The following is a 115,343-nucleotide window of genomic DNA, read 5'->3' as shown; positions in this document are numbered from 1 at the left end:
GCTTTGTTTTAAATCCTCGGAAACTGAAGTAACAACATCAGATTTATTGATGCTAAATGTGACCGCCGGTTTATAAAATGGGTGTTTCCCCACCAAAGTTATATCTGTACCATGAAGCGTAGTGATCATAGGAATAAAAATTCCTTCCTCTTGAAGCATTTTTTTTGCCATATATCCTGCATATGCATGTGGAATTGCATAATGCACATGCAACAGTTCTATGCCATAAAACTTAACCGTATCTACCAATTTGCTAGATAATGCCAGTTCATAAGGCTGATAATGAAACAAAGGATATTCGGGCACATGCACTTCATGGAAGTGAATGTTATTTCCTAAAAGTTCTAGGCGCACAGGTTGTTTGTAGGTTATAAAGTGAACCTCATGCCCTCTTTCTGCCAAGGCAATTCCTAATTCTGTGGCTACAACTCCACTACCGCCAAACGTAGGGTAACAAACGATTGCTATCTTCATACCAACAAATCTAAATCAATATTTACAGTCTAATTTATAATAGAATCATAAATAGCTTGCTGAATTCTTGTTCTTAAAGCTGACTTTACCAAAAGTGTATTACTTGCAGAAGGATATGTTCTGTTTGATAAAAAAACGTAAACAAGCTCTTCATCTGGGTCTGCCCAAGTATATGTTCCCGTAAATCCGCTATGCCCAAAGCTTTTTCTGGACACGCATCCGCAGGTGGGTCCCTTTTCCTTCAACTGGGGTTTATCAAAACCAACTCCCCTTCGCACATCTTTATGGCAAAAATAACAAGTATTGAATTTTTTTATGGTCCTCTCGTTTAAAAAACGCTTACCGCCATATAACCCGCCTTGAAGATACATCTGCATTATTTTGGCCACATCATTGGCATTACTAAACAATCCAGCATGTCCTCCTACTCCTCCTTGCATCGCTGCGCCCATGTCATGCACATAGCCCTGTACCGTTTGATACCTAAAGTATTTGTCCTCCTCTGAAGGTACAATTTCATTTTTTGAAAACTTGTTCAATGGATTGAAAGAAGTGCGTTGTAAACCCATTGGAGTATATAAAAACTCACTGATTAATTCATCTATGGATTTACCATAAGTGTCCTCTATATATTTTTTGAAAACATAATAGGCCACATCACTATAACGGTACCTATTGGATTTTAATGACTGCCTCCCTATTCTATTGTAAATTGAATCTTTATAAGCATCCGTTAAATAAAGATGGTCAGAAACTTTATATGAAAAACCTTCCGTAGGCTGATTTCTGTAAAAATCCGAAGATGGTTTTCTATTTTTGGTCAAAGTGTCTATATAAAATGCAATCCATGCAGGTAGACGACCATAATGGGAAAGTGCTTTTAGAACCGTTACGTCTTTTAATTCTGAGGATTCATATTCTGGAACTAGCTCCTTAAACGTATTGTTCAATGCAATTTTACCTTCCTCTTCCATTTTCATTATTAAAGGTAAAGTAGAAAGAATCTTGGTCAATGAAGCCAGATCATAGATTGAATTACCATCTATTTCTTGCTCCGTTGCATATGTAGGTTTTCCAAAACTCTTGTTATAGATTACCTTCCCTTTTTTAGCAATTAAGACTTGGGCCCCAGGGTACATCAAAGAATCCAAACCAACTTGTACCAAACTATCTACCACCGCCAATTTTCTGGAGCTTAAACCAACTCTTTCAGGAATGCTATATCCTAATCTTTTTAAAGCTTTAAGTTTGGTTCCAGTATTTACCAGAAATTTATCATTTACTGAAACGGGCAACGTTCCTTTTGCATCCACAGCACCAAAAATCACTTCGGCCGCTTTCTCTTGAGCAATTTCACTGTTTTGATAGGCAACAACAACTCCATCAATAGTATCAAAATTCACTACATCTAAAAGTGCGTAAGGTTTTGCGAACACCGCTAGTATGGTGTTACTAGTTCTAAGTCTTGATATTTCTTGCAGCCAAAATAGTTCATTCTCGGAAAACTTATATCGTTTCCAGGGGCTTTCATTGCTTTTGTGAAAACCAATAATAACCAGATTGAACTCTCCTAATAATTTTCTGTATCCAGCTGCATCCTTGGCATTGATTTGGGTGACATTTGCGTACTTGGAAAGTGTTTCAGAAAAAGCTTGTCCAGAATCATCTCCGAACTTCACATATGCAATTCTTTTATTCTCAAGCTTTTTAATTGGGAGCAAGGAGAAATTATTTTTTGCAATGGTAATTGCATTTTCAATGGCCTCTTCATATACAACATCATTTTCAACGTCGTTTAAATCCTCATAAAGGTTTTCCAACTCTATTGGATTATAATTGGCCAGGCCTGCTTTGTACTTGGCCATTAATATCTTCTTTACAGAAAAAGCAAGTCTTTCTTCCGTAATTCTTCCTTTACTATATGCCTCTACCAATTTTTCTTTTGCCTTAAGAACATCTTCGGGCATTAAAAGCATATCATTTCCTGCAAGAAAAGCTTCAAGTTCCACCTCTCCTTCTGGCGCGAATTTTGAAACCGCTTTCATATTCAGTGCATCCGTAAAAATCAACCCTTTAAAGCCCAGTTCCGTTTGTAACAGCCCAGAAACAATCTGTTCTGAAAGCGTAGAGGGCAATCCTTCTCTAATTTCTACATTGGGAACATCCAAATGTGCAACCATCACTGAACTCAACCCATTATTTATCAAACTTTTAAATGGAAATAGTTCTATAGAATCAAGTCGTTCTCTTGTTGAATTGATGATGGGCAATGCTTTGTGGGAATCTGTAGCTGTATCTCCATGTCCTGGAAAATGCTTTCCGCAAGATAAAACACCTGCCTTTTCCATTCCTTTCATAAATGCCATCCCTTTTTGGGCTACGTTTGCGGGGTCTTCCCCAAAGGAGCGGTTGCCTATTATGGGATTTTTGGGGTTATTGTTTACATCTATATCCGGTGCAAAATTGATATGCACCCCAAGTCTTTTTGCATGTTTACCTATTTGAAATCCTACTTTTTCAACTATAGCGCTATCTCTTATTGCGCCCAAAGTCATATTCCAAGGAAAAGCATAGGTGGAATCTAGACGCATGGCAAGGCCCCATTCCGCATCCATGCCTATTAATAGCGGTATTTTAGAGTTTGATTGATACTCATTTGTAAGTTTTGCTTGGCGAACTGGTCCGCCAGTTGAAAAAATTACGCCACCAAGATGGTGTTCCTTTATGAGTTGTTTTATTTTGTCGGTTGCTGTTTTATCTTGACTAGAAGAAATACTTACCATGAACAATTGTCCAATACGCTCTTCTAAGGACATGCTATTGTACTTGGTATCTACCCAACCAAGTTGTGCCAATGAATCTTTAGTAATCAGTGGGCTGTTCTGACCACTAACACCTAAAAAAAACAGTAAGAAAAAGGGAAAGTAAAGGTTTATCCGCATAAATATCTGTCTAGGACATGAACTTACAACTGATAAAAATATTGTATTTCATCGAAGAAAGCACTGTATTTAGGATTATTTAAGGATATCATCCTACAAATCTTGAATGCCAACTCTCACTAGCAGGAACTTCCCAATGCTCTTGGTATTCAGCTTTACTGGCAACTAAATTGTTAAATACAATGGTATTGCCCGAGATGGCTTTTTCCCTAGCCATTCTTTTAAAATCTTTTAATGACTTATAGGTAATGTACTCTCCCTGCTTGAATGAAACATTCATTCTATCCAATAACTCAACCTTATACTTTTGTTCCAAATTTTGGATAAAATGTACTGATGTATCTATTGAGCAGCCAGATGCGCCAGCTTTGGACTGATCTAGACCTATTACTATAAATCGCTTATACTTTAGTTCAAAGCCAGCTTCCAATTCACTCCCGTGTGCAGTCCATTCTTTTAAGAATGCAGCAAGGCTTTCCTCTATTTCTTTTAGTTCCGCGTCATTTAAGCTTCTATTTGACTGATAAATCCATATTCTAGCATTATCAGGAAGCGTTTCAAAAGGTACTAACATGAAAATCTATTTTTTTAAGTTTATCCTTAAATCAATTTAAAATTGATTTTAACCCATCTTTGGTATCAAAAACAAGTTCTATTTCTTTTGAAGTCAAAGGTCTATTAAACACTGCCAATTCATCCAACAAACCTATATAATTTAGACCTAACATTATGTTTGCTCTTTCTTCTTCCCACGTAAAAGGATCTTTTATAGTGGGTGATGTACCCATACTTTTTCCATTTATAAACAGTTCTGAAATTCCTTTTTCTGTATTTAATCCAGAAAAATTAATGACAATATGTGTCCATTCTCCTCTTTTGAATGGAGGTTGTTGTACGGTAACCAATCGCTTTAAGTAATCTTGGTTCTCATCCGGCCCCAATTTATCTGGATTCCAAACTTCCAAATCGCCCAGCACACCTAACCTAAAGTTTCTTGGATTACTTTTGGTGAAATCGACCCATAGGGCAGCATCATCATAATTTACATCGGTTATTTGAATGGGGTCACAGTAACCCGGTTCTAAATCTTTTTCTGGATTTAATTGTAACCAGAAGGATACCGAACCATTCCAATTTTCCTTGGAATACCCCATATTTTCATGAGCTTTAAAGAAGGTTACCATTCTGCTTTTCTTCTTAAAATCCAGAGCATTTCCGGACAACCCTTTTCCCTTGGCAATTTCCACATCTGGGTTCAGTAATCCAGGTTTTGCATTTTCAATGTTCCTTCTTAGGTCAGCCGTATACATCTCTTTGTCCCCAACGGCTACATCTGCAGATGTGCCATTATCAAAGGAAGCATAGAATAACAAGTCCTCGGCCATTTTATTTTTAGTTGTAAAAGCAAACATCAAAACAATACCAATGAGAAAACATGTATATGTTAAAAGGTGTTTCATGATAAAAGGAAATTAAATTGTCTATAAATCTTCAGCGCTTGCAATAAGTTCTGCTACATCCATAACCTTGATCGCGGCTTCTTTTTCTTTATTTTTCACCCCATCAGTCATCATGGTATTGCAAAAAGGACATGCTGCAGCTATGATCTCGGGCTGGGTTTCCAACGCCTGTTCAGTTCTCTCAATATTCACGTCTTTATCACCTTTTTCCGGTTCTTTGAACATTTGAGCTCCACCAGCTCCACAGCAAAGGCCGCGCTTGCGGCAGTTTTTCATTTCAACAAGCTCGGCATCTAGTTTCTTGATCAAGTCTCTTGGAGCTTCAAAAACATTGTTTGCCCGGCCTAGGTAACATGGGTCATGGTATGTAATCCGTTTTCCTTTATAGGTACCTCCTTCCAAGGAAATCTTACCCTCATCCAGCAATTGTTTTAAAAACTGTGTATGGTGAATTACTTCATAATTACCTCCTAATCCCGGGTATTCGTTTTTGATGGTATTAAAGCAATGTGGACATGCCGTAACTACCTTTTTTACTTCATATGCGTTCATCACTTCTATATTGGTAACAGCCTGCATTTGAAACAAAAACTCGTTACCAGCTCTTTTAGCTGGATCACCGGTACAGCTTTCCTCTGTACCCAATACTGCAAAGCTGACTTCTGCTTTGTTCAATATTTTTATAAATGCCTTGGTTATTTTTTTTGCTCTATCATCAAAACTTCCTGCACAGCCTACCCAAAACAAAACTTCAGGTTGTTTTCCTTCTGCAAAAAGGGAAGCCATGGTAGGTACGTTCATTTCATTTGCCATTTAGTATTGTTTAAGATTCTTGTGCCCAATTAAGTCTATCCATCTGGTTAAAAGGCCAAGGAGCTCCGTTATTTTCCAAATTGCCCATCATATTATTCAAATCTGATGGTGCCGCGGATTGTTCCATTACCAGAAACCTTCGCATCTCTATAATAATAGATAAAGGGTCTATGCTCACTGGGCAGGCCTCAACGCATGCGTTGCACGTAGTGCACGCCCACAATTCTTCGTGGCTGATGTAATCGCCCAACAATTGTTTTCCATCTGCCACAAACTCCCCTTTATTGGCATCCATGTTTTTACCTACTTCTTCCAGTCGGTCACGGGTATCCATCATTATTTTTCTTGGAGAAAGTTTTTTCCCTGTCTGGTTAGCAGGACATTCCGAAGTACATCTACCACATTCTGTGCATGTATAAGCATTTAGTAGTTGTACCCAATTTAAATCCATAACATCTGAAGCTCCAAACTTTTCTGGGTCAGGAGCATCCTCTGCCGGAGCAGCAAAAGGGTCTGCGGAAGGATCCATCATTAGTTTTACCTCATTGGTGACCGCTTCTACATTGTTAAACTCCCCTTGCGGTGCCAGCTTTCCGTAATATGTGTTTGGAAAAGCCAATAAAATATGCAGGTGCTTGGAATAATAGAGGTAGTTTAAAAAAGACAATATTCCAACAATATGTAACCACCACGCCGTGCGCTCAATCAGTATTAAATTGGAAACGGACATACCATCAAATAATGGTGCTATTATTTGACTTACGGGAAAAGCTCCTGCTTTAGTATAATGCGCTGCATCTAATTGCTGTAATTGAAAATCAGCTGCATTCATCGTTAAGAATAGAAGCATCAGCACCAATTCAATGTACAATATCATATTGCCATCTTTCTTTGGCCAACCATCCATTTCTGGTTTTATAAATCGCTTTAGTTTGATGATATTTCTTCTGATCCAGAAAACAACGACCGCAACTATGACCAAGAAGGCCAATACCTCAAAAGAACCTATCAAGAAATCATACAATGTTCCCAATGAGGCAAATATTCTATGAGTTCCCAATACCCCATCTATAATTATTTCTAAAACCTCAATGTTGATGATTACAAAACCTACATAAACGATTATGTGCATTAACCCAGCTATAGGACGTACTACCATTTTGGTTTGACCTAAAGCAATCCTTACCATGTTCTTCCATCTTTGCGATTTGTTATCGCTTACATCAACATCTTTTCCTAGTTTGATATTTCTGGATAATTTTTTGACATTTTTTGAAAAAAATCCTATTCCAACAATAAGGATAATGGCAAAAAGTATATTGGGTAAGTACTCCATATATTAATTCTGGTTTTGTGCTGCTGGATCATTTTCTGGAAGCTCGTATTCTTTTTGCTTCTTTCCAAATACCGAAACATTAACGTACCTCTTAGGGTTAAGCCTAAAATCTTGCAGCAAAAGGTCTAGTTCTCGTGAGGCAGAGTTAAGGTTCTCGTACAGTTTATCATCATGGGCAAGTTTCCCAAGAGAACCTTCTCCTTTTTCAATTTTCCCAAGTACCGCGTTCAACTTCTCCACAGTAGTTTGAAAATTAGAAACTGTTTCTGCCAAACCAGCATTTGCCAATGAGTCTGAAAGTTTAGAAAAGTTAGCGGTAATATTATCTACATTTTTTAAGGAATTGTCTAATTGCTCTTTATTGTTTTCCAATAAACTATTCAGTTTATCCGCACTGCCTTTAAAAGAATTAACCAAATCATTTAGTCCAGCTATACTTTGTCTTAATTCCAATCTGGTTTGGTCATCAAGAACATCGTTAACATTCATTAGCAAAGAGTCTGCATGAGAAACCGCTCCTTCCACCTTCATTTGCAAAGGAGTTAGTTTTTCCTGTACAAGAGCCGTAATGCCCGGTTTAATACTGGATTTGAGCGTATCTCCGGATTTTGCCATTGGAGAGTCGTCAAAAACTGGATGAATTTGGATGCCTTTACCCCCAATTATCCCAGTATCATAAATTTCTGCTCTACTGTTCTTTGAAAATTCATATCCTTCATTAATCGAAAATGTAACAACAGATCTAAATTTATTGTCATTGAACTTTATGCTTATCACATTACCAACAACAAGGCCGTTTATGGAAACTTGGGTTCCTTGTTGTAGTCCACCTACGTGGTCGTATAAAGCGTAAAACGTTTTGTTGTTTTCAAAAAATGAAGAGGACTTTAGATAACTTAACCCGAAAATCAATGCTAAAATTCCCGCAAGTACTATAATCCCAGTTTTGATTTCCCTGGATAGTTTCAAAAGGTTCTGTTTACTGTTCAAACAAAATTAGGAATAATTTTGAGAAGGCAACTATAGTTCTTTCATTCCTATTTAAGGGCTTCTTTTAATGAAACTCTTACACCATTTTTATATGCCACGATATAGGAAGTGTTATACCCTTTGGCATCAGCTTTGGTTTTAAGGTTTTTTGCCTCATTATAGGAAGTGGCATTACCGTACATATAGCGGTAGAGGTTCTTGAACGGTTCTTTGGACAAGATATCCAATCCTCTAAAATTAGCGCCCTTCAATGGAATGTTTTTGGCACTGGCCATTAATTGCACTTTAAAAATAAATTCACTTTTTGGCGTTATAGACTTTTCTGTTTTTTGTGCTACCGTAACTGCCGGTTTTGTATCTGAAGTGGTTGTGGAGAGAGTTTCTTGCTTTGGTTCTTCCTGTGTCTTCTTTGTGGTGGTATGCACCGCTCCCGAACTATCTTCAATAACAATGGGAATATCTTCTGCATCGAAACCATTGGAAATATCTGCTTTATAAGCTAAAATAGCAGCGGCAATGGCTTTGCCCATTTCACTTTGGCCTTTTTTGGAGTTTAAATAACTTCCCTCAGTTTTATTGGTCAAAAAACCTGATTCCACCAAAACACTTGGCATAAAGGTCTGATGCAAGACAATAAAACCAGCTTGCTTTACCTTTCTGTCTTTCCTTCTTAATTTTTTAGTAAAGTTATCTTGAAGCTTTTTGCCCAGCATAATGCTTTGGTCCAAAAATTCTTCTTGCATAATGGTAAGTCCTATAACAGATTCGGGAGAATTAATATCGTATTCTGCGTACCGCTTCTCATAATCATCCTCAAGGTAAATAACAGAGTTTTCTTTCTTTGCTACTTCAAAATTTTGTCTATTGGCATGAAGTCCAAGAACAAAAGTTCCTGCTCCATGGGCATCTGAGCTATGTGAATCGCAGTGAACCGAGACAAAAAGATCAGCGTTTGCCTGATTGGCAATTTCCCCTCTTACAAAAAGATCAACAAACGTATCATCCTTTCTAGTGTAGACCACTTTGATATTCGGATTTTTCTCTAATTCCTCACCAGCTTTCAATACAATGCCCAAGGCAATATTTTTTTCTAGGTATCCATTTCCCAAGTTGCCCGGATCATGTCCGCCATGTCCAGCATCTAAAACAACAATAAACTTATCTTTTGGTAGTGCTTCGGTATCATTTTTGGTAAATGAAGCCAAAGGAAGTATAAAGAGTAGAACAAAAAAAGCTAGCTGACTTTTATTCATAAGAACTGAGTAATTATAGTGCTCTGTAATGGTTAAAAATATTGTAATCCCCAATCAACAGAACAAAAAATATATGTAAGTTTGAGCCCAAAAACTAAGCCAAACTAGCACAAAAATAGGATTTATCACGTTGCAATCAAACAAACATCTTTTAGTTTTCCTATTTGTTCTCCTTGGCGGCACAATAAATCTTCTGGCGCAAGAAGACCTTATCAAGCCTTTACCAATAAAGGGAACCACCGATAGTATTACCGCTCCACTATTACCTACCAACATATTAAATGACTCTATTTCCGCTGATTCAATACAAACAGATACCGTTCAAGGAAAACAGCCTTTACTACTTGATAAAATTAAATATAAGGCCAAGGACTATGTAAAACTAAGCCAAAAAGACAACAAAATATATTTATATAACGAGGCCGAAATATATTATCAAGATACAGAACTCAAGGCGGGTATCATTATAATGGACTACATAAAAAACGAAGTCTATGCAGGTAGATTAAAAGATTCTACTGGCACTTATTCTCAATTACCTTATTTTAAACAGGGAACAAACGAAGTAAGGCCAGACTCCATTAGATTCAATTTTGATACGCAAAAAGCGCTGATCTGGAACTCAAGAACAGAACAACAGGCGGGATTGGGCCAATTGGGTGCAGATGCAATGAAGGTCTATGCAGAGATCACTAAAAAGGAAAATGATTCGGTCTATTTTTTAAGCGAAGGAAAACTGACTACATCCAAAGACACGATTGACCCGGATTATTATATTAGAATCCGCAAAGCTAAGTTTGTGCCCAAAAAGAAAATAATAGCAGGTTTCAGCAATATTTATATTGTTGATGTTCCCACCCCTGTTGCACTGCCTTTTGCTTATTTTCCACTTACAACAGGGCGATCCGCAGGGTTAATATTCCCAACCTTTGGCAATGACCCAAATAGAGGCTATTTTTTACAGAACGGAGGATACTATTTACCAATAAGCGACTACGTGGATTTAAGTCTTACCGGGGATTTTTATACAAATGGTAGTTATGGTTTTAGAGCGCAATCCATTTATGCAAAACGCTATAAGTTCAGGGGGAACATAAATTTCAATTTTGAAAATCTTATTCAAAGTCAAAAAGGATTTGATGATTTTAGCCGTACAAGTAATTACAATATCCAGATAAGACATACACAAGATGCCAAGGCTAGCCCAAATTCCAGGTTTTCAGCTTCCGTAAACTTGGGTAGCAGTCAGTTTTTTACCAATTCTTTAAATCAGGTAAATAGGTCAAATACACAAACTAATACATTTGCTTCTTCCATAAGCTATTCCAAAACCTTTCCGGCATATCCATCTGTAAACACAAGTCTTACATTGACCCACTCGCAAAACTCGCGAACACAGGCCATTCAAATGTCCTTACCAACTTTTCAAGCCAGCATGGAACGTATTTTTCCATTTGCCAAACGTGATGGTATTAAAAAAGGAATTGTTCAGAATGTCAACTTGCAGTACGATGTAAATGCACAAAATAGCATAACCACTACGGAAGAGGATTTTTTTACCAGTGCAATGTTTGATGATGCTCGAGTAGGTGCCAGACATAGAATTCCTATTGGGACCAATTTTAAAGTAGCCAAATACTTAAGTGTAAGCTTAAACGGTAGTTATGAGGATGTTTGGGCACTAGAAACAATAAGTCGAAGATTTGATGCCGAACAGGAAGAAGTGGTTACCGATACCATTGCCGGGTTTGATAGGTTCAACAGATATAACCTTGGAGCTAGCGTAGGTACCGTTGTTTATGGTACTTTTAATTTTGGTGAAGACAAAAAAATACAAGCCATAAGGCATGTTATGCGTCCATCTATTAGCTATACGTACGCTCCTTCATTTGAACAGTTTTATGAAACCTATGCAGATGGTGATGGGGAAGATGTTCAATATACCCCGTTTGAAACTAGCTTGTATGGAAGACCTTCTTTAAGCAAAAGTAATTCTATAGGCTTTTCATTACAAAATACATTAGAGGCCAAGGTAAGGGACAAGGACTCCACTGTTGTAGAACCTAGGAAAGTTAGCATACTTAGTAACCTTACATTATCTACAAGCTATAATTTTGAAGCCGATTCGCTAAAATTGAGCCCTATTAACCTAAATGGTGGTACTGAAATCATAAAAAATGTTCCTATTAACTTTTCCGCCACATTGGACCCTTATGCAATAGATAACAACGGGAGAAGAATCAACACCTTCAATGTTAATAATGGGGGCGGGCTTTTACGTTTGACATCTGCAAGAATAAATACCGGATTCTCTTTAAGAAGTGACATGTTTAAAAAAGGGGGCGATAAAAATAGCAAGAAAGCGGAAGACCAAGACCCAGATTATGGTGCAAACCCATTTGAATTGGAAGGTGCAAGAGATGGAGAACCATTTTTTCAGAAGGATAACCCAGATTCTGACGAGGTGGACAATCCACTTTACAACACCAAAATTCCTTGGGATTTAAGATTTACCTATGTAGCTACATATAACAACAGTAATAGACAGAAGGAAATAACCAATCACTCATTAATGTTCTCTGGCAATGTGCAACTTTCCCCTAAATGGGAGGTTGGGTTCAACTCCGGTTATGACATTAAAAACAAAGGATTTGCGGACACTCGACTTAATTTTAAAAGGGATTTGAACAGTTTTCGCCTAAGCTTTGACTGGACTCCTTTTGGAAGATTTGAACGATGGTATTTCTTTATTGGGATAAAGAGCTCTATTCTCAGTGATCTTAAATGGGAAAATAGGAGCCAGCCCTTTAGCAGGTAGAACAAATTTTTAAATAACTTGGTATCCAACTATCAATTAAAACATCATCACATGAAAAAAATAATAAATACCTCCAGTGCCCCAGCACCAATAGGCCCTTATAATCAAGCAGTGCTCATTAAAGACACACTTTATATCTCTGGGCAAATTCCCATCGACCCAGCAACGGGAGCATTGGTTGAAGGTGATATAAAAAAAGAAACCAAACAGTCTATGGAAAACCTAAAGGCGATTCTTTCCGAAGCCGATATGACATTTGAAAATGTCGTAAAGACGTCCATCTTCATCAAGGATATGCATCAGTTTTCCGAAATAAACGAGGTGTATGGAGCGTATTTTAATACAGATACCGCGCCTGCTAGAGAAACTGTAGAAGTTGCTAATCTCCCAAAATTCGTGAACGTAGAAATTTCTATGATTGCAATTAAATAGTCTCTCTATGGAATTCCATTAAACCTTCTATAGGACGTCTACGGATAACCCCTAATATTAAGTCATTGCGTTCCAACACGGTAGTGAGTTCATCACTTAAAAAATGTGCAATGCTTCCAACAAAGTTTATGGGAACTTTTGTTGCTAGCTCAAACTGCATTATATAGTTGTTCACAAACTGCTGCAACCCTTTGTCTATGACCCCTCGGCAATAAGGGTGGTCTTTGTTTTCAATAATAAAACGCGCAAAGGTTGCCAAATACGTATTGGGATTTGGTTGCTTATAAAGATGCTCCTTTATTACATCTGCATCTAAATTGTATTCCTTGGCAAATCTTATTCCCAAATCTTGTGGCATTTTATGAAAGTAATAATCTCTTAAAAGCTTTCTTCCAAAAAAATTACCGCTTCCGTCATCCATTAAAATATAACCCAAAGAGGTTACCTTCTGAAACAATTGATGACCATCATAGTAACTGCAGTTTGACCCGGTACCTAAAATACACACTATTCCTTGGTGCCCAATTTTAGTGGTAGAATAAATTGCTGCAAAAGTGTCTTCTCTTACTTCTGCCTTTGCATTTGGAAAAAAATCCTTGAAGATTTCTTTTAGAAAGTTCTTCATTCTATCGGTACCACAACCTGCACCGTAGAAATACAATTGGGTTACGATATCTTTATTTTTGGAAAGTTCAAAATTGTTGGCCAATCTGTCCTCTATAACTTCCCGTGTAAGTACCTCAGGACTCAGCCCTAGTGTCTGGGTAAGGAACAATTGTTCACCAGTTTTGTCTAAAGCAATCCAATCAGATTTGGTTGCTCCACTATCCACAATCAATATCATATGCCAAATTTTATTATGAATCCTGAAAAAGGCGAATTACCTTTTTCAGGATTTACTATGTAAGATAATAAACTAAAGATTTGCCACGTGTTGGGCCAAATCAACTAATTTATTGGAATAACCTGCTTCATTGTCATACCAAGAAACAACTTTGAAAAACTTGGAGTTCAGTTCCATACCAGCTCCTGCGTCAAAAATGCTTGTTCTTGCATCTCCTACAAAATCCTGTGAGACAACGGGTTCTTCCGTATATCCTAAAATACCGGCCATATCTCCTTCAGAAGCCTCTTTAAATGCTTTTTTAATTTCATCATAAGAAGTTTCTTTTTCCAACCTAACAGTTAAATCAACAACTGAAACATCTGCTGTTGGCACACGGAATGCCATCCCTGTAAGTTTCCCCAACAGTTCGGGGATTACCTTTGTAACTGCTTTAGCCGCTCCTGTAGATGCTGGAATAATGTTTAGCATAGCGCTTCTACCTCCTCTATAATCTTTTCTTGATGGACCGTCCACAGTTAACTGCGTGGCTGTGGTAGCATGAACAGTAGTCATTAGGCCTTCTTCAATACCGAATTTATCATTCAATACTTTTGCCAATGGAGCAAGACAGTTTGTTGTGCAGGATGCATTTGATACAATTGTATCTGATGCTTTTACGTCATTGTGGTTAACTCCCATTACAAACATTGGTGCATCTTTTGACGGTGCAGAAATAACAACCTTTTTTGCTCCTCCATCAATATGATACTGAGCCATTTCCAAAGTTGTAAAAATACCCGTGCACTCCGCAACTATATCAGCTCCCACTTCATCCCACTTCAAGACTTTAGGGTCTCTCTCTGCGGTAATCCTTATTGTTTTTCCATTAACTATAAGGTTTCCATCCTTCACCTCGACCGTACCATCAAACCTTCCATGGACCGAATCGTATTCCAATAAATATGCAAGATGCTCCACATCCAACAAATCATTTATAGCCACAACATCAACATTATCTCGCTTTATTGTTGAACGAAACACCAATCTTCCTATTCTACCGAATCCGTTAATTCCAATTTTCAAATTTGACATTTTTACTGTATTTGGTTATAATTATGTAGTCATTATATCAGAAACTCTTAAGAGTTCTTCATCTATCTCTGTATGCGCTTTAATTGCTTCACTTATTGGTGTAAGTATCAGTTTATTATCTCTTATACCCACCATATAGTTGGACTTCCCCTCCAATAAACTTTCTACGGCCTTTACCCCCATTCTACTGGCAAGTACTCTATCAAAACATGTAGGATTGCCACCTCTCTGCATGTGCCCCAATACGGATACCCTTACGTCATAAATTGGCAAATGTTCTTCAACATATTCCTTTAGTTCAAAAACATTCTTTCCTATTCTATCACCTTCCGCAACGATTACTATACTGGACGATTTCCCAGACTTCTTGCTTCGCTTTAAAGAATCTAGCAAACGTTCCAAACCAAGATTCTGCTCCGGAATCAAAATTTCCTCTGCTCCTGCTCCCACTCCCGCATTTAAAGCAATATGCCCCACATCTCTACCCATTACTTCAACAAAAAAGAGACGGTTATGCGAACTTGCGGTATCCCGTATTTTATCAATAGCGTCTACAACCGTATTGATAGCTGTATCAAAACCAATGGTATAGGTGGAACCTAAAATATCATTATCTATAGTCCCTGGCATTCCCATAACTGGGAAATTATATTCTTCATTAAAGGCAAGCGCTCCGGCAAAACTTCCATTGCCTCCTACAACAACAAACGCATCTACCCCTTCTTTCTTTAGCTGTTCGTAAGCCTTCTTACGCCCCTCTTTAGTTCTAAACTCATCACATCTGGCAGATTTTAGGATTGTTCCGCCTTTGTTGATGATATTGTTTACGCTACGGGCGTCCATAGGCTTAAAATCTCCTTCTATCATTCCCTCATAGCCTCTGTAGATACCAACACATTCAATTTTTAAATATGCACAGGTACGAACTACCGAGCGAATTCCAGCATTCATTCCTGGAGAATCACCGCCTGATGTAAACACCGCTATTTTCTTAATTTCTGATGCCATTCAAAATTTTAAAAAACCAAAACTAGGAAACTTTATTTAATTAATGAATGACATATTAACTAATTTGTTTTCAGGGGGTTTCGCAAACGTTTTCGTAATTTTTTTTATCAGAAAACACTAAAAATATAACCTTAATTAGGTAACTTTTTGGAAGTCTTGTCTTTAGCGGTGAAACGAATAAGACTATCTTTTCCCATAATCTCTGTAGATTGTTGAAGTTCTGGTGGAGCAATCTTCTTTTTCTTCTTTTTGAATACTTTCTGCATCAAATCCTTAAAACTATTAAAATCAACTTGATATGAAAGTCCTAGACCTTGTGTATATCCTTGGCGTTCAGCCAAAAACTGTTGCACTTCATTTTCCCTATTAAAAATTTTGGCGCTTAACGTGCCTTCCTCATTAAGCAGTACTTGAACTTCCACATCACCGGCAACCACTGTTTCTGATACACCGCCTACGGGAACCCCTACCCTTCCATTTACCAAAACTCTATCTGATATTTGTGTTGATACCGTTACCCCTATCCTATTTTCAGTCTGAATATCTGCGCTAGTATCCAAATAGCCCTGTTCATAAGAAACGCCCAAATTGAATTTATCATTGTCACCAGCCAATATTTGATTAAGAAGTCCTGATGCCGTTTGAATTAAATTACCGGTTACCGCTTGTTGGTTTATGCCTGTCTGTTCATTTACAAAAGTCCCTTGGGCCAAAAGAAAAAATGCATTACGTTCTTTGACCGTTGGATCTTGCAATCTGTATTCAAGCTCAGATTGTATTACAGAGTTCGTTCCAGGAAAATCGATATCAAAATTAATGTTAGGACTTTCCAGCTCCCCATCCAAACGCACTACAACTTCTGTTGGTATTCTTGCCTTATATCCTTGATTGTCCAATAACGGAGCGGGGTTTGCATTAAGTGCGTAGACTGCCTCTAAGTTAAGTTGTGCCGCCAATGGATCACGTTCCCAGAGTATGGTACCCCCAGGGCGTACCTGGAATTTCTTATCTATTACTCCACCATACCTAAAATTGTATTCTCCTGTTACCGCAACAAATTCCCCATACATATTAAATTTACCATTGGTATTGATCTCTATAAGAAGAATACCTTCCCCAGTCCCTTTCAAAGAGCTTCCAGTACTCCTATCCACCACAATTTCCACCTCGGCTTCTGGAGTAACTGCCAGATCAAAAGCCATTTCCAAACCTTGATAATCTTTTAGCACCCGTTCTTCCTTAAACGATTCTGAACCTGTTTTCTCAATAAAATTGATAAATGAATAATCGCCAACACTGGTTACATCGCTCAAGGGTATTTTTAATGATGTTCCTCTGGCCGTGGTCGCATCCACAGCTATATTAAGAGCATCAGTAGAGCCATAAATGCTCCCGGTTCCATTTATAAAGCCCGCTCCGTAGTACAATGCCTCCTCATCAAATTCTGTATTCAGAATCATAAAGCGGTTGTTTTTTGTGTCCACGTCCAAATCAAGGGACCAATCATCAAAAGCGGTGTGGTTTATGGTTCCATCCAAAGTTGCCGTGGTACCCTCAACTACATCTGAAAGTCTAATATTGTCAAAGTAAAAGGTCTGATCAAAAAGACGAACCCTCGAATATGGGGCAAAATCATAATCTACATTTAGATAAGGTATGCCAATTCCTGCATCATTTAAACTAAGCGCACCATTTATGGAAGGATTAGAAACACTTCCCGTAATCTTGGCATTTCCGCTAACACTACCTCTAATGTTCGAGATTACCCCATCACCCAAAGCGCTGAAAGGCTCAAGACGAAAATCGGTGAAGTTTGCGGCCAAATCCAGCTGTCTGTTTTTATTGAGATTGGTAACCTTACCATTGACACTCAATCTCTCTTTTCCATTGTCATTCAAATAAGTGCTTACACCAAATTGTGTTAAATCATTATTTCCAAAAATGCCTATTTCTAAATCACCTTGACGTATTTTGTTAATACTAAAATCACGAACGTTTAAACTGGAGGTTGGTAAATACTTGCCATCCTTTTGCAAAATATTGAGAAATCCATCTACAGACCCATCCAGCTTTAGGCTGTCTATTTCTGGTGTTATCTTGCTAAGTGAAACAATTTTAAACTGTAGGTCCAGATCTTTGTACGTTGAATCTGCCAATTCTCCCCTTAGCCTTATTTGCTCCCTATCGTTATTGTCCATAACAACATCTTCAATTCTAATGCTGTCCAAAGTTCTGTTAATGATAACTTTGTTCTTATTGTTTCCATCTTTGTTAAGTACCCAAACATTACCCTTGAAATTGACATCGGATTTTTTGAGCCCTATTACCGATTTGTTTTCTTTGTTGAATGTATGATAGAAATTCAAATTATAGCTATCATTGTATTCGCTGCCCCCTTTAAATTCTGTTCTAAAGAAAAGAGTGTCTTTTAGGGTTGTATTGATAAGATTGAAGTCTTTTACGTCATAGTACACTGTTGACATATCTTCAACCGATACAAAAGTGTTGAAAAGCGGGTTCTTGTTGTCAATTTTCAACTCTATGTTATCAAAATCGTTACCATAAGCCTCAATACTTGGTGATTTAAATGTTAGTTTAAAATCGCCTTCATCTGAAATTATATTTCCCCGAATAAAAGTGTTGGGGTCAAAAACTACTTGAGGGAAAAACACATCCACTATTTTATTGTAGATCTTAAAATTGAAGTTGAGCCTTTGTCCTTCAGAGATTTCAAAAGGTTTATAATTTGTATATATGCTTCCTATGGAGTTCTGTACTAATTTCCCTATTTCTTTTACCTTGAATTTTCCTTTTACATAACCGGTTATAATGTCCGGTGAGTTTATTTCCACAGTTCTTGTGGTGTCTTGGTCAAAAGAAGAGGAAACAGCAAAATCATCAAAATAATAGGTTTCATTAATGTTTTGATATGTTGTGTTTGAAAAACGCACCTGACCAATGATATTGTCCAGTGTGGTTCCTTGGATGTCCATATTTAAATCTCCTTTGAAAACAGAGACACTGTCATTGATGAAATTAAGTTTCTTAAGGTCCGCATGCGCCACGGAAGCAATAAAATTGAAGTTATTGGCATTATCGCCAAAATCCGCTAATCCTTTAAAATTAAATTGAAAATTCTCATCCTTACTTACCAAAGAACCATCAAACAGCTTTTCTTTTAAAACCCCGGATACCCTTAAATCATTGTATTCATAGTCATTAAATTCCAGTTTATATACTTCTCCAATAACCTCTGTGTTCAAATACTCAGCTATAAACCCTTTTCCTTCAACATTTACATCCATTGTAGCCAGACCCAACTGATCGTTTTCTGCAAAGTTTCCAAGATCAAAATCTATAAGCGATACAAACCCAATATAGGAAGCATCATCTATAGCTTGGATGTTGGTCATTTGCAAATTGGTATAACTGCTGCCTATGGCCGTATTCAAATTGATCTGCACGTCTAGAGATGTTTCTGTCACTTCTGCATCTCCTCTAATGGTAAACTGACCCAGTCTTTGTATAGAAGAGGGGATGTTTTTTCCTAAAATATCTGGCAGCAAAGACCTTAGTTGATAGTAACTAGATGTAAGGTTATCTATATCTGACCTCATGATAAACGGAGCCTCTTTGCTAAACATGTTATCAAACTCAAAGTCGCCCCTAATACCTGTGTTTTCAGATTGGATGAACAATTCTTTTACCTGCAACTTGTTCAACACCCCGCTTACCTTTCCGGCAAATGAAACCGCTTTATCTGTACCAAATTCATTGTAAAATGAGTTGACTTCGTTTAAAGCAATGGTAGACTCATTAAAATCTGCAACAACGTTAACTCGATCTAAAAATTCTGAAAAATCCTCACGATTATAATTGAACACTAAATCGCCTTTAATTTTTGATTCTTTAGTCTGAATTCTCAACGAATCAAACCGCATCTGCTGTTTGGTATACTTAAAATGAGTAGAAAGATTTTCCATTTTCAATCCCCGCTTGGTCTGAAAAGATAAACCGGCAATGTTGAGGGTGACCTCTGGACCCAAAACTTGAAAATCTTTTGCCAAAACAGCCATGTCGGTGAAATACAGGATTTCTTGGGATTCCAAGTTTTCATCAACAAGTTTAAACTTGCCTTCAGAGATATTTATTTCATCGGAAGACATGAAGAAAGGCGGGGTACCCGGTGCTCTTGGTTTTCCATCGTCCAATTTGGCAACAAAAATATCTAAATTGGTATCTCTTTCTCCTTTATAGGTTTTTAAGTTAAAGAATAGGCCGTCTACATCAATATCACCAAACTCCATTTTACCATTGGCCACATTTCTAATGTTTAAAATTGATGTGGTCAATTTTTCGATATATGCAAGTGTGTCTTTTTGGTAGTCTTCAATATATATGCCTTTGATACCCGTGTTCAAATTAAACAGCGATAAACTAAGACGGTCTATGGAAATATTGGTGCCAAACTCATCGTTAAGCGATTTTGTGGCATATTTTGCCATTTTGGTTTGTACTGCCGGAATTGATAATATCAAGGAGCCCAATACCATTATTAGCAGAATTGCCAAAAGTAATCTTAACAGTATTTTCCTGAGTTTTCTGATAGGGCTTTATGTTTTACCTTTGCTTGACCAATTTTTGTTCCAAAACCTGTGGCAAATAAAAAAAATTACATTCTTGCAATAGAATCTTCTTGTGATGATACTTCCGCTGCTGTTTTATGCAATACAAAAGTGTTAAGTAATGTGGTGGCAACACAAGAAATACACAAGCAATATGGAGGTGTTGTTCCGGAATTAGCATCCAGAGCCCATCAACAAAATATAGTTCCTGTAGTACATCAAGCCTTGGCCAAAGCAAATATCGATAAAAAACAACTATCCGCCATAGCTTTTACAAGAGGTCCGGGACTTATGGGTTCTTTATTGGTAGGAGCTTCTTTTGCCAAGTCATTGTCATTGGGGCTTAACATTCCTTTAATTGAGGTAAACCACATGGAAGCCCATATTTTAGCACATTTTATTGATGATGAAAGTATGACCGCTCCAGAGTTCCCTTTTTTAGGAATGACCATAAGCGGTGGACATACCCAGATTGTTAAGGTGAGCAACTATTTTGACATGGAAGTTTTGGGTGAAACCTTGGACGATGCGGTGGGCGAAGCTTTTGACAAAAGCGCAAAACTAATGGGGTTGCCCTATCCCGGTGGCCCATTGGTCGACAAAAATGCACAACTTGGGAATCCAAGAGCGTTTGACTTTCCAAAACCTAAAGTAGATGGCCTCAATTTTAGCTTTAGTGGATTAAAGACCAGTATTCTGTATTTTTTGCAACGTGAAACAAAAAAGAACCCAGATTTTATTGTTGAAAATATCAATGATATCTGTGCTTCCGTTCAGTATACCATCTTAGAAATTTTAATGGACAAACTCAAACTTGCGGTTAAGCAGACAGGGATTCAGCAGGTTGCCATAGGAGGAGGGGTTGCCGCTAATTCTGGGATACGGGCAAGACTAAAAGAAGCTGAAGAAACATTGGGTTGGAAAACGTATATTCCTAAATTTCAATATTGTACGGATAATGCCGCAATGATAGGTATAGTAGGCTATTTAAAGTTTTTAGAAGGGCAATTCACGGACCAAAGTATTGGAGCTAAAGCAAGGTATGCGATTGGAAGTTGAATTTGGTGTTGATTAATTTTAAATTTCTACCTTTTACATTTTTAAATCCAAGGATGGCATATAACGAAGAAATAGTAAGCAGAATTCGTCATGCATTGGCAATATTTCCAGAAGATTTTACCGAAAAGAAAATGTTTGGAGGAGTTGCTTTTTTATATAACGGAAAAATGACCGTAGGCCCTGTAAAAAATGATTTAATGGTTCGTGTAATAGGAGATAAAATGCCCGGTGTTTTGGCACAGGAATTTACAAGACCCATGGATTTTACCGGCAAACCTATGAAAGAGTTTGTTTTTGTATCCCCAGAAGGTTTTAAAACTGAAGAACAACTTCAAAACTGGATTGAACTTGGTTTGGAGCACGCAAAAAATAAACTGTAATCCATGCAACTATTTTATAATCCTTCCCTAGATAATAGCTTTAAACAGTTCTTTTTTCCATCTGAGGAAAGTAAACATATCTTAAAAGTATTGAGAAAGAAAGAGGGAGATATTCTACACATCACCAATGGAAAAGGGTATCTCTTTAAAGCTGAAATTCTAGATGCTGACATTCGTAAATGCAAAGCGCAAATAATTTCCGTAGAAAAAAGCATCCCAAAACGCTATAGCCTTCATCTTGCCGTTGCACCTACCAAAATGAACGAACGATATGAATGGTTTTTGGAAAAAGCTACGGAAATAGGGATTGATGAAATAACGCCTGTCATTTGCGAACATTCTGAGCGAAAGACCATAAAATTGGAACGTATGGAACGGGTGTTGCAATCCGCAATGAAACAATCTCTGCAAACCCATTTACCTAGATTGAACCCTGCAGTCTCTTACAAAGAGTTCATGAGTCAAAAATTAAGTGGTTTAAAATTTATTGCACATTGTGATGAAGGTGAAAAAATGGAGCTCAAAAGAAGGGTTGCAGCAGATAAAGATATAATTATCCTCATAGGCCCAGAAGGGGATTTTTCAAAGACAGAAATAGATTTTGCATACACCAAAGGTTTTGTGCCTGTATCACTAGGAAACAACCGCCTAAGAACAGAAACTGCCGCAATTGTTGCTTGCACAACTGTTTCAATAATCAACAGTTAACGAGAAATAGGCTTTTTGGCGGCACCCGTAATATCCAAATCGTTAGACTCTATAAGCACTATTAAGGTTAATTTGTCATCAGAAGATACAAGCTTAGGGACGGTAATTGAAGACTCTCCTTTTTTAGCACTAACAGGAATATACTTTTCCGCTACAACAATATTACTGTTCTTTAAAACTCTATTCCTATTTTCCCCTCTTTTGACAGAGGTTGTGCGCTCATCCAGCACTAATACAATTCTAAGTTGTTTACCAATCAGGTCGCCTTCAATAGCGTAGTCAAACGCTATTGAATTATCGCCTGTTTTACCAATATTAATGTCAATTGCGTTGCTAGCTTTTTTTATTTTGTATTCATTTAGCTTAGTGTACATTTTTGACTGACTGGAGCCCACAAAGTGCTCTTCCCCATTGATTACCAATTGTGGGGTGTAATTGCCTCTATATTTAAATTTTCTATTGTATTCCCTTTGCTTTTTGGTGTAAACCGATTTACTAAAAGGGTCTTCCCAACCAATATAGTTCCAATAATCCACATGATAAGACAGTGCATAAACACTTTCTGGGTATTGCTTTTTTACTTTCTCCAAAAGCATATCCGCGGGGGGGCAACTAGAGCAGCCTTGCGAGGTAAACAACTCTAAAACTACAGCGGACTCATAAGACTTTTCTTTAACTACATCATTTTCAGGTTCAACCCTATTTTCATATTTTGCTGTATAAAATGCCATCAATGACATTCCTAAAAATGCCATGCTAGGAATTATGATTTTTTTAAACATGAATACTGTACTTTTGATTTCTTAGTTATTCGAAAGCAAATGAAACAACTTACCATGCTATGCAGTATTTTAACTTTTTTTGTGATAAGCTTTGTCAATGGCCAAGAAATTGCAATTTTAAAATACGGTGGCGGGGGTGACTGGTATTCCAATCCAACGGCTTTGCCAAATTTAATTCAGTTCTGCAATAACAATATAGGCACCAAAATAAATCCAAAACCAGAAACCGTAGAGGTGGGCAGTGTTTCCATTTTTCAATACCCTTACCTTCATATGACTGGTCACGGAAATGTCTTCTTCTCTGATGAAGAGGCAGAGAATTTAAGGACTTACCTACTTTCTGGTGGTTTTTTGCATATTGATGACAATTACGGTATGGAACCTTATTTAAGGAGGGAATTGGAAAAAGTATTTCCAAATAAAAGATTAGAAGAACTTGGCACTGACCATCCTATTTTTAACCTAAAGTATGAATTCCCGGCTGGTCTCCCCAAAATCCATGAGCATGATGGAAAACGACCACAAGCCCTAGGCATTTTTCATGAGGGAAGATTACTGTTATTGTTCACCTTTGAAAGTGATTTAGGTGATGGTTGGGAAGATCCATCCGTGCATAACGACCCTGAAGAAATAAGATTAAAAGCACTTCAAATGGGAGCAAACATTGTAGAATTTGCCTTTAAAAGCTAGATTATGACCTCAAAGATTATTGCCAATGGAATTTTAAGGGCTGTAGCCATTATTGTTGGTGTTGTTCTTTTAGCATATTTTTTATTTAAGATTCAATCGGTATTGGCATATTTGGCCATTGCAGCGGTAATTGCACTTTTGGGAAGACCAATAGTTCTTTTTTTAAGACGAAAGCTAAAGTTTCCCAATACTCTTGCAGTTATAGTTACCATGGTTTGCATGTTGGCAGTTTTTCTAGGAATTCTGGCGCTCTTCATTCCTCTTATTTCTGAACAAAGCAAGAATTTGTCCTTATTGGACATAGAAGCTTTAAAAGCGGATGTAAACACGCTTTACCTTCAGATCCTTGAATATTTTGGTGCCACCACCGATAATGTAACCCATTTGATTGAAGACTCAGACCTTGAAAAAAATGTGCTTGAAGGTTTAGACTTAGGATTCATTCCAAATTTTCTCAATTCATTTGTGAATACACTGAGCAACTTTAGCATTGGTCTTTTCTCTGTTCTTTTTATTTCATTTTTCTTTCTAAAGGACAGCAAGCTCTTTCAAAATGGAATGCTGACTTTCGTTCCAGATAACAAAGAAAGTAATCTAGTAAAATCAGTAGATAAAATCAACGGATTATTGTCTAGATATTTTGCAGGAATCTTACTTCAACTTTTTATTTTATTCGTTATTTATACCATTGCACTTTTAGTTGCTGGTGTAGAAAATGCTATCGTAATCGCATTCCTTTGCGCCCTCTTTAATATAATTCCATATATAGGCCCAATCATAGGGGGAGCCATTATGATAACTTTGACCATGACCAGCTTTTTAGGGGCCGATTTTAGTACTGTAATTTTACCCAAAGCGCTATACGTTTTTATAGGTTTAATCATAGGTCAACTTATAGATAATTTCTTTTCTCAACCCTTCATTTTTTCCACAAGTGTAAAATCACATCCATTGGAAATATTTCTTGTAATCATTATTGCAGGGCTTGTATTTGGTGTTGTTGGCATGGTAGTGGCTGTACCTGGCTACACAGCTATAAAAGTAATTTTAAAGGAGTTTTTAGCCGAAAACTCCGTTGTGAAGAAGCTTACTAAAAATCTATAAGTTTTAGTTTGAATAAAGATATATTAAATACTGGTGTACAGGATTTTATAAAAAAAAACTGGGACACTGACATCATGTCAGTTTTATTAAAAAAGCAATTTTTCGAGGGGGTTTCTCAAAGAGAATTGACTGAACAGTTGGAAGCCAAAAAAAAGTGCAAGAATAAGCTCCCCTCTTGGTTTAAAGCCACCAATATTTATTATCCGAACAAATTGAATATTGAGCAAACCAGCTCAGAACAAACCGCACAATACAAGTCAGAACTTATAAGTGGAAAAGCGCTCCTCGACCTTACCGGTGGGTTTGGTGTTGACACTTACTTTTTTTCAAAAAAAATTAATTCGGTTTTTCATTGTGAAATCAATCAAGAACTAAGTGAAATTGCAAAGCATAATTTTAAAATACTTGGCCAAAACAATATTAATTCTGTTCCAGAAGATGGAATTCAGTTTCTCAAAAATACCATTCAAAAGTTTGATTGGATTTACATTGACCCTTCACGACGGAATGATGTAAAAGGAAAAGTTTTTTTATTAAAAGATTGTTTGCCTAATCTTCCAGAAAACCTTCCATTTCTTTTTGAGAAAACGAAGAATATTTTGGTCAAGACTTCTCCTCTTTTGGATATTGCCCAAACCATTAAAGAATTAAGTTTTGTAAAAGAGGTTCATATTGTGGCGGTCAACAATGAAGTAAAAGAGTTGCTTTATGTTTTAGAACATGGCTTTGAAAAAGAGGTTTTTGTCAATGCTGTGAACTTTCACAAAGGTCAAGCGAGATATTTTAATTTCTCCCTAAAAGAAGAGACTACTGCCATTGTAAAATACGATCAACCTGAAAATTATTTATATGAACCCAATTCTGCCATTTTAAAATCAGGTGGATTTAAATCTGTGGGGCAAGCGTACAATCTAAAAAAGCTACATCAACATTCACATTTGTACACCTCGGAAACTTTAGTGGATTTTCCAGGGAGAAGATTTGAAATCATTACTGTTCATCCCTATTCCAAAAATGGATTAAAAGAATTACAGCTTACCAAAGCCAACATTACTATCCGGAATTTCCCAGTATCTGTAGCGGAATTACGCAAAAAACATAAGATTAAAGATGGAGGAGATGCATATTTGTTCTTTACTACTGATGTAAATGACAAGCATATAATAATCAATTGTAAGAAAGTCTAGTCCTTACATTCCCACTTAAAATTGGCCACTCTATCATTGGAGCCAGAAGATAAGTTATAATGCCACCATTCTGTTCTTATAGACCAAAAACCATGTGCTTCCATGGTTTCTTTTAGAAGTTTTCGATTAGCCAATATCTCCTCTGGTAAATCCAAATTGTCATGGTACGCTCTTTTACCAAAGAAATCAAAGTCTGTGCCCATATCCAATTCGTTACCATCCAAATCAACTAAAGTAATATCCACTGCGCCTCCTTTGTTATGTATAGAACCTTTAACAGGATTTGCCACGTATTGGGGGTTAGGAACAATCTCCCACATTTTATACTGGACCGAATTTGGTCTGTAACAATCGAAGAACTTTATTTTTGCTCCCGCCCTTAGAAAGTCTTTATTCGCTTCAATCAATGCTTTGGCCGTCTTAACTCTGGTATAACATTCTGCGCAATCATATACTTTCGCCTTTAGGAAATTGTTTTCTGTGGCATAACGCAAATCATAAGCAAAACCGTTGCTGAAATCCGCTAATCTAACAAAAGTAGTGTCTGCCAACCCTTCAAAAGATTTTAATCTCTTCTCTTGAACGGACTCAGTCTCGACCTCAACAAGTGGCTTTATTTTCGCCTTAATTTCCGTTACATTTTGTTTTTTGACAACTTCTTGGCGACAGCCCAAAACAATTAAAGCAATCAAAAAAAGATGGTAACATTTCATTATAATTATTTTTGCTTTTGTTCAGCTAACCATTCATACAATTCTTCTGTTGTATACGCCCTGCTCCATGAATTATGCCCTACATCTTGATATCTTGTGTATCTCACATCATAATTCATTTCTTTGAGCTTGGCCACCATTTTGTCTGATTCTTCAACAGAGATTACCTCATCTCTATCTCCATGAAATACCCAAATGGGCATTTTCTTATTTATCCAATGTGCATATGGTAAGGGTGCCATTCCACAGACCACGGCCATTGCTGCAAACTTTTTAGGGTATTGTGTTGCCAGTTCCCAAGATGCGCTTGCACCCCTACTTAAGCCCGTCAAATAAATTCGTTTTTTATCAACATTGTTGGTTTCAACAACAGAATCCAGGAGTTTTATTATTGCCTCGGTATTCCACCACTTTCTCCTATAGGGGTTTTGGGGTGCTAGCACTAGAAATGGAAACTGTTTTCCTTCAACCAAAAGTTTTGGTGGGCCGTTCTTTTTAATTTCTTCCAACTCTGCACCAGACTCGCCTCCACCATGCAAGAAAAGTAATAATCCAAATCCTTTATCATTACTTGATTCATAACCCTCAGGATAGTATAAATAATATTTTAAACTTTCCGTGGTAACGGTTTGAAGCTCATCCTCTATAAGTTGAGATTGTGCTGAACAACCTTCTAATAAGAACAGACCAGTTAGAACAACTGCTTTGAATAAAATTTGGGGCTTTTTCATGCCCTAAGTTACAAAAGTTTATCTGCGATTTCTTTCCAAGTATGCGCACGATCAAAACCTTCTGTATTAACGTTATGAGGTGAAGTAAACATAATGGTTCTTCCATTAAAACTCTTCAAGTTATAACTACGGTCATCGATAAGTACATCTCCTTTTAAAATATGTTTATCACCGCATAGTATCCGTTTTTGCCAAGGAATAAAGGGAAAGAACTTATCTAACCACTCTGATTTCTCTTGCAATGAGTTTGGAAATTGCATTGCAGCTGAAGCTATGTAGACATTGTGCTCCTTGCTCAAGGCTTTTAATACCTCCTGACTATCTGGGATTACTTTCAAATCTCTAAAGAAACCTATTTGCCAAGCATGTTTTCTTACACTTTTTTGATGAGTCTCTGGAACACACTGCCATACTTCCTTTCCACGGCATTCTTCCATGGTAAGCTGTGCATTGAATTCCTTGTTATAAAGCTCAATATGTGCTCCGTAAGTATCGGCCAGCACTTCATCCATATCTACAAATAAGGTCATTTGGAAAGTTTTAAATGTCGAAGGAATAAAAAACAAATGTATTTACAAACTCCGAGGGTAAAAGATAATTGTAAATTAATCCATAATGCATCAGGAGCATAATTTCCCATTTAGTACAGAAGCGAATTATCCCCAGTCTTTTTAGTAGAATCCCGTTCTATTAAACTTGTCTTCACAAGCTTTGTTGTATAAGGCATATCCCCATCATATTCTATCCGGTCGATTAGAATGTTCGCTGCTAATTCACCAATATATTTTCCATGTTGACTCACCATGGTCAAGGCTGGCGAAACATATTTTGAAAGACGACCATTGGTAAATCCAACAATAGATATTTCTTTTGGAACCTCAATACCTTTCGATTTTAAAATATGAAGTGTATCCACCGCCGTAATTTCATCTAAAGCGATTATGGCATCTATTCCTTTATTATCCAATAGCAAGGATATCAATAATTGTAAATCATCATTTTTTCTTACCTCTACTATTAATTTTTTATCATATGCTATTTCATTTTCATTGAGTGCCTTCTTATAGCCATCAATACGCAGTTTTCCAACACTGGAATTATAAATAGCGGAAACTATTGCAATTCTTTTACATCCTGTTTTCAACAAATGTTTGGTTGTCTTGTAACCTGCTTCAAAATCATCGACAACAACCTTATCGCAATCTATTTTTTCGGTAACCCTATCAAACATAACAGTAGGGACCTGATTCTCAATCAAATTTTGGAGGTGTTCAATATTTCCTTTGGCCTGTGTTTCTTCAGATAAAGATAGAATAAGGCCTTCTACTGTTCCTGTACTCAGCAACTCAACTGTCTTTAGTTCTTTCAAGTAAGATTCATCGGAAATACAACTTATAATGCTGTAACCTCTAGAGTTTGCCGTCTTTTCAATTCCATAAAAAACCTGGGTGAAAAAATAATTAAGGATGTTAGGTACAATTACACCGATGGTTTTGGTGCTCTTTTTTAGCAAACTAAGAGCAACATGATTTGGTCTGTAATGATGTTCCTTGGCATATTTCTTAATTTTTTCCTTTAGCTCCTTACTGATTTCATGGCTATCATTAATAGCTTTTGAAACCGTAGAAATAGATACCCCAAATTTGGCTGCAATATCTTTTAAAGCTATCTTTTTCATGATTATTTATGGTTATATAAATTATCATATAGATCCTCTGAAGATAAAATAAAAGGTGCTTTTGAAGTTCGCTCTTTCCACCTTCTACTTATAGTGTCGCTTAATTGTAGGCGAGCATCAATTTTTTTAAAAGTTGGGTTTTGGAGCCACATAGGGTGGGAGTCCCAGTGGCAATTAATATAATGCACAGCTTTGACAACATCCAAATTAGTATTGATGGTATTGAAAAAAGGTAAAAACCACTCGTCCCATGCCATTTGGGCCTGTCTTGGGTTTGACAATCGCATTTCTTTAGTGATGCCTTGATTTTCTTTTGGGTCCCAGACTAAATCCGAAGAAGTTGGAGTTGCCTCAGCTATAAATACAGGCTTCCCTTTGGACCTTGCAAATTCAATCATTTTTTGCTTTTTCCATCCATTGAAAAAAGAGAATCCCAACCAATCTACGTAATCATCGCCAGGGTACCATTTTTCCAAATGTTTCTGGTCTGGCGCCATGGTGCCGGCGGATTGCCATACATATGCAGTATTGTTAACTCCTCTTGCTCTTAACATGTCAACAATATGTTTGTAAGCCGAAATGGTAGATTTTCTATCATAATCGTTCCAAGGACCGTCAAATTCATAGGCTATGCGCAAGAATACCGGTCTATTGCCTAGAGAAACTAAAAAATCTCCAAGTCTGTCAATATACTTATCATGGGTGCCATCCGCCACCCTTTTTTCATGATTCACAAATTGCAACCCAATGGCTAAAGCCATATTGGAATAATCAGGGTCACTATGTTGTAAGATGGCATTGTAGTCATTATCTCCCCAATCATGTGTTTCCCAAAGTCCATCCAACCCACGCTGTCTTCGATAAAAAGAATATTCTCCTGGATTTATATTTGTGTAAGTAGTCCATCCTGCAGGTTTTTCAAAATGATTCAAATATCCATCATTATATTCCTCTAACCCCCCAACGGCTTCCAGTTCTTGACCAACAAATAGTAGAACTCCTTCTTTTGGTTCAAATTTGGCCAACTTACGTTTTCCGTTTTCCGCAGGAGTCACAGATATTTCTTGCTGTATGATGGGTTTGCAGGTGACCATCAGAAAAAGAACCAAAATGGATATAAATGTATTTTTCATAATTCGTGTTATCCAGTGAAGTATGATAAAACTAAAACGACTATCACAATTAAAATTACTGAAAGTAAAATGTCAATAGTTGTTATACTCTCCTTGTTCAATTGTTTGTCTTGGGCGCTTAACGTACCAAAAGAAAGTCCTTTAATAAGAGAGTACTCTGGTGGATTGGTAGCAAGACTAACACTGATACAGATAACCACTGAAAGGATAAACATAAAGATGGCCATATGTGCAAAATTGATGGTAGCAAAAGATAAGAGCACTCCTGATAAATTGGTTTGATAAATTTCGGCCAAAATTCTAAGCGCAGCTACTATAAGACCAGAAAACAAGGTAACAATCGCTGCTTTTGAATTTACTCTTTTCCATATCACCCCTAACAAGAAAACTGCCGTAATGGGCGGAGCTATATATGATTGAACACTTTGTAAATATTGATATAATACCCCGCCTCCTATTTTTTCCATGATAGGGATCCAAATAATTCCAAGAACTACGACAATAGAAGTTGCAATTTTACCAACATTCAAAAGCTTTTTCTCCTCGGTTAAAGGTTTTAACTTTTTATAGATATCTATGGTGAAAATTGTAGAACAAGAGTTGAAAACAGATGCCAATGAACTCATTAAGGCAGCCATTAGTCCACCGGCCACCAATCCTTTTAAACCGACGGGTAATAGTGTTTTTACCAATACTGGGAATACCTCATCACTTTTATCATAGGAAAGTACCCCTTGCTTCGCGAGGGCAAAGGCTATGATACCTGGTATTAAAAAAATAAATATGGGGAGTAGTTTTAAATAGGCCCCAAAAATGGCACCTCGTCTACCAATTTTAATATTGTTTGCAGCTAATGTTCTTTGTACTATATATTGATCTGTGCACCAATACCAAACACCCACAATTGTTCCTCCTATGAGCATTCCTGTCCATGGAAAATCTGGATCGGATATTGGGCGCCACATATTAAAATGCTCACTACCGGCAACAAGTCGGAGTTCTTCCCAGCCCCCTACTTTCTCTAACCCTAGGTAAGTTATGATCAAAGAGCCAGCAATCAGAATTATAGTTTGTAAAGTTTCTGTATAAATTACCGCTTTCATTCCTCCTATGACGGTGTATGTCCCTGTAAAAATTACAATACCGATTGCCCCATACCAAAAAGGGATTCCAAGAAGTTCCGAGACCACAATTCCTCCTGCATAAATAGTTACTGAAACCTTAGTAATCACATAACCAACTAATGAAAAAACGGAAAGAAACCATCTTGATCGGCTATCAAAACGCTTCTCTAAAAATTCAGGCATCGTAAAAGCCTTACTTCTAAAATAGAAAGGAAGGAACAACCAGCCCAAAAGCAGCACAATCCAAGCATGCAGCTCATAATGTGCCATTGGCATACCAGATTCTGCACCTGTGCCCGCAAGCCCTACAACATGTTCAGAACCAATATTAGAAGCAAAAATCGAGGCTCCGATAACGAACCAGCCAACATTTCTTCCAGCTAAAAAATAGTCTTCCGTATTCTTGTTCTTTTGAAGTACCACCCAAACGGCCACCCCTATAAGGGCAGCAAGATATGCCCCCAATACCCACCAATCAGCAGTTTCTAATATTGGCTCCATATGTCAGGTTTATGAATATTGATTCAATATGTTTTCAAACAACTCTTGTTTTCCACTGATTTGTTCAGGTTCACCATTCTTACCTGCATAATCATATAGATCTGTTAGAGATAATTTTCCTTCCGTAAATTCTAAACCTTTACCTGTTGTAAAAGAGGAATATCTATTATCCAATAAAGACTGATAAGGTGAATTTTGCAATACGGCATCTGCAATTAAAAGAGCTCTTGCAAACGTATCCGCACCTCCTATGTGTGCATGGAAAATATCTTCTAAATCTGTTGAATTTCTTCTTGTCTTTGCATCAAAATTAATTCCTCCACCTTGTAATCCCCCAGATTTTAGAAAAACGAGCATGGCTTCGGTAGTTTCCATTATGTTGTTTGGAAATTGGTCTGTATCCCACCCATTTTGATAATCGCCCCTATTGGCATCAATACTTCCAAGCATCCCGGCATTAGCGGCTACCTGAAGTTCATGTTGAAAGGTATGTTGTGCCAGGGTAGCATGATTTACTTCAATATTTAATTTAAAATCATTTTCCAGTCCATACTCCCTAAGCGAATTGATTGAAGTTGCTGCATCAAAATCATATTGATGTTTTGTAGGTTCCATAGGTTTTGGCTCAATGAAAAAGGTTCCTTTAAAACCTTGACCTCTTGCATAATCTCTTGCCATGTTTAAAAAACGTCCAATATTGTCTTGCTCTAGTTTCATGTTGGTATTCAAAAGAGACATATAGCCTTCTCGACCTCCCCAAAACACATAATTTTCACCTCCCAGAGCAATTGTTGTATCCAGGGCTATCTTTACCTGTGCTCCCGCCCTTGCCACTACATCAAAATTTGGGTTAGAGGCTGCACCATTCATATATCTAGGATTAGAGAAGCAATTGGAAGTACCCCATAACAACTTTACATTTGAAACATCTTGTTTTTGTTTTATATATTCTACGATTGTCTGGATTCTTCTCTCTGATTCTGATAAGCTATCCGCCTCGTCAACAAGGTCAAAATCATGAAAACAGTAATAATCAAAACCCACTTTTGTTATGAATTCAAAAGCAGCATCAGCTTTATCCTCAGCAGCTTTTATTGGGTCAGAAGCTGTTGACCATGGGAAGTTTTTAGTCCCAGGGCCAAAAGGATCCCCTCCTGTGCCGCATAGCGTATGCCAGTATGCTACAGCAAATTTGAAATGCTCTCGCATAGTCTTACCTGCAACAACTTGGTCCGGATTGTAAAATTTAAATGCCATGGGGTTGTCGGAGCCTTTACCTTCATATTTTATTTCTCCAATCCCTTTGAAAAATTCCTTATCTCCTATAAGTGCCATTCTAACTATTATTTATTTGTTATTAGTTCCAGTTCTTTTTTCCAATCATTGTAGGCTTTCATATACCTTTCCCTGTCCTTAAAAGGCTTAAAGGTCATGACGTGGTCGTTTTTTATAAAAGATGAAAAAGTATCATATCCGGTTGATGCTATGGAACATGCTCTAGCTGCACCAATTGCACCGGTAGTGTTATATATTTCAATTTCTTGTTGAATTAAAGTGGCAATGGTATTGGCAAATATTTCTGAGCGGAACAGATTATCATTTCCAGCCCTGATTACTTTGGTTTCGATACCGTCAGATTTCATAATCTCCATTCCATATACAAATGAGAATGCTATACCTTCCAATGCAGCTCTGCAAATATGAGATTTTGAATGCCTATTTAGATCTAGGTTCACAATTCTAGTCCCTACGTCTTGATTTAAAAGCATTCGTTCTGCACCATTGCCAAATGGAATAAGTAGTACACCATCTGAGCCAATCTCAATTTCGGAAGCCAGTGTATTCATTTCTTCATAAGAAGTTACCGCTAGATTGTTCAACAACCATCTATACTGAATTCCTGCACCGTTAATACAAAGTAGTTTGCCAATATTCTTTGCTTTGTTTTTTTGATAGTTTACATGTGCAAAATTGTTTACCCGTGAGCTTTCCTTTACTGAAAGGTTGTTGGTTATGGCATACACCACGCCTGACGTTCCTCCCGTTGCAGCCACTTCTCCGGGAAGGAAAACGTTTAGTGAAAGTGCATTGTTGGGTTGATCCCCTGCCCTATATAAAATAGGAGTTCCTTCTAATAACCCACTTTCTTCAGCTCCTTTTGCAGAAACTTTTCCTTGATTGCTAAAAGTGTCAACTACCTCTGGAATTAAATCATGTGAAATTTTAAAGTGATTTAATACATCCTCAGAAATAGCGTCCTTTTTGAAATCCCAAAAAACACCTTCGGATAAGCCAGATATAGTTGTGTTGATACTATTGGAAAGACGATAGGCAAGATAATCACCAGGTAACATAAATTTATATACTTTTTTATAAGTTTCCGGTTCAAATTTTTTTACCCAACCTAGTTTTGAAGCGGTGAAATTGGATGGGGAATTCAACAATTGTTCATCACATGTCCGTTCTCCAATTTCTTGATATGCTTTATTACCGATTTCAACTGCTCGACTATCACACCATATTATGGATTTACGCAAAGAATTTCCATTCTCATCAACAATAACCAAACCATGCATTTGATAGGCAATGCCAATTCCCACAATATTATTTTTTGAAACATTATGTGCCTTTTTAATTTTTTTGATTCCCTTGCAGACAAAGCTCCACCAATCCTCAGGTATTTGTTCAGCCCATCCCTTTTGAGGAGCATACATTGACATTTCTTCTTCGGGTTCTTGAACAACCCCAATGTTCTTTCCACTGCTGCTTTCCACCAAAGCTACCTTGACCGACGAACTGCCTAAATCTATTCCTAAATAATACATGAATTCCTAAATTGTTGGACTTACTCAAATTTAAAGAATGCTTGTTCTAAAAAGGGTGTCGAGATAGTAATATTATAAAAAGGGGGTATATTGAATAATATATTCGACATGTCAAAATCAATTTAGATGCCTGATAAACAGATATTTATAAATCACAATCGGTTACGAAAATTTTTCGCAAAGGTTTTCGTAATTTTTCGTAAAAGAATAAAACCCGGAGTGTAGTTTTTAACATTCGGAACCATTTATCTGGAATATGTATGCACTTATTTTAGGTATTTCGTCAACTCACAAACTACAATCCCTTTAATTAAATACAGAAGATTTGTAATTATAATACTACTACAGAGTTAAAACCCACTACTGTTTGTTTGAGGCTCATCTGGCAATTGCTATTCATCGTCCATGAGGCACGCAAACTTTTTAATTTCATTAAGTTTTAATTATATGCTCTTTAAGAATAAACAAAGAATGAAAGTATAGCTTTATGTCATTGCATAAATCGCGTATGAAAATAAGACTACGATTACTAACTCCTATTTTAATACTATTTTTCTCTGTTTCGCATTCCGGATTTGGTCAAGAAAAGATTGTGAACTTAACCGGAAAGGTTCAGAGTTTGAGCAATGATGTCTCAGACGTATTGGTTATTAATTTAACCACTAAAAAAACTACAATTACCAATAATGAAGGAATATTTTCCCTTGAAGTAAAACTAAATGACTCCATACAATTTACTGCAGTTCAATACTTAACGAAAAAAATTATGGTGACAAATACCATTTTGAATACCAATATGATGCTCATTCATTTAGTGGATAATATCGTCAAATTGGATGAGGTAACTGTCATGCCGTATAATTTGACAGGAAACGTTGACCTTGATATGAAAAGAATTGAAGTTAAACCAATCACCACTGCTTCATCCTTAAAGCTGCCCAATTCAAATGTTCCAGTGATGACGCATACCGAAAGATTACTTTTAGAAGCAGATAGAGGAAAGTTTGTCAAAGGGGGTGTTCAGTTGGATACTCTTTTCTTTTTCCCAATTGTTGGTCTATACATTGACATAAACGTGCATAAAACACTTAATTACATTTCTGGTAGGACAAAGACACTAAAAGATATGGTTTCAAGGGATAAAAACATCAAAATGGAAAATGAAATTATCCAAATGTTTTCAAAAAAGAACATATCAGAAGAATCTGGAATTCCTCTTGAACATATTGATGGTTTTCTCACTTTCTGTCTGTCCCAAAAAGATTTTGCCCACGTATCAAACATGGCAAATTCCTTTGAAGTTTGGGAATACCTAATGAACAAAAGTGATGAATTTAAAGAAGCCAATAGTTTTAAAGAATAGCTAACTTTTCTTTAGTCCATTATTTTAGAAAAGTCCTAAATAATTATCTCCAACACATCTATTTTTTTGAATCTCGATCGTTAAGCCAATAAATTAAATATGGAATGTTATAGGCGTGTGTCCAACCAAAAACCCTTAGACCTTGGTTAATCTCCCAATTGGTAAAACGTCCGGCGCTCTTTGGAAGATTGGATACTTTTAGCAATGCCTCATTATAGGAATCCACGGTATCGTACTCCCCGCCGTCTTTAGGCAATCTGCCCACCTCGAGCAGTTCAGCCCGAATTATTGCTTCTTCAAAAAATGCTTTGTGTCCACTGAACTCATAGCCTATCAACAAAGGATAAATGGTAGCCAGGTACGATTCCATTTCATGATTTAACGGGGGTACATCCCTTATCCAATATGCATGGTTCAAAAGAGCCTTCTTTATTTCTTTTTTACCCGTAATCTGGTAGTATTTATACAAGCCTTGTGCAACATAAGTTTGGCTATAACCGTATCTATCCAACAACAAATTCCCCCCCTGCTCTTCTTGTAACTGAAGCATCAGTCCAACTCTTTCATCCAACTCTTTCTTATATTTTTCAAGTTTGGTGGCATCGTATAGCTCAACTAGGTTGAGTACGGACAAGTACAACCTTCTTCCTCTTAAATCGTGCTCGCCCCAAATACGCTTTAAATATGTATCGCCCGTCATTTTAGCGACCTCTAAGGCCCGATGGTCACCACTGATGTAATAGGAAGCAATCCACCCTTGAATCCAGACATGGGCGCTAAGCAGGGCGTACCAGTGTTCATTGGCATGTCTTCTGCCAATTCCCAAATATGGTGTTGATTCTGGTTCTTCTCTATAGTCCCAAAAATCGATGGCATCATTTATCTGTCCCAGATAATCCCTCTTTTTGGGCCAATGAATATTGTCCACATCCATGGTATGTCTGCTCATGGCTTGTGCCATATGAAAATATTTTGCATCTCCAGTTCTCATAAAATTCGTCCATAGCATAAAATCAATGGTCGGTTCATTATTTGTCCATTGAAACCACTTCTTGTTATAGAAATAGGTTTTTCCATCGCCATAATCAAACATTCCGTACCATGGCTCATTATTTTGATTAAATGACCACCAATCGTATTTGTACTGCAGTGCGTTTTCAAATTGGGGATACTTGCTTGAAAACGGTGCCATGTTACCATAGACCTTAGAATTTGAATACCATTCTGGCGACGCATGGGCTATTGGGCTATTGAGCACATACTCCATTTTTTGATTTATAGCATTATTGGATTGATTGTCGTGAAAATAATAGAGAAACTCCGTGGTTTTAGTAATTCCCTGAGCAAAATTGTCCAACATTTGACCGTCCATCTCCGTATTGTCACGAGCAAAGCTCATAGGTCCATTTTCTAACGGCCAGATGTTTCCTAAGAGCATCTTGGAGCCGGGGTCAACTTCAATTCCCTTGGGATATTCTTTTAAAAAATTCTTAATCCCAACACTAATTCCTTTTACGCCATCAGCAACATTGATCCAACCTTTTGCCCTTTGTGTTTGGCTCACAACTTGTTCGCCTTTTGCTACAAACGCTTTGAACAATGATTCCTCGCCCTTGGGTACATCTCCGTTTTTCCCGTCTTTGGATTTCCCCATATATAAACTTCTTAGGCTTGCACCATTATTTCTTTCTGGACCTTTTTGCAAAAGGCTGATTTTTTTATTTCCATCAAAATCAATTCTCTTAATTTCTTCCTCTTGGGATTTAGAATCCCAATTTCCGCTATAAACAGGTAAAGAAACCTCCGCCTCATCACCAAGGTGATATTTAAGCTGCAGACCGCAAGCTGCTATCTGATCATTTGGTTGTGTCCACCCTGGGTCATCCGCAGTATCTTCTGATAGAATTTTTTTGTTCTGGGTAGCAATATTTGCATGTTCCCCTTCCTGTATTTTATGTTTGTCTGGAACACCAGTGTATGTCAATGTATGCAAAACTTTCACATATGTCTTTCCAGCATAAGCGTGCAATCTAATAGTAAATGGTGACAGGTTATTATCCTCCCTCCCATACATGTAGGTCCCCTCCACCCTAAAAATCATATGCATGGGACCTGAACCTTTTTCCCTAAAAACTTCATTTATGATTGCTTTGGAAGCATCAATCCCAGAATCATCCAATATATCAAGGAAGGTTCCCCTTTTGTTTTCTGGCGCGGAGGCTACAAGCTCATCATCTTCAAATTTGCCATTTTGGTCAGAATCAAGATAAACCTCATCCAGAAATCCGTTTCCTAACTTGTTTATAGAAAACGATAATGGGCCTGTATTCACTTTAATACCCCCTCTAGGCCTCATATTGTTTGTAGAGACTATCCTTTCTTTAGACCTCATTGGTTCTACGCCTTCACCATATTCAAGAGTATAGTCTGATGCTATTTCAGAAAAAAAGAATACCCATATCCATTTTATGCTTTCATCAGCAGGCTCCCATGAAGTTACTTCTGTTGTCTGACAGGCTATTTCTTTTCCTTTTGAGTTCAACAACCTAATATTGCCCACAGAATATAGTTCACCCTTGGGAAAAGGAATGCCAATGGTAATTGGAGCTCCTTCCACATTGTTTTCAATGGTAATATTTAGCTTTTTTGTTTCAACTGCAAACACCTTAAGACCCATGCAAACCAATAATACCAGTAATGTGTTTTTCATTTTATGCTTTTTATTTGTCACTGTATTCCCCAAAGGGTGAAACAGTGCTTCGGAATGGTTATTCTTCTATACCTCAACTTTTTGAAAGCACAAACTTGCTGCTCCCAAAATGGCCGATTCAGCCAATTCCGACGTTACTATTTTTAATTTTTTTATTTGCTCTGGATAAGCAAACGAACTTACTTTTTGATACAAGGATTCTTTAAAAAAGGGATACGCTTTGCTTATTGAACCTCCAAGGATAATTGCTTCTGGGGCCAACAGGTATAAAATTGTATTGATTGACTGTCCCAAGTGTGAGCCAAATTCTAAAAAAGCAGCTAAGGCCTTATCTTCACCTTGCCTTGCCTTATCATGAATCTCTTTTGCACTTAATCCGTAATTATTTGCGAAAAAGAAACTGCTCGTATACTGTTCTAAAATACCCTCTTTATATTCGATCATGCCAATCTCTCCTGCTCCTGATAATACCCCATTGTAAATTTCATTGTTGATTATTATTCCCATTCCCAAACCTGTTCCAATAGAGAGTCCAACAAAATTTTGGTGATTCTTTCCTTTTCCATAAAGCTTTTCACCCATTGCAAAACAATTGGCATCATTATTAATGCTAACTGGAATATTATATCTCTTTTGTAAGATATCTGCTAAATGAACTTCTTTCCAAGAAGGTATGTTCTGCACGTCATACACAATACCTTTAGACGAATCTACAACAGCGGGCACGCCTATACCAATGGCTTCTATGTCGCCGGCAATCAATTCATCAACACAATTGAACAAGCGTTCAACTGTCTGTTTTTCTGAATCTTCCTTGTCAACACGCACCAAAGATTGATCTGTAACTGACCCATCTTTCACAATACCAGCATTGATCGTGGTGCCGCCAATATCCACCCCAATAACTTTCATAATCTTAATTACTTGTTTGGCTTACCTTTTAATTGAATCGTTTTATTGTTAACCAAAGGGTTTGCCCAGAAACCAATGGATAATACAAAAGCCAAGGGAACGAGCAAAAAGAACATTCCTGTTTTAAGGCTTGAGATTTCACCCAAAGCTCCCACCAAAAATGGGATTACTGCTCCACCTGCAATTCCAGTGCATAATATTCCTGAAAGCGACCCATGATTTTCCTTAACAGAGTTAAGCGCTAGAGAAAAAATTACCGACCACATTACTGAGATAAAGAAACCTATTGCTGGAAATGAAAAAAGAGCAACTTTAGCACTTCCTGTAAGAGCCAGAACCAAAAAAACCATGGTAATAGTTGTGGCTCCAATCAGAAGTTTTCTACTATCCATAATTTTTAATAACAGTAGGCCCAGTAAACAACCAACCGTTAACATTGCCCAAAAATATGCTACTGTATCCGCACCGATTGTCTGAGCATCTAAACCGTGATATTGGTTAAGGAATTGCGATATCCAATTACCTACACCTTGCTCGGTTCCCACATAGCAAAAAATCCCCAGGAAAAACAGTATGGTCCATTTGTTCTTTAAAAGACTTAAATATGAACTCGAATCACCAGCTACCTCGTCTTCATTCTTTTCATATTTCGGATATTTTGTAAAAAATACAACAGCCAACAGTATAACAGCAATTATTGAAAAAATCATATACAGCCCCACCCATGGTAAGTCTTCAGGAACCAATTCTCTTATATAACCGGCAAATCCAAATTCATTCGAATCCGTATCAACTATGTATTTGTACAAAAAAGGACTTAAAAAAGAAGCCAAGCCAAAAACCAACTGCGCCAAAACAGAGTTGAACGCAAAATGTTCCTCTCCCCCGGCAACCCTGAGCATTGGATTAATAATAACCTGTAAAACTGCCATACAAGAACCCAGTGCAAACAGTGTTATACTAAATACCACATAACTAGGAAAGAAAGTAAAACCTATTGAGGCCAATGCCATAAAAAGAAATGACAATGACAGCAAAGTTTTATCACTAAACTTTTCGGATAAAAACCCTGCGGGAATGGACATTACGCCATATGCGATAAAAAAAGCAAAGGGCAATAATCCTGTCAGCGTTAGACTAAGGTCAAAGCTGTTCTTTACATCAACAATTATAGAATTTAGTATGTTGGTTATAAAAGATATTACAAAAAATATCAGCATTACCAAAGCTATAATATGGTAATATCTTTTTGAGGTTGTTTTTTCACTGGCCATTGGTGCTGTTGGTTTAATTGGTTGAAATTATTTTTTACCTAGCATAGGAAAGAGTTCTTTTATTTCCTCATCCGTTGGTTGTTTTCCATATTCGCATATTTCAAAGAATTCAACATGTTTGGCATTGGAAGCAGTCATATTTGGGTACCATTTTTTTATTGCACTTGCTTCTGTTGCATCCCAAGTTTTTTCTCTGGCCCATCTTTGTTTAAGCCAATTAATTCGCTCAGCTTCACCAGTTGGAACTTGACTCATATCTGCACCGCTCACCCATGGCAGCCATTCGAACATTTGGGAATCATGCGCAGCCAAAGCTTTTACCTTTGTATCTATAACTTCATCAACAACCACCGCTATATCTTTTGAAAATGGATATGGTTTTTGAAAATTATCCTTCATATAAATGAAAACGGGGTTCTTTTTTAAAGGTGGAGTATCTGGAGTAACATTGGGCACTATTACCAAGTATGCAGCGTCTTGAACGGCAATACCCGCATTTCTATGATCAGGATGGTAATCGTTTGGCCGCAGACCCAAAACAATATCAGCATTCCACTCACGGATTTTTCTGATCACTTGATGCCTAACATTAAGTGTTGGAATCAACTCCGCATCGTGGTTGTCCAATACATCATATTCAATGCCCAAAATCTCGGCTGCCTTTTTTGCCTCGGCACGTCTTCGTTTACCTAGTACACCTCCGCCCATATTTTGATGCCCTGCATCTCCATTGGTCAATGCCACAAACTTCACTTTATGCCCCATTTTGGCAAATAGTGCGGCCGTTCCTCCAAACTTAGAATCGCAATCATCCGGATGGGCTCCAATGGCAATGATATTCAATACTTTTTTTTCCTGCGCTTGGACTAAAAATCCTATACACAAGCATATAATCAATAATATATTTTTCATTTTATAGTTCTTTATTTAAATGTTTTATACTGATAATTTATAGTACAAATTACTTATTTGAGTTCAAAATTTTAACAATAAACATAAGCAGGTAAACTCTGATACCGGGGATAACTAAACAAACTCAAATAACAAACTTAAAATTAATCGTCATTCTGTATGAAATTGGTATTAATATCCATTTCCCTTTGTGGGATAAAGAACAAGTTTCTTATTGCACTTGCTTCAATAACATCCGGTTCTGCCTCCAACAATTTTTGGGCAACGACCCCAAATCTTTTTAGATCTGGCCAACGATGATTTTCAAAAGCAAGTTCAACCTGTCTTTCATTCAAAAGTTTTTCTTCAAAAGTACCAGGAGTAGCTGCATCTATATTGCCCAATCCTGCCCTGGTCCGCACCTGATTTATTAATCCGTAACTCTCTGTGGTCTCTCCTAGCGCTTCTGCAAGCATTAACAATACATCTGCATATCTGAAGACTACAAAGTTCACGTCTGAATCATTTTCAGTAGGTGGATCACTTTCATACTTTCTAACATAGTTCTGAACTACAACTTCTGCATCTACATTGATCCATTCGGTTCCCATAGAGGGTTCAAACCTTAAATCACCTACCTCATATGCATTTTCCAAGGTTGCAGTTGGTCTATTTCTTCCAAAACCCTGTCCTGTTTGCAAATCTGAACTTGGTGAGAAATCATTTGTAAATGCACTCCCTTGGCCAATACCTCCGCTTATGAACTGTACTTCAAAAATTGATTCAACATTATTTTCATTTGAAGCGCCCCATAAATCCGCATAATTTGGTACTAATGCATAATTGTAATCGCTAATGATCCTGCGCAATACAGTTGCTGCATCCGAATCCTGCCCTATTGTCAATAACACTTTTGCCAATAGTGTTGCAGCAGCTCCTTTTGTGGCCCTACCCACATCGCTGGAAGAATGTGAAACCGGTAGATTGGCTTCTGCAGTTGCAAGGTCTGTGACCAATTGTGCATAGATTGTATTTGCATCTACTTGAACAAGCTCGTCACCAGGTACAAACGGGGTTAGTTGCAGCGGAATGTTACCAAAGGCAACTGCCAAGTGGTAATACATTAAGGATCTAAGAAAAATGGCTTCACCAATAATTCTATTCTTCAAAGAAGCATCTATTTCTATCGGCTCTATCCGATCCAAAATAACATTGCAATTGGCAATTACCCTATAGGAACCTCCCCAGGCAATATCTACCTGTTCATTCAAGGGATCTTCCGTAAATGCATTGATCTCGGTAAACTGTCTTGCCAAACCCGTAGCATCTGGGCCTTGATCCGTATTATCGGAACGCATTTCAAACATGGTCCAATACGCTCTTCCGTAAACTCCTGGCTCTTGCAATCCTGCATAACTCGCGTTAAGAGATGCAACAAAGTCATCGGCTGTGTTGAAGAAGTCAGCTTCATTTCGATTTGAAATTGGTGCTAATTCCGTAAAGTCCTCACTACAAGCTGATGTAATACACAGCGTTATTAGTATTATGATTATTTTTTTCATCTTTTACAGTTTTAAATTAAAAGGTCAGATTGACACCCATTGTAATGGATTTGGTCAACGGATAAGCTCCATAATCTTCTCCTGGGGTTAAACTATTGTTAGAAATATTACTGACCTCTGGGTTATACCCTAAGTAATCTGTAATCGTAAACAAATTGGTTCCAGTAACGTAAAACCTTAATCTGTTGATACTATTCCCAAAAAGTTTATCTGTAGGTAATGAATATCCTAAGGTAACATTTCGTAATCGAATAAAAGAGCCATCCTCTACTTGAAATGAAGAAGGCCTATTGTTATTACCATGGTTTCCGGTTTGTCTATCCGCTCTTGGAATACTTCCATTTCCTGGCTCTGAAGCTGAACGCCACCTATTATTAAAAACAGCATAGGAATTAAAGTTTGCCTCTCCATTTTTCAAGTGCCTAGAAGTAAGGTTCAAAATTTCATTCCCTTCTACTCCTTGAATAAGAAAGCTGAAATCCAATCCTTTAAACGTAAACCTGTTATTGATACCCCAAGTAAAATCAGGAAAATAACTACCGGTAACAGTTCTATCATCTGGGGTTATTTCACCGTCACCATCTACATCCTTAAATCTAAAATCTCCCGGAGAAGCATCTGGTGCTTGCGTGTCAACTGGAGCGGCATCAATTTCTGCTTGACTTTGATAAATACCGTCAACAACATAACCAAAATAACTTCCAATTGGATCACCTACCCTAGTGACATGCCTTACCCCCGCACTACCTGCAGAGAAAATAGGCTCATTATTTTCATTTAATGATATTACCTCATTTTTATTCGTGGAAAGGTTAAAGTCCGTATCCCATGTAAAATCGCCAACAAAATTCTTTGTCCTCAAAGCAATTTCAAATCCTTTGTTTTCAACTTCTCCTAGGTTCTGCAAGGTTGTTTGAAAACCGGACACTCCAGATATACTAACATTCAACAACAAGTCTGAAGTTTTGGTATTGTAATAGTCTGCTAACAAGAACACTCTATTATCAAACAAGCCCAATTCCAGTCCAATATTAGTTTGTTGTGATTTTTCCCAAGTCAATTCAGGATTGGGAATTGTGGATTGTACCAAACCATTTATTTCATTTCCACCTAAATTGTAGTTGTCTGGAGAAAGTAGGCCTATTGCACCATAATTAGGTATTTCAAAATTCCCTGTTTCTCCCCAGCTAAATCTAAGTTTAAGTTCAGAAATGGCTTCTATTGAATTAAAAATATCTTCTTCATTCAAACGCCATCCTGCAGAAAATGATGGAAAATAACCAGTTTGGTTATTAGAACCAAAACGCGAAGACTTATCTGAACGAATGGTACCTGTAAACAAGTATTTGTCCTTGTAACTATAATTCATTCTGAACAGTGCTGAAGCAAGTGTCCATTGTTCTTGAATTGAATTACCCGCAAATACCTGACCTCCACTGATGGTAGTGACTAAATCGTCTGGAAAGTTATCCGCCAATACTTCCTTTATGGTAATATTGTCTCTTTGAGCGGTATATCCTAAAACTGCATTAAAGAAGTGATCACCAAACTCCTTTTCCCAGTTCAATGTATTTTCCCAAACCCAGTTCGTCTCGGTAGAAGATGTTGCTTGGGCATATGATTCACCTTCACTCGCATTTCTGTACAAAAGTGTGTTTCCCCTAAAGAAATCTTGATTGAACAGGTTTATATAGGTTCCTCCAAAAGTTCTAAATGTAAGCTCAGGTAAAATGTCATAAGACAAGGCTAACGAAGCTCGAGTTTGAAATTGAAAAATTTCGTCATCTATTGCATTTAAAATGGCCAAAGGATTACTTGCAGTGGTAGTACCTCCGCCCAAATACGATTGGTTGTTCAACTGATTGACCGTGCCATCTGCATTATACGGAGCGACGGTTGGGGAATGTACTATTGCCGAATAAACAACCCCAGGAGGGCGCGCAAAGTATGGAGCCGAAGCAGGAACTCTTTGGTTTTCAGTTATCGTTGGAGCAACTCTTAAATCAAGATTTAGCTTATCCGTCAATTGAGAATTTAAATTCAGCATCATGTTATACCTGTCAAAATTGGATTTATCTAAAATCCCCTCCTGACTAAAATAACTGGCGGAAGCAAAAAAGCTCGTTTTGTTCTGTATTGGAGATGCATAGGAAAAATTATAACTCTGCGTTATTCCCGTTTGAAAAATCACATCTTGCCAATCCGTATCCGTACCGTCCCAATTAATGAACGATTCCGGTAATTCAAAATTAGTATTACCTCTATCTCCATCGCCAATAGGATCGTTAATGGATGCTCCATCTACCGATGAGAGATAATTGTTGTTTCTGGCATCAGTAGTGAAAGCAATAAGTTCTTGTGCGTTCATTAAATCAATTTCGTTTGCCACATTTTGAATGCTGAAAAAGGAATCAAAAGAAAACCTTCCTTTTTCTGTTGAAGATCCCTTTTTTGTTGTGATCAAAAGGACTCCATTTCCACCACGTGAACCATAAATAGCCGCTGCGGATGCATCTTTAAGTACTTGGATGGACTCAATGTCGTTAGGGTTCAATGTAGCCAACGGGTTTACCGGTGGTGGTTGAAAAGCGGCCCGTCTTCTTGATACGCCTCCTATTGTTGAAGTTGTGAGATTTCTAGAGATAGGAATACCATCTATAACAAATAGCGGGTCATTACCAGCGGAAATAGAACCTGAACCCCTAACTCTTATGTTTGGCGCAGCTCCTGGTTCTCCAGACACTTCTTGGACTTGTACACCGGCAACTTGACCAATTATTGCGGCCTCAGGAGACAATGCAGGTACTTCGACAATAGCTTCTGACGCAATTGATATAACAGATCCAGTTACCCTCTTTTTAGCCAGTGTACCATATCCAACTACAATTACCTCATCCAATTGTGCTGCATCTGGTTCTAAATTAATAGTGAGGTTGGTATTAGATCCAATTTCAACATCTTTTGATCTAAAACCAATATAGGATACGGTTAAGGTTGTAGCTCCTTCTGGTATTGAAAGTTCAAATTTTCCATCAAAATCGGTAATGGTCCCAACATTGGTGCCTTTAACCGCAATTGTCGCTCCAAGTAAAGGAACGCCATTATCATCCAGCACTGTACCGGTAATGGTGGCCTGTTGTTTTTCAATGGACTTTTCTTTTATTTTCTCGTTTTTGGTTGAAACCTTTTTAGGTTTGATAACAATCTGTTTTGCGACAATTTGATGATTCAAATCCATGTCCGAAAACAGTTCCTGTAAAAATTTGTCGATACAGGTATTAGTCACACTTATGGAAACTCTTTTGTCAATATTGATTTCCGAAGCCTCATAGAAGAAATTATAACCATTGGATTGGGTTATTTTTTCAAAGACCTTTTTTAATTCAATATTTTCAAAATTTGCGGTAACCATATCATTTTGTTCACATGTAGCAGCTTCTACATGAGCAAAACAAAGCATGGCCATACAAAGGAAGCATGCCTTTAGTAACCAGCTGGTTTTGGGAGTTATTAAATAATTTTTCATCTAGGTTTAATTTTAGTTAGCATTAATTTTGAATAGCTCATTTTTTAATCCATAGGCTTTTTTTTAGTTCGGTTTATCAATTTTCAGGATGTTCCCTTTCAATGTGTATGAAAAGTTCGTATGCGCTTGCATGGTCTTAAGGATCTCGTCAATATTTTCGTTCTTGAATCTTCCACTGTATCTCATCTCATCAAGTCTTTCGTAATTGTTCTTGATATCAATATTGAATCTTCGCTCTAAAATTTTAATAATACCTGGCAGGTTCTCATTTTCAAACACCAGAACACCATCCATCCAGGCAATATGGTTTGCGATGTCTACATTTTCAATAATTAAATCGATATCGGCGTTTTTCCCAATGGCTCTCTGACTCGGTACCATAAGCTTTGGTGCTGATGTACCTTTTCCTTTATAGTTCTGAAACACTTGAACCGACCCTTCTACTAGGATTACCTCTTTGAATATCTCATCTTGATATGCCGAAACGTTAAATTCTGTTCCCAACACCTTGGTTGACAAACCTTCCACATTTACTTGGAATGGAACATTTGCCTTGGCTACCTTAAAATAGGCTTCACCAACTAGTGACACTTCCCTTAAATCAGACCCATTAAAGTTTTTAGGGTATGTCAATTTTGATCCGGAATTTAAATGCACCTGTGTACCATCAGCGAAATTGACCTTGAATGTTTTTCCATAGGGTACATTGATTGTATGGTATTCAATATTGTTGGATTCTTTTTCTTGTTTACTATTGGCCAAATACTCTAGCACTCCATTTGTTTTAAGTGCTACAGCTTTATCTTTTAAGGTGAAACCAGAATAGTCTTCAAGAGAAAAGTATCGTGAAGAACCATTATTAATCTCCAATGAAATGGTATTCTGGTCCAGAACCTGAAAATCTGACCCATCTTTTGAAAAGTATATAAATGCCGCAGAGGTAAAAATTGCGATAAACAACGCTGCGTACTTTAAGATGGTTAAGTGCGTTTTTTTTCTTTTTGACCTGGTTACAATAGATAACATGGAAAGGTGCTTCTCAACATCTGATGCGTTAAAGCTATACTTGACCCAAATCTCCGTTTTAATGAAATCTTCAAAATAGGCCCTATTCTCTGGAGTCTGGGTCCATTCAATTAAAAAAGCTTTTTCAGCTTCCGAAGCCTCATCATCAAGAAATTTTGAAATGATGATATCAATTTTACTATTCATTGATCATTTAGTGTTTTCTTAAGATTAGACTAAAAAAAAGAGGGCTACCCTTACTTTTTATTCTTCTTTTTTCGAAAAACCTTGAATAAATCGTAAAATAGTGTCGCAATGAAAGAAAAGTACTATGATCAGGTGAGCGTATTCTTTAATCTAAGCATTGCTTTAGACATATGTACTTCTACTGTTTTTATTGAAATGTTAAGTCTTTCTGCAATTTCCTTATATGAAAGTCCCTCCTTTTTTGCGAGTAGAAACACAGTTTTGCACTTTTTTGGCAGTTTATCAATTTCTTGATTTAAAAGCTGCATTTTCCGTTCTGTATCTTCGGGGTCTTTTTCAATAAGACCAGCTATTGCCGCATATTGCAGTTCTTGTATCAGAGCCAGCTCTTTTACGCTCTGTTTTTGCAAATCTTTGTAAAGGTTGTAAGCCATCCTAAACAGGTAGCGTTTAATGTTGTCCTTTATGATCAGGTTTTTACGCTTATCCCAAAATTTAACGAAGGTTTGCTGCACAATCTCTTGGGCCATTACTTGATTTCCGCATATTACAGAAATATAGCTGTTCAACTCGTTAAAGTAACAATTAAAAACATGGGTAAAAGCAGGCATAACGCCTTCCCTTAGGTCTCCTAGCAGAACTTCCTTGTTGCGATACTTGTCTTTTTCCATGTCCCCGTTTTAATTTGTTATAACACTGAAATGTTCTCAGTGACCAGCACTTCCCTTCGTACAAAAGAGGCTCGTTTTACTTTGTTGTTTTGTAATTCAAAAATTGCAATGGCATGTATTGTTTTGCCTTTATCAAAACCTTCAATAAATTGAGATTCTACGACTATATTGTCATTCACAATCCTATTCAATGTGGTTACAAAAAGGTCTTTGTTTTCTCTAAATCTCTTACCATATACCTTTTTGGCATCTACAATACCCGAACACAGGCATTGTTGCGATTCGAACAGATATGATTTAAACTCTGGGTGCATAAATGATATAAACTTTTCCAGATTTCTCTCATTATAGGCTGCCATGAATTTGTGAATTATTTTACTTGCTTTCATGTATCCTAAAGTTTCCTGTTAATTACATATCTCGCTTCTTCCACCTGCGATGTATCTGTTGTTAAATGCCTCCATCTGTGCCTTTTAGAAAACCTATGGGATTTTTCTTCAATTACATCTGCTGCCATTGCTCCCAAAAGAGGTGCCATTTTTAGCCCATGTCCGCTTCCTCCTGTACTCACTGATAATCCTTTTATGTCTGGATGGTTATCAATCCAAAAATGCCCGTCCAGTGTATCTATATATAGACATCTACGGGTATATACCAATGGAGCATTTGTCAATTCTGGAAACGTTGTTTTAACGAAAGACCGCATATCTGCAACCTCCGCATCTGTAATCTGTCTATCATCTTTTTCAGGATGAACGGGTGTGCCATTGGAATGCTTAGCAATCTTTACAATTCCATGTTTGTGCAAATAAGGAAAACCATACCAACCAGAATTTGAAATATCTGCCGTAAAAACCGAGAAATGTGGTGGCGTAAAATTGGTCGGATTCTCCGGTCTCAGCCAAAACACGGGGTGTCCCGTGGATTTCATGTACGGTTGTAATTCTGGAAGCAAAATGGGAGTATGTACCCCAGCCGCCACAAGCGCATGGCCACATTGGAAAGTTTCCCCTTCCTTTGTCTTCACAGCAGTCAATCTCCCCCTATCAATTTCAAAGCTACTTGCGGTTTGCCCTTCATGTATAGCTACCCCAAGAGATTTTGCGTAATCTGCCAATTTTTGTACCGTCAAAGCTGAATCTGCATAGCCCGCCTTACGATTAAAATTAGCATCTATATACTCGAGTGTATTGACAGCCGGAAACCGTTCACGTATTCCTTTTGCATCCAAACGATCCGGAGCATAACCTGCTGCTATCAAATTTTCGTAGCTGTGCTTTTCAAAAGTGTGTTTTTCATTTTCAATTTTCTCCTTGCAAAGCATCAAAAAACCGACTTCATGATATAGCTTTTCATCAAAAAAGTCATTCCATGAACGCCACTTTTCTATGGCCATTTCCACCATGTTAAAATATTCTTTGTCCGATCCATACTCCATTCGAACCGCTTTTGTAACATCTGTAGATGCTGCCATATGATGTGGAATGGTATCAGGATTGATTAGCCCAACATTGTATTTTCTAAGCGCTAATTCCACCGCTGCGGTAATACCATAGATTCCGCCACCAATAACTAGAACATCATATTTTTTCATAATCCATATTTGGTTCTTTACTTGTTTCGGCCCAAATGGACATCCGTTCCAAAAAAGAAAGACACTTCTTTAATTCGTTGATTTCGATAAACTCATCTGCTCTATGTCCTTGATCCATGCTTCCAGGTCCGCACACGACCGTTTCAAAACCCGCTTCTGAAAAATAACCCGCCTCTGATGCAAAAGAGACAGTCTTTGTGGAATCGGTTCCACTAAAAGAATTTACAATCCTTACTATTTCTGAGTTTTCTGAAGTATCAAGACTGGGCACAATTGAAAATTGTTTATCAGTTTTTATTTTAAAGTTAGGGCATGTCTCTCTCTTTTCAACTGTTCGCTTTGCACAGAATTCTTCGAAAGAATCAAGAACTTCCTGTATTGAATCCGAAGGTATATTTCTAACATCCCAAGAAAACTCGCATTGGTCTGCAATAATATTTACAGCGTTTCCCCCTTTTATAACTCCTGCGTGAATGGTTGTATATGGTGGTTCAAAACGGTCATCAAAATTCCGTTCTGCAATAAATTCATCCATCTTGCCAAGTAACCATTGGATCAAATAGGTGGCCTCTTCAATGGCACTAATGCTTTTTCTAACTTCGGAGCTGTGGGCAGCAGCACTGTATATGGTTGTTTTAAAAAATGCAGCTCCTTTTTCCCCGTTTACAGTTTGCATTAATGAAGGCTCACCAATAATCGCAAAGCTTGGCCGCTCCTTATACGTTGATTTAATTGATAAAATGAGTTGTTCACTGGCCAAGCAACCAATCTCTTCATCATAAGAAAAGGCAAAATAGATGGGTTTTTTCAGATTGGCTTGTTTAAAATGTGGGAGCATGGCAAGGCAACAGGCCAAAAAGCCCTTCATATCCGAAGTTCCTCTTGCGTAAAGCTTGTTATCCTCATTGGTAAGTGTGAAATCGGGTTTGGACCATTGTTGCCCTTCAGAAGTAACAACATCCATATGTCCGGATAGGATTATTCCGCCATCCACTTCTGGACCAATGCGACAATGTATACTCACCTTGTCCTTTGATTCATTAAAAACCTCATGATGGTCAACGTCATTCTTTTGCAACCACTTTAAGATATATTCAGCGATAGGCAAATTGCTCTGACCACCCAAAATAGAAAATGCAACCAAATCGCCAAGAATTGAAATGGCACTGTCAAGTTTATTCTGAGTGTTCGTTTTAACCATTTTAGGTATTTAATAAACCGTTAAGCAAAATAGTAACAAGCGATAATGGCAATATCCATATCAAAACAATCTTCCAAAAACCATGTAATTTCATTGTTTTGGTTCCTTCCAACAAATGAGTTTTGAGTTTGTCATAACCCACTACGTGTCCAGCAAAAAGGATAGCAAACAGTCCTCCCAATGGCAACAATATTGTGCTGGTGGTGTAGTCCAATACTTCAAAAACGGTTTTTCCAAATAGTAGCAGTGGGTCATCCACATAAGAAAAAACTACTGCTATGGATATCAATAGGATGCTACCTATTACAGATAACAAAGCCATATTGTCTGATAGTTTATACTTGTCTTTTAGGCTGTCTTTTAGGCCCTGTATCGCAGATATAAGTGAACTGAATCCTGCCAAAAACAACAACAGAAAAAAAATTGCTCCAACAACCCATCCATATTCCAAATTATTGAATACGGTAGCCATCGTTACAAAAATTAAATTAGGTCCTGAGTCTGGGCTAAGGTTGAAACTGAAAATAGCGGGGAACAACATGAGTCCTGAAAGAAATGCAAAAAAAGTATCTGCCAATACAATCCAGATTGTACTGGTTACAAGATTGTCTTTAGTACTGGTATAACTGCCAAAAACAAATGTCACCGCCATGCCCACACCAATCGAAAAGAAAAGTTGGCCCATTGCACTCATAATTACCCTAAAATTGATTTTGGAAAAATCAGGGGATAGAAGCCACAGGTAACCATCGACTGCGCCATCTAATGTAGCAGCCCATATTGACAATCCTACTATTAACACTATTAAACCAAGCATCATTCCTTTGGCATATCGTTCTAGACCTGATTTTAAACCCTGTCTTAAAACAAAAAATGCAGCAAGCATAATCACACACATTACCGCAATAACAAGGGTAAGATTTGATGCTACCTTGTTAAAATGTCCCGAAATTTCTGAGACACGTAGCTTTGAGATTTCCCCAGATAAGCATTCCCAAAGATATATACCTATCCATGCCATGATCATGATATAAAATCCCATGATCAATGTACATGATATAGCTCCCAGCCAGCCAATACTATTCCATAATGGTTTCTTTCCAAGTTGTCCAAAACCTAATAGCACCGTAGTTCCGGACATTCGCCCTAAAGCAATTTCAATCGTCAATATTGGAATGCCAACAAGGAGAATCAAAACAAGGTAAACCAAAAGAAAAGCTGCTCCCCCTCCTTCTCCTGCCACATATGGAAATCGCCATACATTACCCAAACCAATTGCAAAAGCAGAGGTTGTAATGATAAAGGAAAATTTACTGCTCCATCTATTGTTGGACATACCTTGATGATTATTAGAACTTTAACCTTTCAATGTGACTAGTTCAATTTCGAGAAGTTTTAAAATCTTTTAATTGTACTAAAATATCTTGCCATAGGAATCAATACAATGTATGAAAAATAATTAAAATTGCAATATTGAAAATGTTATTTGTTAAAAAGCAATATTAATAATGTTTATTTTGTTATATTATATTTTTGTTTCTTGTGACTTATGAAAACAATAAATGACATAGACTTATCAAAACTCTCTAAAAAGAGAAGATTGATAATTCAATATGCTTTGGATTATCCTGATAAAGTGGTGTTAATGAGAATGGAAGAACTTGGAGACAAATTGGATGTTAACCCCGCCACCATTGTCAAAGCTTGCAAGGCCATTGGTCTTAATGGTTTTTATGAGCTGAAAGAACTTTTAAAGACGGAAGTTCAACTTACCAGGGTCGATTCTATATTCAATTCAATGATCAAAGAAGTTCGAGCTCATTCAAATCCCCAAAAGGTAGCACAAGATGCAATACTTGGTGATATAATGATGCTTCAAAAAACTTATGACACCATTGATTTTGAAGTAATTGAAAAAATTGCCAATGCCATTATCAATTCAAAACAAACATACATCATTGGATTAGGGCATATTGGATTGGTTGCTAATTATATGGAGCGAATTTGCAGGTCTGCAGTACCTCAAATACATGCCAGTACCGAATATCATGGGGAACTATTTTTGAATATGGCCCATTTCTCAAAAGATGATGTGGTTATCGGTATATGTTTGGATAAATGCCAAAACCAAACAATCAATGCGCTTAAGATTGCAAAAACAGAGAAGAACGCAACAACCATTTCCATTGTGGATAGTGACCTTTCCCCATTAATAGAATACAGCGACCACCATATATCCATTAATAGCTCTAACAGTTTTTACTTTGGCAGTATGGTTGGTGCCTATTGCATTGTAAATGCAATTTTTTACAGTATTGCCAATATCCTAAAACCCGAAACAGTTTCACACTTTAAGTTTTTCAGGACCATGTCCGAAAAAGAAAATGTTTATAAAATCTGATAATCCCGAACACTGTATCAACCTGTATTTTACAAAACCAAATTACGAAGTGAGCATACCAACAATTAGTTCAAAATTTTTAGTATAAATCACCGAACTGATTCCAGATTGTTTTGTATTTGGGCTTTTCTCTCCTTCGGACAATATTTAAGGGCAAGTTCAAAAGCCTTTCTAGCCTCTTTATTTTTATTAAGTGCTTTTAAAGCGTTTCCTCTATTAAAATGTGCTCGCCAATAGGTTGAATTTTTCTTTATGGCCTGCCCAAAAACATACTCGGCCTGATCATAATCTTTTTCTTTTAGAAGTCTTCTACCATATCGTTCCAAGTAAATGTCACTTCCAACCTCAATGGCTCTCTCTATTGCTTTTTCGGCCTCTTCGTCCTCCCCCAACTGTTTCAGCAACTTAGCTTTCACATCCCAATTAGAGAAGTTTTCCCGAAGTTGAATGGATTTATTGACCCATTCGAGTGCTTCCTTCGTGTTAATCTTATATTCTGCGCAATAGTCTGCAGCTTGGCACCAACTAAACCATTCCCAATAGGCATCTGAACGTAATTGCTTTCTAATGTTATCCAGGGCTATTTCATTAATATCAAGTGTCAAATTTAACTCTGCACTTCGATCGGCCCAACTTAAAACAATGGAAGCAGCACCTCTATCCCGTTTCTTAAAATTAAAACTTAACCATTCGTTCATCTCCACTGCTTTTTGGACAGGAACAGTTACTCGCAATACATCTTCATCTGCTTGATAAAAATAACTTCCCCAAGAGGTATGGTTCTTTGAAAAAATAAACGTCCAATTGTCTTCTTCTGGAAGCAAGTGAAGACCGTAACTCCCCGCCGCCAACTTTTGTCCTTCAATTTCAACATCATCTGTAATGGTGAGTATTGTGTTCTCATTAGCTCCTGCTCTCCACACCTTACCATATGGAACCATCTTTCCCCAAACCACTCTTCCTCTTGCCCCAGGACTATGATAGTTCACCGTGATATCTGTATACCCAATACGTTGTGCTATAATAGATTGCTGACTTTTATCCGGTAAGGTAATAGGGTTATGTATATTAAAGTGCTGAGCACCTACATCTACCATAAAAAACATAAAAAATAGGACAGGCAAGTATGATTTAGAATTCTTCATTGCGGAAGTTTAGATTGATTTTTTAAATTCAATTAGTTGAAATCAATTCTCAAAACTAACAAAAAGCCCTGTTCAATGTTCCCCTAAATAAGCCTTATTGCCATTATTTGATCTTAAGGCCAAATAAAAATCGACGTTCTCAATGGGAAATCGCTTCAGTTTGAATTACAATAATGATAAGCAAGAATTTGAATTTTTGCTGGGTGTTTTAAAAGATTTTTCAGTCCATAAAAAAGGAATGTGTTTTCTCTACTGATTTATATCAAAAATTCAATGATCATCGGTTCCTATATTTGTAGGAAATTGTTTTTATACTAATGCTACTTGTTACCATAATCATAGTGTACATTATTATAGCGTTGGTCCTGGTTATTGGGCTACTCCTAAACGGTGTAAGGCCAAGTAAGACCTTAGCTTGGCTTTTGGCAATTTTCACCATACCAATTGGTGGTGTCCTCTTATATCTATTATTAGGTAGAAACCGTAGGAAAAACAAGCTTTTCAATCAAAAGAACATCCATTTGGATGATACTTCCTCTGAAATAAACCAGATGTTGGCGGTAAATGATCCAAGTAGTCTAAAAACCATAAAACTTATAAATAAAACCAGTAGCTATCCTTTAACGTATCAAAATCAAGTGAGGATTCTTAAGGATGGAAAAGAAACCTTTGAATCCATATTTTCAACTCTAGAAAATGCAAAACATCATATACATATTCAATATTACATTTACGAAGATGGCACGTTAGCGGATAAACTGTTGCAACTTTTCAAAAAAAAGGTGCAAGAAGGGGTAAAGATTCGTCTTTTATATGATGGGATCGGTAGTTATTCCTTAAGTAAAAAACATATTAAAGATCTTCAGAATATTGGTGTTGAGGTGCATCAGTTCTTACCTTTCAGATTTGGAAGGTTTTTATCATCAATAAACTACAGGAACCATAGAAAAATCCTTGTAGTAGATGGTGAGGTAGGGTTTACCGGCGGAATCAATATTTCTGACAAATACATTACTGGCGATGATGCCCTCGGAAATTGGCATGACATTCATTCAAAAATACAAGGAAAAGCGGCCGGTTATCTGGATAGAATCTTTGTTACGGATTGGTATTTGGCCGGTGGTGAAAAAGTGGAATTTTCACAACATTCCATAGCAACACCAACAGAACAAAACGGCATGGAAGTACAAATAGTTCCCAGTGGGCCGGATGATGACTTCGCAACAATGGAACAAGTGTATTTTTCAATTATAAACAATGCAAAGAAGTACCTGTATATCATTAATCCTTATATCATTCCCAATCATGCAATTCTTCAAAGTTTACAGACCGCTGCCTTGAGCGGTATAGACGTTAGAATATTAATGTCTTCAAGTACAGATATGAAGGTGGTTGACTGGTGTGTTAGAGCATATTTCGAATCCTATTTAAAAGCAGGCATAAAACTCTATTTATATCCAGACGGTTTTTTGCACAGTAAAGTAGTAATAAGCGATGACCAAATTGTGAGCGTTGGAACAGCCAATCTAGATGATCGTAGTTTGCAACAAAACTATGAGGTCAATGCCATTATCTATAACAATGAACTATGCAGGAATATGAAAGAAGATTTTCTGCAGGATTGTTCTAAATCCGTTTTGCTTGACCTAGAAACACATCAAAAAAGACCATGGCGAATAAAGGTTCTTGAAGGGTCCGCAAAATTATTGAGCCCTTTGTTATGAAACAAATGTTTCATAGCCCAGCTCATTTCTGCATCCTTTCCTTTCGTACCAACAATCTATATTATAAATGGTTGTCTCGGCAATTTTCTCTAATGCCTCTTTAGTGACAAAAGCTTGGTGAGGAGTCAATAATACATTTGGAAAAGAAATCAATTCCTTTAATTGTTCATCCTTAATTCCTCTTTTACTGTTGTCCCTAAAGAAAATGCCCTTTTCCGTTTCATATACATCCGTAGCATATCCACTCAAAGCCTTACTATTAAGCGCCTTGATTAAATCTCTTGTCTTTACCACGGCACCTCTGGCAGTATTGACCAATAAAGCTCCTGGCTTCATTACATTGAACAGGGATTTGTTGAACAAATGATGGGTTTCATAGGTTAACGGCACATTGATACTGATTATATCGGCTTGCTTGCAAAGACTCTCCAAATCCATGTACTGTAGATCATACTGACTTTCAAGATAGTGGTTATTTACTAGGTCGTTGGCAATCACTTTGCATCCAAATGCATGAAATAACTGAACTAGAATGGAACCTATTTTACCTGTACCAACAATGCCCACGGTTTTCCCATTTAAATTATGCCCAACTAAACCATCTAAAAGAAAATTGTACTGTTTTACTTGTTCATTGGCCTGTATTAAATTTCGATTTAGCGCCAAGAGCAGACATATTGCATGCTCTGCAATGGCATGCGGAGAATAATCCGGGGCATTGGCCACCCTTAAACCAATGCGCTTTGCAGATTTAATGCTCACATTATTATAACCGGCTGATCTTAATGTAATAAATTTTACCCCTAAATCCTTTAAAATTTCCAGGACCACCAATGATGCATCATCTCCAGAGAAAATGGACACAGCCTCAAATCCTGCAGCTAAAACAGCTGTTGTGGTATCCAAAGCTTCTGTTACAAACGTTAGCTTATATTTCTCTTTGTTGGCCTTGTTAAGGCTCTCTATTTCAAATTCTTTTGCGCTATAAACTAGTAATTTCATCTCTATATTCTTTACGGAAAATTAAATCTTGTTCTTTTAGCGCAAAAACCACCAACTTTATGTAATCATCAATGGTTTTATCAATATTTACGGGGTCTGTTATGTCAATATTTCCTCTCCATATAAGTTCGCGCTCTTTGCCCACGCATATACAGTACAAAGAAGTCTCAGCATGATAAATAGTAAATTCTTCGTAATAATCTTCCTCGTAGAAAATAGGTTGATGCTCCAAGTAATCTTCATTAAAGCTGTTTAGTGACCAGTCCATTTTTGACATCCGCTTTCTAAACGTTTCTTTATTCTCCGACCCAATGATCTTGGTAAAAAGAATAGCATCAAAGTCTTTGTTCAAAAGCTGTTGTTCCACCTCAGAAAGCTCTTCTTCAGATTTTTCAGAGGAAGTAAACTCCACATCGAAAAGATCAATACTCTTAAAAGCTTCTATGTTTCGTTTAGAAAATTCGTCCTGGAGCTTTTCTTCAAATTGCGCTCTTGCTTCAGTATTTGAGGTCATCCCTACAATCAATACCTTGTTGGCATCAAACAGAACAATCTCTGGGTTTTTCCAATTAGTGACTAAACTGGCTGAAGAACAACCAATTAAAGCCAGTGCCATTAAAATTATTAGTTTTTTCATTTTTTATGATTAATAGGGTCGAAGGTCATTAACAGCATAAAATTCCCAATGTTAACTAAGCAACCTTTTTTGCTTTTTTTTCTTCATGATATTGGAAATTATTTTGAAAATTTTTGTTTTGGATGTTCTATAGCCCGCAAAATAATTCTGCACCTCTTTGTCCAACTCAGTATGAGTTTCTACATATGCATTCTCCATTTTAATCTGGTCCACCTCATCTACCATAATATGTAGTTGGTTTTCATGCAACTGCACTTTTTTAAAGATTTTTATTAGATTTTTTTCTGCCTTGCTCAAAGAATCTATTACACGCTTTACCTCATCAAAAATCTTAACATCAATCAAGTCTAATGTATAGTCCTTTATCATGCTATTAAGGAACTTCTGTTCGTCTTTGGCAAACTTAAGTTCTGATGACCATTTCTTGGATTCTTCGTGCATTTCGTCTGCACTCAACCATTCTGTATATGCCCGTTTTTTAGTATTATTTTCCATAGCTTTTTAATTTAGGAGACCAATGGAGTTCATTAGTCGCCGCCCTACATGGTTAAACAACTTCAATAACACGTTTTGGTTTTTCCTTGGTTACTTCTGCTTTAAGAAGGTTCAATTTTAAAATACCATTTTTATATGTTGCCTTAACATCTTGATTTTGGTCAACTGTGGTGGGCAATTGCATAGTTCTCTTAAAACTGTTATAGTTGAACTCCTTACGTGCATAGTCTTCATCTTTTTCCGTTTCTTCTTTAGTTTTTTGTGCAGAAACTTCTAAAACGTCTTCCCTCATAGTGATTTCAAAATCCTTTTTGTCAAATCCTGGTGCGGCAAGCTCAATTTCAAAATCATCGTCATGTTCCTTGACGTTCATTGCTGGTAACGATTTTTCCAAATTGAAAAAATCATCATTTACGAATGTGTCTCGATTAAAGAAATCCGATAAATTCTCGTTCCATGGAAATCGGTTTCCATTAAATTTAATTAGTGACATACTTATATATTTAAGATTAATGAATACTATTTACTCCCAATTTAGAAAGCTGTTGTTTACTGTAAAATGATTTGAATCAATTCCCAAGATATTTTTAAACTTAGGAAGTTGGCTTTTTCTTTTTTAAAACAGCTCCGGCATAATTATAGACCTCAGCTTTAAGTTTAAGGTATTCATCAAAGTGTTTGGACACCATTGAATCTAAATTCATGTGTTTTTTATAGTAAGCTAGGTCGCATTTGGCAGAGGTACACTCCAATATACCTCCGATATTGTTTTCGTGAATAGCAATGAGTCGTTTCAAGTTTTTCTTTTCCTTTTTTGACTCTGTAAACTTTTGTTTGAAGATTTCTAAGCGCTCAAATAAATTTGGGGTTCTTGGTTCAAAAACATATGACTTTAAAAGTCCTTCTATAAAAAGCATTTCATCTTGAATGAACTGAATTTGTGATTTCCATTTTTGAAGCTCCCAATGCAGTTCTTCCATTTTTTTCTCTTGTTGTACTTCTTTTTTGTTGGACACCTTAGTATTATTTGATTGAAAATGAAGATAAACAAGTGCACATGACCATAAAATGATCTACGTCAATTTGAAGAATTTGAGATGAAAATAATCTCTTGATCAAAAAGGTTCGGTATCTGGCATTTCCATCCAAACTCTTCTTTAAGTTTATTTTTGAACATGTACTGGGCATCTGGCTCGCCGTGAACCAAAAAAATCTTTTCTGGAATATTGCTGATATTTTTTAACCAAATGATAAGCTCACCTTGATCGGCATGTGCAGAAAGGCTTTCCATATGTTCAATACGCGCCTTAACGGGATGTTCTTTGCCGAATAGTTTTATAAATTCAGCTCCTTCCAACAGTTTTCTTCCTCTGGTACCCTCCGCCTGATAACCAACCAACAATACAGTTGTAGAGTTGTTATCCACAAGCTGCTTTAAATAGGTGAGCACCCTCCCCCCCGTTACCATACCACTGCCTGCAATCACAATTTTGGGTCTGGGGTCATCAATGGTGTTCCAGGTATCTGCATAGCTCTCAATAATATTGAAATGGTTAAACATGGCCCAATATTCTTTTGAACTCAGCTTGTGCCAATCAGGAAATTTAGCAAAGACTTCAAGTATATTGGTTCCCATGGGACTATCTACAAAAATTGGGATATTGGGGATTTTGTTCTTACGGTGCAATTGCCATAATAGATACATTATTGATTGTAATCTTTCCACTGCAAATGTTGGAATAATCAGTGTTCCCCTTTTTTTTATGGTATCACCAATCAATTCGGACATACGTAACCCCACATCTTCCTCTGGATGCTTTTTATCACCATACGTACTTTCCAAAAAAAGATAATCTGCCCATTTTGGCTTCTTGGGTGGGTCAAGTAAATAGTCTTGTTGCCTGCCAACATCCCCAGAGAACACGAAAATTTTCCCGTAAAGATCCAATTCAATAAACGTTGCGCCAATGATATGGCCATTGTAACGGAATCTGCATCGAATGTCAGGGCCTAAATCCACCCAATCATCTAAATAAGTGCTCTCAAAAAGCGGGAAGACTTTTTCAACATCTTTAACTGTATACAAAGGCAGAGCAGGGTCATGTTTACTAAATCCTTCCTTGTTGGCCTTTTCTGCCAATTCTTCTTGAATTTTTCCACTGTCCCTTAAAATGATTTGTGCAATATGCAGGGTCGGGGCAGATGCTATGATTTTGCCCTTAAAACCTTCTTTTACCAATTTTGGTAAATATCCGGTGTGGTCAAGGTGACCGTGTGTCAATAAAACCACATCAATTTGCGCTGGACTTATAGGAAGTTTTTTCCAATTGGTTTCTCTCAATGATTTTATTCCTTGAAAGAGCCCACAATCAATCATAATTTTGATTTCTGGGGTCTTTATATAGAATTTTGACCCAGTAACGGTACCTGCACCTCCTAAAAATTGGATTTCAACCGCTTTCATACTTTACTGAGAGATATTGCACAACTCATCTATTTGATTTAAAATCTTTTGTTTTCTTTCTTCAGAAACCCCAAGATGATCTAGATAAAAACTATCATTCATTAATTGCCTGCACAGCACCACATCCCTGCTAAGTAAAAATTGTTTCTCTCGTTTAGACATAATTGTGGATACGGTTATAGGATAAAGACCCAATCTATCTATTCTTTCTTTTAAAGAATCTCCTTTAGGATAATCCCAGCTTAGTAAATAAAGACCTATACAATTACCATATTTAAGCGCGTCTTTGGTAAAGCGAGTGTTTGTTAATACCCAACCTTCATCAACTGTGTCATCAGTTTTCTTCCTTTTTTTTATATCGTTAAAGCGTGAGTTTATGTAAAGAGGCACTTTAACATCACATTTGCGACCAGGTTCTCCATGAAACTTGCATTCAATAAGAATTTGATGGTTGTTCTTGAAAGCAATAACATCTATCTCATGATCTACACATTTGCCTTCTACTATGGTATTGGTCTGTTTTTGGTAGCCCGAGAATTGCATAATTGCTGCAACAAATTTTTCAAAAGGAAAACCCGTTGGACCAAGCTCGTAAATAGCTTTTTTTAGTTTGTACCTAGATGCCAGTACTGGTTTTTTTTGTCTGAGCATTGCGTATGCTCTGTTATAAATCTCTTTAGTGGAAATACCTTCATAGACCTCATTGGATACTTGCTCCACAATGTAATCTACTATCTCTTTGCTAGCACCACTTTTTAATAAAGATCTCTCCAGTTTTTTTGTGGAGAAAATCATTTTTTCTCCAGAAGATTTTACAATTACCAGTTCTTTTTCCATATGCTTTAATTCAGCAATGAATCAAATGTCAAAAGCACTACGTGCCAATGCCTTGAACTGGTTCTCGGTCATGCTGTCCGCTTTGTCTACAACCTTAACTTTTACGGCCAGTGTTTGGTGGTCTTTCTCCAAATACCCCATAAATCTATCTGCAGTTTCCGCTGGGCCAAATATGGCAAGTTGGTCCGCATTTTTCACCGAGGTAGCCAAGTTTTCAAAATACCTCTTTAATTGATGTTTTTCTCGCTCAAGATATTTGCTATCCTGAACAACATCTTGAGGGCCCCACCTTGTCTTTGACCTAGAACCACCCTTAGGATTAAAAAATTCCATATTTGAAGGAATGGTAAAGAATTTTTCCTCTCCATTTTCAAATAGTACGTAATCAGCTTTTTGTTTATCCAACCATATTCCAACTTGTTTCATACTACTAATTTTTTAGTTATCATTAAGTTCTAGTATTGGTATTTTTGGGTCATATCCTATTTCTTTTACCAATGGGTTAGACAGGATACTGCCAAAAAACAAGTGTTTTCTATTTAAGAAAGTAATCATATCGCAGTCTTTACCTTCAATAAAAATGTTGATACCATCAGCTATGTTTACAGCTGGCAAGAAATGGATTTCATAATCTGTGCCATCTAGAATATCTTGCAAGAGTTGCTTATTGGTTTCTTCTTTATGGCTAAGCTTTCCATCTTTATTTTTATCAATGTGAACAACATTTATTTTTGAATCATGAAGTTTGGCTATTTCAATAAGATAGTGCAACTCTTTTCTTTTGTAATCAGATTTATAATCTGTTGGAAACACTATTTCCTTTGGAACCGTATAGAAATAGCCCTCAGGTACGGCAATTATTGGACAGTCCTTTATTTTTTCCATTAAAGCAACTGTATTGGTACCAAAGATTTTAACTTTTGGACTGCTAGCTCCCTTGGTCCCCATAACTATTATATCAATATCCTGTTTAGCTATAATGCTCTTTACAGCTTCAGTTAGGCTATTGAATGTACATATGGTATGAAATCTGTGCTTGGGATTATCTGGGCCTAACTTTATCATTTCCATCAATTTGGCCATTCCCTCTTCAGAATTTCTCTTGGCAGTATCATAAAACTGTTCGCCGGGTTCTGGAACCATCATGTTGTCCAATGTATAAGTAGATACTTGAAATACATTTAGAACATAAAAATCGCACTGTACATCCCTGTATAGTTCAAGGGCATATCTTATTGCGTTTAGTGCATTTTTTGAATAATCAGTAGGAAGTAAAATTCTTTTGTTCATTTTATTGACTTTTATTTAAAACTACTTCATCGGAAAATGAGCTACTATGATTTTAGTCAATTTATATATCAGAATTCCATAAAATATGGTACTGCAGTAATTGGCTAGGCTTTTGCATTATATGGGAGTACTAAAAAAGGTACCAAAGTGTGCAGGCCAATTTTACGTATTACTGGCTCTACAAAAAGTCGTTCCAAGAAAGTGTGCTTGTTTTGAACCATAGCTAACAGTTGTATGTCATGTTCGGTTTGAAAGCTATTTATAGCCCCTATCACCTCTTGATCTGGTAAATCATGGAATTCATGATTGGAAGTTGCCATTGTTTTCTCAAGAAGAACCTTGTTCTTTTTTTGGTCTTTGGAAAGCCCATATGGAGATGTAACATGCATTATATGAATTTTTGCTTTATGAAGCTTTGCCAGATCCAATAAATAATCAAGATTTGGTGCTGAGTACTCAATTTCCAAATCTGTTGGGAATAGAATATGATTTAGGGGTTTGTATTCTGCGTTTACAGGAATGGTCAGAACAGGTACTTTAGTCTTTCTTAATACATGAACGGTATTAGATCCCAAGAATATTTCTTTTGCTCCTGTGGCTCCTTGCGTACCCATAACCACAATATCAATATTTTCGTTTTCAACAGTATTTTGTACCTCATCCGCCAAATTATTGAAGGCTGCATGCGTGACGAACGTATGTCTTGGGTTTTTAAACCTCGTCTCCAGTTTTTTCCTTGTTTCTTCCAAATGTGTCTGAGCAATTTGTTGATGATCGTCAGGAAGACCTACTTTACCCGGACTTCCTATCATATAATCTACCCGATAAATTGCCGGTGTATAGGCATGCATCAAATAAAACACGCAAGTACTGTCTTCAAATAACCTAATTCCATGGCAAATGGCATTAAAGGCATTTTCTGAAAAATCTGTGGGTAAAAGTATATTGATCATAGTAGCAATTTTAAATGAGTTTACTGTATTTTCAAAACTAGATTAAGAGAAGTTGGCATACTATGATTTAGGTCAATTAAAATACATTTAGAGTTTTTTAAATTGCACTATAAAACCATGACATTGTGAAAGGAAATTTTAATAAAATCATTAACTCGGAACAACTGATACTAGTTGACTTTTTTGCTGATTGGTGTGGTCCTTGCAAGGTGTTGGGGCCCATCCTTAAGGAAGTAAAAGAGGAGATGGGAGATACTCTTAAAATTGTAAAAATAGATGTGGATAAGAATCAGTCAATTGCCGGCAAGTATCAGGTTCGTGGGGTACCTACAATGATTCTGTTCAAGGCAGGTAAACTTCTTTGGAGACAATCTGGTGTGGTGCAAAAAAACGAAATAGTAAGAGTGGCGGAGTCTTTTCTTTGATTCCGTTGGCACCTTCTTAAAAAATCTTCCAAAATGCGGCCATATGACCAATCTCATTTGACTGCCTACCATACTTTCCTATTTTTCCAAAAAATAATGGAAAATGGAAAAAGTAGTAGAACCCAAAATAGACCATTCTGCCAAGGAGAACAACCTTAAAGCTATCCTAGCAATGTACCATCACCAATTAAATAAAATGAAGAAGCAATTGGATGGACTTTTCTCAAATCCTTATACGGTTGAAAATTTAGATGAAATAAGGGAGATTGCAATTTTACTTCAAGAAATACAATGTCAGTTAAACCATCCCGAACAAGAGTTATCAATGGATTTGGATTACAATGACATACCCATTCAAACAAAAAATAAGCTGAACGCTTTAAATAAAGATTTTAATATTCTAGACAACGCCTTTTTGGCAATTGATATGGCCAACCAGGAATCTGCTTAATTCAACATTAGAACGGAATCAAAATAGAGACGCGTTTTCAGTCATAAAGATGCATTACCAAAAATGGAACCTTAGTATTGAAAGCAACTTTTTTTATTACAGGTTCATGGGTTATTTTTTCTAGAAAACTGTGCCAATAGTTTATCATGCATACAACGCCAATATCATTGTTTTCTTCTACAAGTTCTTTTATCATAACATTGATTGGTTTTTCTTTTTTTAGGATTACAATTTCATGTTCCACAATCTTAAGACGTTTTTGAATTAATTCGTAAGCTGTTTTTTGATGCGGTTCCAGTGAATTTAAATCACCTAAATAAAGTACCCTTATTTTGGCACTGAGAATCTTGGCGATATCAACCATTGGTTTTATTTCATAGGTATGGTAGATATGCTCAAACCCTGTAATAAACAGTATTGTTTCAATTACGTTTTGTTCAAAGTCATCTGGTACGGCAATGATAGGACAGAGGTTAATGTTTTTTATGGTTTTGTACGCATTGCTCCCCATAAAGACCTCCTTTAACCCTGTTGCGCCTTTGGTTCCCATGATTATATAATCGATGTCCTTATCAAATACAACCTGCCGTATTGCATTGGTCAATGTACTTACCCTAATAAGGGTATTAAATTTATGTTTAGGATTATCATAGTTTTCTTCAATGCGTTTCAATACGCTTTGCAATCCTTTTTTTGACTCTTCTTTGGTTATTTTATATAGTCTTGTTTCATTAGCTCTGTTCATTGTTGTAACAAGACCTGAAGAACCTAATTGAAATACATTCATAATGAAAAATTCACATTCTTCATTTTTGAATAACGACAATGCAAATGCAACCGCATTCCATGCGTTTTCAGAAAAATCCGTTGGAAATAATATCCTTTGCATAATCTATTTACTATTATTGATTACCCATCAAAATCCGGAAGGACCATTAAAGGTATACTTGTTTTAAATCCTACTTTCTTAATCACAGGTTCCTGCGTTAAACGTTCCAAAAATGTATGTGAGTAATTGGTAAGTACGATTAAATCCCCCATTTGTTCTTTTGAAAAATCGCGGATGGCTTTTGAAACTGTCGATTTTATGGTCACTTTGAAAAAAGAATAAGGATATCCTTCCAATCTCTTTTTTAGAATCTCCCTGTTGTATCGTTGGGTCTCGTTTAGCTTAAACTCCTGGGCCACATGGAATATTTTAACCTCGGATTTCCATACACCCATTAGTTCTAAAAATGGTTGCAATACTCCTTTCGCAAAAAAGTGTGCATATTCTGTAGGAAATACTATAACATCCAATGATTGAAAATCAAACTCTTCGGGTACTGCGATCAATGTACAATTTTTTACAGCCTTTAAAACCTTAACGGTGTTGCTTCCCATAAAAACCTCCTTTGCACCAGTGGCCCCTTTTGTACCCATTAAAACAGCATCAATATCATGTTTTGGAATAAGTTCTTTGATTGCAGTTACAAGATTTTCGTTTGTAGAGATTGTTTTGAACGTATGATTTTTATTCTTATGATTTGTTTCTAGATAGGTTATGATTTCTTCCAGTTCCTTTTCTGATTGGTCTGATAATGATTGATAGACCTCACCTGCCCTAGTAGAACTTTTAAAACCAGCAATGTTTTGTGATTTGGGTTCATATGAGTGCATAAGATAAAATGTACATTCAAAATTTGCATAAAGCTTTATTGCGGTGAAAAGTGCATTCCACGCATTTTTTGAAAAATCTGTGGGAAGAAGAATCTGTCTCATATCGCTTTATTTTAGTATTTCTGATGTATCATGCAGCACCAAGAATGGTACAGTACTGTTATATCCTATGGAGTCCACATTCTGTTTTAACAACAAACGTTCAAGAAATGAGTGTTTTTTATTCATCATAACAATCATATCCATATCGTTCTTTTCCACATAACTGTGCACCACGTTTGGCATATACTCATCTGTAATATCCTGAAAAACAACAGGTAAATCTTTTAACAATCCTTTTAAGTGCTGTTGATTCTCCAATTGAATTTTAGTTAAATCATCTTCTTCAACAGCATGCACAACATGTATTTGGGCATTGTTTTTTGAGACTACCTCTAGTAGTGGTTCCAACTCAATGGAGTTATATTTAGAAATATAATCCGTAGGCAAGAGAATTTGTTTCACTTTCCTGTACCTATATTCCACTGGTACTGCCAGCACTGGACACTTTGATTTTCTAATAACATGTACGGTATTAGATCCCAAGAACAGCTCTTTTGCCCCAGAAGCACCCTGTGTGCCCATAACGACCATATCAATGTCCTTTGTCTCGCAGACCTCTCTGATTTCATCCGTTGGAGTGTTGAAAGCGGAAAGTGATTCAAATTGATGTTTAGGGTTTTTATACTTTTTCCCGATTCTAAACAATGTCTGTTCCAATCCGCCCAAGGATATATCTACCCCTACATCTGGAATTGCGCTTTGTACCGGCCCACCAACCATATAATCCACCCTATAAAATGATGGGGTATAGGTGTTTAAAATATAGAACAGGCATTCTTCATTTTCAAAAAATTGAAGTGCATAATCAATTGCGTTCCAAGCATTTTTAGAGAAATCGGTGGGCAAGAGTATTTTTTTCATCTTAGTAACTATTTATCTTGGTAAATTCTGCATGACCAGAAATGGAATCTTGATCTTAAGACCTAACTCATCTACAGAAGAACGGTATAACATATCCTCAAAAAATGAATGTCTTGAATTGACCATGGCCAGCATGTCAACATTATTTTCTGCTATGTATTCCAAAATGGCGTTGACCCTGTTTTTAACGGGAATCGTTTTAAAGTAGAGATAGGCTTTGGCGAGAGTTCGTTTTAGGAAAAGCTTATTGTCTTCTTGTCTATGACTCAGCACGTCAAAATCTGAAATATGGACACAATGGACCTCTGATTTGAACTCTCCTGCTAAATTGCCCAAAAGCTTTAACTCTCTTCTTTTATAGGGCAGCATATAATCAGTAGGGAACATTATAAGTTTGGGCTGTTTGTATTCAAAATCCTGGGGAATTGCCAGAACAGGGCATTTAACATATTTAAAAACCTCAATGGTATAACTCCCAAAAGTGGTTTTGTGGTCGCTGGTTTCGCCCTTGGTCCCCATAACAATCAAGTCTAGGTTGAGCTTGTTTACAAAATCATTTACCCCATCCACCAAACTGTCAAAAGATGCAACTGCGTGGAAAGTGTGCAAAGGGTTTGAGGGTACTCCCTTTACAGATTGAATCAAGGTATCTAGCTGTTTTTCCACTTGTTGTCCAATATCACTTTCAGCTTTTTTCCTTTCACTTACAGTTGAATTATTAAATCTTCCATAAACTTTATCAGCAAAGGCATGTAGTATATAAAACTCGGTTCGCGCGTTCTTATATAGCTCTTGAGCATATTTTAAAGCATGTAGTGCATTTTCTGAAAAGTCCGTTGGGACAAGGATAATGTTCATAGTCAAAAACTTTGACTAAAAATATGCCATGGCATAAAGGCATAAAATGATATTGGTCAATTAAAGGATTGCAATACCTCTAATTATTCATGGATAACATAAAAAGGGTTTTTGGTGTGGAAGCTAATTTTTTCCACAATCGAGTCAAAAAGAACTTGCTGTATAAAATTCAAGTTTTTAGCCACCATCACGATCATATCAATATCTCTACTTTCCACAAAACACTGTATTGCGGATTTGACATTTTTATTTGTTATCGTATGAAAACTAAATCTTTTTTGGAAAGACTCTTCAAAAAAATCAATCAAATATGCCTTATTCTGTTCTTGGTCCGAATTAAGGGTTTGGTCTTGCTTGGATACGTTCATTATTCTAATTTGTCCATCACTCAAATGCAATATTTCTGTAATGGAACTTAGAATACTATGAGAGTAAAAAATATTGAAATCTGTTGGAAACGCCAGCTCAGAAGGTTTTGAAAAAACAATCTCTTTAGGGATGACCAATGTATTGCACTGTACCTTGGTAATAACATCGCCAGCATTGCTGCCAACCACTTTTTGCCTAAGACCAGATACGCCTTTGGTTCCCATTGCAATAAGATCAATACTTTTGTCCTCTATCTGTTTTTTAACAGATTCAATAAAAAAACCATGTTCGTTTAGTGCATAAAAATGATGATTGTCATTTGCACTTTGCTGTTTGGTTTTATCCATCAGTTGTGCTAGCACATTTTTTGAACCATTCAAGTTTTTCCCCAATATGGTTTTTTTTTCAGAATTTAGAAGAGTGTTAACATGCAGTAGGTAAAAATTACAATTTATTGATTGAAATAAACCTTGGGCATATCTTAGTGCATTTTCAGAATATTCTGAAAAATCTATGGGAATCAAAATATTTTTCATCGTTAATGAAATAACACAACTAAGTTAGCATCGTGAATCTCAATTGCGAATGATAAATATCATTTTTATGTGATCATAAAACCATCCTTACATCAATTAATACATTGTAAAGATTCCCTATCCAAAATCATTATTTTTCTATTTTCAACTGCAATCAATCCTTCACTTTTAAAATCGGACAAGGTTCTTATAAGGCTTTCCGTGGCAATCCCTGCAACATTGGCAAGATCTCCCCTTGTGATTTGCAGAGGCTCTTCCGATCTTTTGTTCATTGCTTTTGCAAATTGTAATAGTGTTTGGGCCGTTTTTTTTCTAACGGAGCTATATGCCATTTGAAGAAGTTGTTCTTTTATCTGTAAAATATTGCCGGCCATAAGCTCCATGAGCTCCATAGAAACCTGCTGGTTTTCTTCAAGAATGGTTTTCAACCTAGATTTAGAGATATTGGCAAGCTCCACCCCTTCAATAGCAACGGCATATTCTTGATGAGGGATATTGTCCATTAAAGAGGTGAAACCAAGAAATTCATCAGCTGCGTACAGGGCAGTGATCAGTTCCTTTCCTTGTTCATCCAACTTATAGCATTTTACAACCCCTTTTAGTATTAGATAAATGTTATTGGAGTGGTCCCCTTCACTATATATTACCTCTTCTTTTTTAAAAGTGCAAAGTTCGCCATGATCATCAAAAAAGTTTTTGAGCTCATTCAAAGACCGCATTTGATTTTTGTTTTTGGATGCTTCAAAACGAGCGGAAAAAGCACTATCAATAAGTTTTGCCTTTGCAAGTCTTGCATGGATAGCACCAAGGAGTTCCTCTTCTTCAAAAGGCTTGGTCAAGTAATCATCTGCACCCAAATCCATTCCTCTTCGTATATCTAGACGTTCAGTCTTAGCGGATACAAAAATGAACGGAATATGTCTGGTATCTTCATTTGCCGACAGTGCTTCCAGCACTCCGTACCCATCTACTCCTGGCATCATAATATCGCATAAAATAAGGTCAGGGCATTCCTTCTTTGCAATTTCAATGGCAATTTCTCCGTTAGGAGCATCAAATACTAAAAACCCAGACAAATCAAGAAGTTCCGCTATATTTTCGCGAAGGGACAAATCATCTTCAACTAAAAGAATTTTTTTCACCTTATACTATTTTAAATAGGTATTTCTAATGTAAAAATAGAACCTTTTCCCTGTTCACTTTCAAATGTAATATTGCCCCCAAGGTTAAACAAGTGCTGCTTCGCAATATTAAGTCCAATACCTGTCCCCTGAGTGGTCAATACATTACTAGCTCTAAAATACCTTTCAAAAATGAAAGGTTGCTCTTCTTCAGGAATACCAACACCTTGATCGATAACATGGATCTTAAGTGCTTTTGTTTCATGTTCTACGGCTAGTTCAATGGAAGTGTTTCCTGGAGAATACTTTATTGCATTGTGCACCAAATTAGATAGGGCAAGGGTCATTATTTTCTCGTCAAAAGTTATGGATATGCCATCAACATTTTTAGGGTATAAAATACGCTGCCCCTCTTTTAACAAGGTATTGGCACTATAAACCACCTCATTGACCAATTTGCTCAATGGAAAAGAAACAGGGTTATAGGTAACCTTGCCAGACTCCAACCTTTCCAGTGAAAGAAAATCAGTAAGAATATCATTCAAATGTTTGACCTTGGATTTGATTGTTTCTATATGTTTATTGCGCTTTTCTTGTTGATCAGTCTCAGTATATTTAGACAACAACGCTGTAGAAGTTAGGATACTGGTCAGCGGGGTTTTAAACTCGTGTGATACCAAAGACAAGAATTTGGTCTTTAGTTCATTCAAACTTTTCTCTGCCTTTAATGCTTCACTAAGCTGTTCTGTTCTTTCTTCAACCTTTCTTTCAAGGTTTTGCGTGTAACTTTTTCTTTCCGTAATATCGAGTACTATAGCTACGACAACTTGTTTCTTGCCAATTGTTGATAATTGAAGGTGGACCTCTACAGGATAAGTGGAACCATCTTTTCGCTGGTGCATTGTTTCGAACTCAATCTTTTCTTTTTTGTTCCCTAGTAACGGTCTAAGAAGTCTTGTAAAACTCTCTTTGGAAAGCTCTGGTTTTATATCCAATATGGACATTTGTTTCAATTCTTCAATTGAATAACCAAGATTTAATTGAGCACCGTGGTTAACATTAAGAAATGTAAAGGTTTTGTAATCAAAAACGAATATTTCGTTAAGGGATTCGTTAAAAATTCGAAACCAATGGTTGATGGCCTGTTCCGCTTTTTTTCGCTCCGAAATATCAATTACCAACGCCATTACATAGTTCTTGCGCAATAATTTAAATGAATTTAGACCAATTTCAAGAGGAAATTCAGAACCATCTTTTCTAATTCCTTCCAGGTCTAATCCCAAACCCATGCTTCTTTTCCCCCCTTTTTCTATAAACTTTCCAAAATGTCTTTCATGAGTAATTCTAGTTTTGGCGGGCAATAAAATATCCAAAGATTTTCCATTAAGCTCTTCTATATCATATCCAAACATCTCATTTGCCATAGCATTACTTGCGACAATGAGCTGGTTTTCATTTACAATAAGGATTCCTTCGGAAATTGCTTCTGAAAGAATTTTAAAAATGTCGTTCTCTTCAAATAGTTTCACAACTTAAAGGTAAACCTTATTCCTGATTTTGGTCATAGAAAAAAGATTTCGTAGCTGCTACATTTGAGTAATCATTAATATTAAGGGTATGTTAGATCACAAAAAACAAACAGGTAAAATGTTTTATCAAAACTTGGGCAAACTTTTTTATGCTGTTGCCCAAGCAGACCATAGTGTACATGTTAAGGAGATTGATAGATTAAAAAAAACGGTTAGGGAAAGCTGGTTACAGGTTGATGCCATTGTCGATGAATATGGAGCAGATGCGGCCTTTCAGATTGAAAGCGTATTTGATTGGTTATTGGAATATGAAAAGAATGGGGAAGACTGTTACGAAGAGTTTGAAGCCTTTTACAACGACAATAAAAAGATGTTCTCAGAAAAAATGAAGTATTTAATCATGTCAACATCCAGGGCTATTGCTTCTGCCTTCTCTGGAAGAAATAAATCTGAACTCATCTTGTTGGGTAGACTGGAATTGCTTTTTAAGGGGTAATCAAATTTTAACGGTCATTATTGGAGTACTTGACTGGTTAGCCACACTTTCTCCAATACTACCAATAAAAAAATGTGCCAATCCTCTTCTGCCATGAGTTGGTATGGCCACCATATCGGCATTTACATCATTGGCATAATTAAATATCCCCAGCTCCACTGAATAGTCATTATAGATTTTGATCGGTATTTCTTCTCCGATCAAAGCTAAAAACGCATCTATTTTTTGTTGTATTTGAGAGTTGCTCATATAATTAATGCCTACCGTGTTGATATAGACCAAGTGAAGCGTTGCAGAAAATGTTTTGGCAAACTCTTGAACTGCCTTAAAAGCATTTGCATTTTCCTGTTTTAGATCGAAAGCAAAAACTATGTTTTTGACATCAAAACTTGGGCGTCTCCTTTTTATTACAATTACCGGCACCTGGGCAGTACGTATTACTTTTTCCGTATTAGATCCTACAAAAACTGTTTTTAAACCGCTAATTCCGTGCGATCCCATAACAATTAAATCTGCACTTTGCTCTTTTGCGACCAAATCAATCTCACTAAAAATTTTGAGATTTTGAAGTACCGTTTTAACATCAATACCCTCTAAATAAGGTTTATCTGTAAACGTTTTTATTTTTTCCTTGGCCAAATGGATGTAATACTTTGCCTCTTCTTCTTCCTCAAGTTCAGATTTGGAAAGAACAGATTCAGAAATACCGACCATATGAAAAATAATGATACCGGCATTTTGTTGCTTTGCAATTTGCGCTGCAACTTCCAAGGCGTATTCTGAATATTCAGAAAAATCAACGGGCACCAATATTTTTTTCATAAGCTCTTTTTTAATGAAGGTTTCATAACCAATTGATTGTCTTTGAACACAACCACCAATTTTGAGTAAAAATAAAAGGCATTATTCCCCTAGGCCATGACCTAAATCATTTTGTATTTAATTGTCTACTCCAACCTTTGTAACAATCACAAAATAAAAAACATGGCACTCAATTTTAATAAATATGCTACAGAGGGAAACAGGTTCATGAATGAATATACCAAGAAAATGAACCTAGGGGATAATACGGATAAAGCGGGGCGTATTTTGAGCGCAATTCTTCATGCTTTGCGCGATATTATCCCAACGCAAGAATCGCTTCAGTTTATTGCACAGCTGCCAATGTTCCTTAAAGCGGTTTATGTTCAAGGTTGGAAACTTCACAGTAAGAAAATAAAAGCCAAACGTATGGCGGATTTCATTGATTTGGTGCGTCAACATGATGGTCCCGCTGCAATCAACGATTTTGAGTACAGCGATGAGGTTGCCGAAAGGTACATCAAAACAACCTTTGTCTTTTTAAGAAAATATGTATCGCTAGGCGAATTGGAAGATATAAGAGATGCATTGCCCAAAGAACTAAAAAACATGGTGTATTCCAATATCATGTTCTAAAAAGTAATAAATAAAAAAAGTAACAGATGAAAACTTTAGCAACAATACTAGTATTTTTTTTAGTAACTAATTTAACGGCACAATTGCCAAAAACACTGGATGAAGTTGCTCCATTTAGTGAAGGGCTCGCTGGAATAAGAAAGGGAAAACAATGGGCATTCATTGATGATTTGGGCAATATTATCATAGATTTTAGGGAGGATGTTTATTGGAATCCTAATGCCAGCGACTCATCAGAGGGTGTAAAAGCTGTGAAATACCCCCAATTCTCTAATGGACGCTGCATAGTAAGAACATACGTTGATGAAATTCCTGTATATGGTTTCATTGATACCAAAGGTAAATTGGTGATTGAATATCAGTTTTTAAACGTAAATCCATTTAAGGATGGGGTTACCAATGGAATAATTCATGAAAAAATATTTAGAGGACAGAACGAATTTAAACTTAACATTTATGAAGACAAGTTTCATGAAGTTATAATGGACACTTCTGGCGAGATTATAGAATTCTTGGGAAGAAGGTATAATATACAATTGAAGAAAAGTAGGTACAAACTTCCTCGTATCAATACAAAAATCCTCAATGATAAACTTGTTGCGGTCAAGGTTGAAAACAACTGGGAAATAAGAAAACTAAACTTTTAAAGATGTCTTCAAGTGCTGAAGTAAGTTACGTTCGGTAACCTTTGTTACTGTATTTGTGAAATAGATTTTAGTACTTCATCATATCTAAAAATATAATAAAACAATATAATTATGAACGTAGAACAGATATACACTGGGTGTTTGGCACAAGGCGCCTATTATATAGAAAGCAATGGAGAAGCAGCCATTATTGATCCTTTACGGGAAGTAGAACCATACATTGAAATGGCCAAAGAACGCGGTGCTCAGATCAAGTATGTTTTTGAAACACATTTTCATGCAGACTTTGTTTCGGGCCATATTGATTTAGCTAAAAAAACAGGAGCAACAATAGTATATGGTCCCACAACAATGGAAACCGGCTTTGATTTTTTATCAGCAAAAGACAATCAAGAATTTAAACTGGGAAGTGCAACCATAAAATTAATGCATACCCCTGGCCATACAATGGAAAGCAGTTGCTATTTGTTGATTGATGAAAACGGAAAGGAAACTTCTTTGTTTTCTGGTGATACTCTTTTTATAGGTGATGTGGGCAGACCAGATTTAGCCCAAAAAGTAATTGCAGAACTTACGCAAGAGAAACTGGCAGGACATTTATATGATTCTTTAAGGAACAAAATAATGCCTTTAAACGATGATATTATAGTATATCCTGGACATGGTGCGGGCAGTGCATGTGGTAAAATGATGAGTGATGAGACCACAGATACACTAGGCCATCAAAAAAAGACAAATTATGCCCTGGACCCTGATTTATCAAGAGAAGATTTCATTGATAGTATTTTAACAGGTTTAACGCCTCCACCTGGGTATTTTCCTCAAAATGTCCTCATGAACATTCAAGGGTACGAGTCAGTTGACCAAGTTATCTCAAAAGGAACCACTCCTTTAAGTGTAGCTGCTTTTGAAGCTGCTCAGGAAGAGACCAATGCCATAATTATAGATACTCGAGATGCACAGGACTTTGCTCGCGGATATATTCCAAATTCCTACAACATTGGGTTAGATGGCAGTTTTGCAAATTGGGTGGGCACAACCATTGTTGATGTGAAACAACCATTATTGATCATAGCCAATAAAGGCAAAGAAGAAGAGGTAGCTACGCGATTGGCCAGAATAGGTTTTGACAATACACTTGGTTACCTAAAAGGTGGTATTAAGGCATGGTTGCAGGCAAGCAAACAATTGTTCACGGTAAAATCAATAAGGGCGGAAAGGCTAGCGTCTATAATGGAAGAGAAACATGTAAATCTTTTAGATGTAAGAAGAAATAGTGAATATAACAGCGAACATGTATTGCACGCCATTAATCTTCCTCTAGATTATTTTAAGGATAGTTTATCCGAAATTGACAAAAACAAAATTTACTACGTTCACTGCAGAAGTGGTTATAGATCTATGGTATTTATTTCCATTCTACGTGCTATGGGCTATGAAAACATGATCGATATTAAAGGTGGATTCAAAGCAATGAAAGAAACTGGTAAGTTTGATATTTCCGATTACGCTGAACCAACCACCATGCTGTAAGATGAAAACTCGATATCAAATATTGATTATTGGAGGTGGAACAGCAGGAATAATGGTTTCTAGCAGTTTGCTCAAAAAAAATCCAAAACTGCATATTGGTATTATAGAACCTTCAGAAAGCCATAGGTATCAACCAGCTTGGACCTTAGTTGGTGGGGGCACTTATAATTATAAGAAAACCTTGAGGCCCATGAAAACGGTTATTCCAAAAAGGGCCGATTGGATTAAGGAAGAAGTTGTATCAATAGATGGCAAAAACAATACGGTCACTATATCCAATGGTAGGCATATCACTTATGAATTCCTTGTAATAGCTCCCGGGTTAAAACTTGCACCTTCTTTAACAGAAGGCTTGGATGAATCGCTTGACAAAGGAGTGGTCTGCAGCAATTATACCGACCCCAATCATACCTGGCAAGTCATAAAAAACTTTAAGGGGGGCGTTGCACTGTTTATACAACCACCTAAACCCTATAAATGTGGTGGAGCGCCACAGAAAGTAATGTATTTGGCCGATGACCATTTTAAAAAACGTGGAATCAAGAAAAATACTTCAGTGGTATTTGCATCTGCAAGTGATATCATATTTTCCGTAAAGAAAATAGCAGATACACTTTGGAAAGTTGTTAATAGAAAGGGAATTAACGTCAAGTTTGAGCATGAACTAAAAAAAGTAGATGGAAAAAACAAAATAGCTTGGTTTAAAGTTGCACCAGATTTTGTGGAACATAATCCCACCCAACTTCAAGTATTAGAAGAAAATGGTTTGGTCGGAATTAAATACGATATGTTGCACGTAGTTCCAATAAATATACCTCCAGACTTTATAGGTAAATCAAACCTCGCAGATGAAAATGGATGGGTCAATATTGATAGCAAAACACTTCAGCACAAACAGTTTTCTAATATATTCAGTCTTGGTGATGCCAGTAATCTACCTACCTCCAAAACTGGTGCCGCCATTAGAAAGCAAGCACCAGTCGTTGTCAATAATATTTTACTACTTATAAAAACCAAAGAATTGGGCAATAAGGTATATGATGGATATACGTCATGTCCTTTTATTACTGGGTACGGTAAAATGGCGCTGGCCGAGTTTGACTATGACAAAAATTTTATGCCAGACCCAAAATTAAAACGAATGTTCATCAAAGACTCTAGCAAAGAACATTGGCGCCTGTGGATTTTAAAAAAGTACATTCTACCCTACCTGTATTGGAACAAAATGTTGAAGGGAAAGGAAGTATAAATTCAAAAAAAAAGGAGCGCTTTAAAGCGCTCCTTTTTTAATTTAACAATGTGTTTTTAAGCCATTGTTTCTTCCTTGCTCTTGTTTTTTGCAATTCGTTCAATCAAATCTGGTACCTTTTCAAACACTGCTGCCAATCCATGAGTTTTACCGGCAGCCAAGAATGAGATTTCATCAGCTCTGCTCACCAAAAAACCAATGGGCTCTATGCCAATACCGGCACCTGCTCCCATTCCTTCGCCTTTACGTACTTTTCCTTCTGTACCTTCACCTCCTCCAGAGCCAAATCCCATGCCTACTTTAATAACGGGCACACATTTAAATTCTCCAAGTTGAAACTGTTCTCCAACAATAGTTTCTGTTTTTGCTTCAGACTTTATAAAGTCCGTAATCTGTTTTAGTAATTCTTCAAAGTGTAAATCCATGACATTAAGTTTTAGTATTAATAAATGATTTAATAAGGTTTATTGGGCGGTTATGTAGGTGTATCAATAAAAAGTTTCTGTCTTCAAAATTGACGCTGAAATGTGCCACATAATAGTTCAGAAAAGCAAAAAGAGGAGCCAATTTTGCATTGGCTATGCAATCTCCAGTATCAATATCCAACACAAACCTTTTAACTTTAAAAGATTTCAGTAGTGCAACTATCCTTTTTATTGAAACATTTTTTCCTCCGGTCTTCTTATTGTCTTTGATTTTTTTCTGTTTTTTAGAAGATTTTCCTCTAAGGGGGTAGAAATAATGGTGAAAAAAAAGCGTCTTCAATTTTAACTTTATAACTTCCTCTTGATCATGCTCCATACTTACAGTTGCCAACCCCTTTAACCTAAGGTAATATTCATCCCTCTCTGTGTTTATGTAAAAATCAATTGGGACCAATAGAAAACCAATGATCAGCAGCACAAAAACAATTAATACAACCAGAACAGCCATTTTCTGTTTTAGTGACAAAAGAAATTGAATTGAAACGCATTTACAATGACCTACGTCATTCTAAATTGTACCATATCAAAATACCTTTGAAAGTAGAAATCAAAAAATCCATAAAGATGAAAAAGACTTTATTTTTAATTGCTTTTGCAGTTATGGGAGCCATGGCGCTCTATGCTCAGAAAGGGGATGGAAGTGCAAACAAAACCTCCAATTATGGAAAAATGTTCAACCCAAAAACGATAGAAACTTTTGAGGCTTCTGTAACATCCATACTAACGATCTATGAAGCCCAAAAATCCACCTATGGCATACATCTAGAGGTAAAAAACGATCAAGGGGTTATCCCGGTTCATCTTGGTCCATCATGGTATATAGACGATCAAGATGTTATTTTTTCAATTGGGGATACTTTGTCCATTACGGGCTCAAGAATTACTTATGAAGGAACTCCTGCCATTATAGCAATGGAAGTTAAAATAAATGAAGTTGTCTTGCCTCTAAGAAATCAAAATGGCATCCCCAACTGGAGAGGATGGCAAAAGAAGAATGCACGAAACAAAAGAAACAAATCCCAATAGACATTTATGTAAGACCATGATGAGACACTCATTCTTTTTAGCGGTTTTTTTAGGCTTATATTCTTGTAGCACTAAAACAGACAACATATATCCAGAAAAGAGGACTGTCACAGAATCTGTGTATGCCTCAGCCACTGTTCAACCAGATAGTCTATACCAAGCATACTCTTCTGTAGTAGGAATCTTGGATAAAAATCTGGTGGAAGAAGGTGATTTGGTGGGCAAAGGAGATGGAATAGTACAGATTATCAACACCTCTCCAAAACTGAGTGTTGAAAATGCAAAACTGTCGTTTGAGTTGGCAAAGGAAAACTACAATGGAAATGCCGCGATACTAGCAGCCATTCTGGATGAAATAGAGGCCTCTGAATTAAAACTCAGAAATGATTCCATCAACTACTTCCGACAAAAAAACTTATGGGCGCAAAACATAGGTTCAAAGTTGGAATTTGACAATAGGAAATTGGCCTATGAGCTTTCTCAAAATAATGTAAGTCTGTTGAAAAGCAAATACCAGCGTACAAAGAAAGAACTTCAAACCCAGGTAAAACAAGCTGAAAACAACTATAAAACTTCACAAACGCTTTCAGAAGACTTTACTGTGGCCAGCAAAATTGATGGTAAGGTATATGCACTTTACAAAAACCCAGGCGAAATAGTAAATACCTTAGAACCAATAGCAGCTGTTGGACTGAGCAACAAGTTCATGGTAGAACTATTGGTTGATGAGGTGGATATTGTAAAATTGGATCTAGGGCAAAGAATCCTAATCACTCTGGATGCATATAATTCTGAAGTATTTGAGGCAAAACTTCACAAAATATACCCTAGAAAAGATGAACGTTCACAGACTTTTAAGGTAGAAGCGATTTTTATTGCTCCTCCCAACAAATTATACCCAGGACTCTCCGGAGAAGGAAATATCCTGATTGCAGAAAAAGAAGATGCCCTTACATTGCCCAAGGAATATCTTATTGAAGGAACCAAGGTGCTAACAGAAGATGGAGAAGTAGAGGTTATCACTGGTGTTCAGAGTATGGATAGAGTAGAAATTCTAAGTGGAATTAACGAAAACACCTATATTTTAAAACCGAAATAATGATTAATTGGAAGGTGATTCTCAATATTGCCAAAACACATTTGGTCACCAAATCAAAGTCTACCGTGACTGCTTCTTTAGGTGTTACTTTTGGCATTGGTGCTTATATCACCCTGGTAAGTTTTATGACAGGTGTAAATACTATGCTTGATGATTTGGTACTCAACCAAACACCTCATATACATCTATATAACGAAATTGAACCTTCAGAAAATCAGCCCATACTGCTATATCCAGAATTTGAAGATGGATTGAACCAGGTGCATTCCATAAAACCTAAGTTGAGCCAAAAGAAAATTCATAACGCATTGCCCATTTTAAACTATCTAAAAGAGGATGATAATGTAAAAGGGGCCACTCCACAGGTTAGGGCGCAGATATTTTACCTGTCCGGATCCATTGATTTGGGAGGGAATCTTACCGGAATAGACGTTATGGAAGAGGTAAGGCTATCAAATTTTCATGATTACATTACAGAGGGTACACCTGAAGCTTTAAAAAACACCACCAATGGGATTTTGTTAGGGGCGGGTATCGCAAAGAAAATGTCGCTTTCCATTGGTGACAGAGTACAGATCAGTACAGTTAAAGGAACCCTTTTTCCCCTAAAAATAGTGGGTATTTACCAAAGTGGAATTGCTGAGGTGGACAACATCCAAAGTTTTGCCAATATTAATACAGTGCAAAAAATTCTTGGGGAGGCAGAAAACTATATTACAGATGTGAATGTGAAGCTTTATGATATTGAAGATGCTCCCAATATGGCCAGTCGTTTGGGAAAACAGTTCAATATTAAGGCGATGGATATTAAAGAAGCCAATGCCCAATTTGAAACCGGCACCCAAATACGAAACTTGATAACCTATTCGGTCTCGGTCACCTTGCTCATTGTTGCCGGTTTTGGCATTTACAACATTTTGAATATGCTCATTTATGAAAAAATGAAGGATATCGCCATCTTAAAGGCAACAGGGTTTTCCGGTAAGGACGTTCAACTTATCTTCATGAGCCAAGCCATGATAATAGGGATTGTTGGAGGATTAACGGGTCTTCTTATTGGATTTGGTTTCTCTCAGTTGATAGATAATTTGCCTTGGGAAACAGAAGCTCTTCCAACAATTACCACTTACCCCATAAACCATAATCCTGTCTTTTATGCCATTGGAATCTCATTTGCTTTGATTTCAACCTTTATTGCCGGTTATTTACCATCCAACAAGGCAAAAAAAGTGGATCCCGTAAAAATTATCAGAGGAACCTAAAAAATGCCCATGCGTAACGTTTTAGAAGCAAAGAACATTAACAAGTATTTTAAAAAACCTGTCCTATTCCATGTGTTGAAGGACATAAGTTTTGAGATCAAAAGAGGGGAATTTGCATCCATCATGGGCAAATCGGGCTCAGGAAAATCTACCTTGTTATATATTCTATCAACTATGGATACCGACTACAAAGGAGATTTGTACCTCAACGAGGAACATGTGACGGGAAAACCAAGTGTTGAACTTTCACAACTTAGAAACAAACACATCGGTTTTGTCTTTCAATTTCATTATTTGCTTTTAGAGTTCAGTGTTTTGGAGAACGTAATGCTTCCCGCTAAAAAATTAGCGCAATTGAGCCATGAGGAAATTGAACATAACGCCATGCAAAAACTGAAAATGTTGCATATTGATCATCTGGCAAAAAAAAGAGCGAACAGAATTTCTGGAGGTGAAAAACAACGGGTTGCAATCGCACGTGCATTAATCAACAATCCTTCTATTTTAATGGGCGATGAACCTACTGGAAACCTTGATAGTTATAATGCAAAAAATGTGTTTGACATTTTTAAACAACTAAAAGAGGAAGCGGGTTTATCCCTTTTGGTGGTGACTCATGATGAAGATTTTGCCTCTAAAACGGATAGGATCATACAAATGGAGGATGGCCATATTATTCACCGCTAGGGAACCATTTTCTATACATTAAACTTCATTACATGAAAAAGCTCAATAATCATATTGAGCTTTTTCTTTATCCTATTTGATACAAACCCATACTAGGCCAGCTCAAAAGAGAAAGTGTCGTCTGTCTGTTCTGCAAACTTTGCTTTGATGCTTTTCTTGTTAAATACCAATAAGGGAATAGTTATTTCCTTTTCCATGGTCTTTACCAAATCCTTATGCAAAAACCTATCCAATAAAGAATCATTCTCTCTTTCCATCATGGCCAAAATTTCGGGCATTTCTGTATCAATACAGTTAAGCAAGCCAGATTCTACATCTTTGGCCTCTTGAATTTTAAATACAATTTCAGGATATCCTATCTTTTGTTTTATAGCCTTTTTCAACCAGATCATTTGCCTATCAACACCATGTTCCTTTTTTTCAAGAACATGAACAACTTTAATCAACGCTCCATAAGGTTCTGCAATCTCAACAGCACTTTTTATTGCGTGAACATCGGTTTCTTCAAAATCTGTTGCATAAAGCAATGTTGACAGCCCATGGTAGTACACCCCATTTGGAACAATCAACAAAGGCCATTCTGTCTTCTTCATAAGTTCATTGGCAATATTGCCCTTAAAGAAACCTCGCAACGTTTTTGGGTTTTTTGTTCCCACCATGACCAAATCTGGATTAAGTTTTTTTGCAGTCTCAAAAATAGCTTCTGGAACAGATCTGTTCTTTTTTACAATAGAGGTTATTTTTTTTGGACCCAATTCATGTTTTAACTGCTCTTTGCAATAGTCCTTCAGGATAGCATGCTGTTCGCTAAAAAAGTTGCTTTCTAAAACACTTCTTGATCTAACGGTAACCGTCTCAAAAGGAGCCAGGTCATAAACATGAAGCACATGCAACCTAGCATTCATGGCAACACTAAACCTATGCGCATACTTTAGCGCAGTGGAGGTTGATTGGGTACAATCGGTGGCATATAAAAGTGTTTTCATGACGTTGTTTTAAGTAGTATAAAATTATCGCAATCTTCTAACCCCATCAATGACCTGAATCAGTATTGATAAATTTAGTGTCGGGCCCAACAACTTTTTGTAACTCAATATCTTGATCAACCATTTTCTTAAGTTAGGGTGAAAGCATTTCTTTGTTGAAACACAACAATGGTAAAGTTCCTTTGAATGCCATTTGTTTGACCAAATCCCTATGGGCCAATGATTTAATAAAGCTTGTTTTTTCACGCTCCAGCATAACTACTAGATCAGTCTTTGTTTTGCTTAAAAACAATACCAATTCTTTGAAGATATCATCAGAAAAACAAATTTTGAAATCCAGCTTGTCAAAAGAAACCTTTTGTTGCAGCATTTCTTTAAACCATTCCATCTGGTCTTCACCTGCATATTCGTTCTTAGTGGAAATATGTACAATATTGAGAGTAGCGTTCAATTTCGAAATGAAATTTTTTACCAACCAAGCTATGGCATGCAAATCCGACTCTTCAAAATCAGTGGTATACGTAATGGTTTTAAGGGCTATTTCATTAATTGAAGAAGGTACGGCCAAAATAGGGCACGGACTTTTCTCAATCATTGCAATGGTGGTACTACCTATAATCAATTCCTTGAGTGTGCTGCTACCTTTCATGCCCATTACAACCAAATCTGCTCCCATCTCCTTCTGGGTTTCTAAAATACCTTCATACACTATGGCATTCTCCTTGATCACAATCTGCATGCGTTCGCCATCTGGTAAAATGCCCGTGGCAGAATCGCAAAACACCGATAGTTTTTCCAAGTGTTTTGAATAAGTTTCCTTTTCCATTTTGGAATAGGTTAAACTCAAAGGGGTCAATAAAGCAACGTTAAGATCAAAAACATGTAATATCACAAGTTTTGCGTCTAATTTTTTACTTAGCCAATAACTCAACTTTAATGCGGCAGCAGAGTTTTTGGAATAGTCTGTGGCATAAAGAATTGTTTTCATTTTTAATAGTGAAACTAGTCGACGGTAGTTGAAATTGAAATGACCTACGTCATTTAAAATATCTATTCACCACATTACCTTTAAGGTTGTGGCTCATAAATAAAGGCAAGACGTAAGTCAAAAAATTATATACAATACATTGTGTTAAACACCTGCCTACTCATACAAAACCTGAAAGATGAAAAAACCGCCAATGCTTTAAAGCAGAAATTGGAGGGGTTGGGATTTGTAGCCAATGTTAATATAAATCTTGCGGAACGCACTATCTATTTTGAGTATGCAACGTTCAGAGATATGGATTTGGTGAGAAGCGAACTGTGCAATATGGGACGCATTGTAGTAGTTCCAAAAAGAAAATCGATAAGCAAGAGAAAGTCACCTATCGTCCACCCAAATTGAAAACAATCAAGCCATATTTTTAAACATTATTATCCAATTTACGTTTAAGGACAAATAGTTCTTCTTGTAGTTCATTCAACTTTTTTAGCAGGTGGTGCACCGCATGAAGTCCTTCCGGATTAATATCCAATTCTTTGTTCAAGCGCACCATCCTTTCCAAAACCACCAATTCCTCAACAGGCAATTGTGCTTCTTTGCCCTTTATATGGAGTTTCAGCACATCAAATTCGCCCAATTCATATACAAATGATTCGGTAACACCATGTATTTTACAAAAAGTTTTTATTGAAATAAATTTATCCGAGTTCATCTTATTATAAATTGGTCTCCTTTAATTCTTCAAAAAGCCTCTTTTGATCAGACGTTAGGTTTGTAGGTACATCCACTTCGTAAGTCAAAATCAAGTCTCCAAATTCCTCCTCCTTTTTATATTTGGGAAATCCTTTGCCTTTTAGTTTAACCTTTGTTCCGTTTTTTGTGCCAGACTTTACCATTAGCTTTACTTTTCCGGATAAGGCATTTACATAAATATCGCCTCCCAATATGGCCGTTGTGAGCGGTATTTTGATTGTTTTGAACAAATTGGGACCTTCTCTTTTAAATGTGGTATTATTAATTATGGAAAAGGTGATGAAAAGGTCTCCTGGTGGTCCACCTTCAATCCCTGGACCACCATGCCCTTTTATTTTAATGGTCTGGCCATCATCTATCCCCGCCGGAATTGTAATTCTTATTTTCTTATTGTTTACTGTAAGTGTTTGTTTTTGGGTGGTGTAAACATCCATGAGATTGAGCTGCAATTCTGCATTATAGTCTTGACCTCTAAATTTTACTTTTCTCCTTTGGCCGCTAAAACCGCTACCCCCAAACATTGCCTCAAAAAAATCGGAAAAGTCACCCGTTGCATCCCCTGAATAAGTCTGTCTTCCTTGTTGTCCTCTCCTTGCCGACTTTCTTGCTTTTTCAAACTCCTCTGCATGCTGCCAATCTTTTCCATATTGGTCGTACTTTTTACGTTTAACCGGATCTGATAGTACTTCGTTGGCCTCATTTATTTGTTTGAATTTCTTTTCTGTCTGTGGGTCATTCGGATTTAGGTCTGGATGGTACTTTCTGGCCAGTTTTCTATAGGCCTTCTTAACATCTGCAGCGGATGCATTTTTTTGAATGCCCAATACTTTGTAATAGTCTATAAAATCCATTTATTCAATACGGTAATCAATGATGTTACAATTAAAATACTCAAAATCTCCATTCTTCAAATTCCATATGGCTTTCATTTTAGTGGGAATATGTAGACCACATTTTGTCTGGTAATTTTCTACTTTACCAGTAAAATCTTCCAAGGTTTCATCTCTGTATCGTTTGGATTCAAAACGGTCTATCAATCCATTTTTATCAAAATAAAAAACACCTTCGGTCGTAGTGCCTCCAACCGTTATTGTGGCCTTAATTGAATTTTCGTCAATATACTTCCACGTAATATCGTTGTTCAAAAAACCAATGGGATAGAGTGTAAGTTCACCCAAACACCTTCCTAAAGCACTTTCATTTGTCTCCTTGGATTGATGAACTGCTATTGACCTTAGTCCTAAAAAACTGATGTTAACCTCCCCTACCCCTTCAATGCTTTTGTCTTTGACAAAAACAGGGAACGCTCTTGCTGCCCAAACAAACCCAATGGGTTTGGCAGTAACAAACTGCTTTGCGATAAAATTTGCCCATTTACCATCTTGTTTTTGTTTTATTTGGCCAGATTGTTTGATAATGGCATGGCAATCTTTACATTTTCCAATGACACCCACCTTGATCAAGTAGTCCTTCATATTATTTGGCAGATGATCCAAATCCTCTTTGGTTACCAATTTCTCGGAGTTTCCAGTATGATTAAAAAGTTCTTCTTTGTCTTTTTCAACCAATACATTAAAATGATAATATCCATAGAAAACACAAATTACCAATGCAAAGACGAGTACTACTATAACCAAAGCTATCATTTTCTTAACTGTTAAATTAAACGGCATGAGGGAGGATTTTTCTCAAACTATATGTTTGTTAGTATTGTAACCGCTCCAATGCCCAATATTAAAAAAAGCACCAATCGTTTAAATTGGGCCTGAGTTATTTTATCAAGTATCAACTTCCCTATATAAGTTCCTAAAATGCTTACAACCAGAAGAATAGGGATAAGATAGAGAATTTCTTTTTGTACAAAGCCATTGTAGGTATATACAATACTTCTGCTCAGGTCTATTCCCAAATCGATGATTGCTGAGGTAGCTATAAACTTCTCCTTGTTAAAATCGAAAGCAGACATGGTAGCTCCTCTTATGGCCCCTCCTGTGCCAAGTAGTCCTGCTAGAAGTCCTGAAAGTGCTCCTCCAAAAATCGCATTTTTAGTGGTGGGAAGTATTTTTAAATCCTTTCTTAAAATGAAAAGCAAACTAAAAAGAATAAGAAAAAAACCTAGGCCTAAAGTAAGTAGTTCTGAATCTAAAAACTTGCTTAGAAAAGCACCAACCGTCACAAAAATTACGGCAGGTATTCCAAGTGATAGGATTATAGCTTTATCAAACCCTTTTCTAAAAAAACCGATTTTGGTGATATTACTGCTCAAATGAAATATTGCGGTAATTCCCAAAACAGTCTGAAAAGCCATGAAATAGCTGGCCATGGGCACAAAGAAAACTGATGACCCAAAGCCTCCTATTGTTCCAAAGATTTCGGAGAGTATTGAAAGAACTATAAAAACAATCAATTCCGACGTTGACATAGCCTAGTTTTACACCCAAATCTAGCTTGAAAAAAAAGTTGAAGAAATGATTATAATCAGTATTCCATTAATTGGCTCACTGCAAATAAAGTAGGTCGCAGATATGTCTTATATGGCAGTAGCTTTTTTAGCACTAAAGTTTTTATTATTCAATCGCTAGTATCCTTCTTTCACAATGTCTTTCAGAAATAAGTCCGAAATAATAATTTTAGCCAAGTACGCTGCCCAATTTAAACATGGGTAGGTACATTGCGACCAAAATAACGCCAACACAAACCCCAACCACCAGAATTATCATGGGTTCCAATAACGTACTTAATAGTTTGGATTTTTGTTGGACCTCTACACTATATTGCTGGTTCAATCTTTCAAACATGAACTCGGTCTGATTGGTTTCCTCAGCAACCTTGACCATAGAAATCATCTTATTGCTGAACACCTTATTTCCTTTAAGACTATTGCTCAAGCTTTCTCCTTGTAAAATTTTACTGCTCACGCTATTCAACGCATCACGTAGTGGATAAAAATCAATCATTTTTCCGGCGAGCTCTATGCTGTTCAATACTGGGACCCTTGAAGTCGTCAACAAACTGATTGCCCTGGTAAATTGAGCTAGATAAACAGCTTTAAGAAAGTTTCCCAAATAGGGTACTCTCATTAAAAAATAATCCATCCTCTTTTTGAACCAATCATTACCAAAGAGCATCTTTCTCAAAAGCAAAGAACCTACTATGAGCAGTAAAATCCACCAACCGTAGTCTTTTATAAAGTCTGATACGGATACAATGAAACGAGTGATCCATGGCAGCTCAACATTGTTCTGTTTAAAAATATCTTGGAACATTGGGACCACCAATCTTAGCATAAAGATGACTACTAACACGGCTGTTACAAGGATAATGATAGGATAGGTCAATGCATTGACCAAATTTCGTTGCTGCTCATTTTTTTTAGCGAAAAAAGAACCCAGTTCTTTTGTAATTGTTGCTAGTGTTCCAGATTCTTCCCCAATCTTTAAAGAATAGTATTCGTATTCCGTAAACTCCTTTTTATTTTTTATCGCCTCAGAAAAACTACTTCCGGAAAGCAGATTTTCACCCAAATGATTGAATAACTCTTTTTGTTTCTCTTTTTTCTGTCCCTCTTCAATTAGGTGCAAAGATTCTTTCAGGGTCACCCCCGCTTTTAGAAGTACACTCAACTCTGTGTAAAAATCTTCCTTTTTCTTGTTTGAAAATGGTTTTCCAAATAGTGTTATTTCCCTTTCAAGAATTGATGGTTGGCGCTCTTTTTGTGCACCATCTGCTCTGGGTACTGCATCGGCAGCTATGTTTTCTAGTTTAAAGCCCATATCAATTCATAAAATCGGTTGCTGTATTCTTTTTAATGACAATTATCATGTAGCTCTGTAATGAAATCCAAATTGTTTGGAAATTTTGAAAAAAGAGGTTTTTGTGTAACAAAAGTTACAAAAGAACCCTGGTAAAGGGTTGTATTTATTGAGCGTAACTGACTCAGGTCATTGAAGGCAACATAAGGTATCAATACCTTCACCTTGTTAATTTTAAAAGCATAGGAAAGATGAAAAAAGCACTTTTTGTAATTGTATTTATAGTTCTAGGAACTATGATGCTCAATGCACAAGATCCGGACACGGTACAAGATAGGGACCAAGACCGTTTAATGCTAGTTGACGGTGATGTACTTCAGATTCGTGATCGAGACCAAATACGTTTGCAGGATCCAATAATCTTAAATGATGGTAGCGTGGTGGACCCTGATGGCTCTTACATGACAAGAGATCGCGACAGATTACGTCTACGAGATGGTGAATGCTTGGATAATGATGGTATCAAATACCGCAATGAATATCAATATCGGTATAAGGTAAAACAAGAAAACAAAGGACTTAACCAGACACAAATCCAAGAGCGGAACCAAAACAGGTACCAGATCATGATGATAGAGGGTCAAACCTTTCAAATCAGGAACCGTGAACAAAACCGAATACAAAATCAGGTCAATCTTGGTGATGGTCTAGTGGTGAATCCAGATGGAAGTTATCAAAATGCGCAGCAAAAACAACTTCGTCTTCGTGATGGTGAATGCATCAATATGGATGGTGCCAAGTTTACAAATATGTACCAACATCGTAAAATGATGATTCAAAAAAACAAGATGTCACGAAAAAATATGATGAAGAAAAAAGTGGGCAAAACTCCTATGAAAAAAAAGAAAAAAAGCACATTATAGGTTTTTAAAAGGAATGCCCAGAATGTAAAAACGGAACTTGAGGTGGGTTTTCTTCCCGGGCATTCCCGTTCCGTGATAACTTTAAAATCTTCATCATGAAAGTTTGGTTCATTTTCTTTTTCCATTTATTCATTCTGCCTACATTCATGTTGGCTCAGAACAGCAAGAAATCCGCGGAAGAAATCTCAAACAATGGGGAGTCCTACATCTTGACAGATGTCAGCTATATCAACGATGCCATTTTTATGGGCAGGCGTGATTCCATTGCAGCTCCCTATATTTTTCCTTCCATAGGATATTACGACAAGTCTGGTTTTTTTGTCGATGCTTCAGCTTCCTATTTGGTTGGCTCCGAAGAAAATCGTGTGGACTTGGTTTTGGCAAATTTGGGTTACCTGACACAAGGTGAAAAACTCGGTGGGGGAATTTCAGGGACGGCCTATTTCTTTAATGAGGACAGCTATAATGTGCAATCAGAGATTATCGCCGATATTTCGGGCTTCTTGAGTTATAACTTCAAGGTGTTGGAAATATCATTGATGGCCAGTACCTACTTTAACGATGGTAGTTCTGCAGATATTTTTACAGGATTGATGCTTGACCGTATTTTTTACAGCAATGACCAGAACTTTTTAATCGATCCAACAATCTCCATTTATGGTGGATCACAATATTTCTATCAGGAGTATTATCTAACAAGCCGCCTTGGCAACCGAAAGGGCCAGGGACAAGGTCAAGGTACCGGGGGCACAAATACGGCCGCCACCATGGTGGAGATTGAGGAAGCTTCTGAGTTCAACATCTTGAATGTGGAACTGAGTCTTCCGGTTCAATACCATCACAAACAGTTCATTTTTTCTTTTGCACCTACATTGGCCCTACCACAGAGCAGCGCCACGATTACCACTGAAGATTCAGTGATAACCGAGGATCTAGAAAGTGTTTTCTATTTCTCGGCTGGAATAAGTTATTGGTTCAACACCAAAAAGAGGGAGCAGTAACCCCATCGCTTCTTCCACTTGAAGTTTATAGATTATAGGAGCTTGGGCAGGGTAACCATTGTTACTGACACGAGCCTTACAAGCCTCTAATTTTGCGCAGTACAAAATGAACATTGATTAAGGAACCCATGATAAATAAAATACTCTTACTTCTCGTATTATTTTTTTCCCTAGGTCTTGGGGCACAAGAAATCCTTTTTATTACAAAGGAAGAGGTTCTTACAAGGGTCAGGAAAAATAACAATACCATTCAAATGTCCAAACAAGATGTTTTAATGGCAAAGGGTGATTTTGATCAGACCAATGCAGTGCTTTTCCCCAATGTAGGGATATCCCATACAGCTATTGCGACCACCAATCCATTGATGGCATTCGGTTCAAAGCTTAACCAGGGCATCCTGACCCAGGAGGATTTCAACCCCAATCTATTGAACAACCCATCCCAAATTGAAGATTATGCCACTCGTATAGAAGTACAACAGCCTCTGTTGAATTTGGACGGCCTTTACCAAAGAAAAGCGGCCAAGTCCAAATTGAACGCTATAGAGCTCCAATCAGTGCGCACCCAGGAATTTATAGATCTGGAGGTAGACAAGGCCTATATGCAACTACAACTGGCCTACAAGACCGTTGAAGTATTGGAAAAGGCCAAAGAGTCTGCTTTGGAAAACAAACGCATTGCGGAGAACAATTTTAGCCAGGGGTATTTGCAAAAATCGGATGTATTGGCAGTGGAGGTTAGGGCTACAGAAATCCAGAATCAATTGCAGTATGCCAGAAGCAATATTCAGAACGTCTCAAATTATTTGTCGGTTTTGATGGATGATTCCAGTTATCCTGTTTTACAGCCATCAGATTCATTGAATGTTGACAGCGGTGCCGTGTCCCCAGATAATGTACCAGAGGACCGAGCAGACATCAAGGCCATGGAATTGAAGAGCAAGGCCTATCATCAAGTATACCGGGCAGATAGAATGAGTTTTCTACCCCGATTGAATGCCTTTGGCACCTACGAACTTCATGATGATGAAATTTTTCAAGGGGATACCGATGGCTATTTATTTGGTGCAGAACTGAAATGGAACCTCTTTGAGGGTAGCAAACGCTTTGGAAAAGCAAAAAAAAGCAAGGCTGAATACGAAAAATCGAGGCTAAAACTACATCAATACAAAGCGGAAAACCAAGTAGAACTCAATAGGGCCAAACGAATGTTGGAGGATGCGAAAAACAATCTGCTACTCGCAAAACTGGCTATGGAACAATCCCAAGAATCGTTGCGGATACGTACAAACCGTTTTGAACAAGGATTGGAAAAGACAACGGACCTCTTATTCGCCGAAACCCAATACGCTCAAAAACAATTGGAATATTACACCATGATTTTCAATCATAATTATGCATTGGCGTATGTTCAGTTTTTAAGTAAAGGACAGATAAAATAGACAAAGCAACATGAAAAATAGAACAATATTAGGATTGTTAACAGCAATGTTCGTTATGGCAAGCTGTGGTAACAAAGACAAAAAAGCAGTAGCTGACAATTCACCAGCAATTGAAGTAAAAGTGAATACCGTAAAAGAAGAAAGCAGCAATCCCTTACTATCCATAAGTGGTAAGGTTGAAGCGGTACACAGTTCCAATCTAAGTACTCGCATAATGGGGTATGTAGATAAGGTCCATGTGCACGTGGGGGAAAAGGTGCAAAAGGGTCAGTTGTTGTTGCGAATCAACAATTCGGATATTGACGCCAAGCTGGCACAAGCTAATGCTGGCATTACCGAAGCGAACGCTGCTTTTTCCATTGCCGAAAAGGACTTCATCAGATACTCCAATCTTTTTGAAGAAAATAGTGCATCCCAAAAGGAACTCGACGACATTACCGCAAATTACAACATGGCCAAAGCTCGGTTGGAAGTGGCCAAGCAGATGAAGAACGAGGTAAATGCGCAGCTTTCTTATGCCAATATCAGGGCTCCCTTCAATGGGGTGGTGACCAATAAGTTCATTAAGCAAGGTGATATGGCCAATCCCGGAATGCCATTGCTAGAAGTGGAGGCACCAGGAAATTTTCAAGTATTGGCCATGGTCCCCGAATCTGAAATCCTTCGAATAAAAATAAATGCCAAAGCGACCGTAGTATTAAAATCCATGGACAAAACGGTGAAAGGAAAAGTAACTGAAGTCAGCTCCTCGTCCAAAAATACCGGAGGACAATACTTGGTCAAAGTAGTATTGGAAAAGGATGACACGGAGATTCTATCGGGAATGTTCGCCACGGTGCAATTTCCTGTGGAGGAAAAGTCCGCTTCCAGCACCATCTTTATTCCCAAGGAGGCCTTGGTAACCAAAGGTCAGCTTTCGGGAATTTATACCGTGAGCCAAAGCAATACAGCATTGTTGCGTTGGTTACGCTTGGGACAGACTTATAAGGATTCCGTGGAAGTATTGTCTGGGCTATCCACCAATGAGAAGTACATAGTTGACGCCCAGGGCAAACTATACAATGGGGCCAAAATTTCGATTCAGTAAAAAGCAGCCATGCAAGGGAAAACCAAAAAAATATAAAATGAAAGAAGGATTAGCAGGTAAGATAGCCAAAGCATTTATAGGTTCTAAATTGACTGTGTTGCTAATGATTGTCTTTATGGTCATCGGGGTCTATAGCTCGTTTTTGATACCTCGGGAAGAAGAGCCCCAAATTGATGTTCCCATAGCCGACATTTTCGTAGGATATCCTGGTGCAAGTCCTACAGAAGTGGAAAACAGGGTGGTAAAACCCTTGGAAAAACTAATCTCCAACATCAAGGGAATTGAATACGTGTACTCCACCTCTATGCAGGAACAGGCCATGGTCATTGTACAATTTTACGTGGGTGAAGATATTGAACGTTCATTTGTTAAGTTGTACAATGAAATCAACAAGCACATGGATATTATGCCGCAAGGCGTAACCTTTCCGTTGGTAAAGACTCGAGCCATCGATGACGTACCCGTGTTGGGGCTTACCTTGTGGAGCGAGAGTTATGATGATTACCAATTGAAACAGATTGCGAATGAGCTTACCGACGAAATCAAAAAAATAAATGACGTATCGGCAATCAAAAAAGTAGGTGGGCGAAACCGACAACTTCGCGTGGTTCTGGACAAAGATAAAATGGCGGAAAGCGGGTTGGATTTTATATCCGTAGCAGAGATGATCAAGGCCAACAATCAACAGCTTAGCGGAGGCACTTTTGATAACAACGACAAGGAGTTCACGGTGACTACGGGGAGGTTTCTGGAGACCATTGCCGACGTTGAAAATTTAGTGGTAGGGGTTCAACGGAACCGACCCATTTATCTGAAACAGATTGCGAATATCCAAGATGGACCCGAAGTACCAAAAAATTATGTGTCCCTGGGATTTGGTCAAGGGAGCGCAAAGGCAACCTCCCATTCATCTGAATACCCTGCTGTCACTATTTCAGTGGCCAAACGCAAAGGTGCCGATGCCATGAAGATTGCTGACATCGCTTTAGAGAAGGTAGAACATTTGAAAGAAACCCTGATTCCCAATGACGTACATGTAGAAGTTACCCGAAATTATGGTGAAACGGCGTCACACAAAGTCTCAGAACTTTTGATGCACTTGATCGGGGCGATTATTGCCGTAACCTTTGTGGTGATGCTGGCCATGGGGTGGCGTGGTGGACTGGTAGTCTTTTTATCGGTCCCCATCACCTTCGCCCTTACACTGTTGAGCTACTACATGTTGGACTACACCCTGAACAGGATTACACTTTTTGCCTTGGTCTTTGTTACGGGTATCGTAGTTGACGATTCCATTATCATAGCCGAGAACATGCACCGGCATTTTAAAATGAAACGGCTGCCGTTCAAACAAGCGGCATTGTATGCCATCAACGAGGTGGGAAACCCTACCATTTTGGCTACTTTTACTGTCATTGCATCCGTTCTACCGATGGCCTTCGTTTCCGGACTGATGGGCCCTTATATGTCACCCATGCCCATCGGTGCCTCCATAGCCATGATATTTTCTCTTTTTGTGGCCTTGACAATTACTCCCTATCTAGGATACGTACTTCTCAGAGAAAAAGGCAAAAAAACAACCAAAAGGAAAGAAAAGAAATTGGAGGACAGCTTTATCTACAAAATGTACGATAGGCTCGAAAGCCCCCTTGTAGAAAACAAAAAAAGACGATGGTTGTTTTTGGGGATCACATTTGTATTGCTGATCGGTTCGGTAGTTCTTTTCTTTACCAAGACCGTGGCCGTAAAAATGTTGCCCTTTGACAATAAGAATGAATTTCAGGTGGTCATCGACATGCCCGAAGGCACAACCTTAGAGCGTACGGGTGTAGTTGCCCAAGAGATAGCCCAATACCTTCGTACACGACCGGAGGTCGTAAACTATCAAACCTATGTGGGTACTGCGGCTCCAATTACCTTTAACGGGCTGGTCCGACATTACGATATTCGGGCAGGAAGCAATATGGCGGACATTCAAGTAAATCTCATCGACAAAAAAGAACGTAGTGCCCAGAGTCATGGTATTGCCAGTTCCATGCGAGAAGAAATTCAACGTATTGGAAAAAGTTATGATGCCAATGTTAAAATTGTGGAGGTGCCGCCTGGCCCCCCGGTATTGTCCACTATAGTTGGAGAGATTTACGGCCCTGATTACGATATGCAAATGGATATTGCCGATCAGGTACGGAACATTCTTAAAAACACCAGCGATGTGGTGGATGTGGATTGGATGGTAGAAGCCGACCAAAACGAATATGAATTTGTTGTTGATAAGGAAAAGGCCATGTTGTATGGTGTGGTTCCCCAACAGATTGTCCAAACAATGAACATGGCCCTTTCCGAAAAAGCAGTTACCAATTTATATGACGAAAACGCTGCCGACCAGATTGGACTGATTTTGGCATTGGAAGAAAAGGAAAAATCGACACTATCCGATATTTCCCAATTGAAACTGAAATCAAATCAAGGTACCATGATGGCCATTGGTGACCTCGTCGATATCCAGGAAACCGTTAAGGCGAAAAGTATTTATAGAAAGAACCAGAAAAGGGTGGTCTACGTGCTCGCAGATATGGCCGGGGAACTGGAGAGTCCGGTCTATGCCATTCTAGGTATGACCGATAAGCTTGCGGAGATGGAGTTGCCCCAGGGCTATTCCATTGATGAACTCTACATAAAACAACCTGATTTTGAGGACAATTTTACTATAAAATGGGACGGTGAATGGCAGATTACCTTGGAAGTGTTCCGTGATTTAGGCTTGGCCTTTTTAGGGGTCATTATCATCATTTATATCTTGATTGTGGGGTGGTTCCAAAATTTCAAGGCTCCAATCGTGATGATGGTGGCCATTCCCCTTTCCTTGATCGGCATTGTACTAGGGCACTGGATGCTCGGTGCATTTTTTACAGCAACATCTTTTATCGGCATGATTGCCTTGGCGGGCATCATGGTCCGGAATTCGGTGCTGCTAATCGATTTTATCAACCTGCGCTTGGCAGAGGGGATTCCTTTGAAAAAAGCGGTTATTGAAGCGGGAGCAGTCCGTACCACCCCAATCCTATTGACCGCAGGTACAGTCGTCATTGGTGCTTTCGTGATTCTGTTCGACCCTATTTTCCAAGGTTTGGCCATCTCACTGATGGGCGGGACCATTGTTTCCACGGTTTTGACCTTATTGGTAGTGCCCTTGGTGTATTTCATGATTGAACGAAAGAAGTATCCAGAAGAATTGGAAAATAGTAAGGCCAATCAGAATGGAAAACATAAGATGGACAGTAGCGGTAAAAATTGAAAAACAATAAAAAGATGAAACTACTAATAGTGACACTTGTGGAAGAATTTGAACACGAAATTTTGGAGCTGTTCACAAAAGCGAACATCGAGAGCTTTAGCGGTTCCGATATCGATGGCTACAAGAACCCTTCAACCATCATACGCTCGTCAAGTTGGTTTCCAAGTGAAAAAGGAGGCGTGGAGTCCAATATGTTCTTCTCTTTTACCAAAGACGAAAATATTGATACGCTCTTTGAATTGATCAAGGAGTTCAATACAAATCTGGAAACAAATAATCCCATAAAAGCGATTGTGGTTCCCATAGAAAAGTATATTTAAAATTGCAATTATGAAAAATAGGATAGTTAGGGCCGTTGCCGGTTCATTCATATTGATTAGTTTGCTGTTGGCCATGTATGTAAACATCAACTGGTTATGGTTTACAACATTTGTTGGTGCCAACCTGTTACAGTCCGCTTTTACCAAATGGTGTCTTTTAGAAGATATTCTAAAGAATTTCGGAATAAAAGAAAGTAATTGAACATAGGAAGAAACTGAATGACGGCTTAGTTACAAAGCGACAGCACTTGCAACTGAAGAAACAATAATTAATGCATTGATTGCATCTGAAACTATGACTGGAGCATATGAGAATAAAATGTATGAATGCCCTGAAGATAGATTGATAAAAATTTTAAAAGAATATAACAGAATTAATTCTGCTAATTATGTGTGTGTCAATATGCTTGCCCCGTATCCTGCATAATATACATGAGCCGTTACGAGAGTTCAAATAAACAATGACTAATTACATCGATTTTATTCCTTTTTGACGGTATAACGATGTATTATACATCCATATAAACAAGTTAAGTGCTAGCTGTAAATTAATATGGGTAAACAAAAACTGATTAAAAGGTTAAAGAGTTATTATCCTATGGAAAGATTTCACGCTTTTGTGACTTTCCCGGGGATACTAGTTTATCTAATCCTTAACAATTCATTTACGGATATATTTTTTCTGATATATGGAATTTTAATTTGTATAATAATACTTATTCAAGGTCAACACTATTGGAAATTAAAGTTACACAGATTGATAAACAAACCCTTCAATCAAGAGAAAAACTTAAATATTTTCAGGAGTTCTAAAAAAATAAATTTAGCATTAATTGGTCTTGTTCCAATAATATTTGTAATTCAATTGTATCTAAATGACTGGAAAATTATACCTGAAAACTTGATTTTGTGGGGAATGTTAGCCAATCTCTTCGCAATTCTTGAGCATATAAATTACTATAATCGCCAATTAATGATTGACAATTCATCAGATTTAGAATATTTGAAGCGGAATAAAAAACTGAAAGTTGCAAGTTTAGCTAAAGATTTAAAAGAGAACCAACTATAAAGCCTGCACCTAATAATGGCTATAATTCATTTTGGTTTTGTGCCTCACCAAGAAAAGTATTAATCAACGGCTAATTTCTAAGCGGAATAATCCTGCGGACAATTCCACACCGAGTTCATAACCGAGACTGTTGAAAGTTCAATAAAACGATTGAAACTGTCCCGAAAAAACCCTTTGAAATTATCTTAACTTAGTTCCACATATAAAAGATATATAGATCATATGATCTATACTCAGTTGTTGGCAATAATTACCGAATATACCTAATAAAATAGACAACTTAATCAAACAAAACCTGAATTGAACTATAAGGAATCACATACATTAATACTCAAAAACATTGCTAGGTTTATTGATTTAACCAAGCTGGAGCAGCAAAAATACCTCTCCTTACTTACTGAAATAAAAGTCAAAAAAAAGACATTTTTAATGCAAGCAGGCGATGTTACCAAGTATGAGTATTTTATAACCAAAGGTTGTTTAAAGGTATATACTTTAGATGAAGATGGGGCGCCTCATATATCCATGTTTGCCATAGAGGATTATTGGACTGGTGATATGGCAAGCTTTATAACTAAAGAACCTACACGCTATTTTATTAAGGCTACAGAAGATTCAGAATTGTTGGGTATTTCAAGAGCAAATTATGAATTGCTTTTTCAAGAGATACCAAAATTTGAACGTTTTTATCGTAACCTATATCAAAGATCTTTAATTAGTTATATAAGACGCTCAAATCAAGGTCTTTCTTTAACCGCAGAGGAGAGATATATCGAGTACAAAAAAAAATATCCAAACATCGTTAATAGAATTACTCAAAAAGATCTAGCAGGTTACATTGGCATTACGCCAGAATTTATGAGTAAGATAATTACCAAAGTCAACCGAAGGTAAAAGTCTTAAACTAGTTCATTTTTTTTCATGCGTTCCTATTGGAATTTTGAAGCATGAAAAGAATAATCATCTTCAGTTCTCTTTTAATCATGGGGTTTACAAACCCTTTACAAGCACAGTTTACACAAGTAGAATTGTTTTCAGGATTTGATAAAACAGATTTTACCTTATTCTCAAGTTATCCCATAAATAAAAGCGGAACACTAAGTCTAAATACCCTGGCTTTCTTCCAAAAATTTAAAAATGAAAATGAGGAATTTGATGAGGTTGGGGTACAACCCACATTGTTTTGGAATATTACCAAAAATATTGGCCTAGGTCCTTCCATATACTATAACAGCTTTGCTGGCTATTCTGAAAGATTATCTGCCAAGTATACACTCAAAAATTCATGCCTATTATTTGTAGTCATGCCAACTGTAGCGCACTCAGAGGAAAACAGTGCTAGCTATGCAGAGGTATTTGTACAAATCCAATATAACAGACCTCTAAATGACCATATATCCCTCTGGTTAAACGGTCAGTTCTTAACCATTTGGAATGAATTTAAACGGCATTCAAGGAGCTTTCAACAGCTTAGAGTTGGAGTGTCCATTTATGACCATCAGGTCGGTATCGGTATAGATCTCGACCAGTTTGGGCCTCAACCAATCTCAAAGTTAGCCTTCGGATTCTATTATCGTAAAACTCTATAAACAACTTTAAAAATCAAACATTATGCAACATTCAGTAAAACAATTTTTAAAAACTAATCCCAATATTGGGTTTAGTATCGCAAGATGGACGCTCGGTTTAGTAATATTTCCGCATGGTGCACAAAAATTATTGGGACTCTTTGGTGGTTATGGCTATTCCGGAACAATGGAATCATTGACTACCCAAATGGGTTTGCCTGGTATTGTGGCCTTCTCGGTTATAATGATTGAGTTTTTTGGCTCTATTTCATTAGTTCTTGGCTTCTTCTCCAGATTTTGGGCCTTATCGCTTGCAAGCATGTTTACAGGAATCATTATCACTACACAGTTAGAGCATGGTTTTTTTATGAATTGGTTTGGAAATCAGGCAGGTGAAGGTTACGAATATTCGCTTCTAATTATTGGTCTCGCTTTAAGTGTCTTAGTAAATGGAAGTGGAAAATGGTCTATAGATAGTTTAATAGCAAAAATTAAATAACATGAAAAAAATAATCACAATTGCAGGAACTAATAGTCAGAAATCTATTAACAAAAGGTTGTTGTCCTATACTTCTGGTTTAATGGAAAATGTAGAACTAATTTCTATCGACTTAAACGATTATGTTCTGCCTATTTACGGAGTTGATTTTGAAGATGAAAATGGCATACCAATAGCTATTAAAAGACTCAATGAATTATTTGACAAAGCCCACGGATTTATAATTGCATTAGCAGAACACAATGGGACCTATACAGCAGTATTTAAAAATACATTAGACTGGTTGTCTCGCGCAAATATGAAAGTATGGCGAGAGAAACCCGTACTCTTAATGGCAACCTCACCTGGTGGTCGAGGTGGTGCCACTGTATTGCAGGGTGCTGTTAACTACTTTCCCTTCTTAGGCGCTAATGTAATTGGGGATTTTTCCTTGCCTAGTTTCTTTGAAAATTTCTCTGATGATGGAATTAATAATCACGTCTTACGGGAAGAATTAACCCAGAAACTTCAAAGTTTCGAAAAGCATTTGAGTAAAAATTAAAAACAGAATAATTACAAACTTTTAAACTTTAAAAACATGAAAATACAAAACATTTTAGTTATCGGAGGAACAGGTAAAACAGGTCGTCGAGTAGCCAAAAATTTAGCTCAGTTAGGACATAAAGTTCGTGTTGTGGGAAGAAAAACAGAACCAGCTTTTGATTGGGAAAATCAAGAAACCTATGCAGGTGCATTGAAGGATATAGACAGAGCATATATTGTTTACTATCCAGATTTGGCCGTTCCTGGGTCTAGAGATGCAATTACAACACTCACTAAAAAAGCGTTAGAAGCTGAGTTAGAGAAAGTAGTATTGCTTTCTGGTAAAGGGGAAACTGAAGCCGAAGCTTGTGAGGATATCGTTGCCAATTCAGGCTTAAATTACACCTTGGTTAGGGCTTCGTGGTTTAATCAAAACTTTAGTGAAGGGGCATTTTTAGATTTTGTATTAGATGGTGTAGTTGCACTGCCAATGCCGGAGGCGGAAATTCCATTTGTGGACGCGGATGACATCGCAGACGTGGTAACCAAAGTATTAATCGATGATTCGTATAATGGACAAACCATAACCGTTACAGGACCTCAAAAAAGAACCTTTAAAGAAGTGGTTGAAATTATGGCTAAAGCATCCAAAAAAACGATTCAATTTGTACCCATTTCTATTGGCGAATTCAAGAATGGAATGCGGAAAGCAGGATTGCCAGATTCTTATGTGTGGCTCTTTGGTTATTTGTTCCAAGAAGTATTAGGTGACCCAAATAACCAAGAAGTATTTTATGATGTTGCCAAAGTGTTGGGTAGGCCAGCCAAAGACTTTGATACCTATGCTAAACAAACTGCCGCCACTGGGATATGGAATCAAGTAAGTGTCCAATAACTATTGCCAACAACGTGCATAAGTAATAGCGATTTGAGTCTTAATTCAAATCGCTTTTCTTTTTTATTTTGTAACTTATTTTCCGGAAAATAACGCATACAAAATCGCTACTAATCATGCACAAAACCGTTACCAAAGTTCAAAAAAACGATGAAACTTCAGTCATTATTCAATAACCGAACGGAAAATCTTGGAGTAAAAATCAGTTTAGTGGATTTGAAAAAACTATTGGATGACGGCAACAAAAAATTTCATTTCAAATGGCTGTCCGAAAACAGCTTCGTGATAAGTTTGAATTTTTCGTTTGGAACTAATTTGGTATTTGATACAAACTATCCAAATACCAAAAGTGATATTATTTTTTACGGAAATTTGGCAAAGTTGGAGGATTCAAAAACAGAAATCAAGTTAAAAACGAAAAAGAAGTCTTTTCTTCTGGTGCTTATGATAGTTCTACCTGTCATGCTTTTAATACTTCAAAGTTTCCTAAAAATAGAATTCCCTGTTTTCTTGGTTGCCCTATTCTTATTTCCAATTCTAATTATTGGATTACTGAATTTTATTAAAAGTGAGGAGAATAGATTATTAAGGGTTTTCATTGAATTCCTCAACAATAGACTAAATTCATATTCTTAAAGTTCAAATAAAGGATTAATAGCACCTCAAATTCTTTCCCAGCAAAAATTTACTTAAAAAAGGTCAGTTAATAGTATTATGGGAAATCCCTTTTTGGTTCGTTTACTTTCCCTAGTAAGAAGTTTTATTTAATTTCTATTTTGAGACGGAAAAAAGACGGAAATAATTGCGTAAAACATCCGTTTTTAGCGAAATTTCATTCAAATTAAAGGTAGGGAATGATCTCGGATAAATAAAAAACCCCAGGAACACTGGGGTTTTCAAGTGGTGATCGCAGCAGGATTCGAACCTGCGACCGTCTGCTTAGAAGGCAGATGCTCTATCCAGCTGAGCTATGCGACCTATTTTGCGGCTGCAAATATACAATTAACATTAATTAATGTCCAATTAAATAAAGTCAATTATTAAAATACATTTAAAAAAATCAAAATGTTCAAAATAGCTATCTTGAAAATTCAATAATTCTTTCATTTGTAGGTTTTGATCTGCAAAAATTCAAATGTGCTATGCTAGAAATTGTGACACTGAGCAATTCAAATGGAGCAATACTGCAAATTTCCAACTATGGAGCCACCATACTGTCTTTGAAAATTCCGGATAAAAATGGGAATCTAATCAATGTAGTAGTAGGACTGGAATCGCCAGAAGAATATACCAAGCAAAGTTATTTGGATCATCACCTCTTGCTAGGTGCTACCGTTGGAAGGCATGCCGGTAGAATCTCTGGAGGAGTAATGGCAATAGAAAACCAGGAATATCCCATTTATAACCAAAATGGGGCACACTTACATGGCGGAAAACAAGGTTTTGATAAAAAATTCTGGAATATTGATACGGTAATCAATGGTAAAAACTCATCGGTCAAACTTTCCTATATAAGTGAGCATTTGGAAGAAAATTATCCTGGAAATCTTCATGTATCCGTAAACTATGAGTTGATGGAATCCAATACCTTAAAAATAACCTATGAAGGAACCACCGATAAAACCACGGTAATAAACTTAACAAACCACTCATATTTCAACTTAGAAGGATGTGGAAGCATCTTAAAGCATCATTTACAAGTTCACAGTCATTCATATTTAGAAGTGGACAACCGTTTGCTTCCTACCGGAAGCATAATACCATCTAAAGGAACCCGATTTGATTATGGTGAAAAGTCTCTAATTGAAAAAGAAGGTTTTGCAGGTATCGACGACACATTTATCTTAGAACCAACACAATTCAATGTTGCTATGCTTTTTTCAACTTCTAATGGTATTTGCATGAACATTTATACAAACCAACCCGCTATCGTTATTTTTACGCCAAAATATCTTCCAGACCTTAATTACTCCAATAACAGAAGCTATAAAAAATATCCTGCAATCTGTTTTGAAACACAGAATTTTCCTGATGCAACAAGTCACCCCCATTTTCCATCGAGTATACTAAGACCAGGTCAACTTTATCTGAATGAGACCGTTTTTCAGTTTGATATTTTAAGTGATTCTTGAATCTAATTTGATGTTCATTTAGTTTGTTCTTGTAACATTTGAGAAGTCACAACGGTTCTAAAGCCCAAATGTTCCAGAGATGAATCAATGCTTGTGGCCATGCGCGCAGAAACTCTGTAACTGGCACAGTAAGATGCACTGCACAAAAACGATCCACCTTTCATTACTTTTTCTTTAACATATGGGTTTTGCTGGTTATAAGGAGAAATGGGTCCTTGTGGGTTTAAAGGCACTTTGATGTTATCGGCTTGTTTTTGGTAGTAATAGGTATTGTACCAATCGCTGGTCCATTCCCATACGTTTCCTGCCATATCATAAAGACCCAAACTATTTGGAGCGTATGATTTTATAGGTGCACTTGCTTCAAATCCATCTTCTTGAGTATTTTCTACTGGGAACTCCCCTTCCCATGTGTTTGCATTTTTATTTAAGAGCGCAATATCATTGCCCCAGAAAAAAATGGAATTTCTTTTATCTCCCCAAGCAGCCAGTTCCCACTCAGCTTCGGTTGGTAGTCTTCTGCCTGCCCAATCGCAATACGCCTTTGCATCTTCATAAGAAATATGTACAACAGGGTAATTCTCTTTTCCTTCAATAGAACTTTTTGGTCCATTTGGGTGTTTCCAATCCGCTCCAATGGTCCATCCCCACCATTGAGAAAAATCATAAAGATTAGATACTGATTCTTTTGTTTTTTTGAAGGTGAGCGATCCAGGCTGTAAAATAGTATCATGTGGTTTGGGTGTTCCCTCTGGAAGCTGTTTTTTTAATTCTTCCCAATCGATATCTCTTTCTGAGGTTGTAATATAGCCCGTTTCCTCTACAAATCTTTTAAACTGCTTGTTGGTCACTTCAGTTATATCCATAAAAAACCCATCTACAGCAACGGTGTGGGGTGGCCCCTCATGGCTCATGGCCATTTTATCCAGAGCAACCGCACCTCTGGTAAATTTAGCGCCAGGAACCCAGACCATGCCTATAGGGGTTTCTATTCCATTAGGCACCTCTGTAAGTAGTGCTCTTTCAATTTCATCAAAACCTGATTCTTCAAGTAATTTTGAATTTTTGCTGCTGGTTTCCTTTTTATGTTGTTCTTTACAGCTAAAATGGAAAGTCACCAAAAAGATTATCACCAACCATGATATAGGTCTAATATTGTTCTTCATTTATATAAAGGTTTAATAATCCAGCAGACTTCATTTGAGTTCTTTTGAATATAAATAAATGCAAATGACACTGTTCTTTGTTCTTTAAAATTAACAGAATGATCCTTTAATTTTAAAAGGAATAAAAATTGTCTATAGCTTCTCTCCAAATGCCAAATCACCTGCATCACCTATTCCTGGTAGAATATAACCTCTGTTGTTTAGCTTTTCATCAATGGCCGCAATCCATAAATGAGTGTTTTCTGGAAAAACTTTCTTGATATGCTCTATTCCTGCTTTTGAACCTATTACGGAAAGGATATGAATCTGCTTCGGTTCACCATGTTCCTTCAAGGATTTAAAAACGTTTTCCAAAGTCTTTCCTGTAGCCAACATAGGATCAGTGAGTACCAAAGTTTTGCCGGCTAAAGAAGGTGCCGCAAAGTATTTGACGATAACCTCAAAAGCATCTTCATCTCCCCGATGATGACGATAGGCCGAAATGAATGCATTTTCAGATCCATCAAAATAATTCAACATTCCTTGATGCAAGGGTAATCCCGCTCGTAATACTGAACAAAGCACCAACCTATCTGTGGGCAGCGACATCTCTTTGCTCCCGAAAGGGGTTTTTACCACTGTGCCCTGATAATTTAGTGACTTACTTAGTTCGTAACTTAGAATCTCGCCGATGCGTTCAATATTTCTGCGAAAACGCATTGCATCTTTTTGGATTTCAACATCCCTGATTTCTGCAATAAATTGATTTAAGAGCGAGTTTCCTTCTCCGAAGTGGTGGACAATCATAATCAAAATAGATGATCTTAAAAATACAATTTTTAAGTCAGGTAGTGTATTTGTCTCCATACTTTCTGACACTTAGTATGTAGACTATATTTGGCATCATAAAAAGAATAAAAACAAGAAACCCCAATAATCGATAGATTATCAGGGTTTAAATGTTAAAAGTCGGGGTGGCAGGATTCGAACCTGCGACCTCCGCGTCCCAAACGCGGCGCGATAACCGGGCTACGCTACACCCCGAATTGGTTATCTTATTTTAAAAGAAAATTGCGGAGAGAATGGGACTCGAACCCATGCGACACTTACGCGTCGACAGATTAGCAATCTGCTCCGTTACCACTCCGGCACCTCTCCAATAATCTTATCTATCTATGAACCTACGCAAAACGCGGATGCAAAAATACCCTTTCATTTGTAACATCGCAACTATTTTCTAATTTTTTTGAACACAATTTTTTAGTGGTTCAGTTACTCAGGATACTCAACTCTTAAATGGTAGATATTGGTCAATTTTTGTTTTAAAACTTTCTTTACCATTTCAATCTCTTTTAGTGTGATATTGGCATTTAAAAATTGATTTGCCTGCATTTGACCTTTCACGATTTTTTCCACAAATTCGTCTATAATACCATAGGTTGGGTTCTTTAAGCTTTTGGAAGCCGCTTCAACTGCATCTGCCATCATTAAAATAGCAGTTTCCTTGGAAAATGGAATAGGCCCCGGGTATCTAAAATCTTTTTCATTTACCTCTTGCTCTAGTTCTTGCTGCTTTTTATAAAAGTAAAAAACCAACGTTGTACCGTGATGCGTTCTTAAAAAATCTATTATCCTATCAGGAAGGTTATTCTTTCTTGCTATTTCAATTCCGTTGATAACATGATCAACAATAATCTTGGCACTTTCTTTTGGTGGTAAATCATCATGTGGATTTACACTTGTTATTTGATTTTCTGTGAAAAAAGTGGGCTTGCTCATCTTTCCAATATCATGATACAATGCTCCTACCCTAACTAGCATTGCGTTAGCCCCGATTTCGTTTGCAGCGGCCTCGGCAAGATTAGCTACTTGAAGAGAGTGGTGAAATGTACCCGGTGCCTTTTCCGATAGTTCTTTTAGTAACTTGGAATTGGTATCAGAAAGTTCCAATAAAGAAACATCTGATATTAGGCCAAATATTTTTTCATACATATAAATGAGGGGTTGGGCAAAAAGTGTCAAAAGCCCGTTTAAAATAAAAACCCCGAATAGTACCCACTCAATATTCTCAAGATTCCCTTCATGGATTGCATGAAATGCAAAATATCCTATGATGTATATTAAAGTAATCTGCCCTACTGAAATAAAAAGATTTGCTCTCTTATACAGTTCAGATGCCGTTAAAATGGTAACTATACCTGCAATAATCTGTAAAAAGATATATTCAAAACTATTGGGAACCACAAACCCCAAAATAAGAACTGTTAGTACATGAACAAACAATCCCAATCTAGCATCAAAAAAGTTCTTAAGTATTAATGGAAGTATACAAAGGGGCACTACATAGACGTAGCTTTCATTATTCTTTACCATGAGTGTAGTTGCTAACACCATTAGTAAAACATTCACGAAAATAAATGTAACCTTATTGTTGTTCTGAAATATTTCCGTTCGATATCTTTTCAAGAAAAGGAACAACATAATCAATACCAAAGCCACTAAAATGGTATACCCTAGAAGAATAAAGTAATAATTATCACCTCTCCATAACTCTGATTCGTACTCTTCCTTTAAAGAATTTAGGATTTTGAAATTCTCTGCCTCGACAACTTCTCCCTTGGCAATGATCAGTCTTCCTTCCGAAACTTCACCTCTTGTAAAAGATATCTTGGATAATTCCTCTTCCAATGCCCTTTCGGTGAGTGCTTCATCATAGAAAACATTTATTTCCAATGTTCTTATTATCAATGTTTCCAGAACTTCCTTTGCCGGAGTCCTTTTTGTGGAGAGTATTCCTGAAACTCTTTTCTTGGATTCAGGTAAATCCATAAAACTATTAGCTCCCAAGGGTCTTGCCTCATTGTTCTTAACAAGCAAAATTGAGCTAGATGTTGGCAAATCTTGGAATACCCCTACCCCATAAATACTATCTATAACCTCTAATCCAGCGGTCATAATAACGCCTTGCTGAGACTCTGGATAAGAACTTTGTGCAAAGAACCCTTCTAAATCGGTTTGGAGTGCCTTTTTTACATTTCCCGGTACATCGGCATCAAAAGTGTAATAATCCGTTTTATTATCAAGGAGGGAGCGTTGCTCATCAGCTATTTCTACCTCTGTCTTCTTTATTGAAAAATCTATAGGAGCGTAGAGATTTTCATATTGCCACGGTTTCCCTTTCTGAAATTCATATTTAAATTTACCTCCTTTTGGAAAAAAGAACACGATTAGCGCTACAGAAACCAAATACAGAAAATACTTGTAGGCAAGTGATTGATGCTTATAAACATTATCCAAAGTTTTTCCCATTCTGTGAGCTGTAAGCATCAAAAATAGAAAATATAAATAAGAAGTAGTGCTCCCTTTATAGACTAGAGCTTTGCATTTAAATTTAGTATTTTCGCATTAGAAAAAAGCATACATGAATAAAGTAGTAATTGTTTCGGCTGTTAGAACGCCAATTGGAAGTTTTATGGGTTCTTTATCAAGTGTTCCAGCGCCTAAATTGGGTTCAATAGCCATAAAAGGAGCATTAGAAAAGATAAATTTAAAACCAGAGCAGGTAGAAGAGGTTTTAATGGGTAATGTTGTTCAAGCAGGTACTGGTCAGGCTCCTGCCAGACAAGCTGCTATTTACGCAGGAATACCGGATACCGTCCCGTGCACTACAATCAACAAAGTATGTGCTTCTGGTATGAAGGCCATGATGCAAGCGGCACAGTCCATTGCCTTGGGAGAGAACTCCATAGTGGTAGCAGGAGGTATGGAAAACATGAGCCTAATTCCACATTACACTTATATGAGAAATGGTCTAAAATTTGGCCCCGGAACTTTGGTGGATGGAATGCAAAAGGATGGACTGGTGGATGCCTATGATCAAAATGCAATGGGCGTTTGCGCAGATGCATGTGCTGTTGAGCACAATTTTAGTAGAGAAGAACAGGATGCCTTCGCCATTCAATCTTATCAAAGAGCTACTGAAGCTTGGAAAGCTGGCAAATTTGCAAATGAGGTTATTCCTGTTGAAGTTCCTCAACGCAGAGGAGAGCCAATCATTGTTAGCGAAGACGAAGAGTACAGCAATGTGAAAATGGAAAAAATACCCGCATTAAGACCTGCTTTCACCAAGGACGGAACCGTTACTGCCGCCAATGCCTCTACAATAAATGATGGAGCTGCCGCAGTAGTACTTATGAGCGCGGATAAAGCGTCTGAGTTAAACCTTACTCCTTTGGCCACAATAAAGGGCTACGCCGATGCAGCACATGAGCCCGAATGGTTTACAACCGCTCCTGCCAAGGCACTGCCTAAAGCTTTGGATAGAGCTGGAGTCTCTATAAAAGACATTGACTTTTTTGAAATTAACGAGGCCTTTTCTGTTGTTGGCCTTGCCAATATGAAACTTTTAGGATTGCAAGATTCCAATGTAAATGTTAATGGTGGAGCAGTATCCTTAGGTCATCCTTTGGGTTGTTCAGGAGCACGAATTACCATTACCCTGCTTAATATACTTGAGCAGAACAATGCAAAACTAGGTGCTGCAGCCATTTGTAATGGTGGTGGTGGTGCTTCGGCAATTGTTTTAGAAAGAAATTAATTTATTCAAGCTCATTAAATAGATGCAATACGGAATTTGCCATCTAAGCATTGTTCCTATTAGAACACTCCCTGATAATAGCAGTGAAATGGTCTCTCAATTGCTATACGGAGATCACTTCAAAGTTTTGGAGCATAGAAAAAAATGGAGCAGAATTCGTGTTGTATATGACCAATGTGAAGGTTGGGTATCTAACAATCAAATAACTTTAATAGCCGAAGACGAGTTCGCTTTTCTCAACTCATTTGAAAAACCAAAATTTTCCTCAGATATCATCTCTCATGTTTGTACTGAAGATGAAATGTTAATGCCTATTTTACTTGGATCAATGGTATCTAAAACTGAGGCTTTGCAAAACACTTTTGAAGGAAATTATACTGAAGGAGCAAATAAAAAATCAGATTTGATAAATACGGCTTTGTTGTATTTAAAAGCTCCTTATCAAAGTGGTGGAAAAACTCCGTTTGGAATAGATTGTTCCGGATTTACCCAAATGGTCTATAAAATAAATGGACATACATTAAAAAGAGGTGCCGAACAGCAATCTAAACAAGGTGAAGCTTTAAGCTTCATTGAAGAAAGCGAAGCGGGAGACTTAGCGTTTTTTGATAATAATGAAGGAGTTATTGACCATGTGGGGATTATTCTAAAGGACAACTACATTATTCATGCCCATGGGCATGTGCGTATTGACCGTATTGATCATACTGGTATTTTTAACGCTCAAAAAAAACAATACACCCACAAGCTCAGAGTAATAAAAAAAGTGATATAAAAAAAGCCCCTGCGAAAGGGGCTTTTTTATTTTATTACTAAAGGAAGAACTACTCTCCCAATAATTTTTTAATTCTCATGAAATTTTCTGTATCTCCTAAAGCACCATATATGTTTTTAAGTTGAGCTAAAACACTTTGGTTGTCAGGGTTAGTTTTTAACGCATCCTCCAAAATTTTTGAACCTTCTAAAAACAGGTCGTCTTTTTGTTGCTTTAATTCATCATATCTTGCAATATCAGCTCTAGAGCTACCAAGGGTATTCATTTCATCAATAAGACCGTTACCTTCGTTAACATAAGTTGTTGAAAGATTCAACAAGGCATTAATATAACCTGGATCAACCGCCAAGGTTTTTTTGTAGGCCTCCCTGGCTTCTTCCAAATTACCCTGTTCCATATTAATAACTCCAATGTTATATAGTAAATCTGCATTATCTGGAGCCATATCAGAGGCCTGAGCCATCAATTCTTTAAATTTATCCTTGTCCCCCATGGCATAGTACAAATTAGCTTCACCCAAAACTAGGTTAACATCATTTGGATCTACAGCTCTTGCATCTGCATATGCTGCCAAGGCTTTATCATTATCACCCAGCTGTTGATTTATTAGGGCAATATTTTTTACAATTTCAGACTTTTTTGAAGGAGATTTTTCTTCCTTTGGGTCCTTATGAGTCCCAGCCTTTACATAAAGATCACGGGTGTTCTTATCCATAGTCTCCACCTCTCCCGTTTCTATATTAACCGCAGTGAAAGTAACATCGCTACCATCATAGCCAATTTCCTTAAGCTCATCATAATATTCCAATGACTTCTCGTAGTTTTGCCCATTTACTGCACTACTGGCTGCATAGTATAAATAGAGAGTGTCTGTTGGACTCAATTTATATGCCTGGTATAGTTTTTCAGCGGCTTCTCCAAATTTTTTGTCGTTATTGTCCGCAACGGCAGCATTTACTAAATCTGCTGTTATTTGGGCCAAACTCTGTCTAGCTACAGTAGTATATTTTTCCTTACCAGCTGCTTCCTCTATTGAAATAACTTTGTTGAAAGCATCAATTGCAGGTTGAAAAGCTGTTGCATCTCCTTTTTTAGCCAAGTCGGAGTACGTATTACCCTTAACGGTGTAATATTGTGCCTGTATTTTGGCATCGGCAGCATCAATCAAAGATGCAGCTCCATCCAAAGCGGTCTTAGCACTTTCGGAATCTCCTACTTTTAGTGCTTTTTCTGCTGCCTTGATTTCATTTTTTTGGGAAAAGCCCATCGTAGAAATCCCTATGGCAAGTAGTATTAAAACTTTAGTCTTCATTTTAAATGTAATTATAATTATTAGTGTTTATGTTTATTCTTTTGTCTCGTCGGAAGTATCATCAATTGCTGTGCCATCTTCTCCATTAACCTCAATATCAAGGATATCGGCTTCTTCTACCGCATCTTCATCTTTCATCACTTTGGCAACCGCCGCAATGGAGTCCTTGTCCTTTAAATTAATAAGTTTTACACCTTGAGTTGCTCTACCCATTACTCTCAAATCTTCTACACCCATCCTAATAGCAATACCCGATTTGTTAATAATCATCAAGTCATCAGTATCAGAAACATTTTTAATGGCCACAAGACCACCTGTTTTATCAGTAATTGAGATTGTTTTAACTCCTTTACCACCTCTGTTGGTAACTCGATAGTCATCAATTGTAGAGCGCTTTCCGTATCCGTTTTCAGAAACCACCAAGATATCGTCCTCAAAATTGTGTACTGATACCATCCCTATGACCTCATCATCCTCGCTTGCTAGAGTAATTCCCCTTACCCCAGAAGCATTTCTGCCCATTGGCCTGGTTTTGCTTTCTTCAAAACGAATTGCCTTACCGGATTTCAATCCTAAGAAAATTTGACTGGTACCTGTGGTAAGTTTAGCTTCAAGCAATTCATCCTCGTCTCTAATGGTAATGGCATTTATACCATTTTGTCGTGGTCTGGAATACTGCTCAAGCGATGTCTTTTTGACAGTTCCTTTTTTAGTGGCCATAATAACATAGTGACCATTCACATAATCTTCATCTTTTAGATCTTGCGTGCAGATAAAGGCTTTGACCTTATCCTCACTTTCTATGTTAATTAGATTTTGAATGGCTCTTCCCTTAGATGTTCTGCTTCCTTCAGGTATTTCATAAACGCGCATCCAAAAACACTTCCCTTTTTGGGTAAAGAACAACATATACTGGTGGTTGGTCCCCACAAAAAGGTGTTCTAAGAAATCCTCGTTTCGAGTTGATGAAGCTTTTTGACCCACTCCCCCTCTATTCTGAGTTTTATACTCCGATAAAGGAGTCCTTTTGATATAACCGGCATGTGAAATGGTAATGACAACCTGTTCATCAGGAATCATATCTTCAATACTTAAATCACCTCCCGCAAAATTAATCTCCGATCTTCTTTCATCTCCATACTTATCCTTGACCTCATACAATTCATCTTTTATGATTTGCATTCTTCTTTCTTTCTTATCAAGAATGTCTTTTAGGTCTTCTATGGTCTTCAAAAGTGCATCATACTCTTCTCGTAACTTATCCTGCTCCAGTCCAGTAAGCTGGCGCAAGCGCATCTCTACAATGGCTTTTGCCTGGATTTCGGTAAGTTTAAAGCGCTCCATTAAAGCGTTTCTTGCTTCTTCTACGTTGGAAGATCCTCTTATCACTGCAATTACTTCATCTATATTATCAGAAGCTATTATAAGACCTTCCAGGATGTGCGCACGATCTTCGGCTTTTTTAAGCTCGAACTTGGTTCTTCTGACCACTACTTCATGTCTATGCTCAACAAAGTAGTGGATAATTTCTTTTAGATTGAGTAATTTCGGTCTTCCGTTTACAAGCGCTATGTTATTAACACTGAAAGATGACTGAAGTGCTGTATACTTGTACAGCATATTAAGTACAATGTTAGGAATCGCATCCCGTTTTAAAATGTAAACGATGCGCATACCATTTCTGTCGGATTCATCCCGAATTGTAGAAATTCCTTCAATCTTTTTGTCATTGACAAGGTCGGCAGTCTTTTTGATCATATCTGCCTTATTGACCTGATATGGAATCTCTGTTACAATGATACACTCTCTACCTTGAACCTCTTCAAAAGTAGCTTTTGCCCTCATTACAACGCGTCCCCTTCCGGTATGAAAAGCTTCTTTTACGCCATCATAGCCATAAATAATACCACCTGTTGGAAAATCCGGTGCTTTGATATGAGTGATAAGCTCATCTATTTCAATATCCTTGTTTTCGATATATGCAATTGTTCCATCAACAACTTCCGAAAGGTTATGAGGAGGCATGTTTGTTGCCATACCTACGGCAATACCGGAAGCTCCGTTCACCAATAATTGTGGAACCCTTGTTGGTAAAACAGTAGGTTCCTTAAGAGAATCATCAAAATTTAGTTGATGGTCAACAGTATCTTTATCGATATCTATCAACATATCATCAGCAATCTTGCGCATTCTTGCCTCGGTATAACGCATTGCTGCAGGACTATCTCCATCCACGGAACCAAAGTTCCCTTGTCCATCAACCAGCATATACCTTAAGCTCCATTCCTGGGCCATACGTACCATTGAATCATAGACCGAGGTGTCACCATGTGGGTGATACTTACCCAATACCTCCCCAACAATACGTGCAGATTTTTTATGTGCACTATTGGATCTAACACCCAGTTCATGCATTCCATACAACACCCTTCTATGAACAGGTTTAAGTCCATCCCGAACATCTGGCAGGGCACGTGACACAATGACCGACATTGAATAATCAATGTAGGCAGATTTCATCTCATCTTCAATGTTGATAGAAATTAACTTTTCTCCTTCTGCCATGCTAAAATCTAATTGTTTTTTGTGGTTAAAATATCATGCCAATATACGCAAAATCACACCTTTCAAAACAACTGAGCCTTACTTTATTAAAAAAATTATCAACAGTATTACTTTCGATTAAATAAGAGTAATAAAGCTATGTTAAACCTAACAAAAAGAGCCCCTTATTTCGACTTTAACTACAACTTTATCGAATATGGGTACGGTATTTGACTACGGTAAGGATACTTTTATTAATTTTAATTGCTGAAAAGGAAGTGTATGGACGATAATTTTTCCCCTAGAGTAAAAGACGTTATAGCTTATAGCAAAGAGGAGGCCCTAAGGTTAGGGCACGATTTTATAGGAACAGAACATTTAATGTTAGGGCTTTTAAGAGATGGAAATGGTAAAGCTATTAATATTCTGGATGCCTTGGATGTGGATTTGGACCATTTAAGAAGAAAGGTGGAGATTCTTAGTCCTGCGAATCCAAATACAGGAACAATTCAAAAAGACAAAAAAAACCTACATCTAACAAGACAGGCAGAACGTGCACTGAAGACTACTTTTCTTGAAGCCAAGCTTTTTCAAAGCTCTTCAATTAATACAGCCCACCTTTTGCTCTGTATTCTTAGGAATGAAAATGACCCCACTACAAAATTGTTGCACAAACTTAAAGTGGACTATGATAATGTAAAGGAGCAATTTAAATCTATGATCACCAGTGATGATGATTATTTAGATACTCCACATGCTGAATCTTTCCCTAGTGACTCTGACGATGCTGGAGATTCCAAGGAAAGTACTTTTGGTTCAAGCTCATCACAAAAAGGAACCAAAAAGTCTAAAACCCCTGTTTTGGACAACTTTGGCCGTGATTTGACCAAACTGGCAGAAGAAAACAAATTGGACCCTGTTGTTGGTAGAGAAAAAGAAATTGAACGAGTATCCCAAATACTCAGTAGAAGAAAGAAGAACAATCCATTGCTTATTGGAGAGCCCGGTGTAGGTAAAAGTGCAATTGCCGAAGGATTGGCTTTGAGAATTATAAACAAAAAAGTTTCAAGAATTCTTTACAATAAACGAGTTGTTACCTTGGATTTGGCTTCATTGGTAGCTGGCACAAAATATCGTGGACAGTTTGAAGAACGCATGAAAGCTGTGATGAATGAATTGGAGAAGAATGACGATATCATCCTTTTTATTGATGAAATTCATACCATTGTTGGTGCTGGTGGTGCTACCGGCAGTTTAGATGCTTCAAATATGTTTAAACCTGCCCTAGCAAGAGGTGAAATTCAATGTATAGGTGCAACTACGCTAGATGAATATAGGCAGTACATCGAAAAAGACGGAGC

General features: G+C 37.2%; 107 protein-coding genes and 3 tRNA genes (2 of these 110 cut by a window edge). 41 read left to right on the top strand and 69 right to left on the bottom strand.

Annotated features, from left to right (window positions below):
* The 8 genes from bshA to DKG77_RS15500 all read right to left on the bottom strand — a co-directional run.
* Nucleotides 1-474 carry the start of an N-acetyl-alpha-D-glucosaminyl L-malate synthase BshA gene (bshA, locus tag DKG77_RS15535; protein ID WP_109664998.1) on the bottom strand. Its footprint begins 669 nt before the window's first position, so the window shows 474 of its 1,143 coding nt (coding positions 1-474); it begins with the start codon at nt 472-474; its stop codon lies beyond the left edge, outside the window.
* 29 nt (nt 475-503) lie between these two features.
* Nucleotides 504-3,416, bottom strand: a complete 2,913-nt coding sequence (locus DKG77_RS15530; RefSeq protein WP_109664995.1) for a glycoside hydrolase family 3 N-terminal domain-containing protein — start codon at nt 3,414-3,416, stop codon at nt 504-506.
* A gap of 88 nt (nt 3,417-3,504) precedes the next feature.
* Nucleotides 3,505-3,990 carry an ABC transporter ATPase gene (locus DKG77_RS15525; protein WP_109664992.1) on the bottom strand — a complete coding sequence of 162 codons (486 nt, stop codon included), beginning with the start codon at nt 3,988-3,990 and terminating at the stop codon, nt 3,505-3,507.
* Nucleotides 3,991-4,021: 31 nt separating this feature from the next.
* Complete coding sequence (locus DKG77_RS15520; protein WP_109664989.1) at nt 4,022-4,876, bottom strand: LamG-like jellyroll fold domain-containing protein; 855 nt, start codon at nt 4,874-4,876, stop codon at nt 4,022-4,024.
* A 21-nt stretch (nt 4,877-4,897) separates the two neighbouring features.
* Nucleotides 4,898-5,689, bottom strand: coding sequence for a (Fe-S)-binding protein (locus tag DKG77_RS15515; RefSeq protein WP_109664986.1), 792 nt, complete (start codon nt 5,687-5,689; stop codon nt 4,898-4,900).
* A 10-nt stretch (nt 5,690-5,699) separates the two neighbouring features.
* Nucleotides 5,700-7,025 (bottom strand): 4Fe-4S dicluster domain-containing protein, encoded by a 1,326-nt coding sequence (locus DKG77_RS15510; protein ID WP_109664983.1) that lies wholly within the window; start codon nt 7,023-7,025, stop codon nt 5,700-5,702.
* 3 nt (nt 7,026-7,028) lie between these two features.
* Nucleotides 7,029-7,994: an MlaD family protein gene (locus DKG77_RS15505; RefSeq protein ID WP_109665045.1), complete on the bottom strand. Its 966-nt coding sequence runs from the start codon at nt 7,992-7,994 to the stop codon at nt 7,029-7,031.
* A gap of 68 nt (nt 7,995-8,062) precedes the next feature.
* Nucleotides 8,063-9,268: an N-acetylmuramoyl-L-alanine amidase family protein gene (locus DKG77_RS15500; RefSeq protein WP_109664980.1), complete on the bottom strand. Its 1,206-nt coding sequence runs from the start codon at nt 9,266-9,268 to the stop codon at nt 8,063-8,065.
* 130 nt (nt 9,269-9,398) lie between these two features.
* Between DKG77_RS15500 and DKG77_RS15495 the strand changes: the two genes are divergently transcribed.
* Together DKG77_RS15495 and DKG77_RS15490 are read left to right on the top strand one after the other, a co-directional pair.
* On the top strand, nt 9,399-12,086 hold the full coding sequence (locus tag DKG77_RS15495; RefSeq protein ID WP_109664977.1) for a putative LPS assembly protein LptD: 2,688 nt from the start codon (nt 9,399-9,401) through the stop codon (nt 12,084-12,086).
* Nucleotides 12,087-12,137: 51 nt separating this feature from the next.
* Entirely contained in the window at nt 12,138-12,518 is a 381-nt protein-coding gene (locus DKG77_RS15490; RefSeq protein WP_109664975.1) for a RidA family protein, read from the top strand.
* Here the strand turns inward: DKG77_RS15490 and DKG77_RS15485 are convergent.
* The 4 genes from DKG77_RS15485 to DKG77_RS15470 form a co-directional block, all read right to left on the bottom strand.
* Nucleotides 12,511-13,362, bottom strand: coding sequence for an N-acetylglucosamine kinase (locus tag DKG77_RS15485; RefSeq protein WP_109664972.1), 852 nt, complete (start codon nt 13,360-13,362; stop codon nt 12,511-12,513). The two genes, DKG77_RS15490 and DKG77_RS15485, sit on opposite strands and share 8 nt — an antisense overlap.
* 72 nt (nt 13,363-13,434) lie before the next feature.
* Nucleotides 13,435-14,436 carry a type I glyceraldehyde-3-phosphate dehydrogenase gene (gap, locus tag DKG77_RS15480; RefSeq protein ID WP_109664969.1) on the bottom strand — a complete coding sequence of 334 codons (1,002 nt, stop codon included), beginning with the start codon at nt 14,434-14,436 and terminating at the stop codon, nt 13,435-13,437.
* A 21-nt stretch (nt 14,437-14,457) separates the two neighbouring features.
* The gene (gene pfkA, locus DKG77_RS15475) at nt 14,458-15,444 is read right to left on the bottom strand and encodes a 6-phosphofructokinase (RefSeq protein ID WP_109664966.1); all 987 of its coding nucleotides are present in this window, start codon (nt 15,442-15,444) and stop codon (nt 14,458-14,460) included.
* A gap of 131 nt (nt 15,445-15,575) precedes the next feature.
* Nucleotides 15,576-19,997: a translocation/assembly module TamB domain-containing protein gene (locus tag DKG77_RS15470; protein ID WP_109664963.1), complete on the bottom strand. Its 4,422-nt coding sequence runs from the start codon at nt 19,995-19,997 to the stop codon at nt 15,576-15,578.
* A gap of 102 nt (nt 19,998-20,099) precedes the next feature.
* Here DKG77_RS15470 and tsaD point away from each other — a divergent pair, with 102 nt between their 5' ends.
* Genes tsaD through DKG77_RS15455 form a run of 3 tightly spaced genes read left to right on the top strand, consistent with a single transcriptional unit; the run spans nt 20,100 to nt 22,216 of the window.
* Entirely contained in the window at nt 20,100-21,128 is a 1,029-nt protein-coding gene (tsaD, locus tag DKG77_RS15465) for a tRNA (adenosine(37)-N6)-threonylcarbamoyltransferase complex transferase subunit TsaD (protein WP_109664960.1), read from the top strand.
* Nucleotides 21,129-21,181: 53 nt separating this feature from the next.
* Nucleotides 21,182-21,508, top strand: coding sequence for a TfoX/Sxy family protein (locus DKG77_RS15460; protein WP_109665042.1), 327 nt, complete (start codon nt 21,182-21,184; stop codon nt 21,506-21,508).
* A 3-nt stretch (nt 21,509-21,511) separates the two neighbouring features.
* Nucleotides 21,512-22,216, top strand: coding sequence for a 16S rRNA (uracil(1498)-N(3))-methyltransferase (locus DKG77_RS15455; protein WP_109664958.1), 705 nt, complete (start codon nt 21,512-21,514; stop codon nt 22,214-22,216).
* On the opposite strand, the gene DKG77_RS15450 is transcribed toward DKG77_RS15455, so the two are convergent.
* Nucleotides 22,213-22,998, bottom strand: a complete 786-nt coding sequence (locus DKG77_RS15450) for a DUF1223 domain-containing protein (RefSeq protein WP_109664955.1) — start codon at nt 22,996-22,998, stop codon at nt 22,213-22,215. The genes DKG77_RS15455 and DKG77_RS15450 overlap by 4 nt on opposite strands.
* Before the next feature lie 39 nt (nt 22,999-23,037).
* Here DKG77_RS15450 and DKG77_RS15445 point away from each other — a divergent pair, with 39 nt between their 5' ends.
* The 3 genes from DKG77_RS15445 to DKG77_RS15435 all read left to right on the top strand — a co-directional run bounded on the left by DKG77_RS15445 (nt 23,038) and on the right by DKG77_RS15435 (nt 25,979).
* Entirely contained in the window at nt 23,038-23,688 is a 651-nt protein-coding gene (locus tag DKG77_RS15445) for a DUF4159 domain-containing protein (protein ID WP_109664952.1), read from the top strand.
* Between the two features lie 3 nt (nt 23,689-23,691).
* Complete coding sequence (locus DKG77_RS15440) at nt 23,692-24,792, top strand: AI-2E family transporter (protein WP_109664949.1); 1,101 nt, start codon at nt 23,692-23,694, stop codon at nt 24,790-24,792.
* A 74-nt stretch (nt 24,793-24,866) separates the two neighbouring features.
* On the top strand, nt 24,867-25,979 hold the full coding sequence (locus DKG77_RS15435; RefSeq protein WP_313789967.1) for a THUMP-like domain-containing protein: 1,113 nt from the start codon (nt 24,867-24,869) through the stop codon (nt 25,977-25,979).
* Here the strand turns inward: DKG77_RS15435 and DKG77_RS15430 are convergent.
* The 8 genes from DKG77_RS15430 to DKG77_RS15395 form a co-directional block, all read right to left on the bottom strand.
* Entirely contained in the window at nt 25,976-26,692 is a 717-nt protein-coding gene (locus tag DKG77_RS15430; protein ID WP_109664943.1) for a M15 family metallopeptidase, read from the bottom strand. The two genes, DKG77_RS15435 and DKG77_RS15430, sit on opposite strands and share 4 nt — an antisense overlap.
* A gap of 5 nt (nt 26,693-26,697) precedes the next feature.
* Nucleotides 26,698-27,423 (bottom strand): carboxylesterase family protein, encoded by a 726-nt coding sequence (locus DKG77_RS15425; protein WP_109664940.1) that lies wholly within the window; start codon nt 27,421-27,423, stop codon nt 26,698-26,700.
* 8 nt (nt 27,424-27,431) lie between these two features.
* Nucleotides 27,432-27,953, bottom strand: coding sequence for a 5' nucleotidase, NT5C type (locus tag DKG77_RS15420; RefSeq protein WP_109664937.1), 522 nt, complete (start codon nt 27,951-27,953; stop codon nt 27,432-27,434).
* 110 nt (nt 27,954-28,063) lie between these two features.
* Nucleotides 28,064-29,101, bottom strand: coding sequence for a LacI family DNA-binding transcriptional regulator (locus tag DKG77_RS15415; protein ID WP_109664934.1), 1,038 nt, complete (start codon nt 29,099-29,101; stop codon nt 28,064-28,066).
* Nucleotides 29,102-29,103: 2 nt separating this feature from the next.
* The gene (locus tag DKG77_RS15410) at nt 29,104-30,234 is read right to left on the bottom strand and encodes a glycoside hydrolase family 26 protein (protein ID WP_109664931.1); all 1,131 of its coding nucleotides are present in this window, start codon (nt 30,232-30,234) and stop codon (nt 29,104-29,106) included.
* Between the two features lie 8 nt (nt 30,235-30,242).
* A complete protein-coding gene (locus tag DKG77_RS15405; protein WP_109664928.1) occupies nt 30,243-31,859 on the bottom strand; it encodes a sodium:solute symporter in 1,617 nt (538 codons plus the stop codon).
* A gap of 9 nt (nt 31,860-31,868) precedes the next feature.
* Nucleotides 31,869-33,194, bottom strand: coding sequence for a xylose isomerase (xylA, locus tag DKG77_RS15400; RefSeq protein WP_109664926.1), 1,326 nt, complete (start codon nt 33,192-33,194; stop codon nt 31,869-31,871).
* An 8-nt stretch (nt 33,195-33,202) separates the two neighbouring features.
* On the bottom strand, nt 33,203-34,684 hold the full coding sequence (locus tag DKG77_RS15395; protein ID WP_109664923.1) for a xylulokinase: 1,482 nt from the start codon (nt 34,682-34,684) through the stop codon (nt 33,203-33,205).
* 508 nt (nt 34,685-35,192) lie between these two features.
* Here DKG77_RS15395 and DKG77_RS15390 point away from each other — a divergent pair.
* Entirely contained in the window at nt 35,193-36,047 is an 855-nt protein-coding gene (locus DKG77_RS15390) for a hypothetical protein (RefSeq protein WP_109664920.1), read from the top strand.
* Nucleotides 36,048-36,105: 58 nt separating this feature from the next.
* Here DKG77_RS15390 and DKG77_RS15385 read toward each other — a convergent pair whose 3' ends face one another.
* The 12 genes from DKG77_RS15385 to DKG77_RS15330 form a co-directional block, all read right to left on the bottom strand.
* On the bottom strand, nt 36,106-38,757 hold the full coding sequence (locus tag DKG77_RS15385; protein WP_109664918.1) for an exo-rhamnogalacturonan lyase family protein: 2,652 nt from the start codon (nt 38,755-38,757) through the stop codon (nt 36,106-36,108).
* A gap of 66 nt (nt 38,758-38,823) precedes the next feature.
* Nucleotides 38,824-39,669, bottom strand: coding sequence for an ROK family protein (locus DKG77_RS15380; protein WP_109664915.1), 846 nt, complete (start codon nt 39,667-39,669; stop codon nt 38,824-38,826).
* 8 nt (nt 39,670-39,677) lie between these two features.
* Complete coding sequence (locus DKG77_RS15375) at nt 39,678-40,943, bottom strand: MFS transporter (protein ID WP_109664913.1); 1,266 nt, start codon at nt 40,941-40,943, stop codon at nt 39,678-39,680.
* A 27-nt stretch (nt 40,944-40,970) separates the two neighbouring features.
* On the bottom strand, nt 40,971-41,855 hold the full coding sequence (locus tag DKG77_RS15370) for a PIG-L deacetylase family protein (RefSeq protein WP_109664910.1): 885 nt from the start codon (nt 41,853-41,855) through the stop codon (nt 40,971-40,973).
* A gap of 143 nt (nt 41,856-41,998) precedes the next feature.
* Nucleotides 41,999-43,396 carry a RagB/SusD family nutrient uptake outer membrane protein gene (locus DKG77_RS15365; protein ID WP_109664908.1) on the bottom strand — a complete coding sequence of 466 codons (1,398 nt, stop codon included), beginning with the start codon at nt 43,394-43,396 and terminating at the stop codon, nt 41,999-42,001.
* 16 nt (nt 43,397-43,412) lie between these two features.
* Complete coding sequence (locus tag DKG77_RS15360; protein WP_109664905.1) at nt 43,413-46,922, bottom strand: TonB-dependent receptor; 3,510 nt, start codon at nt 46,920-46,922, stop codon at nt 43,413-43,415.
* Nucleotides 46,923-46,985: 63 nt separating this feature from the next.
* A complete protein-coding gene (locus DKG77_RS15355) occupies nt 46,986-48,134 on the bottom strand; it encodes a FecR family protein (RefSeq protein ID WP_109664902.1) in 1,149 nt (382 codons plus the stop codon).
* Between the two features lie 128 nt (nt 48,135-48,262).
* Nucleotides 48,263-48,805 (bottom strand): RNA polymerase sigma-70 factor, encoded by a 543-nt coding sequence (locus DKG77_RS15350; RefSeq protein ID WP_109664900.1) that lies wholly within the window; start codon nt 48,803-48,805, stop codon nt 48,263-48,265.
* Nucleotides 48,806-48,822: 17 nt separating this feature from the next.
* The gene (locus DKG77_RS15345; protein ID WP_109664897.1) at nt 48,823-49,194 is read right to left on the bottom strand and encodes a nuclear transport factor 2 family protein; all 372 of its coding nucleotides are present in this window, start codon (nt 49,192-49,194) and stop codon (nt 48,823-48,825) included.
* 5 nt (nt 49,195-49,199) lie between these two features.
* A complete protein-coding gene (locus tag DKG77_RS15340; RefSeq protein WP_109664894.1) occupies nt 49,200-50,399 on the bottom strand; it encodes an NAD(P)/FAD-dependent oxidoreductase in 1,200 nt (399 codons plus the stop codon).
* Nucleotides 50,386-51,600 (bottom strand): acetylornithine deacetylase, encoded by a 1,215-nt coding sequence (gene argE / locus DKG77_RS15335; protein ID WP_109664892.1) that lies wholly within the window; start codon nt 51,598-51,600, stop codon nt 50,386-50,388. Before argE ends, DKG77_RS15340 begins: the two co-directional genes overlap by 14 nt.
* 1 nt (nt 51,601) lies before the next feature.
* Nucleotides 51,602-52,936: a sodium-dependent transporter gene (locus tag DKG77_RS15330; protein WP_109664889.1), complete on the bottom strand. Its 1,335-nt coding sequence runs from the start codon at nt 52,934-52,936 to the stop codon at nt 51,602-51,604.
* A gap of 213 nt (nt 52,937-53,149) precedes the next feature.
* Between DKG77_RS15330 and DKG77_RS15325 the strand changes: the two genes are divergently transcribed.
* On the top strand, nt 53,150-54,001 hold the full coding sequence (locus tag DKG77_RS15325; RefSeq protein WP_109664886.1) for a MurR/RpiR family transcriptional regulator: 852 nt from the start codon (nt 53,150-53,152) through the stop codon (nt 53,999-54,001).
* An 89-nt stretch (nt 54,002-54,090) separates the two neighbouring features.
* On the opposite strand, the gene DKG77_RS15320 is transcribed toward DKG77_RS15325, so the two are convergent.
* Nucleotides 54,091-55,146 (bottom strand): DUF2911 domain-containing protein, encoded by a 1,056-nt coding sequence (locus DKG77_RS15320; protein WP_109664883.1) that lies wholly within the window; start codon nt 55,144-55,146, stop codon nt 54,091-54,093.
* 317 nt (nt 55,147-55,463) lie between these two features.
* Between DKG77_RS15320 and cls the strand changes: the two genes are divergently transcribed.
* Nucleotides 55,464-56,870 carry a cardiolipin synthase gene (gene cls / locus DKG77_RS15315; RefSeq protein WP_109664880.1) on the top strand — a complete coding sequence of 469 codons (1,407 nt, stop codon included), beginning with the start codon at nt 55,464-55,466 and terminating at the stop codon, nt 56,868-56,870.
* Here the strand turns inward: cls and DKG77_RS15310 are convergent.
* The 10 genes from DKG77_RS15310 to DKG77_RS15265 all read right to left on the bottom strand — a co-directional run bounded on the left by DKG77_RS15310 (nt 56,865) and on the right by DKG77_RS15265 (nt 64,548).
* On the bottom strand, nt 56,865-57,872 hold the full coding sequence (locus tag DKG77_RS15310; RefSeq protein ID WP_109664877.1) for a 2-hydroxyacid dehydrogenase: 1,008 nt from the start codon (nt 57,870-57,872) through the stop codon (nt 56,865-56,867). The genes cls and DKG77_RS15310 overlap by 6 nt on opposite strands.
* Complete coding sequence (locus tag DKG77_RS15305) at nt 57,853-58,509, bottom strand: hypothetical protein (protein ID WP_109664875.1); 657 nt, start codon at nt 58,507-58,509, stop codon at nt 57,853-57,855. Before DKG77_RS15305 ends, DKG77_RS15310 begins: the two co-directional genes overlap by 20 nt.
* A 51-nt stretch (nt 58,510-58,560) precedes the next feature.
* Nucleotides 58,561-59,004, bottom strand: a complete 444-nt coding sequence (locus tag DKG77_RS15300) for a hypothetical protein (protein ID WP_109664872.1) — start codon at nt 59,002-59,004, stop codon at nt 58,561-58,563.
* Nucleotides 59,005-59,056: 52 nt separating this feature from the next.
* Nucleotides 59,057-59,497 carry an Hsp20/alpha crystallin family protein gene (locus DKG77_RS15295; protein WP_109664869.1) on the bottom strand — a complete coding sequence of 147 codons (441 nt, stop codon included), beginning with the start codon at nt 59,495-59,497 and terminating at the stop codon, nt 59,057-59,059.
* Nucleotides 59,498-59,597: 100 nt separating this feature from the next.
* The gene (locus DKG77_RS15290; protein ID WP_109664866.1) at nt 59,598-60,020 is read right to left on the bottom strand and encodes a hypothetical protein; all 423 of its coding nucleotides are present in this window, start codon (nt 60,018-60,020) and stop codon (nt 59,598-59,600) included.
* A gap of 62 nt (nt 60,021-60,082) precedes the next feature.
* Nucleotides 60,083-61,468 carry an MBL fold metallo-hydrolase RNA specificity domain-containing protein gene (locus tag DKG77_RS15285; protein ID WP_109664863.1) on the bottom strand — a complete coding sequence of 462 codons (1,386 nt, stop codon included), beginning with the start codon at nt 61,466-61,468 and terminating at the stop codon, nt 60,083-60,085.
* 3 nt (nt 61,469-61,471) lie between these two features.
* Nucleotides 61,472-62,305 carry a restriction endonuclease gene (locus DKG77_RS15280; RefSeq protein WP_109664860.1) on the bottom strand — a complete coding sequence of 278 codons (834 nt, stop codon included), beginning with the start codon at nt 62,303-62,305 and terminating at the stop codon, nt 61,472-61,474.
* A 21-nt stretch (nt 62,306-62,326) separates the two neighbouring features.
* A complete protein-coding gene (locus DKG77_RS15275) occupies nt 62,327-62,731 on the bottom strand; it encodes a hypothetical protein (protein WP_109664857.1) in 405 nt (134 codons plus the stop codon).
* Nucleotides 62,732-62,743: 12 nt separating this feature from the next.
* On the bottom strand, nt 62,744-63,595 hold the full coding sequence (locus DKG77_RS15270) for a universal stress protein (RefSeq protein WP_109664854.1): 852 nt from the start codon (nt 63,593-63,595) through the stop codon (nt 62,744-62,746).
* A gap of 104 nt (nt 63,596-63,699) precedes the next feature.
* A complete protein-coding gene (locus DKG77_RS15265; protein ID WP_109664851.1) occupies nt 63,700-64,548 on the bottom strand; it encodes a universal stress protein in 849 nt (282 codons plus the stop codon).
* 125 nt (nt 64,549-64,673) lie between these two features.
* On the opposite strand from DKG77_RS15265, the gene trxA reads away from it, so the two are divergent.
* Together trxA and DKG77_RS15255 are read left to right on the top strand one after the other, a co-directional pair.
* Nucleotides 64,674-64,973, top strand: a complete 300-nt coding sequence (gene trxA / locus DKG77_RS15260) for a thioredoxin (RefSeq protein WP_109664848.1) — start codon at nt 64,674-64,676, stop codon at nt 64,971-64,973.
* Nucleotides 64,974-65,076: 103 nt separating this feature from the next.
* The gene (locus tag DKG77_RS15255) at nt 65,077-65,424 is read left to right on the top strand and encodes a hypothetical protein (RefSeq protein ID WP_109664845.1); all 348 of its coding nucleotides are present in this window, start codon (nt 65,077-65,079) and stop codon (nt 65,422-65,424) included.
* A gap of 37 nt (nt 65,425-65,461) precedes the next feature.
* Here the strand turns inward: DKG77_RS15255 and DKG77_RS15250 are convergent, their stop codons facing one another.
* The 7 genes from DKG77_RS15250 to DKG77_RS15220 form a co-directional block, all read right to left on the bottom strand.
* Nucleotides 65,462-66,313 carry a universal stress protein gene (locus DKG77_RS15250; protein WP_109664842.1) on the bottom strand — a complete coding sequence of 284 codons (852 nt, stop codon included), beginning with the start codon at nt 66,311-66,313 and terminating at the stop codon, nt 65,462-65,464.
* Between the two features lie 20 nt (nt 66,314-66,333).
* Nucleotides 66,334-67,185 (bottom strand): universal stress protein, encoded by an 852-nt coding sequence (locus DKG77_RS15245; RefSeq protein ID WP_109664839.1) that lies wholly within the window; start codon nt 67,183-67,185, stop codon nt 66,334-66,336.
* A gap of 6 nt (nt 67,186-67,191) precedes the next feature.
* A complete protein-coding gene (locus DKG77_RS15240) occupies nt 67,192-68,046 on the bottom strand; it encodes a universal stress protein (RefSeq protein ID WP_109664836.1) in 855 nt (284 codons plus the stop codon).
* A 12-nt stretch (nt 68,047-68,058) separates the two neighbouring features.
* On the bottom strand, nt 68,059-68,904 hold the full coding sequence (locus DKG77_RS15235) for a universal stress protein (protein WP_109664833.1): 846 nt from the start codon (nt 68,902-68,904) through the stop codon (nt 68,059-68,061).
* A gap of 83 nt (nt 68,905-68,987) precedes the next feature.
* On the bottom strand, nt 68,988-69,809 hold the full coding sequence (locus tag DKG77_RS15230; protein ID WP_109664830.1) for a universal stress protein: 822 nt from the start codon (nt 69,807-69,809) through the stop codon (nt 68,988-68,990).
* Nucleotides 69,810-69,901: 92 nt separating this feature from the next.
* Nucleotides 69,902-70,951, bottom strand: coding sequence for a response regulator (locus tag DKG77_RS15225; protein ID WP_109664828.1), 1,050 nt, complete (start codon nt 70,949-70,951; stop codon nt 69,902-69,904).
* A gap of 11 nt (nt 70,952-70,962) precedes the next feature.
* Complete coding sequence (locus tag DKG77_RS15220; protein ID WP_109664825.1) at nt 70,963-72,459, bottom strand: sensor histidine kinase; 1,497 nt, start codon at nt 72,457-72,459, stop codon at nt 70,963-70,965.
* An 88-nt stretch (nt 72,460-72,547) separates the two neighbouring features.
* Between DKG77_RS15220 and DKG77_RS15215 the strand changes: the two genes are divergently transcribed.
* Nucleotides 72,548-72,955 (top strand): hypothetical protein, encoded by a 408-nt coding sequence (locus DKG77_RS15215; RefSeq protein ID WP_109664822.1) that lies wholly within the window; start codon nt 72,548-72,550, stop codon nt 72,953-72,955.
* Here the strand turns inward: DKG77_RS15215 and DKG77_RS15210 are convergent, their stop codons facing one another.
* The gene (locus DKG77_RS15210; RefSeq protein WP_109664819.1) at nt 72,956-73,777 is read right to left on the bottom strand and encodes a universal stress protein; all 822 of its coding nucleotides are present in this window, start codon (nt 73,775-73,777) and stop codon (nt 72,956-72,958) included. It abuts the gene before it with no gap.
* Nucleotides 73,778-73,939: 162 nt separating this feature from the next.
* On the opposite strand from DKG77_RS15210, the gene DKG77_RS15205 reads away from it, so the two are divergent.
* The 4 genes from DKG77_RS15205 (at nt 73,940) to DKG77_RS15190 (ending at nt 77,821) form a co-directional block, all read left to right on the top strand.
* Entirely contained in the window at nt 73,940-74,392 is a 453-nt protein-coding gene (locus DKG77_RS15205; RefSeq protein ID WP_109664816.1) for a DUF2267 domain-containing protein, read from the top strand.
* A 26-nt stretch (nt 74,393-74,418) separates the two neighbouring features.
* Entirely contained in the window at nt 74,419-75,039 is a 621-nt protein-coding gene (locus DKG77_RS15200) for a WG repeat-containing protein (protein ID WP_109664813.1), read from the top strand.
* A gap of 111 nt (nt 75,040-75,150) precedes the next feature.
* Entirely contained in the window at nt 75,151-76,572 is a 1,422-nt protein-coding gene (locus tag DKG77_RS15195; RefSeq protein ID WP_109664810.1) for an MBL fold metallo-hydrolase, read from the top strand.
* Nucleotide 76,573: 1 nt separating this feature from the next.
* Nucleotides 76,574-77,821, top strand: coding sequence for an NAD(P)/FAD-dependent oxidoreductase (locus DKG77_RS15190; protein WP_109664807.1), 1,248 nt, complete (start codon nt 76,574-76,576; stop codon nt 77,819-77,821).
* Between the two features lie 56 nt (nt 77,822-77,877).
* Here DKG77_RS15190 and DKG77_RS15185 read toward each other — a convergent pair whose 3' ends face one another.
* Both DKG77_RS15185 and DKG77_RS15180 read right to left on the bottom strand, forming a co-directional pair.
* Nucleotides 77,878-78,246 (bottom strand): GerW family sporulation protein, encoded by a 369-nt coding sequence (locus DKG77_RS15185; RefSeq protein WP_109664804.1) that lies wholly within the window; start codon nt 78,244-78,246, stop codon nt 77,878-77,880.
* A gap of 4 nt (nt 78,247-78,250) precedes the next feature.
* The gene (locus DKG77_RS15180) at nt 78,251-78,754 is read right to left on the bottom strand and encodes a hypothetical protein (protein WP_109664802.1); all 504 of its coding nucleotides are present in this window, start codon (nt 78,752-78,754) and stop codon (nt 78,251-78,253) included.
* A gap of 116 nt (nt 78,755-78,870) precedes the next feature.
* Between DKG77_RS15180 and DKG77_RS15175 the strand changes: the two genes are divergently transcribed.
* Genes DKG77_RS15175 through DKG77_RS15160 form a run of 4 tightly spaced genes read left to right on the top strand, consistent with a single transcriptional unit; the run spans nt 78,871 to nt 82,380 of the window.
* Entirely contained in the window at nt 78,871-79,332 is a 462-nt protein-coding gene (locus tag DKG77_RS15175) for a MamS/MamX family magnetosome protein (protein ID WP_133248467.1), read from the top strand.
* Complete coding sequence (locus DKG77_RS15170) at nt 79,265-80,431, top strand: efflux RND transporter periplasmic adaptor subunit (protein WP_243414943.1); 1,167 nt, start codon at nt 79,265-79,267, stop codon at nt 80,429-80,431. Before DKG77_RS15175 ends, DKG77_RS15170 begins: the two co-directional genes overlap by 68 nt.
* Nucleotides 80,431-81,693, top strand: coding sequence for an ABC transporter permease (locus DKG77_RS15165; RefSeq protein ID WP_109664794.1), 1,263 nt, complete (start codon nt 80,431-80,433; stop codon nt 81,691-81,693). Before DKG77_RS15170 ends, DKG77_RS15165 begins: the two co-directional genes overlap by 1 nt.
* A gap of 9 nt (nt 81,694-81,702) precedes the next feature.
* The gene (locus DKG77_RS15160; protein WP_109665039.1) at nt 81,703-82,380 is read left to right on the top strand and encodes an ABC transporter ATP-binding protein; all 678 of its coding nucleotides are present in this window, start codon (nt 81,703-81,705) and stop codon (nt 82,378-82,380) included.
* A 92-nt stretch (nt 82,381-82,472) separates the two neighbouring features.
* Here DKG77_RS15160 and DKG77_RS15155 read toward each other — a convergent pair whose 3' ends face one another.
* Together DKG77_RS15155 and DKG77_RS15150 are read right to left on the bottom strand one after the other, a co-directional pair.
* Nucleotides 82,473-83,366 carry a universal stress protein gene (locus DKG77_RS15155; RefSeq protein ID WP_109664791.1) on the bottom strand — a complete coding sequence of 298 codons (894 nt, stop codon included), beginning with the start codon at nt 83,364-83,366 and terminating at the stop codon, nt 82,473-82,475.
* Nucleotides 83,367-83,499: 133 nt separating this feature from the next.
* On the bottom strand, nt 83,500-84,354 hold the full coding sequence (locus DKG77_RS15150) for a universal stress protein (RefSeq protein WP_109664789.1): 855 nt from the start codon (nt 84,352-84,354) through the stop codon (nt 83,500-83,502).
* Between the two features lie 141 nt (nt 84,355-84,495).
* Between DKG77_RS15150 and DKG77_RS15145 the strand changes: the two genes are divergently transcribed.
* Nucleotides 84,496-84,753, top strand: a complete 258-nt coding sequence (locus DKG77_RS15145; protein WP_109664786.1) for a hypothetical protein — start codon at nt 84,496-84,498, stop codon at nt 84,751-84,753.
* Between the two features lie 19 nt (nt 84,754-84,772).
* On the opposite strand, the gene DKG77_RS15140 is transcribed toward DKG77_RS15145, so the two are convergent.
* From DKG77_RS15140 to DKG77_RS15120, 5 genes are all read right to left on the bottom strand, one after another.
* Nucleotides 84,773-85,063 (bottom strand): chaperone modulator CbpM, encoded by a 291-nt coding sequence (locus tag DKG77_RS15140; protein ID WP_109664784.1) that lies wholly within the window; start codon nt 85,061-85,063, stop codon nt 84,773-84,775.
* 4 nt (nt 85,064-85,067) lie between these two features.
* Entirely contained in the window at nt 85,068-85,955 is an 888-nt protein-coding gene (locus DKG77_RS15135; RefSeq protein WP_109664781.1) for a DnaJ C-terminal domain-containing protein, read from the bottom strand.
* Nucleotides 85,956-86,777, bottom strand: coding sequence for a DUF6544 family protein (locus tag DKG77_RS15130; RefSeq protein ID WP_133248466.1), 822 nt, complete (start codon nt 86,775-86,777; stop codon nt 85,956-85,958). It lies immediately after the preceding gene.
* 20 nt (nt 86,778-86,797) lie between these two features.
* Nucleotides 86,798-87,526, bottom strand: coding sequence for a sulfite exporter TauE/SafE family protein (locus DKG77_RS15125; protein WP_109664776.1), 729 nt, complete (start codon nt 87,524-87,526; stop codon nt 86,798-86,800).
* A 208-nt stretch (nt 87,527-87,734) separates the two neighbouring features.
* Nucleotides 87,735-88,877 carry a type II secretion system F family protein gene (locus DKG77_RS15120; protein WP_109664774.1) on the bottom strand — a complete coding sequence of 381 codons (1,143 nt, stop codon included), beginning with the start codon at nt 88,875-88,877 and terminating at the stop codon, nt 87,735-87,737.
* Nucleotides 88,878-89,107: 230 nt separating this feature from the next.
* On the opposite strand from DKG77_RS15120, the gene DKG77_RS15115 reads away from it, so the two are divergent.
* The 14 genes from DKG77_RS15115 to DKG77_RS15050 all read left to right on the top strand — a co-directional run bounded on the left by DKG77_RS15115 (nt 89,108) and on the right by DKG77_RS15050 (nt 102,113).
* Nucleotides 89,108-89,779, top strand: coding sequence for a DUF6799 domain-containing protein (locus DKG77_RS15115; RefSeq protein WP_109664771.1), 672 nt, complete (start codon nt 89,108-89,110; stop codon nt 89,777-89,779).
* Nucleotides 89,780-89,874: 95 nt separating this feature from the next.
* Nucleotides 89,875-90,780, top strand: coding sequence for a hypothetical protein (locus DKG77_RS15110; protein ID WP_243414942.1), 906 nt, complete (start codon nt 89,875-89,877; stop codon nt 90,778-90,780).
* 128 nt (nt 90,781-90,908) lie between these two features.
* Entirely contained in the window at nt 90,909-92,222 is a 1,314-nt protein-coding gene (locus tag DKG77_RS15105) for a TolC family protein (RefSeq protein ID WP_165819406.1), read from the top strand.
* A 10-nt stretch (nt 92,223-92,232) separates the two neighbouring features.
* Nucleotides 92,233-93,309 carry an efflux RND transporter periplasmic adaptor subunit gene (locus DKG77_RS15100; protein ID WP_109664766.1) on the top strand — a complete coding sequence of 359 codons (1,077 nt, stop codon included), beginning with the start codon at nt 92,233-92,235 and terminating at the stop codon, nt 93,307-93,309.
* A gap of 37 nt (nt 93,310-93,346) precedes the next feature.
* Nucleotides 93,347-96,604: an efflux RND transporter permease subunit gene (locus DKG77_RS15095; RefSeq protein ID WP_109665033.1), complete on the top strand. Its 3,258-nt coding sequence runs from the start codon at nt 93,347-93,349 to the stop codon at nt 96,602-96,604.
* 14 nt (nt 96,605-96,618) lie between these two features.
* Complete coding sequence (locus DKG77_RS15090; RefSeq protein ID WP_109664763.1) at nt 96,619-96,924, top strand: hypothetical protein; 306 nt, start codon at nt 96,619-96,621, stop codon at nt 96,922-96,924.
* Nucleotides 96,925-96,934: 10 nt separating this feature from the next.
* Nucleotides 96,935-97,126 carry a YgaP family membrane protein gene (locus DKG77_RS15085; protein ID WP_109664761.1) on the top strand — a complete coding sequence of 64 codons (192 nt, stop codon included), beginning with the start codon at nt 96,935-96,937 and terminating at the stop codon, nt 97,124-97,126.
* A gap of 555 nt (nt 97,127-97,681) precedes the next feature.
* The gene (locus DKG77_RS17040; RefSeq protein ID WP_165819405.1) at nt 97,682-97,993 is read left to right on the top strand and encodes a hypothetical protein; all 312 of its coding nucleotides are present in this window, start codon (nt 97,682-97,684) and stop codon (nt 97,991-97,993) included.
* A gap of 300 nt (nt 97,994-98,293) precedes the next feature.
* On the top strand, nt 98,294-98,887 hold the full coding sequence (locus tag DKG77_RS15075; protein WP_109664756.1) for a Crp/Fnr family transcriptional regulator: 594 nt from the start codon (nt 98,294-98,296) through the stop codon (nt 98,885-98,887).
* Between the two features lie 53 nt (nt 98,888-98,940).
* A complete protein-coding gene (locus DKG77_RS15070; RefSeq protein ID WP_109664754.1) occupies nt 98,941-99,582 on the top strand; it encodes a hypothetical protein in 642 nt (213 codons plus the stop codon).
* Nucleotides 99,583-99,604: 22 nt separating this feature from the next.
* The gene (locus DKG77_RS15065) at nt 99,605-100,060 is read left to right on the top strand and encodes a DoxX family protein (protein WP_109664751.1); all 456 of its coding nucleotides are present in this window, start codon (nt 99,605-99,607) and stop codon (nt 100,058-100,060) included.
* A gap of 1 nt (nt 100,061) precedes the next feature.
* Complete coding sequence (locus DKG77_RS15060) at nt 100,062-100,601, top strand: NADPH-dependent FMN reductase (protein WP_109664748.1); 540 nt, start codon at nt 100,062-100,064, stop codon at nt 100,599-100,601.
* A 36-nt stretch (nt 100,602-100,637) separates the two neighbouring features.
* The gene (locus DKG77_RS15055) at nt 100,638-101,477 is read left to right on the top strand and encodes an NmrA family NAD(P)-binding protein (protein ID WP_109664745.1); all 840 of its coding nucleotides are present in this window, start codon (nt 100,638-100,640) and stop codon (nt 101,475-101,477) included.
* Between the two features lie 150 nt (nt 101,478-101,627).
* Entirely contained in the window at nt 101,628-102,113 is a 486-nt protein-coding gene (locus tag DKG77_RS15050; RefSeq protein ID WP_109664743.1) for a hypothetical protein, read from the top strand.
* A 265-nt stretch (nt 102,114-102,378) separates the two neighbouring features.
* Here the strand turns inward: DKG77_RS15050 and DKG77_RS15045 are convergent.
* A tRNA-Arg gene (locus tag DKG77_RS15045) sits at nt 102,379-102,455 on the bottom strand.
* A gap of 164 nt (nt 102,456-102,619) precedes the next feature.
* Here DKG77_RS15045 and DKG77_RS15040 point away from each other — a divergent pair.
* Entirely contained in the window at nt 102,620-103,609 is a 990-nt protein-coding gene (locus DKG77_RS15040) for an aldose epimerase family protein (protein ID WP_109664740.1), read from the top strand.
* Nucleotides 103,610-103,623: 14 nt separating this feature from the next.
* On the opposite strand, the gene DKG77_RS15035 is transcribed toward DKG77_RS15040, so the two are convergent.
* The 5 genes from DKG77_RS15035 to DKG77_RS15015 form a co-directional block, all read right to left on the bottom strand.
* Nucleotides 103,624-104,775, bottom strand: a complete 1,152-nt coding sequence (locus DKG77_RS15035) for a formylglycine-generating enzyme family protein (protein WP_109664737.1) — start codon at nt 104,773-104,775, stop codon at nt 103,624-103,626.
* Between the two features lie 132 nt (nt 104,776-104,907).
* A complete protein-coding gene (gene upp / locus DKG77_RS15030; protein ID WP_109664734.1) occupies nt 104,908-105,561 on the bottom strand; it encodes a uracil phosphoribosyltransferase in 654 nt (217 codons plus the stop codon).
* 162 nt (nt 105,562-105,723) lie between these two features.
* Nucleotides 105,724-105,798, bottom strand: a tRNA-Pro gene (locus DKG77_RS15025).
* Between the two features lie 30 nt (nt 105,799-105,828).
* Nucleotides 105,829-105,912 (bottom strand) — tRNA-Ser (locus tag DKG77_RS15020).
* A gap of 114 nt (nt 105,913-106,026) precedes the next feature.
* The gene (locus tag DKG77_RS15015; RefSeq protein ID WP_109664731.1) at nt 106,027-108,063 is read right to left on the bottom strand and encodes an HD family phosphohydrolase; all 2,037 of its coding nucleotides are present in this window, start codon (nt 108,061-108,063) and stop codon (nt 106,027-106,029) included.
* 112 nt (nt 108,064-108,175) lie between these two features.
* Here DKG77_RS15015 and DKG77_RS15010 point away from each other — a divergent pair, with 112 nt between their 5' ends.
* Together DKG77_RS15010 and DKG77_RS15005 are read left to right on the top strand one after the other, a co-directional pair.
* Nucleotides 108,176-109,351, top strand: a complete 1,176-nt coding sequence (locus DKG77_RS15010) for an acetyl-CoA C-acyltransferase (RefSeq protein ID WP_109664728.1) — start codon at nt 108,176-108,178, stop codon at nt 109,349-109,351.
* 22 nt (nt 109,352-109,373) lie between these two features.
* The gene (locus DKG77_RS15005) at nt 109,374-110,126 is read left to right on the top strand and encodes a C40 family peptidase (RefSeq protein ID WP_109664725.1); all 753 of its coding nucleotides are present in this window, start codon (nt 109,374-109,376) and stop codon (nt 110,124-110,126) included.
* Nucleotides 110,127-110,175: 49 nt separating this feature from the next.
* Here the strand turns inward: DKG77_RS15005 and DKG77_RS15000 are convergent, their stop codons facing one another.
* Both DKG77_RS15000 and gyrA read right to left on the bottom strand, forming a co-directional pair.
* Nucleotides 110,176-111,438, bottom strand: a complete 1,263-nt coding sequence (locus DKG77_RS15000) for a tetratricopeptide repeat protein (RefSeq protein WP_109664722.1) — start codon at nt 111,436-111,438, stop codon at nt 110,176-110,178.
* Nucleotides 111,439-111,471: 33 nt separating this feature from the next.
* Nucleotides 111,472-114,003 carry a DNA gyrase subunit A gene (gene gyrA, locus DKG77_RS14995; protein ID WP_109664720.1) on the bottom strand — a complete coding sequence of 844 codons (2,532 nt, stop codon included), beginning with the start codon at nt 114,001-114,003 and terminating at the stop codon, nt 111,472-111,474.
* A gap of 261 nt (nt 114,004-114,264) precedes the next feature.
* Here gyrA and DKG77_RS14990 point away from each other — a divergent pair, with 261 nt between their 5' ends.
* A protein-coding gene (locus tag DKG77_RS14990; protein WP_109664717.1) for an ATP-dependent Clp protease ATP-binding subunit crosses the window boundary here: on the top strand, nt 114,265-115,343 show its start. It continues 1,477 nt past the right edge of the window; the window shows 1,079 of its 2,556 coding nt (coding positions 1-1,079); the start codon lies at nt 114,265-114,267; its stop codon lies beyond the right edge, outside the window.

It is taken from the genome of Flagellimonas aquimarina (assembly GCF_003149745.1).
GTDB classification, from domain to species: Bacteria; Bacteroidota; Bacteroidia; order Flavobacteriales; family Flavobacteriaceae; genus Flagellimonas; species Flagellimonas aquimarina.
This window is presented reverse-complemented; position numbering and strand designations above follow the sequence as displayed.

Bases quoted from the DNA above. Each gene is read 5' to 3' on its own strand.
- DKG77_RS15530 (WP_109664995.1), bottom strand. From the start codon at position 3,416: ATGCGGATAAACCTTTACTTTCCCTTTTTCTTACTGTTTTTTTTAGGT.
- DKG77_RS15525 (WP_109664992.1), bottom strand. From the start codon at position 3,990: ATGTTAGTACCTTTTGAAACGCTTCCTGATAATGCTAGAATATGGATT.
- DKG77_RS15520 (WP_109664989.1), bottom strand. From the start codon at position 4,876: ATGAAACACCTTTTAACATATACATGTTTTCTCATTGGTATTGTTTTG.
- DKG77_RS15515 (WP_109664986.1), bottom strand. From the start codon at position 5,689: ATGGCAAATGAAATGAACGTACCTACCATGGCTTCCCTTTTTGCAGAA.
- DKG77_RS15510 (WP_109664983.1), bottom strand. From the start codon at position 7,025: ATGGAGTACTTACCCAATATACTTTTTGCCATTATCCTTATTGTTGGA.
- DKG77_RS15500 (WP_109664980.1), bottom strand. From the start codon at position 9,268: ATGAATAAAAGTCAGCTAGCTTTTTTTGTTCTACTCTTTATACTTCCT.
- DKG77_RS15490 (WP_109664975.1), top strand. From the start codon at position 12,138: ATGAAAAAAATAATAAATACCTCCAGTGCCCCAGCACCAATAGGCCCT.
- DKG77_RS15485 (WP_109664972.1), bottom strand. From the start codon at position 13,362: ATGATATTGATTGTGGATAGTGGAGCAACCAAATCTGATTGGATTGCT.
- gap (WP_109664969.1), bottom strand. From the start codon at position 14,436: ATGTCAAATTTGAAAATTGGAATTAACGGATTCGGTAGAATAGGAAGA.
- pfkA (WP_109664966.1), bottom strand. From the start codon at position 15,444: ATGGCATCAGAAATTAAGAAAATAGCGGTGTTTACATCAGGCGGTGAT.
- DKG77_RS15470 (WP_109664963.1), bottom strand. From the start codon at position 19,997: ATGGTATTGGGCTCCTTGATATTATCAATTCCGGCAGTACAAACCAAA.
- DKG77_RS15460 (WP_109665042.1), top strand. From the start codon at position 21,182: ATGGCATATAACGAAGAAATAGTAAGCAGAATTCGTCATGCATTGGCA.
- DKG77_RS15455 (WP_109664958.1), top strand. From the start codon at position 21,512: ATGCAACTATTTTATAATCCTTCCCTAGATAATAGCTTTAAACAGTTC.
- DKG77_RS15450 (WP_109664955.1), bottom strand. From the start codon at position 22,998: ATGTTTAAAAAAATCATAATTCCTAGCATGGCATTTTTAGGAATGTCA.
- DKG77_RS15445 (WP_109664952.1), top strand. From the start codon at position 23,038: ATGAAACAACTTACCATGCTATGCAGTATTTTAACTTTTTTTGTGATA.
- DKG77_RS15440 (WP_109664949.1), top strand. From the start codon at position 23,692: ATGACCTCAAAGATTATTGCCAATGGAATTTTAAGGGCTGTAGCCATT.
- DKG77_RS15435 (WP_313789967.1), top strand. From the start codon at position 24,867: ATGTCAGTTTTATTAAAAAAGCAATTTTTCGAGGGGGTTTCTCAAAGA.
- DKG77_RS15430 (WP_109664943.1), bottom strand. From the start codon at position 26,692: ATGAAATGTTACCATCTTTTTTTGATTGCTTTAATTGTTTTGGGCTGT.
- DKG77_RS15425 (WP_109664940.1), bottom strand. From the start codon at position 27,423: ATGAAAAAGCCCCAAATTTTATTCAAAGCAGTTGTTCTAACTGGTCTG.
- DKG77_RS15420 (WP_109664937.1), bottom strand. From the start codon at position 27,953: ATGACCTTATTTGTAGATATGGATGAAGTGCTGGCCGATACTTACGGA.
- DKG77_RS15415 (WP_109664934.1), bottom strand. From the start codon at position 29,101: ATGAAAAAGATAGCTTTAAAAGATATTGCAGCCAAATTTGGGGTATCT.
- DKG77_RS15410 (WP_109664931.1), bottom strand. From the start codon at position 30,234: ATGAAAAATACATTTATATCCATTTTGGTTCTTTTTCTGATGGTCACC.
- DKG77_RS15405 (WP_109664928.1), bottom strand. From the start codon at position 31,859: ATGGAGCCAATATTAGAAACTGCTGATTGGTGGGTATTGGGGGCATAT.
- xylA (WP_109664926.1), bottom strand. From the start codon at position 33,194: ATGGCACTTATAGGAGATAAGGAATTTTTCAAAGGGATTGGAGAAATA.
- DKG77_RS15395 (WP_109664923.1), bottom strand. From the start codon at position 34,684: ATGTATTATTTAGGAATAGATTTAGGCAGTTCGTCGGTCAAGGTAGCT.
- DKG77_RS15390 (WP_109664920.1), top strand. From the start codon at position 35,193: ATGAAAATAAGACTACGATTACTAACTCCTATTTTAATACTATTTTTC.
- DKG77_RS15385 (WP_109664918.1), bottom strand. From the start codon at position 38,757: ATGAAAAACACATTACTGGTATTATTGGTTTGCATGGGTCTTAAGGTG.
- DKG77_RS15380 (WP_109664915.1), bottom strand. From the start codon at position 39,669: ATGAAAGTTATTGGGGTGGATATTGGCGGCACCACGATCAATGCTGGT.
- DKG77_RS15375 (WP_109664913.1), bottom strand. From the start codon at position 40,943: ATGGCCAGTGAAAAAACAACCTCAAAAAGATATTACCATATTATAGCT.
- DKG77_RS15370 (WP_109664910.1), bottom strand. From the start codon at position 41,855: ATGAAAAATATATTATTGATTATATGCTTGTGTATAGGATTTTTAGTC.
- DKG77_RS15365 (WP_109664908.1), bottom strand. From the start codon at position 43,396: ATGAAAAAAATAATCATAATACTAATAACGCTGTGTATTACATCAGCT.
- DKG77_RS15360 (WP_109664905.1), bottom strand. From the start codon at position 46,922: ATGAAAAATTATTTAATAACTCCCAAAACCAGCTGGTTACTAAAGGCA.
- DKG77_RS15355 (WP_109664902.1), bottom strand. From the start codon at position 48,134: ATGAATAGTAAAATTGATATCATCATTTCAAAATTTCTTGATGATGAG.
- DKG77_RS15350 (WP_109664900.1), bottom strand. From the start codon at position 48,805: ATGGAAAAAGACAAGTATCGCAACAAGGAAGTTCTGCTAGGAGACCTA.
- DKG77_RS15345 (WP_109664897.1), bottom strand. From the start codon at position 49,194: ATGAAAGCAAGTAAAATAATTCACAAATTCATGGCAGCCTATAATGAG.
- DKG77_RS15340 (WP_109664894.1), bottom strand. From the start codon at position 50,399: ATGAAAAAATATGATGTTCTAGTTATTGGTGGCGGAATCTATGGTATT.
- argE (WP_109664892.1), bottom strand. From the start codon at position 51,600: ATGGTTAAAACGAACACTCAGAATAAACTTGACAGTGCCATTTCAATT.
- DKG77_RS15330 (WP_109664889.1), bottom strand. From the start codon at position 52,936: ATGTCCAACAATAGATGGAGCAGTAAATTTTCCTTTATCATTACAACC.
- DKG77_RS15325 (WP_109664886.1), top strand. From the start codon at position 53,150: ATGAAAACAATAAATGACATAGACTTATCAAAACTCTCTAAAAAGAGA.
- DKG77_RS15320 (WP_109664883.1), bottom strand. From the start codon at position 55,146: ATGAAGAATTCTAAATCATACTTGCCTGTCCTATTTTTTATGTTTTTT.
- cls (WP_109664880.1), top strand. From the start codon at position 55,464: ATGCTACTTGTTACCATAATCATAGTGTACATTATTATAGCGTTGGTC.
- DKG77_RS15310 (WP_109664877.1), bottom strand. From the start codon at position 57,872: ATGAAATTACTAGTTTATAGCGCAAAAGAATTTGAAATAGAGAGCCTT.
- DKG77_RS15305 (WP_109664875.1), bottom strand. From the start codon at position 58,509: ATGAAAAAACTAATAATTTTAATGGCACTGGCTTTAATTGGTTGTTCT.
- DKG77_RS15300 (WP_109664872.1), bottom strand. From the start codon at position 59,004: ATGGAAAATAATACTAAAAAACGGGCATATACAGAATGGTTGAGTGCA.
- DKG77_RS15295 (WP_109664869.1), bottom strand. From the start codon at position 59,497: ATGTCACTAATTAAATTTAATGGAAACCGATTTCCATGGAACGAGAAT.
- DKG77_RS15285 (WP_109664863.1), bottom strand. From the start codon at position 61,468: ATGAAAGCGGTTGAAATCCAATTTTTAGGAGGTGCAGGTACCGTTACT.
- DKG77_RS15280 (WP_109664860.1), bottom strand. From the start codon at position 62,305: ATGGAAAAAGAACTGGTAATTGTAAAATCTTCTGGAGAAAAAATGATT.
- DKG77_RS15275 (WP_109664857.1), bottom strand. From the start codon at position 62,731: ATGAAACAAGTTGGAATATGGTTGGATAAACAAAAAGCTGATTACGTA.
- DKG77_RS15270 (WP_109664854.1), bottom strand. From the start codon at position 63,595: ATGAACAAAAGAATTTTACTTCCTACTGATTATTCAAAAAATGCACTA.
- DKG77_RS15265 (WP_109664851.1), bottom strand. From the start codon at position 64,548: ATGATCAATATACTTTTACCCACAGATTTTTCAGAAAATGCCTTTAAT.
- DKG77_RS15255 (WP_109664845.1), top strand. From the start codon at position 65,077: ATGGAAAAAGTAGTAGAACCCAAAATAGACCATTCTGCCAAGGAGAAC.
- DKG77_RS15250 (WP_109664842.1), bottom strand. From the start codon at position 66,313: ATGCAAAGGATATTATTTCCAACGGATTTTTCTGAAAACGCATGGAAT.
- DKG77_RS15245 (WP_109664839.1), bottom strand. From the start codon at position 67,185: ATGAGACAGATTCTTCTTCCCACAGATTTTTCAAAAAATGCGTGGAAT.
- DKG77_RS15240 (WP_109664836.1), bottom strand. From the start codon at position 68,046: ATGAAAAAAATACTCTTGCCCACCGATTTCTCTAAAAATGCTTGGAAC.
- DKG77_RS15235 (WP_109664833.1), bottom strand. From the start codon at position 68,904: ATGAACATTATCCTTGTCCCAACGGACTTTTCAGAAAATGCACTACAT.
- DKG77_RS15230 (WP_109664830.1), bottom strand. From the start codon at position 69,809: ATGAAAAATATTTTGATTCCCATAGATTTTTCAGAATATTCTGAAAAT.
- DKG77_RS15215 (WP_109664822.1), top strand. From the start codon at position 72,548: ATGTTAGATCACAAAAAACAAACAGGTAAAATGTTTTATCAAAACTTG.
- DKG77_RS15210 (WP_109664819.1), bottom strand. From the start codon at position 73,777: ATGAAAAAAATATTGGTGCCCGTTGATTTTTCTGAATATTCAGAATAC.
- DKG77_RS15205 (WP_109664816.1), top strand. From the start codon at position 73,940: ATGGCACTCAATTTTAATAAATATGCTACAGAGGGAAACAGGTTCATG.
- DKG77_RS15200 (WP_109664813.1), top strand. From the start codon at position 74,419: ATGAAAACTTTAGCAACAATACTAGTATTTTTTTTAGTAACTAATTTA.
- DKG77_RS15195 (WP_109664810.1), top strand. From the start codon at position 75,151: ATGAACGTAGAACAGATATACACTGGGTGTTTGGCACAAGGCGCCTAT.
- DKG77_RS15190 (WP_109664807.1), top strand. From the start codon at position 76,574: ATGAAAACTCGATATCAAATATTGATTATTGGAGGTGGAACAGCAGGA.
- DKG77_RS15185 (WP_109664804.1), bottom strand. From the start codon at position 78,246: ATGGATTTACACTTTGAAGAATTACTAAAACAGATTACGGACTTTATA.
- DKG77_RS15180 (WP_109664802.1), bottom strand. From the start codon at position 78,754: ATGGCTGTTCTGGTTGTATTAATTGTTTTTGTGCTGCTGATCATTGGT.
- DKG77_RS15175 (WP_133248467.1), top strand. From the start codon at position 78,871: ATGAAAAAGACTTTATTTTTAATTGCTTTTGCAGTTATGGGAGCCATG.
- DKG77_RS15170 (WP_243414943.1), top strand. From the start codon at position 79,265: ATGGCATCCCCAACTGGAGAGGATGGCAAAAGAAGAATGCACGAAACA.
- DKG77_RS15165 (WP_109664794.1), top strand. From the start codon at position 80,431: ATGATTAATTGGAAGGTGATTCTCAATATTGCCAAAACACATTTGGTC.
- DKG77_RS15160 (WP_109665039.1), top strand. From the start codon at position 81,703: ATGCGTAACGTTTTAGAAGCAAAGAACATTAACAAGTATTTTAAAAAA.
- DKG77_RS15155 (WP_109664791.1), bottom strand. From the start codon at position 83,366: ATGAAAACACTTTTATATGCCACCGATTGTACCCAATCAACCTCCACT.
- DKG77_RS15150 (WP_109664789.1), bottom strand. From the start codon at position 84,354: ATGAAAACAATTCTTTATGCCACAGACTATTCCAAAAACTCTGCTGCC.
- DKG77_RS15140 (WP_109664784.1), bottom strand. From the start codon at position 85,063: ATGAACTCGGATAAATTTATTTCAATAAAAACTTTTTGTAAAATACAT.
- DKG77_RS15135 (WP_109664781.1), bottom strand. From the start codon at position 85,955: ATGGATTTTATAGACTATTACAAAGTATTGGGCATTCAAAAAAATGCA.
- DKG77_RS15130 (WP_133248466.1), bottom strand. From the start codon at position 86,777: ATGCCGTTTAATTTAACAGTTAAGAAAATGATAGCTTTGGTTATAGTA.
- DKG77_RS15125 (WP_109664776.1), bottom strand. From the start codon at position 87,526: ATGTCAACGTCGGAATTGATTGTTTTTATAGTTCTTTCAATACTCTCC.
- DKG77_RS15120 (WP_109664774.1), bottom strand. From the start codon at position 88,877: ATGGGCTTTAAACTAGAAAACATAGCTGCCGATGCAGTACCCAGAGCA.
- DKG77_RS15115 (WP_109664771.1), top strand. From the start codon at position 89,108: ATGAAAAAAGCACTTTTTGTAATTGTATTTATAGTTCTAGGAACTATG.
- DKG77_RS15110 (WP_243414942.1), top strand. From the start codon at position 89,875: ATGAAAGTTTGGTTCATTTTCTTTTTCCATTTATTCATTCTGCCTACA.
- DKG77_RS15105 (WP_165819406.1), top strand. From the start codon at position 90,909: ATGATAAATAAAATACTCTTACTTCTCGTATTATTTTTTTCCCTAGGT.
- DKG77_RS15100 (WP_109664766.1), top strand. From the start codon at position 92,233: ATGAAAAATAGAACAATATTAGGATTGTTAACAGCAATGTTCGTTATG.
- DKG77_RS15095 (WP_109665033.1), top strand. From the start codon at position 93,347: ATGAAAGAAGGATTAGCAGGTAAGATAGCCAAAGCATTTATAGGTTCT.
- DKG77_RS15090 (WP_109664763.1), top strand. From the start codon at position 96,619: ATGAAACTACTAATAGTGACACTTGTGGAAGAATTTGAACACGAAATT.
- DKG77_RS15085 (WP_109664761.1), top strand. From the start codon at position 96,935: ATGAAAAATAGGATAGTTAGGGCCGTTGCCGGTTCATTCATATTGATT.
- DKG77_RS15070 (WP_109664754.1), top strand. From the start codon at position 98,941: ATGAAAAGAATAATCATCTTCAGTTCTCTTTTAATCATGGGGTTTACA.
- DKG77_RS15065 (WP_109664751.1), top strand. From the start codon at position 99,605: ATGCAACATTCAGTAAAACAATTTTTAAAAACTAATCCCAATATTGGG.
- DKG77_RS15060 (WP_109664748.1), top strand. From the start codon at position 100,062: ATGAAAAAAATAATCACAATTGCAGGAACTAATAGTCAGAAATCTATT.
- DKG77_RS15055 (WP_109664745.1), top strand. From the start codon at position 100,638: ATGAAAATACAAAACATTTTAGTTATCGGAGGAACAGGTAAAACAGGT.
- DKG77_RS15050 (WP_109664743.1), top strand. From the start codon at position 101,628: ATGAAACTTCAGTCATTATTCAATAACCGAACGGAAAATCTTGGAGTA.
- DKG77_RS15040 (WP_109664740.1), top strand. From the start codon at position 102,620: ATGCTAGAAATTGTGACACTGAGCAATTCAAATGGAGCAATACTGCAA.
- DKG77_RS15035 (WP_109664737.1), bottom strand. From the start codon at position 104,775: ATGAAGAACAATATTAGACCTATATCATGGTTGGTGATAATCTTTTTG.
- upp (WP_109664734.1), bottom strand. From the start codon at position 105,561: ATGATTGTCCACCACTTCGGAGAAGGAAACTCGCTCTTAAATCAATTT.
- DKG77_RS15015 (WP_109664731.1), bottom strand. From the start codon at position 108,063: ATGGGAAAAACTTTGGATAATGTTTATAAGCATCAATCACTTGCCTAC.
- DKG77_RS15010 (WP_109664728.1), top strand. From the start codon at position 108,176: ATGAATAAAGTAGTAATTGTTTCGGCTGTTAGAACGCCAATTGGAAGT.
- DKG77_RS15005 (WP_109664725.1), top strand. From the start codon at position 109,374: ATGCAATACGGAATTTGCCATCTAAGCATTGTTCCTATTAGAACACTC.
- DKG77_RS15000 (WP_109664722.1), bottom strand. From the start codon at position 111,438: ATGAAGACTAAAGTTTTAATACTACTTGCCATAGGGATTTCTACGATG.
- gyrA (WP_109664720.1), bottom strand. From the start codon at position 114,003: ATGGCAGAAGGAGAAAAGTTAATTTCTATCAACATTGAAGATGAGATG.